This is a genomic window from Pedobacter superstes (genome assembly GCF_037622515.1).
Taxonomy (GTDB): Bacteria; Bacteroidota; Bacteroidia; order Sphingobacteriales; family Sphingobacteriaceae; genus Paradesertivirga; species Paradesertivirga superstes.
In genome coordinates, this window is record NZ_JBBJCN010000001.1 from 57,672 (window position 1) to 173,014 (window position 115,343).

Annotated in this window: 121 protein-coding genes, 2 tRNA genes, 1 pseudogene and 1 riboswitch (2 of these 125 cut by a window edge); of the genes and pseudogenes, 53 read left to right on the forward strand and 71 right to left on the reverse strand. The window is 37.5% G+C overall.

Annotation, left to right across the window (positions count from 1 at the left end; all coding sequences use genetic code 11):
* Positions 1-1,352, reverse strand: the 5' portion of a protein-coding gene (locus tag WG906_RS00295; protein ID WP_339990512.1) for a beta-galactosidase. 748 nt of this gene lie to the left of the window's left edge; only the first 1,352 of its 2,100 coding nucleotides appear in the window; it begins with the start codon at positions 1,350-1,352; its stop codon lies beyond the left edge, outside the window.
* A gap of 99 nt (positions 1,353-1,451) precedes the next feature.
* Between WG906_RS00295 and WG906_RS00300 the strand changes: the two genes are divergently transcribed.
* The 6 genes from WG906_RS00300 (at position 1,452) to WG906_RS00325 (ending at position 5,186) form a co-directional block, all read left to right on the forward strand.
* Entirely contained in the window at positions 1,452-2,225 is a 774-nt protein-coding gene (locus WG906_RS00300) for a PASTA domain-containing protein (protein WP_339990513.1), read from the forward strand.
* Complete coding sequence (locus WG906_RS00305) at positions 2,206-2,523, forward strand: rhodanese-like domain-containing protein (RefSeq protein ID WP_339990514.1); 318 nt, start codon at positions 2,206-2,208, stop codon at positions 2,521-2,523. The genes WG906_RS00300 and WG906_RS00305 overlap by 20 nt, the downstream gene beginning before the upstream one ends.
* 11 nt (positions 2,524-2,534) lie before the next feature.
* A complete protein-coding gene (gene mltG / locus WG906_RS00310; protein ID WP_339990515.1) occupies positions 2,535-3,590 on the forward strand; it encodes an endolytic transglycosylase MltG in 1,056 nt (351 codons plus the stop codon).
* Positions 3,591-4,007 carry an acyl-CoA thioesterase gene (locus tag WG906_RS00315; RefSeq protein ID WP_339990516.1) on the forward strand — a complete coding sequence of 139 codons (417 nt, stop codon included), beginning with the start codon at positions 3,591-3,593 and terminating at the stop codon, positions 4,005-4,007. It abuts the gene before it with no gap.
* Entirely contained in the window at positions 4,004-4,990 is a 987-nt protein-coding gene (locus tag WG906_RS00320) for a YihY/virulence factor BrkB family protein (protein ID WP_339990517.1), read from the forward strand. Before WG906_RS00315 ends, WG906_RS00320 begins: the two co-directional genes overlap by 4 nt.
* A gap of 106 nt (positions 4,991-5,096) precedes the next feature.
* A tRNA-Ser gene (locus WG906_RS00325) sits at positions 5,097-5,186 on the forward strand.
* A 136-nt stretch (positions 5,187-5,322) separates the two neighbouring features.
* Here WG906_RS00325 and WG906_RS00330 read toward each other — a convergent pair.
* Positions 5,323-6,156: a ThuA domain-containing protein gene (locus WG906_RS00330; protein ID WP_339990518.1), complete on the reverse strand. Its 834-nt coding sequence runs from the start codon at positions 6,154-6,156 to the stop codon at positions 5,323-5,325.
* Positions 6,157-6,653: 497 nt separating this feature from the next.
* On the opposite strand from WG906_RS00330, the gene WG906_RS00335 reads away from it, so the two are divergent.
* Positions 6,654-7,403: a PRC-barrel domain-containing protein gene (locus WG906_RS00335; protein WP_339990519.1), complete on the forward strand. Its 750-nt coding sequence runs from the start codon at positions 6,654-6,656 to the stop codon at positions 7,401-7,403.
* A gap of 115 nt (positions 7,404-7,518) precedes the next feature.
* On the opposite strand, the gene WG906_RS00340 is transcribed toward WG906_RS00335, so the two are convergent.
* Together WG906_RS00340 and WG906_RS00345 are read right to left on the reverse strand one after the other, a co-directional pair.
* Positions 7,519-8,802 (reverse strand): YaiO family outer membrane beta-barrel protein, encoded by a 1,284-nt coding sequence (locus WG906_RS00340; protein ID WP_339990520.1) that lies wholly within the window; start codon positions 8,800-8,802, stop codon positions 7,519-7,521.
* Positions 8,803-8,947: 145 nt separating this feature from the next.
* Complete coding sequence (locus WG906_RS00345; protein WP_339990521.1) at positions 8,948-9,220, reverse strand: hypothetical protein; 273 nt, start codon at positions 9,218-9,220, stop codon at positions 8,948-8,950.
* 273 nt (positions 9,221-9,493) lie between these two features.
* On the opposite strand from WG906_RS00345, the gene WG906_RS00350 reads away from it, so the two are divergent.
* Positions 9,494-9,958 carry an NUDIX hydrolase gene (locus tag WG906_RS00350; protein WP_339990522.1) on the forward strand — a complete coding sequence of 155 codons (465 nt, stop codon included), beginning with the start codon at positions 9,494-9,496 and terminating at the stop codon, positions 9,956-9,958.
* Here the strand turns inward: WG906_RS00350 and WG906_RS00355 are convergent.
* Positions 9,936-10,463: a DUF6250 domain-containing protein gene (locus WG906_RS00355; protein ID WP_339991506.1), complete on the reverse strand. Its 528-nt coding sequence runs from the start codon at positions 10,461-10,463 to the stop codon at positions 9,936-9,938. The two genes, WG906_RS00350 and WG906_RS00355, sit on opposite strands and share 23 nt — an antisense overlap.
* A gap of 369 nt (positions 10,464-10,832) precedes the next feature.
* On the opposite strand from WG906_RS00355, the gene WG906_RS00360 reads away from it, so the two are divergent.
* On the forward strand, positions 10,833-11,348 hold the full coding sequence (locus WG906_RS00360) for a DUF2911 domain-containing protein (RefSeq protein WP_339990523.1): 516 nt from the start codon (positions 10,833-10,835) through the stop codon (positions 11,346-11,348).
* Between the two features lie 20 nt (positions 11,349-11,368).
* On the opposite strand, the gene WG906_RS00365 is transcribed toward WG906_RS00360, so the two are convergent.
* From WG906_RS00365 to WG906_RS00375, 3 genes are all read right to left on the reverse strand, one after another.
* On the reverse strand, positions 11,369-11,848 hold the full coding sequence (locus tag WG906_RS00365) for a DUF2721 domain-containing protein (RefSeq protein ID WP_339990524.1): 480 nt from the start codon (positions 11,846-11,848) through the stop codon (positions 11,369-11,371).
* A 38-nt stretch (positions 11,849-11,886) separates the two neighbouring features.
* Positions 11,887-12,063, reverse strand: a complete 177-nt coding sequence (locus tag WG906_RS00370; RefSeq protein WP_339990525.1) for a hypothetical protein — start codon at positions 12,061-12,063, stop codon at positions 11,887-11,889.
* 61 nt (positions 12,064-12,124) lie between these two features.
* Entirely contained in the window at positions 12,125-12,337 is a 213-nt protein-coding gene (locus WG906_RS00375; protein WP_339990526.1) for a hypothetical protein, read from the reverse strand.
* A gap of 295 nt (positions 12,338-12,632) precedes the next feature.
* Between WG906_RS00375 and WG906_RS00380 the strand changes: the two genes are divergently transcribed.
* A complete protein-coding gene (locus WG906_RS00380; RefSeq protein WP_339990527.1) occupies positions 12,633-12,947 on the forward strand; it encodes an HPF/RaiA family ribosome-associated protein in 315 nt (104 codons plus the stop codon).
* A gap of 279 nt (positions 12,948-13,226) precedes the next feature.
* Positions 13,227-13,574 carry a response regulator gene (locus WG906_RS00385; RefSeq protein ID WP_339990528.1) on the forward strand — a complete coding sequence of 116 codons (348 nt, stop codon included), beginning with the start codon at positions 13,227-13,229 and terminating at the stop codon, positions 13,572-13,574.
* A gap of 14 nt (positions 13,575-13,588) precedes the next feature.
* On the opposite strand, the gene WG906_RS00390 is transcribed toward WG906_RS00385, so the two are convergent.
* The 4 genes from WG906_RS00390 to WG906_RS00405 form a co-directional block, all read right to left on the reverse strand.
* A complete protein-coding gene (locus tag WG906_RS00390; protein WP_339990529.1) occupies positions 13,589-14,728 on the reverse strand; it encodes a PQQ-dependent sugar dehydrogenase in 1,140 nt (379 codons plus the stop codon).
* A gap of 97 nt (positions 14,729-14,825) precedes the next feature.
* Positions 14,826-15,485 (reverse strand): 3-oxoacid CoA-transferase subunit B, encoded by a 660-nt coding sequence (locus tag WG906_RS00395; RefSeq protein WP_339990530.1) that lies wholly within the window; start codon positions 15,483-15,485, stop codon positions 14,826-14,828.
* Positions 15,486-15,504: 19 nt separating this feature from the next.
* On the reverse strand, positions 15,505-16,206 hold the full coding sequence (locus WG906_RS00400; RefSeq protein ID WP_339990531.1) for a CoA transferase subunit A: 702 nt from the start codon (positions 16,204-16,206) through the stop codon (positions 15,505-15,507).
* A gap of 314 nt (positions 16,207-16,520) precedes the next feature.
* Positions 16,521-17,291, reverse strand: a complete 771-nt coding sequence (locus tag WG906_RS00405; protein ID WP_339990532.1) for a TIGR00266 family protein — start codon at positions 17,289-17,291, stop codon at positions 16,521-16,523.
* Positions 17,292-17,451: 160 nt separating this feature from the next.
* Here WG906_RS00405 and WG906_RS00410 point away from each other — a divergent pair, with 160 nt between their 5' ends.
* A complete protein-coding gene (locus WG906_RS00410) occupies positions 17,452-17,904 on the forward strand; it encodes a 3-oxoacyl-ACP synthase (RefSeq protein ID WP_339990533.1) in 453 nt (150 codons plus the stop codon).
* Positions 17,905-17,956: 52 nt separating this feature from the next.
* Here WG906_RS00410 and WG906_RS00415 read toward each other — a convergent pair whose 3' ends face one another.
* The 8 genes from WG906_RS00415 to WG906_RS00450 form a co-directional block, all read right to left on the reverse strand.
* Positions 17,957-18,154 carry a hypothetical protein gene (locus WG906_RS00415; protein WP_339990534.1) on the reverse strand — a complete coding sequence of 66 codons (198 nt, stop codon included), beginning with the start codon at positions 18,152-18,154 and terminating at the stop codon, positions 17,957-17,959.
* Positions 18,155-18,238: 84 nt separating this feature from the next.
* Positions 18,239-18,952 (reverse strand): Dph6-related ATP pyrophosphatase, encoded by a 714-nt coding sequence (locus WG906_RS00420; protein WP_339990535.1) that lies wholly within the window; start codon positions 18,950-18,952, stop codon positions 18,239-18,241.
* A 44-nt stretch (positions 18,953-18,996) separates the two neighbouring features.
* Positions 18,997-20,970: a TonB-dependent receptor plug domain-containing protein gene (locus WG906_RS00425; RefSeq protein WP_339990536.1), complete on the reverse strand. Its 1,974-nt coding sequence runs from the start codon at positions 20,968-20,970 to the stop codon at positions 18,997-18,999.
* Positions 20,971-21,066: 96 nt separating this feature from the next.
* A riboswitch (cobalamin riboswitch) is annotated at positions 21,067-21,252 on the reverse strand.
* A gap of 33 nt (positions 21,253-21,285) precedes the next feature.
* Entirely contained in the window at positions 21,286-21,981 is a 696-nt protein-coding gene (locus WG906_RS00430) for a lysoplasmalogenase (RefSeq protein WP_339990537.1), read from the reverse strand.
* A gap of 2 nt (positions 21,982-21,983) precedes the next feature.
* The gene (locus WG906_RS00435) at positions 21,984-22,592 is read right to left on the reverse strand and encodes a hypothetical protein (protein WP_339990538.1); all 609 of its coding nucleotides are present in this window, start codon (positions 22,590-22,592) and stop codon (positions 21,984-21,986) included.
* 1 nt (position 22,593) lies between these two features.
* Positions 22,594-23,865 carry an adenosylmethionine--8-amino-7-oxononanoate transaminase gene (gene bioA, locus WG906_RS00440; RefSeq protein WP_339990539.1) on the reverse strand — a complete coding sequence of 424 codons (1,272 nt, stop codon included), beginning with the start codon at positions 23,863-23,865 and terminating at the stop codon, positions 22,594-22,596.
* Positions 23,850-24,299, reverse strand: a complete 450-nt coding sequence (locus WG906_RS00445) for an NUDIX domain-containing protein (protein ID WP_339990540.1) — start codon at positions 24,297-24,299, stop codon at positions 23,850-23,852. Before WG906_RS00445 ends, bioA begins: the two co-directional genes overlap by 16 nt.
* A gap of 56 nt (positions 24,300-24,355) precedes the next feature.
* Positions 24,356-25,330: a cation diffusion facilitator family transporter gene (locus tag WG906_RS00450; protein ID WP_339990541.1), complete on the reverse strand. Its 975-nt coding sequence runs from the start codon at positions 25,328-25,330 to the stop codon at positions 24,356-24,358.
* 110 nt (positions 25,331-25,440) lie between these two features.
* Here WG906_RS00450 and WG906_RS00455 point away from each other — a divergent pair, with 110 nt between their 5' ends.
* From WG906_RS00455 to WG906_RS00470, 4 genes are all read left to right on the forward strand, one after another.
* The gene (locus WG906_RS00455) at positions 25,441-26,661 is read left to right on the forward strand and encodes a pyridoxal phosphate-dependent aminotransferase (RefSeq protein WP_339990542.1); all 1,221 of its coding nucleotides are present in this window, start codon (positions 25,441-25,443) and stop codon (positions 26,659-26,661) included.
* Positions 26,636-27,610, forward strand: a complete 975-nt coding sequence (locus tag WG906_RS00460; RefSeq protein ID WP_339990543.1) for a bifunctional heptose 7-phosphate kinase/heptose 1-phosphate adenyltransferase — start codon at positions 26,636-26,638, stop codon at positions 27,608-27,610. Before WG906_RS00455 ends, WG906_RS00460 begins: the two co-directional genes overlap by 26 nt.
* A gap of 112 nt (positions 27,611-27,722) precedes the next feature.
* The gene (gene queA / locus WG906_RS00465) at positions 27,723-28,772 is read left to right on the forward strand and encodes a tRNA preQ1(34) S-adenosylmethionine ribosyltransferase-isomerase QueA (protein WP_339990544.1); all 1,050 of its coding nucleotides are present in this window, start codon (positions 27,723-27,725) and stop codon (positions 28,770-28,772) included.
* Positions 28,773-28,859: 87 nt separating this feature from the next.
* A complete protein-coding gene (locus WG906_RS00470; protein ID WP_339990545.1) occupies positions 28,860-29,531 on the forward strand; it encodes a 2-C-methyl-D-erythritol 4-phosphate cytidylyltransferase in 672 nt (223 codons plus the stop codon).
* Between the two features lie 52 nt (positions 29,532-29,583).
* Here the strand turns inward: WG906_RS00470 and WG906_RS00475 are convergent, their stop codons facing one another.
* The 5 genes from WG906_RS00475 to WG906_RS00495 form a co-directional block, all read right to left on the reverse strand.
* The gene (locus WG906_RS00475) at positions 29,584-29,736 is read right to left on the reverse strand and encodes a lmo0937 family membrane protein (protein WP_339990546.1); all 153 of its coding nucleotides are present in this window, start codon (positions 29,734-29,736) and stop codon (positions 29,584-29,586) included.
* 139 nt (positions 29,737-29,875) lie between these two features.
* Positions 29,876-30,097 carry a DUF2795 domain-containing protein gene (locus WG906_RS00480; protein WP_017258669.1) on the reverse strand — a complete coding sequence of 74 codons (222 nt, stop codon included), beginning with the start codon at positions 30,095-30,097 and terminating at the stop codon, positions 29,876-29,878.
* Between the two features lie 83 nt (positions 30,098-30,180).
* Positions 30,181-30,729, reverse strand: a complete 549-nt coding sequence (locus WG906_RS00485; protein WP_339990547.1) for a cob(I)yrinic acid a,c-diamide adenosyltransferase — start codon at positions 30,727-30,729, stop codon at positions 30,181-30,183.
* A 367-nt stretch (positions 30,730-31,096) separates the two neighbouring features.
* Positions 31,097-31,390 (reverse strand): Asp-tRNA(Asn)/Glu-tRNA(Gln) amidotransferase subunit GatC, encoded by a 294-nt coding sequence (gene gatC / locus WG906_RS00490; protein ID WP_339990548.1) that lies wholly within the window; start codon positions 31,388-31,390, stop codon positions 31,097-31,099.
* A complete protein-coding gene (locus tag WG906_RS00495; protein ID WP_339990549.1) occupies positions 31,377-31,952 on the reverse strand; it encodes a lysophospholipid acyltransferase family protein in 576 nt (191 codons plus the stop codon). The genes gatC and WG906_RS00495 overlap by 14 nt, the downstream gene beginning before the upstream one ends.
* A gap of 202 nt (positions 31,953-32,154) precedes the next feature.
* Between WG906_RS00495 and trpS the strand changes: the two genes are divergently transcribed.
* From trpS to kdsB, 3 genes are read left to right on the forward strand one after another with little or no spacing between them, the layout of a single operon-like run.
* Positions 32,155-33,150: a tryptophan--tRNA ligase gene (trpS, locus tag WG906_RS00500; RefSeq protein WP_339990550.1), complete on the forward strand. Its 996-nt coding sequence runs from the start codon at positions 32,155-32,157 to the stop codon at positions 33,148-33,150.
* A 45-nt stretch (positions 33,151-33,195) separates the two neighbouring features.
* A complete protein-coding gene (locus WG906_RS00505; RefSeq protein ID WP_339990551.1) occupies positions 33,196-33,810 on the forward strand; it encodes a deoxynucleoside kinase in 615 nt (204 codons plus the stop codon).
* Between the two features lie 55 nt (positions 33,811-33,865).
* Positions 33,866-34,627 carry a 3-deoxy-manno-octulosonate cytidylyltransferase gene (gene kdsB, locus WG906_RS00510; protein WP_339990552.1) on the forward strand — a complete coding sequence of 254 codons (762 nt, stop codon included), beginning with the start codon at positions 33,866-33,868 and terminating at the stop codon, positions 34,625-34,627.
* A gap of 108 nt (positions 34,628-34,735) precedes the next feature.
* Here kdsB and WG906_RS00515 read toward each other — a convergent pair whose 3' ends face one another.
* On the reverse strand, positions 34,736-35,047 hold the full coding sequence (locus WG906_RS00515) for a hypothetical protein (RefSeq protein WP_339990553.1): 312 nt from the start codon (positions 35,045-35,047) through the stop codon (positions 34,736-34,738).
* Between the two features lie 137 nt (positions 35,048-35,184).
* Between WG906_RS00515 and purU the strand changes: the two genes are divergently transcribed.
* The 5 genes from purU (at position 35,185) to WG906_RS00540 (ending at position 39,300) form a co-directional block, all read left to right on the forward strand.
* A complete protein-coding gene (purU, locus tag WG906_RS00520; protein WP_339990554.1) occupies positions 35,185-36,024 on the forward strand; it encodes a formyltetrahydrofolate deformylase in 840 nt (279 codons plus the stop codon).
* A gap of 56 nt (positions 36,025-36,080) precedes the next feature.
* The gene (locus tag WG906_RS00525) at positions 36,081-36,695 is read left to right on the forward strand and encodes a hypothetical protein (protein ID WP_339990555.1); all 615 of its coding nucleotides are present in this window, start codon (positions 36,081-36,083) and stop codon (positions 36,693-36,695) included.
* 96 nt (positions 36,696-36,791) lie between these two features.
* A complete protein-coding gene (locus WG906_RS00530; protein ID WP_339990556.1) occupies positions 36,792-38,108 on the forward strand; it encodes an ammonium transporter in 1,317 nt (438 codons plus the stop codon).
* A gap of 22 nt (positions 38,109-38,130) precedes the next feature.
* Complete coding sequence (locus WG906_RS00535; RefSeq protein WP_339990557.1) at positions 38,131-38,694, forward strand: helix-turn-helix domain-containing protein; 564 nt, start codon at positions 38,131-38,133, stop codon at positions 38,692-38,694.
* Positions 38,695-38,922: 228 nt separating this feature from the next.
* Positions 38,923-39,300 (forward strand): hypothetical protein, encoded by a 378-nt coding sequence (locus tag WG906_RS00540; protein WP_339990558.1) that lies wholly within the window; start codon positions 38,923-38,925, stop codon positions 39,298-39,300.
* Between the two features lie 120 nt (positions 39,301-39,420).
* Here WG906_RS00540 and WG906_RS00545 read toward each other — a convergent pair whose 3' ends face one another.
* Positions 39,421-40,767, reverse strand: coding sequence for a PhoH family protein (locus tag WG906_RS00545; RefSeq protein WP_339990559.1), 1,347 nt, complete (start codon positions 40,765-40,767; stop codon positions 39,421-39,423).
* A gap of 586 nt (positions 40,768-41,353) precedes the next feature.
* On the opposite strand from WG906_RS00545, the gene WG906_RS00550 reads away from it, so the two are divergent.
* Complete coding sequence (locus tag WG906_RS00550; RefSeq protein WP_339990560.1) at positions 41,354-43,522, forward strand: FUSC family protein; 2,169 nt, start codon at positions 41,354-41,356, stop codon at positions 43,520-43,522.
* Between the two features lie 20 nt (positions 43,523-43,542).
* Here WG906_RS00550 and WG906_RS00555 read toward each other — a convergent pair whose 3' ends face one another.
* The 5 genes from WG906_RS00555 to WG906_RS00575 all read right to left on the reverse strand — a co-directional run bounded on the left by WG906_RS00555 (position 43,543) and on the right by WG906_RS00575 (position 48,543).
* Positions 43,543-44,184 (reverse strand): DsbA family protein, encoded by a 642-nt coding sequence (locus WG906_RS00555; protein WP_339990561.1) that lies wholly within the window; start codon positions 44,182-44,184, stop codon positions 43,543-43,545.
* 97 nt (positions 44,185-44,281) lie between these two features.
* The gene (bioB, locus tag WG906_RS00560) at positions 44,282-45,280 is read right to left on the reverse strand and encodes a biotin synthase BioB (RefSeq protein WP_339990562.1); all 999 of its coding nucleotides are present in this window, start codon (positions 45,278-45,280) and stop codon (positions 44,282-44,284) included.
* A gap of 92 nt (positions 45,281-45,372) precedes the next feature.
* The gene (gene mgtE / locus WG906_RS00565; protein WP_339990563.1) at positions 45,373-46,722 is read right to left on the reverse strand and encodes a magnesium transporter; all 1,350 of its coding nucleotides are present in this window, start codon (positions 46,720-46,722) and stop codon (positions 45,373-45,375) included.
* A gap of 86 nt (positions 46,723-46,808) precedes the next feature.
* Entirely contained in the window at positions 46,809-47,951 is a 1,143-nt protein-coding gene (gene corA, locus WG906_RS00570; RefSeq protein WP_339990564.1) for a magnesium/cobalt transporter CorA, read from the reverse strand.
* Entirely contained in the window at positions 47,923-48,543 is a 621-nt protein-coding gene (locus WG906_RS00575; RefSeq protein ID WP_339990565.1) for a WbqC family protein, read from the reverse strand. The genes corA and WG906_RS00575 overlap by 29 nt, the downstream gene beginning before the upstream one ends.
* A gap of 106 nt (positions 48,544-48,649) precedes the next feature.
* Here WG906_RS00575 and WG906_RS00580 point away from each other — a divergent pair, with 106 nt between their 5' ends.
* The gene (locus tag WG906_RS00580) at positions 48,650-49,684 is read left to right on the forward strand and encodes a glycosyltransferase family 2 protein (protein WP_339990566.1); all 1,035 of its coding nucleotides are present in this window, start codon (positions 48,650-48,652) and stop codon (positions 49,682-49,684) included.
* Between the two features lie 34 nt (positions 49,685-49,718).
* Here the strand turns inward: WG906_RS00580 and cobA are convergent, their stop codons facing one another.
* Entirely contained in the window at positions 49,719-50,447 is a 729-nt protein-coding gene (gene cobA / locus WG906_RS00585; protein WP_339990567.1) for a uroporphyrinogen-III C-methyltransferase, read from the reverse strand.
* A gap of 119 nt (positions 50,448-50,566) precedes the next feature.
* On the opposite strand from cobA, the gene WG906_RS00590 reads away from it, so the two are divergent.
* A complete protein-coding gene (locus tag WG906_RS00590) occupies positions 50,567-51,706 on the forward strand; it encodes a glycerate kinase (protein ID WP_339990568.1) in 1,140 nt (379 codons plus the stop codon).
* Here the strand turns inward: WG906_RS00590 and WG906_RS00595 are convergent.
* Positions 51,691-54,105 carry an MG2 domain-containing protein gene (locus WG906_RS00595; protein ID WP_339990569.1) on the reverse strand — a complete coding sequence of 805 codons (2,415 nt, stop codon included), beginning with the start codon at positions 54,103-54,105 and terminating at the stop codon, positions 51,691-51,693. The two genes, WG906_RS00590 and WG906_RS00595, sit on opposite strands and share 16 nt — an antisense overlap.
* 10 nt (positions 54,106-54,115) lie before the next feature.
* Positions 54,116-56,566, reverse strand: a complete 2,451-nt coding sequence (locus tag WG906_RS00600) for a hypothetical protein (RefSeq protein ID WP_339990570.1) — start codon at positions 56,564-56,566, stop codon at positions 54,116-54,118.
* Positions 56,567-57,020: 454 nt separating this feature from the next.
* Here WG906_RS00600 and WG906_RS00605 point away from each other — a divergent pair, with 454 nt between their 5' ends.
* Complete coding sequence (locus WG906_RS00605) at positions 57,021-57,737, forward strand: 3-ketoacyl-ACP reductase (protein ID WP_339990571.1); 717 nt, start codon at positions 57,021-57,023, stop codon at positions 57,735-57,737.
* Positions 57,738-57,863: 126 nt separating this feature from the next.
* Here the strand turns inward: WG906_RS00605 and WG906_RS00610 are convergent, their stop codons facing one another.
* Complete coding sequence (locus WG906_RS00610; protein ID WP_339990572.1) at positions 57,864-59,309, reverse strand: sensor histidine kinase; 1,446 nt, start codon at positions 59,307-59,309, stop codon at positions 57,864-57,866.
* Between the two features lie 686 nt (positions 59,310-59,995).
* On the opposite strand from WG906_RS00610, the gene WG906_RS00615 reads away from it, so the two are divergent.
* Both WG906_RS00615 and WG906_RS19365 read left to right on the forward strand, forming a co-directional pair.
* Positions 59,996-60,205: a hypothetical protein gene (locus WG906_RS00615; protein WP_339990573.1), complete on the forward strand. Its 210-nt coding sequence runs from the start codon at positions 59,996-59,998 to the stop codon at positions 60,203-60,205.
* Between the two features lie 179 nt (positions 60,206-60,384).
* A pseudogene (locus WG906_RS19365) lies at positions 60,385-60,435 on the forward strand (RIFT barrel domain-containing protein); the annotation flags it as partial.
* Between the two features lie 152 nt (positions 60,436-60,587).
* On the opposite strand, the gene WG906_RS00620 reads toward WG906_RS19365, so the two are convergent.
* The gene (locus WG906_RS00620; protein ID WP_339990574.1) at positions 60,588-61,889 is read right to left on the reverse strand and encodes a DEAD/DEAH box helicase; all 1,302 of its coding nucleotides are present in this window, start codon (positions 61,887-61,889) and stop codon (positions 60,588-60,590) included.
* A 223-nt stretch (positions 61,890-62,112) separates the two neighbouring features.
* On the opposite strand from WG906_RS00620, the gene WG906_RS00625 reads away from it, so the two are divergent.
* Both WG906_RS00625 and WG906_RS00630 read left to right on the forward strand, forming a co-directional pair.
* Positions 62,113-62,709: a GDSL-type esterase/lipase family protein gene (locus WG906_RS00625; RefSeq protein WP_339990575.1), complete on the forward strand. Its 597-nt coding sequence runs from the start codon at positions 62,113-62,115 to the stop codon at positions 62,707-62,709.
* Between the two features lie 23 nt (positions 62,710-62,732).
* Positions 62,733-63,458 carry an esterase family protein gene (locus WG906_RS00630; RefSeq protein ID WP_339990576.1) on the forward strand — a complete coding sequence of 242 codons (726 nt, stop codon included), beginning with the start codon at positions 62,733-62,735 and terminating at the stop codon, positions 63,456-63,458.
* 304 nt (positions 63,459-63,762) lie between these two features.
* Here WG906_RS00630 and WG906_RS00635 read toward each other — a convergent pair whose 3' ends face one another.
* A complete protein-coding gene (locus WG906_RS00635) occupies positions 63,763-64,890 on the reverse strand; it encodes an alpha/beta hydrolase fold domain-containing protein (RefSeq protein WP_339990577.1) in 1,128 nt (375 codons plus the stop codon).
* A 180-nt stretch (positions 64,891-65,070) separates the two neighbouring features.
* Between WG906_RS00635 and WG906_RS00640 the strand changes: the two genes are divergently transcribed.
* A complete protein-coding gene (locus WG906_RS00640; RefSeq protein ID WP_339990578.1) occupies positions 65,071-65,463 on the forward strand; it encodes a response regulator in 393 nt (130 codons plus the stop codon).
* Between the two features lie 185 nt (positions 65,464-65,648).
* Entirely contained in the window at positions 65,649-65,879 is a 231-nt protein-coding gene (locus WG906_RS00645) for a hypothetical protein (protein WP_339990579.1), read from the forward strand.
* Positions 65,880-65,882: 3 nt separating this feature from the next.
* Here WG906_RS00645 and WG906_RS00650 read toward each other — a convergent pair whose 3' ends face one another.
* Positions 65,883-66,560, reverse strand: a complete 678-nt coding sequence (locus WG906_RS00650; RefSeq protein WP_339990580.1) for a pseudouridine synthase — start codon at positions 66,558-66,560, stop codon at positions 65,883-65,885.
* Between the two features lie 98 nt (positions 66,561-66,658).
* Between WG906_RS00650 and WG906_RS00655 the strand changes: the two genes are divergently transcribed.
* Positions 66,659-67,651 carry a Gfo/Idh/MocA family protein gene (locus WG906_RS00655; RefSeq protein WP_339990581.1) on the forward strand — a complete coding sequence of 331 codons (993 nt, stop codon included), beginning with the start codon at positions 66,659-66,661 and terminating at the stop codon, positions 67,649-67,651.
* Here the strand turns inward: WG906_RS00655 and WG906_RS00660 are convergent.
* The 5 genes from WG906_RS00660 to WG906_RS00680 all read right to left on the reverse strand — a co-directional run bounded on the left by WG906_RS00660 (position 67,648) and on the right by WG906_RS00680 (position 69,557).
* A complete protein-coding gene (locus tag WG906_RS00660) occupies positions 67,648-68,085 on the reverse strand; it encodes an SRPBCC family protein (RefSeq protein ID WP_339990582.1) in 438 nt (145 codons plus the stop codon). The two genes, WG906_RS00655 and WG906_RS00660, sit on opposite strands and share 4 nt — an antisense overlap.
* Positions 68,086-68,155: 70 nt before the next feature.
* Positions 68,156-68,389 carry a 4a-hydroxytetrahydrobiopterin dehydratase gene (locus WG906_RS00665; RefSeq protein WP_339990583.1) on the reverse strand — a complete coding sequence of 78 codons (234 nt, stop codon included), beginning with the start codon at positions 68,387-68,389 and terminating at the stop codon, positions 68,156-68,158.
* On the reverse strand, positions 68,386-68,742 hold the full coding sequence (locus WG906_RS00670) for an MmcQ/YjbR family DNA-binding protein (protein ID WP_339990584.1): 357 nt from the start codon (positions 68,740-68,742) through the stop codon (positions 68,386-68,388). The genes WG906_RS00665 and WG906_RS00670 overlap by 4 nt, the downstream gene beginning before the upstream one ends.
* 124 nt (positions 68,743-68,866) lie before the next feature.
* On the reverse strand, positions 68,867-69,196 hold the full coding sequence (locus WG906_RS00675; RefSeq protein WP_339990585.1) for a YtxH domain-containing protein: 330 nt from the start codon (positions 69,194-69,196) through the stop codon (positions 68,867-68,869).
* Positions 69,197-69,317: 121 nt separating this feature from the next.
* Complete coding sequence (locus tag WG906_RS00680; protein WP_339990586.1) at positions 69,318-69,557, reverse strand: hypothetical protein; 240 nt, start codon at positions 69,555-69,557, stop codon at positions 69,318-69,320.
* A gap of 76 nt (positions 69,558-69,633) precedes the next feature.
* On the opposite strand from WG906_RS00680, the gene WG906_RS00685 reads away from it, so the two are divergent.
* The 3 genes from WG906_RS00685 to WG906_RS00695 all read left to right on the forward strand — a co-directional run bounded on the left by WG906_RS00685 (position 69,634) and on the right by WG906_RS00695 (position 72,833).
* A complete protein-coding gene (locus tag WG906_RS00685) occupies positions 69,634-70,218 on the forward strand; it encodes an HPP family protein (RefSeq protein ID WP_339990587.1) in 585 nt (194 codons plus the stop codon).
* A 352-nt stretch (positions 70,219-70,570) separates the two neighbouring features.
* Complete coding sequence (locus tag WG906_RS00690) at positions 70,571-71,131, forward strand: glucosaminidase domain-containing protein (protein WP_339990588.1); 561 nt, start codon at positions 70,571-70,573, stop codon at positions 71,129-71,131.
* 196 nt (positions 71,132-71,327) lie between these two features.
* Positions 71,328-72,833, forward strand: a complete 1,506-nt coding sequence (locus tag WG906_RS00695) for a trypsin-like peptidase domain-containing protein (RefSeq protein ID WP_339990589.1) — start codon at positions 71,328-71,330, stop codon at positions 72,831-72,833.
* A gap of 89 nt (positions 72,834-72,922) precedes the next feature.
* Here the strand turns inward: WG906_RS00695 and WG906_RS00700 are convergent, their stop codons facing one another.
* Genes WG906_RS00700 through WG906_RS00710 form a run of 3 tightly spaced genes read right to left on the reverse strand, consistent with a single transcriptional unit; the run spans position 72,923 to position 75,475 of the window.
* Positions 72,923-73,894: an MlaD family protein gene (locus WG906_RS00700; RefSeq protein WP_339990590.1), complete on the reverse strand. Its 972-nt coding sequence runs from the start codon at positions 73,892-73,894 to the stop codon at positions 72,923-72,925.
* 5 nt (positions 73,895-73,899) lie between these two features.
* Positions 73,900-74,667, reverse strand: a complete 768-nt coding sequence (locus tag WG906_RS00705) for an ABC transporter ATP-binding protein (protein ID WP_339990591.1) — start codon at positions 74,665-74,667, stop codon at positions 73,900-73,902.
* 1 nt (position 74,668) lies between these two features.
* The gene (locus WG906_RS00710) at positions 74,669-75,475 is read right to left on the reverse strand and encodes an MlaE family ABC transporter permease (protein ID WP_339990592.1); all 807 of its coding nucleotides are present in this window, start codon (positions 75,473-75,475) and stop codon (positions 74,669-74,671) included.
* A 353-nt stretch (positions 75,476-75,828) separates the two neighbouring features.
* Here WG906_RS00710 and WG906_RS00715 point away from each other — a divergent pair, with 353 nt between their 5' ends.
* Entirely contained in the window at positions 75,829-76,215 is a 387-nt protein-coding gene (locus tag WG906_RS00715) for an iron chaperone (protein ID WP_339990593.1), read from the forward strand.
* A 13-nt stretch (positions 76,216-76,228) separates the two neighbouring features.
* Here WG906_RS00715 and WG906_RS00720 read toward each other — a convergent pair whose 3' ends face one another.
* The 8 genes from WG906_RS00720 to WG906_RS00755 all read right to left on the reverse strand — a co-directional run bounded on the left by WG906_RS00720 (position 76,229) and on the right by WG906_RS00755 (position 85,631).
* Complete coding sequence (locus tag WG906_RS00720) at positions 76,229-76,897, reverse strand: DUF6629 family protein (protein WP_339990594.1); 669 nt, start codon at positions 76,895-76,897, stop codon at positions 76,229-76,231.
* Positions 76,898-77,120: 223 nt separating this feature from the next.
* Positions 77,121-78,305, reverse strand: coding sequence for an aminotransferase-like domain-containing protein (locus WG906_RS00725; RefSeq protein ID WP_339990595.1), 1,185 nt, complete (start codon positions 78,303-78,305; stop codon positions 77,121-77,123).
* Positions 78,306-78,738: 433 nt separating this feature from the next.
* Positions 78,739-79,596, reverse strand: coding sequence for an alpha/beta fold hydrolase (locus WG906_RS00730; protein ID WP_339990596.1), 858 nt, complete (start codon positions 79,594-79,596; stop codon positions 78,739-78,741).
* 234 nt (positions 79,597-79,830) lie between these two features.
* Complete coding sequence (locus WG906_RS00735; protein WP_339990597.1) at positions 79,831-81,981, reverse strand: xanthine dehydrogenase family protein molybdopterin-binding subunit; 2,151 nt, start codon at positions 81,979-81,981, stop codon at positions 79,831-79,833.
* A 2-nt stretch (positions 81,982-81,983) separates the two neighbouring features.
* On the reverse strand, positions 81,984-82,442 hold the full coding sequence (locus WG906_RS00740; protein WP_339990598.1) for a (2Fe-2S)-binding protein: 459 nt from the start codon (positions 82,440-82,442) through the stop codon (positions 81,984-81,986).
* Positions 82,443-82,543: 101 nt separating this feature from the next.
* On the reverse strand, positions 82,544-83,599 hold the full coding sequence (locus tag WG906_RS00745; RefSeq protein ID WP_339990599.1) for an oxygenase MpaB family protein: 1,056 nt from the start codon (positions 83,597-83,599) through the stop codon (positions 82,544-82,546).
* 53 nt (positions 83,600-83,652) lie between these two features.
* Positions 83,653-84,981, reverse strand: a complete 1,329-nt coding sequence (locus tag WG906_RS00750; RefSeq protein ID WP_339990600.1) for an ABC1 kinase family protein — start codon at positions 84,979-84,981, stop codon at positions 83,653-83,655.
* A gap of 2 nt (positions 84,982-84,983) precedes the next feature.
* Complete coding sequence (locus tag WG906_RS00755) at positions 84,984-85,631, reverse strand: TetR/AcrR family transcriptional regulator (RefSeq protein ID WP_339990601.1); 648 nt, start codon at positions 85,629-85,631, stop codon at positions 84,984-84,986.
* Between the two features lie 244 nt (positions 85,632-85,875).
* Between WG906_RS00755 and WG906_RS00760 the strand changes: the two genes are divergently transcribed.
* Positions 85,876-86,673 carry an SDR family oxidoreductase gene (locus WG906_RS00760; protein ID WP_339990602.1) on the forward strand — a complete coding sequence of 266 codons (798 nt, stop codon included), beginning with the start codon at positions 85,876-85,878 and terminating at the stop codon, positions 86,671-86,673.
* 25 nt (positions 86,674-86,698) lie between these two features.
* On the opposite strand, the gene WG906_RS00765 is transcribed toward WG906_RS00760, so the two are convergent.
* Positions 86,699-87,673 (reverse strand): GlxA family transcriptional regulator, encoded by a 975-nt coding sequence (locus WG906_RS00765; RefSeq protein WP_339990603.1) that lies wholly within the window; start codon positions 87,671-87,673, stop codon positions 86,699-86,701.
* A gap of 363 nt (positions 87,674-88,036) precedes the next feature.
* On the opposite strand from WG906_RS00765, the gene WG906_RS00770 reads away from it, so the two are divergent.
* Positions 88,037-89,299 carry a PAS domain-containing protein gene (locus tag WG906_RS00770; RefSeq protein WP_339990604.1) on the forward strand — a complete coding sequence of 421 codons (1,263 nt, stop codon included), beginning with the start codon at positions 88,037-88,039 and terminating at the stop codon, positions 89,297-89,299.
* A 20-nt stretch (positions 89,300-89,319) separates the two neighbouring features.
* Here WG906_RS00770 and WG906_RS00775 read toward each other — a convergent pair whose 3' ends face one another.
* The 3 genes from WG906_RS00775 to WG906_RS00785 all read right to left on the reverse strand — a co-directional run bounded on the left by WG906_RS00775 (position 89,320) and on the right by WG906_RS00785 (position 91,487).
* Entirely contained in the window at positions 89,320-89,799 is a 480-nt protein-coding gene (locus WG906_RS00775) for a 3'-5' exonuclease (RefSeq protein WP_339990605.1), read from the reverse strand.
* Positions 89,800-90,051: 252 nt separating this feature from the next.
* Positions 90,052-91,149 (reverse strand): Fic family protein, encoded by a 1,098-nt coding sequence (locus WG906_RS00780; RefSeq protein ID WP_339990606.1) that lies wholly within the window; start codon positions 91,147-91,149, stop codon positions 90,052-90,054.
* Positions 91,150-91,235: 86 nt separating this feature from the next.
* Positions 91,236-91,487, reverse strand: coding sequence for a hypothetical protein (locus WG906_RS00785; RefSeq protein WP_339990607.1), 252 nt, complete (start codon positions 91,485-91,487; stop codon positions 91,236-91,238).
* Positions 91,488-91,647: 160 nt separating this feature from the next.
* Between WG906_RS00785 and WG906_RS00790 the strand changes: the two genes are divergently transcribed.
* The gene (locus WG906_RS00790) at positions 91,648-92,394 is read left to right on the forward strand and encodes an SRPBCC family protein (protein ID WP_339990608.1); all 747 of its coding nucleotides are present in this window, start codon (positions 91,648-91,650) and stop codon (positions 92,392-92,394) included.
* A gap of 43 nt (positions 92,395-92,437) precedes the next feature.
* On the opposite strand, the gene WG906_RS00795 is transcribed toward WG906_RS00790, so the two are convergent.
* Together WG906_RS00795 and WG906_RS00800 are read right to left on the reverse strand one after the other, a co-directional pair.
* The gene (locus WG906_RS00795) at positions 92,438-92,917 is read right to left on the reverse strand and encodes a Dps family protein (protein WP_339990609.1); all 480 of its coding nucleotides are present in this window, start codon (positions 92,915-92,917) and stop codon (positions 92,438-92,440) included.
* A gap of 128 nt (positions 92,918-93,045) precedes the next feature.
* On the reverse strand, positions 93,046-94,401 hold the full coding sequence (locus WG906_RS00800; RefSeq protein ID WP_339990610.1) for an NfeD family protein: 1,356 nt from the start codon (positions 94,399-94,401) through the stop codon (positions 93,046-93,048).
* Positions 94,402-94,422: 21 nt separating this feature from the next.
* Between WG906_RS00800 and WG906_RS00805 the strand changes: the two genes are divergently transcribed.
* The 3 genes from WG906_RS00805 (at position 94,423) to WG906_RS00815 (ending at position 96,729) form a co-directional block, all read left to right on the forward strand.
* Positions 94,423-95,193, forward strand: a complete 771-nt coding sequence (locus WG906_RS00805) for a DUF4905 domain-containing protein (RefSeq protein WP_339990611.1) — start codon at positions 94,423-94,425, stop codon at positions 95,191-95,193.
* A gap of 62 nt (positions 95,194-95,255) precedes the next feature.
* A complete protein-coding gene (locus WG906_RS00810) occupies positions 95,256-96,068 on the forward strand; it encodes a LysM peptidoglycan-binding domain-containing protein (protein WP_339990612.1) in 813 nt (270 codons plus the stop codon).
* A complete protein-coding gene (locus WG906_RS00815; protein ID WP_339990613.1) occupies positions 96,061-96,729 on the forward strand; it encodes a uridine kinase family protein in 669 nt (222 codons plus the stop codon). Before WG906_RS00810 ends, WG906_RS00815 begins: the two co-directional genes overlap by 8 nt.
* Before the next feature lie 167 nt (positions 96,730-96,896).
* Here WG906_RS00815 and WG906_RS00820 read toward each other — a convergent pair.
* Positions 96,897-96,970 (reverse strand) — tRNA-Pro (locus tag WG906_RS00820).
* A gap of 123 nt (positions 96,971-97,093) precedes the next feature.
* Positions 97,094-98,050, reverse strand: a complete 957-nt coding sequence (rlmF, locus tag WG906_RS00825) for a 23S rRNA (adenine(1618)-N(6))-methyltransferase RlmF (protein ID WP_339990614.1) — start codon at positions 98,048-98,050, stop codon at positions 97,094-97,096.
* A 274-nt stretch (positions 98,051-98,324) separates the two neighbouring features.
* Here rlmF and WG906_RS00830 point away from each other — a divergent pair, with 274 nt between their 5' ends.
* Together WG906_RS00830 and WG906_RS00835 are read left to right on the forward strand one after the other, a co-directional pair.
* A complete protein-coding gene (locus WG906_RS00830; RefSeq protein WP_339990615.1) occupies positions 98,325-100,007 on the forward strand; it encodes a T9SS type B sorting domain-containing protein in 1,683 nt (560 codons plus the stop codon).
* Positions 100,007-100,897: a PorP/SprF family type IX secretion system membrane protein gene (locus tag WG906_RS00835; RefSeq protein WP_339990616.1), complete on the forward strand. Its 891-nt coding sequence runs from the start codon at positions 100,007-100,009 to the stop codon at positions 100,895-100,897. The genes WG906_RS00830 and WG906_RS00835 overlap by 1 nt, the downstream gene beginning before the upstream one ends.
* 51 nt (positions 100,898-100,948) lie before the next feature.
* Here the strand turns inward: WG906_RS00835 and WG906_RS00840 are convergent, their stop codons facing one another.
* The 3 genes from WG906_RS00840 to WG906_RS00850 all read right to left on the reverse strand — a co-directional run bounded on the left by WG906_RS00840 (position 100,949) and on the right by WG906_RS00850 (position 103,095).
* Positions 100,949-101,371, reverse strand: a complete 423-nt coding sequence (locus WG906_RS00840) for a hypothetical protein (RefSeq protein WP_339990617.1) — start codon at positions 101,369-101,371, stop codon at positions 100,949-100,951.
* A gap of 62 nt (positions 101,372-101,433) precedes the next feature.
* Positions 101,434-102,735: a zinc dependent phospholipase C family protein gene (locus WG906_RS00845; protein WP_339990618.1), complete on the reverse strand. Its 1,302-nt coding sequence runs from the start codon at positions 102,733-102,735 to the stop codon at positions 101,434-101,436.
* Between the two features lie 183 nt (positions 102,736-102,918).
* On the reverse strand, positions 102,919-103,095 hold the full coding sequence (locus WG906_RS00850; protein ID WP_339990619.1) for a helix-turn-helix domain-containing protein: 177 nt from the start codon (positions 103,093-103,095) through the stop codon (positions 102,919-102,921).
* A 708-nt stretch (positions 103,096-103,803) separates the two neighbouring features.
* Between WG906_RS00850 and WG906_RS00855 the strand changes: the two genes are divergently transcribed.
* Entirely contained in the window at positions 103,804-104,583 is a 780-nt protein-coding gene (locus tag WG906_RS00855; protein WP_339990620.1) for an exodeoxyribonuclease III, read from the forward strand.
* Positions 104,584-104,713: 130 nt separating this feature from the next.
* Here WG906_RS00855 and WG906_RS00860 read toward each other — a convergent pair whose 3' ends face one another.
* Both WG906_RS00860 and WG906_RS00865 read right to left on the reverse strand, forming a co-directional pair.
* The gene (locus tag WG906_RS00860; RefSeq protein WP_339990621.1) at positions 104,714-104,935 is read right to left on the reverse strand and encodes a DUF1456 family protein; all 222 of its coding nucleotides are present in this window, start codon (positions 104,933-104,935) and stop codon (positions 104,714-104,716) included.
* Positions 104,936-105,003: 68 nt separating this feature from the next.
* Entirely contained in the window at positions 105,004-107,235 is a 2,232-nt protein-coding gene (locus tag WG906_RS00865; protein ID WP_339990622.1) for a monovalent cation:proton antiporter family protein, read from the reverse strand.
* A gap of 597 nt (positions 107,236-107,832) precedes the next feature.
* Between WG906_RS00865 and WG906_RS00870 the strand changes: the two genes are divergently transcribed.
* The 5 genes from WG906_RS00870 (at position 107,833) to WG906_RS00890 (ending at position 111,871) form a co-directional block, all read left to right on the forward strand.
* A complete protein-coding gene (locus WG906_RS00870; RefSeq protein ID WP_339990623.1) occupies positions 107,833-108,513 on the forward strand; it encodes a response regulator transcription factor in 681 nt (226 codons plus the stop codon).
* The gene (locus tag WG906_RS00875) at positions 108,510-109,775 is read left to right on the forward strand and encodes a sensor histidine kinase (protein WP_489737889.1); all 1,266 of its coding nucleotides are present in this window, start codon (positions 108,510-108,512) and stop codon (positions 109,773-109,775) included. Before WG906_RS00870 ends, WG906_RS00875 begins: the two co-directional genes overlap by 4 nt.
* Positions 109,776-109,836: 61 nt before the next feature.
* The gene (locus WG906_RS00880; RefSeq protein WP_339990625.1) at positions 109,837-110,283 is read left to right on the forward strand and encodes a hypothetical protein; all 447 of its coding nucleotides are present in this window, start codon (positions 109,837-109,839) and stop codon (positions 110,281-110,283) included.
* A 31-nt stretch (positions 110,284-110,314) separates the two neighbouring features.
* Positions 110,315-111,229 carry an SdiA-regulated domain-containing protein gene (locus tag WG906_RS00885; RefSeq protein WP_339990626.1) on the forward strand — a complete coding sequence of 305 codons (915 nt, stop codon included), beginning with the start codon at positions 110,315-110,317 and terminating at the stop codon, positions 111,227-111,229.
* 45 nt (positions 111,230-111,274) lie between these two features.
* A complete protein-coding gene (locus WG906_RS00890) occupies positions 111,275-111,871 on the forward strand; it encodes a DedA family protein (protein WP_339990627.1) in 597 nt (198 codons plus the stop codon).
* A 4-nt stretch (positions 111,872-111,875) separates the two neighbouring features.
* Here the strand turns inward: WG906_RS00890 and WG906_RS00895 are convergent, their stop codons facing one another.
* From WG906_RS00895 to WG906_RS00905, 3 genes are all read right to left on the reverse strand, one after another.
* A complete protein-coding gene (locus tag WG906_RS00895) occupies positions 111,876-112,205 on the reverse strand; it encodes a DUF6686 family protein (RefSeq protein WP_339990628.1) in 330 nt (109 codons plus the stop codon).
* A gap of 6 nt (positions 112,206-112,211) precedes the next feature.
* A complete protein-coding gene (locus WG906_RS00900; protein ID WP_339990629.1) occupies positions 112,212-113,507 on the reverse strand; it encodes a PepSY-associated TM helix domain-containing protein in 1,296 nt (431 codons plus the stop codon).
* Positions 113,508-113,584: 77 nt separating this feature from the next.
* Positions 113,585-115,343: the 3' portion of a TonB-dependent siderophore receptor gene (locus WG906_RS00905; RefSeq protein WP_339990630.1), read on the reverse strand. The gene runs 683 nt beyond the window's last position; the window shows 1,759 of its 2,442 coding nt (coding positions 684-2,442); the start codon falls outside the window, past its right edge — the gene reads right to left on this strand; its stop codon occupies positions 113,585-113,587.

Consider the following 115,343-nt stretch of genomic DNA (forward strand, 5'->3'; position numbering starts at 1 on the left):
CAGCGATTATCCGGACTATATAAAACTGCCGTTAAACGGGAGTTATGCTCAGCGGGTATCTTTGCGTTCGGATCATAATTATTTCTCAGAAGCTTTATTTCATTATTTACTTTAATATACTCCTGGCCACCAGTACTTGGTGTTATTCCATCAGGTCCGATTACTCCATAATGATATTGTTCTCCACCTGTTAAAGGTTGTTTGAATCTATAGTTACACACAAATTTATTGCCACCTGCAAAGGCATGCCATATCCACATCCGAACTGTACACGGCATAGTTTGAGAATTAAATTTTCCCCAATTAACCTGCCCGGGCTGTAACTCCATAACACCAGTTACTCCATTTATAGATCTGAACAAATCGTTTGAAAATGCAATACTGGTTGGAGATCCCATTCTAAAACCCTGATCGCCAATTCCCATATCAAAACCAGCCACAAGATACTTTGTATAGGTTACAAAATCCAGCTTCGACATACGGGTAGGATCGACAGGGGAATGTTCGGGCATAAGGTTTGTTGTAATCCACTGGTCTTTAGCTATATACTTACGTAATATTTCGGCCTGAAAATGCATAAAATCAGCTACTTCATCAGCTGAAAATCGTCTGAAATCTAATACCGCATGTGGATTGGGCTGGGCTATTAATTCTTTTGGATTGGGCGTGCGTATTTGTCCGAAATTATCGTATTTAATGCTCCAAAATACTGTTCCCCAGGTTTTATTTAAAGAATCAATGGACTTGTATTTATTCTTTAACCAGTTTTGAAAACTTACTCTTGCAGCGGTACTATGATCTATTTGTGAGTAATGCGAAGGTTCATTATCTAACTGCCAGCCCCATATACGTTTATCATTAGCATAATGCTTACCCAGTGCTTCAACCATTCTTGTAACGTATTTCCGGTAAACCTTACTCGACCATGAAATATGCTGGCGCGAACCATGTTGCATAGTTCGGCCTTCCTCGTTCACCATTAAAATTTCCGGGTGCTTTTGTGCAAGCCATGCGGGAGGGGTTGGCGAAGATGTACACATTACTACTTTAACTCCATTTTTATGTGCGATTTCTACCGCTTCGTCTAACCATTTAAAATCAAACACTCCATCTTTCGGTTCTATGAATGCCCATGCAAACTCGCCAAAATGCGTAAACTCAAAACCTGTTTCTGCAAGCTTTTTTAAATCACGTTCCCAATGAGACCTGGGCCATTGCTCAGGATAATAGTAAGAACCAATAGTCATTAACTCATTTTTATTAAAAAACCTTTCGGGATTCTGGGCATTTAGGGAACTAAAGGGTAACCAAACAATTAATGCAATAACAGAAATTGAGACTTTTTTTAACATAAATTTTAATTTTGGCTTTAAGAACCTTAAGAATATTCTCTTCGAAAATCATGATTTTTAAGCTAAGTTTGGGCATTCTTAGCAGAAATATTTCAATTAATGAATAAATTCTTAGCATACCTTAGAACAGAGACCTTTAGAAGAAACCTCATTATCGCTGTTATATCAGTTATAGCCTTTATTTTACTAATTTTTTTTAGTCTTCGGTATTATACCCGACACGGAGAAGGAGTTCCTGTACCCAAACTCCAGGGACTTACTGTTGAGGAAGCTGTAGAATTATTAGATGCACAGGGGTTGGAATATCATATTGATTCTGTTTATCAGATGGATAAGCCGCCCGGAATGGTAGTAGAACAGGATCCCGACCCAAACACAAATGTTAAACTAAACAGAACAATTTATCTTACTATAATAACCCGCACTGCGCCGGATGTTGGCTTTCCTGACATTTTCGAGAAAACTTTTTTAGAAGCCAGGGCGGTACTTAGTAATTACGGAATCAAAATAGGTGACACATCCTATATTTCAGATATCGCCCGCGACAGGGTACTTCAGGTTGAATTCAGGGGAAAACAGATTCGGCCGGGTGATGAAATACCTAAAGGTTCTGTTATCAGCCTGGTTCTGGGAGACGGAAAAGGCGCTAGTGAAGTTGATTTGCCGAATGTAATTGGACTCCTATTGAACGAGGCTATTTTTTCTTTAAAAGGCTCCTCCCTAAACCCTGGCATGATTACCTATGAAAATGCAACAGATTCTGCTACAGCCCGGGTAATTAAACAGTATCCTGCTTTAAGCGATTCTTTAACAAAAGTTAGTATTGGTTCAAGCGTTGATTTAATTCTATCTAATGAAACACCCGTTCAGTAACGATATTTCGGCAATTGAGTTAAAAGAAAAACTCTCCCAGGATGACTCTGTTCTATTAATTGATGTAAGAGAGCAACTGGAATTTCACACTTTTAATATTGGAGGCGAGAACATCCCTTTAGGAACTCTTCCTGAAATGATAGGCGAATTAGATTATCACAAAGATTATGAGATTGTCGTTATCTGTCAACGAGGTATAAGAAGTGAAACTGCAAGGCGTTTATTAGTTTCTGCAGGATATAAAAACGTAAAAAATCTGACAGGTGGATTGCTGGCCTACAGGAGAATTTCTATTTAAAAATATTATTAATGACTACTAAAAAATCAGACAAATTAAGTTTGAAGGCAAAGACCATTATTGCACTGGTAATAATTATTGTTATTGCCCTTGGAGTGACTGCGTTTTCTTATTATCTGAAATATTTTGGACCAAATGTTTCAAACAAAGAAGAGTATTTATATATCAGAGCAGGATCGAACTTTAATGATGTATACAATACAATAAAAGATAAAGAAATTGTAAAGGATACCCTTTCCTTTTATGAAGCAGCATTGGGCATGGATTACCCTCAGGTAATTAAACCCGGAAAATACCGTCTTAAAGGCGGTATGAGTAACAGACGCCTGATTAATATGTTAAAATCGGGAAGCCAGGAAGCTGTTCAGTTAAAATTGAAAAACCATCGACTGAAGCAAAATATGGCGGGGTATATTTCAACTCAGATTGAAGCAGATTCTGCTGCGATTATGAATTTACTTGATTCTGCTGCTTTTGTAAGCAAGTATGGCTTTACTACCGAAAATGTATATTCTGCGTTTATTCCCAACTCTTACGAAATTTATTGGAACACTTCTGCTGAACAGTTTTTTGAGAGAATGTATAAGGAATATCAAAAATTCTGGACCACTGCACGTAAAGCAAAAGCCAAAGAAATAGGACTTTCAGAAACAGAAGTCAGTACTCTTGCTGCTATAGTTGATGCAGAAGCGCTTAATGACAGTGAAATGCCAACCATAGCCGGCTTATACATGAACAGGTATAAAAGTGGTATCAAATTACAAGCAGACCCCACTGTAATCTATGCAAATCAGGATTTTTCAATAAGGCGGGTTTTAAACCGTCATCTTGTAAAAGATTCCCCTTATAACACCTACGTATATACAGGATTGCCTCCAGGGCCAATCATGATGCCAAGCATTAAGGCTATTGATGCTGTATTAAATTATGAAAAACATAAGTTCATTTATATGTGTGCTAAAGAAGATTTTTCTGGTTACCATAATTTCGCTGTAACTCAGGCCGAGCATCAGGCCAACGCCAGAAGATTTCAAAAGGCGCTCAATGAACGAAATATTAAAAAATAGATGTATAGCCACCAAACTAAAATAAGGGTACGGTATGGTGAAACCGACCAGATGGGCTACATGTATTATGGCAATTATGCCGAACTGTATGAAGTGGGCCGTGTAGAGATGCTCAGAAGTCTGGGCATGACCTATAAATCAATGGAAGAGGAAGGTATAATGATGCCTGTACTGGAAATGAGGTGTAAATACCTTAAACCCGCGTTATACGATGAAGAGTTAACAGTCAAGGTAATTCTTGAACGAATGCCCGGTGTGAAAATTCATTTTAAATATGAGTTTTTTAACGAAGCGAATACTTTAATACATGAGGGCGAAACTACATTGGCATTTGTGGATATGAATAGGAACCGGCCCTGTGTACCTCCTGTCGAATTTCAAAACCGTTTAAAGGCTTTTTTCACTAGCGAAATATGATTTGGCTGCATAAATTACTTTTAAAAACACGTCCGTACTCTTTATTAATGGACTGGACAAAAGTAGTTATTGTGCCCGGCTTCAGTCCCTTGCCTCTTTATACCGTCGGTACTTTTTTCTTCCAGGAAATCGGCAAAGATTCCTTATTAAATAAGGCATCGTCGCTTGCCTATAACTTTATGCTGGCAATTTTCCCTGGCATAATATTCGTATTTACTCTTATCCCTTATATACCGATTAATGGCTTCCAGGACCAGCTAATAAGTCTTTTGGCTCTTGTCCTTCCGTCGGAGGCATATCTTGCTGTTAAAAGTACCCTGGAGGAGATCATTAAGCAACAGAATGGTGGTTTACTATCTTTCGGTTTTTTTGCTGCACTTTTCTTCGCAACCAATGGCGTTATAAATCTGATGCAGGCATTTAACAAGTCATCTTTAATATTGGAGACAAGAGGTTGGGTTAAACAAAGAGGAGTTGCCATTGTCCTGACCATTGTAATGTTCCTGGCATTAATAATCGGCTTAACAATAATAACTGTAGGAAACTTCGCGGTTCAGTTTGCCGAACAGCAACTGGAGTTCAGAGATTCTTTCTGGCTCTATATGGCAGACTTTTTAAGATGGGTGATTTTGATTTCGGTATACTTTATTACTATTTCCATTTTGTATCGTTACGGCCCTTCTCATAGTAAAAAGTGGAAACTTTTCAGTCCCGGATCCTGGCTAGCAACCGTACTGGCTATTTTAACCTTTTGGGGTTTTGGTTACTATATCAATAACTTCGGAAATTACAATAAACTTTATGGTTCTATCGGAACCTTAATTGTAATCATGATCTGGCTTTACCTAAACTCGCTAATTATTCTTATTGGATTTGAATTAAATGCAAGTATTGACCTTTCTAAACGAAGCATCAAGATTGTAAAACCAAAGTTCAACACCTTTAAGGACGAGCCTGTACTTGAAAAACTGCACAAAAAGTAAATAGAAATAAAATTTATTCTCCTGTAATTCAAAGGGCTATCACAAATAGTCAAAAAAAAGAACATTCATAGTTGCAAATTTAACCGGAGTTTGTACTTTTGCCCTCGGAGAGTTGGCAGAGTGGTCGATTGCGGCAGTCTTGAAAACTGTTGACCTGTTAAAGGGTCCGCGGGTTCGAATCCCCCACTCTCCGCCACGTTTTTAATAATTAAGCCTTCTACATAACGTAGAGGGCTTTTTTTATAAACTAAAATATGAAACTAAGGAAATGAACTAATCCTTTACTGCTCCTCTTTGCCCGATTTGAAAGTGTGAGTTTCTGAATTGTTCTGTTACTGCGTGTTGGGCACATTCATTTCGATTTTACCGGCCCATTTTTTCTGAACAGATTTATCTAAAGTCCAATGAACAGCGTTAATAACAAGCCTTTGAAATCCTTCCTCATTAAAATCTTTCGGATGACCAAGTGTAGTCATAAACGTCTTTCCACCAGCAGCTGTTTTCCATGTCCATGCAACAGGATTATCAATAGCGGCTTTATCAGGATTTACTGGTTTGCCCATTAGCAGCGATGTGGACCCTTTTGACGGGTATTCGGGCAACACACGGTACAACCATGAGTCAGCATGGAAATGATTAGGTACACCGGTTAAAATTGGGTGTTTTGCCTGATCTGGAATAACCGAAACATCGGTGGTAGATTTATGACCATAATGTGTGTGGCCGCCTTTTCCCCATCCCGGAGGCGCTCCCAACGCAAACTCTCCAAAAGCATTCCATTTTTCAAGAGAGTGTCCTGCCGGATATTTAAATGCATGTGTAGTTGTTCTGAAGCCCATTACCGGCTTACCAGACTTTAAATAATTATCAATGTATTTAATCTGATCTTCAGGTAAGCGCCTCCAGCGCAAATAGAATACAGCTAAATCAGCATCTTTTAAAGCTTCCAGTCCTGGGATATTCTCTTCAGATGTGTGATCAGGAGAGGATTTCAGAACGATAGTGCGCATTCCGTAATTTCGTTCTAATTCCGCAGCGATAAGCGGCATTGTAACTTCACTCCTGTATTCGTGATCACCCGTCACAAATACTACAAGTGGCTTTTTTGATTTCTGCTTTTTATTCTGCCCGAAGGAATAGTAAGAGTGGGATAGCAATATGCTCACTATACTTAAATATATAATGCACTTAAGGTTTTTCATTGTGTGTCTACGATATGTGAGTTTATAAAAAAAGCTCCGCTTTAATCCATTAAAGGAATTTCAATAACAGGAAGCACAATGTACCGTAAAACGCGTTTAGTGAAAATGCTGCTGGCTTAAAACGTATCAGGCAACCGTTCCCATTTATTGGGAACGGTTGCCTCTTTTTTCAGAAACAAATGATACATAACTAATTGCTGATAATACCTCTGTCGCGATGTAAATACTCTTTTTTAATGGCTCCCAACCTAACGTGTCTGATATTGAGCAATTGGATTTTACATAAATTCTAGTTCATTTCTTTTAATAAAATATGTTGATAATCAATAAATTATAGAGACTTTAGAAATATTTCTCATAAACCTATATACATCCATCATTAGAAAAACAAATTCGACCTATCTATTATTATACAATAGATAGGTCGAACAGATTTCAAAACCTTTAAAGAGGGAGGCATTATGCTACGCAGTATTAAAAGTTTGATTGGTTTTACCATGGGTGCTACTGATGGTGAAATTGGTAAAGTAAAAGATTTCTACTTTGATGATCAAACATGGAAAATCCGCTATTTGGTATTAGAAACCGGCAACTGGCTTTTTGGCCGTAAGGTGCTTCTTTCTCCTGTATCTTTACAAACTCCAAATTGGGACGCTAAAATCTTTCCTGTGAACCTCACAAAAGACCAGATAAAACATAGTCCGGATATTGACGCAGATCAACCCATTAGCAGGGAACAGGAGGATGAGTTACACAGTCATTATGCCTGGCCTTATTACGAAGGTGCCGGAGTGGGCTTCATGACGACCGGAATGATTGGTGGCGTAGTGGCCCCTGGAATTCCATTTGAAGAAAGAATATCCGATGAGGTTCATCATCATGAAGATGAAAAACATCCTGTAAGAGAAAGACACCTGAGAAATGTCAAAAGACTTTCTGGTTACGACATCCATGCGACTGATGCTGTTCTCGGGGTAGTTGAGGACCTTATAGTTGACGATGGCAATTGGACTCTTCCAGGACTTGTAATTGAAGCAGGTAATTGGTACTCTGGCAATAAGATTCTCATTTCTACTAAACACGTACAAAAAATTGAATGGGAAGTATCCGAGGTTTATGTCGATTTAACTTCAGATGATTTAAAACATAGCCCTGAGTTTACTTACGACAAACCCATAAATGAAGATTTTATCCGAAAAACAGGTATTTAATATTTAATTCGATTTTTACCAGGAAACGCCCTACAAAAAGGGCGTTTCTTTCGTTTAATCTACCCTCAACTTTGGACCAATGCTTTATAGTACTTCTCAAGAAAGTGATTGATAATTAAAATCTCCGCTGATAACCCACAGCCAGGCTGCTCTGATTTCCAAAAGTATCTTTCAGAAATTCCTGGTTTAACCATGAAAAGTTAATAGAAACCACGTTAAATGTACTAAAGCAATGCACCAATCCTAAACTAAGGTTATTTGATTTCAAATTAAACAAAGGAGCACTACCGATATTCTCTCCCTGCCCTATTAAAACACTATTGGATGACTCATCAGGAGACAGGCCTGTAGCTGCCCCAAACTTCAGGTAATCATCTGCTCCACCAAAGTAATATCGAATATTAAAGCTGTAAGATTGTGATAAAGAACTTGCGTGTGGGGTTAAGTATGTCCTCAAGTTCAACCAGTAGTTTTTATAGTATTTACCCAGGGATGCCGTATAAACCCAGGTATCATCGCTGAATCGTAAAAATCTAAATCCTGCTTCAGCTTCAAAAGATGCCGGTAAATTTGCAAATAACGAAAAACCTGCCCGGTAATTTGGAAATATTCCATCTGCAGAATATCCACCGCTAACATAAGTGTAGAGTGCGGGAGAAATCCTTGGATAAGCATCCACTTCAAATTGCAGTCCGTTTGATTTAAATCTGTTGGCATAATTTACTCTTGCCGTTACCGAACCAACAGGGGTCTGCAGCCCATAATCTATGCTTGTTAAATGCCATGGATCATTAAATTGCTTGTCAAAAGCAACAAATTCATAATTGATTCCAATTTTATTTTTTGAGCTGTTAGCTTTAATCCTTTCCGACATTGCCCGGACTTCAGTATTCTTTGGGTCTCTTTTTAAAATCATCGACACTATCTGATCTGCCTCTTGATATTTATTCAAGCTATTTAAAATTTTTACTTTTAAAAGAAGAAGGTCTTTAGAATCCGAATGATGAATCAGGCCTGCGTTAACTAGCTCTAAGGCGTTAGTATGTTCATCATTCCAGTATTCCAGGCTGGCATATGCAAAACTGGCATCTTCGTTACCAGTTTCCTTCCGCAATACAGTTTCAAATTCAATTCTCGCGCTATCAGGTTTCCCGGACCAGGTATATAGTCGCCCAAGAAAGATTCGAAGATCATTATAATCCGGGCTCTTGATTAGCCCTTCCTTTGAAAAACTAATGGCGAGCGTATAATTCTTCTTCTCAAAAGCAGAATTCCTTGCCCGACGAAAAAGCTCATCACTGTCCTGAGCTTTTAGTGATGATCCAAAAAACACAAGGAATATAATGGTTGAAAACAAATAAGTAAATAGCTTGGGATTATTTTTAAGGGGCGGGAACATTTATCTGGAGCTGAGTAATTTATTACAAAGCTTCTATTACGTTAAACACAGATAAAAGTTATTAAGATTTATGGTTAAGGTTTATCATACAAAAGGCTTGAAATATTGACATTTCAAGCCTTTTATAATAGAAGTATTTTAGTTGTTAAGCTACAACTTTCTTTTCAACAGAATCTAATTCAAAAACAGCCAGTTGGTTTAACAAATTGTAATGCAATGTACCGAACAAATTAACAATGCCCGAAGTATTTTTACCCTGGATTAAAATTCGTTCCTTTAATATTTCAATGTGACTTAAGTCTTTCCGGGATAAGATTAGCTCTTCATCCTGAATTTTGATTTCAGACTGGTCCATTGAAAATTGTTTTAACATTTCTTTAAAGCTAAATCCATTTAATAATAACTCTGTTAATTTCATAAAATACCTCCTAAAGTTAATAGTGTTTCAAACACACTAAGTGAACGACCTGCTGTCAATGATAATTTAACAAATATTAAGCCAAATGCAATCGACAAAAATAATATGATACTAATATATATATTTTTTTATGAAAATTAGATAAAAAAAAGAATTTCATTGATAAAATCATTTTAATTACAATAAGATTATTTCTACAGTATCTGAAAATTCGTACACTAAGCATCCAAACTTCAGGACACTGTATTTAACTTAGTACAAAGTCAATTGAAAATGAAAAAACAGAGCGCCGGAATTTTGGCATTTAGAATAAACAAGCAAGTGGAAATTCTGCTTGTACACCCCGGAGGACCATTTTATAGAACAAAAGACGAAGGTGTGTGGTCCATCCCCAAAGGCGAATACAACAATGAGGTACCTCTCGATGTAGCGAAAAGAGAGTTTACGGAAGAAACTGGGAATACCATTAAGGATGAGGAATTTATGGAGTTAGGAAACGCCCAATTAAAAAGCGGTAAAAAAATCCTGGCATGGGCGGTATGTATAGATTTCGATACAACCTTTATATCCTCAAACACGTTCGAAATTGAATGGCCACCACGGTCCGGAAAAATGGAATCTTTTCCCGAGGTTGATAAGGCAGAATGGTTTTCTATACCAGATGCCCGAAAAAAAATCCACCCTGGACAGCATGTTTTTCTAGACAGGCTGGAGATTATTTTAAAGAGTAAATCCTGAGATTTTTTATTTCCTGCCTTGACTCAGTGGTTCTGAAACCGAAATAGCCTTCCTTCAGAGGCTTATCATCTTTAAAACTAAAATATTTCTCGTCATCAACATAAAATTCGTTGAGGCCATCTTTAACAACCAGGGTTATAAGATATTCTCTGTTCGGCATTAAGAGATGTTCTTTATCCAAATATTCCTGTAGTAATGGCTTTCTCCCATCTCCGTAATATTTTCGAAATCTGCTGGTTTTATTAGTATTTCCTCCCATACCGATATAATACATGCTTAGAGAATCATACTCTTCGAAAACACCGCTTCGGGTAAAAATGCGTGGATTTTTAGGATCTGTCGCCATCCAGAATTGATTAAAATCTGAAAGCCTGTCATTAACCCCTGAATCTACTTTTACTATTCGATTATACTGAAGGAGGTAGTTCCCCTTTAGCTTTTTATTTAACCAAACTGTAGCGCCGGCTGCAACATCGATATGAAGTTTATCATCGGCCGCATAAATTTTTGAATTTTATTAACAGGGGTCTCTATGATCCAATCATCCGATAAATTGTCAAAATCATTCTTGTAAAGCAACTTTTCAGTCTGATATCCCTTAATATTTCCCATCTGTACAGAGCATCCAGATAAGCTGCATAATAAAAAGAAGCCCAACAGTAATTTCATATTCACACAGATCTTCATTTTAGCTATCAATTTACGAAAATCAGCATTTACAGGTAGAATTATGAATAAAGTTAACTGGCCATTATAAAGTTCTCGTTACATAATTACTTTTAACGGTAGAAACAAAACATTTAGCAACACGGTTACAATACTGACAATATATTTGCAGTTATATACTTTTATTAATAACCGTAAAAAAAAACACATGAAAAAACTATTCACTTTGATTCTATTTGCAGCCATATTAGCAGGCAATTCTGCATCAGCACAAGTAGACAAAAGTAAAAGACCAAGCCCTCCGGCTAAAGTAAGCGAAACATTGAGCAACGGGACTATTATAACGATTGACTATAGTCAACCCTCTTTAAAGAACAGGACTATAGGAAAAGATATTGCTCCGTTTGGAAAGGTTTGGAGAACAGGGGCAAATGAAGCTACTGTTTTTGAGGTTAATAAAGATGTAACAATAGAAGGAAAAACTTTACCTGCGGGAAAATACAGTCTGTATACTATTCCGGGAGAAAAAGAATGGACTATCATTTTCAATAAAACATGGAACCAATGGGGTACTGTATATAAAGAAGAACTTGATCAGTTACGCGTCACTGTTAAACCAGAATCTACGGAATCTTTAAAAGAACAATTAACCTTCCTGATTTCAAAAAATGGTGAGGTTTCTATAGAATGGGGTAAAACAGAAGTAGAATTTGAAGTCAAATAATTTTAGAGGGCTTGGTTATACTAACTGAGCCCATTATTTATTATTTGTGATTTTTCTGCCTCCTTGATGGATGTCTTACCAGATAAACTTCCTTTTTCATCCTGAAAAGTAGAACTTTCCAGCTCACTCAATTCAATTTTTAAAGCTTCTATAGATATCTGAATCTCTCTCAGGGACAAATAAAGAGATATCAACAACAAAATCAAGCTCATGCCAAAAACGTATTCAGCAATCAACTGATTATTGTTAAATAATAATAGCATACAAATAACACACAGTGAAAAGCTGGCAATTCCACATGCCTGCATGTTTCTAATAAGATAAATTCTCTTGCGAAGATTTGAGATTTGCCCGATTAAATTAGGATTATGATTTTGAAGGTATTGAGTCTTTAAATTTCGTATCAAACTTGCAAGAGACATAAACCTGTTAGTATATGCAAGGAGCAGCAATGATATCGCCGGAAAAAGTATTGCGGGGGTTGTTATAGATAATTCCAATTTTCTAATTTTTAATATTTTCTTGTAATAAACCAGTATTAGCCTTCTGCTTCATAAAACCATTCTTCGGCCTGCTGGATTGCCAGTGCTATGGCTTCCTGTTCACTATAGATATTACTACCCATTAGCGTATTAAGTAATTCAATTGCCTTATCCCGGGTTCTTGGATTTAAAATTTCCATTTCTTTCGGAAAGTTTTCAGCGTTCCATTTCATTATTTGTTTGTTTACACTTTTATTGGCCAGAGAGATTTTTCATACGTGATTCTAAAATTGCTTATTTCTTTTTAGCCGTCATTACGATTACAATCCCGCCAACAATTAAAATACCGCCGAAGAACGGAGGCCAGTTTACGTATCTCTTTTTATCAACAGAAACTTCCAGGGGACCCGCATCAATAACTTTTTCCTTTTTTGTATAGGAAAAACCGGTCCATATCAGCATAATTACTCCGATAATTATTAAACTATACCCGAAATATTTGTTCATAGAAATTATTTTTTGTTTCGAATGGCCCTTTCTAATAAACAATATATGAAATTCATTTATGTATACCTGTATCTTTTTTATAAGGCTTTAAGGTTTTTTTTACCCATATTACAGAAAGAATTCAGTAGGGAAGAAATCATCTAACAAAGTCATGTTTTTATTGATCGACATTTCCCTTCTATTATATTCATATACCACTATGGCATGCTTATTGAACAAACACACTTAATGAATCTATCGCTTATCTTCAGCGGCACAACCAAAAATCTTTTTAATTAATATTAAATATAACATAATGATAATTCAATTTAACACAGACAATAACATTGAGGGAAGCGAAAGGCTGAATGCGTATTTTACAACTACCTTATCCGAAGCGTTAAGCAGGTTTAATAATCAGATAACAAGATTAGAAGTTCATCTAACAGATGAAAACGGCCATAAAGATGGAAAAAATGACCAACGTTGTGTAATTGAAGCCCGATTGGAAGGCTTGCAACCCATCGCAGTATCAAACACTGCCGATAATATAGAACAGGCAGTAAAAGGCGCAACAGATAAGCTTAAATCCTCCCTGGACAGTATTATGGGACGCCTGAAAAACCATTAATACCGGATGGCTCTCAGCCTGAATTATTTTTGAAATTATTTAACAAGCAGAATATTTAGAGGTTCTGCTTGTTTAATGTCTTTACCAGATTAAATACCTCCCAACTACTTTTCTTTAAATTTGAATCAGTTTTTTAGACTTATTATTATAAATAATTCTAAATCTTCATGATGGCTTCATGTTGGTAAAATAGTTTTGATTCTAATGGTGCATATACCCTACGAGCGAAAAGGCGATTTATCACCCTATTAATATCAGCATTTTATGCAAGCGAAAATTTTGATCATTGAAAATGATCCCGAAATATTATCTATAATGACTCTCATTCTTGAGGATCTTAATTACAAAGTAATAGGGCGCCTGAAAACCGAGGATATTGTTTTAGACCTTGAAATAATTAAGCCTGATTTAGTAATGCTGGATAATTTGCCAGCCGGAAATTCAGGAAGTGAGATTTGCAGAAAAATCAAATCAGATAAAAGCACAAGGCATATACCAGTTTTCTTAATATCTGCAGTTTCAAAATTAGAGGCTATTGCTAGAGAATGCTTTGCTGATGGTTTTATTGAAAAACCTTTTGATCTCTCCTATTTCGAGAAAACTGTTATTTCAGCAGTCGGAACTTAAGTTTTTGAGCAAAATTAGTTTTCTGGCATGAGTTTCAATAATTTCCCTGGCGCTTCCGTAACCACATAGATATATCCGTCCGGGCTTTGAGCCACGTGCCTTATTCTGGCCACATTATTCAACAATTTTTCTTCACCGGCATACCTGGTTCCCTCAAGCTTTAACCGATTTAAAAATCTGAAGGCAAGATTTGCAATTAATAAATCACCTTTCCATCCAGGATATTTATCGCTGGTAACTAATGCCATTCCACAGGGAGCAGGAGAAGGAACCCAGTATTTAACAGGGTTCTGAACCCCTTCCATCTCTGTTTTATCAGAAATTTTAGATCCGTCATAACCTATTCCATAAGTAACTAAGGGCCAGCCGTAATTTTTACCCTTTTCAATTAAATTAAGTTCATCGCCTCCCCGAGGACCATGCTCTACAGCCCAGAGCCTGTTTTTCTCCTTATCGAAAACCAGTCCTTGCGGGTTCCTATGGCCATAAGACCATATAGATGGTTTTGCTCCTGCTTGTTTTACGAATGGATTATCCTGAGGAACTCTTCCGTCATCAAACAGGCGATGTATTTTCCCATGATCATTACTTAGATCCTGAACTTTTCTATTTGTTCCTCTTTCTCCGGCAACCAGGTATAAATAGCCATCATTATCAAATACTATCCTGCTTCCAAAATGAATTCCTGCAGAAAGAACAGGATCTGCAACAAATATATCCTGCTTTTCAACGAACTGATTTCCTTCAAGTTTAGCACGCATAATGGCGGTAGACGCTCCTCCGTTTAAAGGTTTGGAATAAGCCAGATATATCCATCCATTATCCTGATATTTTGGATGAAGCTGAATATCCATCAGCCCGCCCTGCCCACGGTTAAAAACCTCAGGAACACCTGAGATTTTTTGCCCTGTATAAACATCATCTTTGAACACCAGTATTTCACCTCTTCGCTCGGTTATTAATAAACGTCCGTCTGGTAACCATGTCATCCCCCATGGATTCGTAAGATTAGAATATAGTGTATTGACTTTTATTCGAAGGCTGTCAGCTTTTAGAGCCGTTTCATTTACAGAATTCTCACTAACAGTATTATTTACCGATTTCTGATTACAGGAAAATAAGGAAAGCAAAGAGATTAAAAGAATATAAGTCATAGCTGCAGTTTAAAGCTTAACATTTATTAATGAAAATTGCTTTAAAAATCGCTGGAGGTGTCAGACCTATAACTCTTATAATTAGTCATTTATGAGATTAATACAATTCCATCTCTGGAATATCGCCGTCTATAATCAATTTCCCGGCTGTAGCATTTTTGATTTCATCCACTGAAACGCCTGGCGCCCTTTCTATAAGCTTAAATCCTCCTTCGGGCAAAACGTCCAATACTGCCAATTCTGTAACAATTTTTTTAACACAATGCACTCCGGTTAACGGCAAACTGCAAACACGCAAGAGCTTGCTTTGACCAGCTTTATTTACATGCTGCATGGCGACAATTATATTTTTTGCCGAAGCAACTAAATCCATTGCCCCTCCCATACCTTTCACTAATTTTCCGGGAATTTTCCAGTTTGCTATATCACCATTTTCGGATACTTCCATAGCCCCTAAAATTGTGAGATCAATTTTTTGTGCTCTGATCATTCCAAAACTCATGGCAGAGTCGAAAAATGCAGACCCCTTTAATGTTGTAATCGTTTGTTTGCCCGCATTTATTAAATCAGCATCTTCTTCACCCTCATATGGAAATGGCCCCATGCCCAGGAGCCCGTTTTCGGATTGTAATACCACATTCAATTCTTCAGGAATATAGTTAGCAACCAAAGTAGGAATACCAATACCTAAATTAACGTAAAACCCATCTTTGATTTCTTTTGCTATACGTTTTGCGATACCCTCTTTGTCCAGCATTTTTTATATCGTTTAACCTTTATACCTTTTTTCTTACTGTCCGTTGCTCGATACGTTTTTCATAATTTTTACCTTCAAAAATACGATGTACATAAACACCCGGTGTATGAATATGGTCCGGATCCAACTCGCCGGCAGGAACCAATTGCTCTACCTCAGCAATGGTGATTTTTCCAGCCATTGCCATTACAGGATTAAAGTTCCTGGCTGTCCCTTTGTAAATTAAATTCCCGGAAGTATCCCCTTTCCACGCTTTCACAATAGCAAAATCTGCATCAAATGCCATTTCCATCAGATACTCTTTACCATTAAAATTTCTGACCTCTTTACCTTCGCCAATTTCGGTACCAACACCTGCCGGGGTAAATATTGCAGGCATTCCATAACCCGCAGCCAAACAACGTGTAGCTAAGGTTCCCTGCGGAATAAGCTCGACATCCAACTCTCCTGTCAGCAACTGCCGTTCAAACTCCGCGTTTTCGCCAACATATGAAGCGATCATCTTCTTCAGCTGCTTCTGTTTCAGCATTAAGCCAATGCCAAAATCATCAACGCCAGCATTATTTGATATACATGTCAGATTAGTAATTCGCTTCCTTACAAGAGCTGCAATACAGTTTTCAGGGATACCGCAAAGGCCGAAACCTCCCAATAACAATGTCATCCCATCAACAATATCTGATATAGCAGCCTCGGCATCAGGAACTACCTTATTTATCATGGTTTATAAATTGAATTTACAATATAAACTAAATGTTCAAAATATTCGTTTAGAATAATTCTAAATAAGTATATTTGTACCTATGGAAACCACCTGCACTTCTAATTTAAATACCGATGAACGGATGGTTCCTACCGATCCTGAATTTGCAAAAGGCCTCTCAAGCTTTTTCTCTTGTTGCGACCATAAAAAATGTTGCAAGAAATATAAGAAAGGTAAACGATGCAAAAAATGTCCCGACAGGTAAAATCCTGGAAAACGTTTAATGATGAGGGTGCTTATAACACATTTCGGGCACTAACGTCCGTCTCCATCTAAAAGATTCCTAATCCTCCCAGTATACTTCCTTCTTCTTTCCTCGTGTTGGTTGCAAAAGACAAAATTCTCCCTGCAAGTCTGCTAATAGGCAGAGTTTGGATCCAAACCTTTCCGGGCCCCTGTAAAGTTGCAAAGAATACACCTTCACCTCCAAAAATTGTATTTCTTATTCCCCCGACAAATTGAATATCATAATTGATACCTTGTGTAAAAGCCACAATGCATCCGGTGTCGATTTTTAGAATTTCTCCCGCTAATAATTCCTTTTCTGTCACATGCCCGCCGGCATGTACAAAAGACATACCATCACCTTCAAGCTTTTGCATTATAAAGCCTTCACCGCCAAATAAACCTGCTCCAAGTTTTCTTTGAAACTCTATGCTGATACTCACCCCTTTTGCGGCACAAAGAAAGGAATCTTTTTGACAGGTGATTCTTCCTCCAAAGCGAGATAAATCGAGCGGAATAATTTTTCCAGGATAAGGTGATGCAAAACTAACTTTTTTCTTTCCCTGGGTCATATTTGTGAAGGCTGTCATAAATAGACTCTCACCGGTAAGTAAACGCTTTCCCGCGCTAAAAAGCTTTCCCATAAATCCCGATTGCTGGCTTCCATCACCAAAAATCGTTTGCATTTGTATTCCATCCTCCATCATCATGAAAGCTCCGGCTTCGGCTACGGCAGTTTCCTGATGATCAAGCTCTAATTCAACATACTGCATTTCTTCTCCATAAATGCGATAATCTATTTCGTGATTGCTGAGCATATATTTATCATTTTTGATTTTGATTATCAGATAAGCTAACTGTTACAAAAAACACGACACTAAATTGTTTGGATGTTTTATGATTCAAAACTGTTTTTAGTGAGTAGCCACCTTATTGCAGATTTCATCTAAAAAAGTATAAATTGCTTCCTTTTGCCACATGCCGGATTTAAAACAAGAATTACTTAAAAAATGCTTTGAATATGCAGAGGACCGAATAAAATCCTCAGAAAAAGCAATTTCATCAGCTAAAGAAGCATCACAGGATGATACTAAAAGCAGTGCGGGTGATAAGTACGAAACGACCCGTGAAATGATGCAACAGGAAATCAGCCGAAATGAATCTCAATTATATGAAGCCAGGAAATTAAAACATGCGTTAATGCAGGTTCAGGTTGAGAAGCAGTCGGATAGAATTCAAAATGGGAGCTTAATTTTTACCACTAATGGCAATTTTTTCATCTCGGTGAGTGCCGGACAATTTAAATTGGAAAACCAAACTTTCTTTGCGATCTCATCCGCTTCCCCTGTGGGGAAATTACTTATGGGATTAAGAAAAGGTGAAAGATTCAGCTTTAATGCAAAAGAATTTGAGATACTGGAAATTCAGTAACAAAAAAACCGCTGCTTTTTCAAGCAGCGGTTTTTATTTATTTAAAAAATAACTAGTGTTTAACTGTATCTATGGCAGCGTCAGCAGCAGAATCAACAGTATCAATTTGATTTTCTAAAGAATCTGTAGTTACATCAGCAGTAGAATCAATTGAATCAGTTGCAGTTTCTTCTGTTTTATTAGAGTTACAAGCAGAAACTGATAAAGTAATAGCTAAAGCTAAAAATCCGAATTTGAATAAATTTTTCATGTGAAATATTTTAATGTTGTTTAACCTTAATACCCAAGGCAGAGATAAGTAACCCTATTATTTGAAAATAATTAAAAAAAAAAATTAAACGGCGGGAAGCAGATCACAATACCAGAATCCTTTTGTTCCTGAAAGGCTCGAGCAAACAGCGTTCCCGTTTATTTCCAGTGGTTTATATAATTTTTCACCCCGATCAAACCGAATTGGTATTTTAAAGATCGGACCGTCAAAGCAAAAGGTATGAAACTCCCCATTTTCTCCGCAAGGATCGACGTTTTCGGGAAGATTCTTAACAAATTCCTTGTCAATTTCAGTTCCAACCATATCCTCGCCTAAATAATAATCATTTACACAGCAGGTAATTGTTTTAAAACCCAAATCAATAAAGCTTTCAATTAATGTAATGGTATCTTGTTTCCATAAGGGAAATACGGCTTTCATACCCACTTTAGCCAGGTTATCTTCTCTGTATTTGCGGAGGTCCTCAAGGAAAATATCTCCGAAAATAACATGGTTTATTCCCTCTTCTTTCATTTGGAGAAGAAGCTCTTCCATATTCTTTTCATACTCCTGATTACTTCCCTCGTAAACGTATACCTTCTTTAATTCAATACCTATAGAATCCGCCTGTTGCAGTAATAATTCCTCCTGCACACCGTGCATCGAAATTCTCTTCACATTTCCGTTAATCGTTGTTAAAAGATATTTTACGTCAAATTTACCGGCCTTTAAAACTTCGTAAAGACACAGAGAAGAATCTTTTCCACCGCTCCAGCAGAATATTGCTTTTTCCATCATTTTATCTTAAAAAAAATGGCGGATAAAATCCGCCATCAAATTTTTTATCTTACTGTATACTTAATTCCTGCATTGAAATTAAAACCACGGGTATTGTAACCTACCCACTCAGTATAATCTGTGTTAAGGATATTTTTAAAATCACCAAACAATGTTACTTTTCTTGAAGGTGATACCGAAATGTAAGTATCTATCAGAGTATAAGCTTTGTGTGTCATTATTGTCGCCGGATAATCTCTGAAATCCTGTTCCTTCCGACTCCCTGTGTATTTAGCGATTATTCCTAAGCTCATCTTTTGAACTGGCTGATAAGTCAAACTACCACCAAATTGGTTTTTAGGACGACGATATAAATCTTTTTGTTTCGTGTTTTCATCAATAGTCAGTTCCCCTTTTACAAATGAGTAAAACGAGTTAAAAGACAATTCAGCCATAGGCTTAATACTTAATTCGAGCTCTAGACCCTGATCATTTTGCTTTCTTCCATTCCTATATTGTCCATTAAAAGTCACCGGATCTGAATAAAAGTATATCGCATCATTATTTGTAATTCGCTGAAATGCAGTGGCATTGAAATTTAACACATTGGGTATTATATCCAAATCAAATCCAGCGTCATAAGTTTGAGTTACTTCTGGTTTAAGTTCAGTATTCCCATATTCAGAAAATAACTGATATAATGTAGGGGCCTTAAATGCTGAAGAAGCGTTTACAAATATTTTATACTTATTTGCAATTATATAAGACGGATTAATCGTGTAAGTAAAATTACCTCCATATCTGGAATGTTCATTGTATCTCCCTCCTAACTCAAAATGAAAACCTCCCAGGTTTTTTAAAAATACGGAAGTAAAAAAACTGCTTATTTCAGCATTTGCTAAAGACGAGGATAATGGACTCTCAGATGTATAACCAGGTGAATCATATAAACTATATTGATCAGAATTTGCTTTGCGGTAATTTACGCCGGAGTTCAATTCAAGAAAATTGGTTATTACATTATTCACGAACAAATCTGCCTGCCATATCCGGCCCTTATTATCAATTCGTTGAAGTGCTGAACCATCTTCCGAACTGTTAAAAAACTTATTTATAACGCTGTTACTGCTTAAGTTTAAAGTAATTCCACCCTTATTAAGTAAATACTTTCCGGTTACTCCACCAAAAAAATGTGTGCGTTTGTAGGTGTAATCCGCATCATCTACAAAAGATCCCCCATCTGACATGCCATTATTATTCGATAACTGAATATTTCCATTCACTGTAATTCTTTCTGAAATCTGTTGCTTTCCATTAAAATTCACAGCATGCTGATCAAACCCGTCTTTATCAAAATTTCCGGTTCCGACTGCATCTGTAGCAGAAGAAAACTCTTTTGATCCAGTATGTGAATAGTTAAAAGCTAATCCTGTTTTACCTGAAGTACCATTCAAACCAATTGCCTGTTTATTAGACTGATAACTTCCCGCAGAAAGTAAAACATTTGCATTAAACGCTTCCTTCGAAGGTTTTTTAGTGATAACGTTGATCACACCCGCCACAGCATCGCTTCCATAAAGTGTTGAATTTCCTCCTTTAAGTATTTCGACCCTTTCAATCTGGTCAATAGCAATGGATTTCAAATCATACTCATTAGAAATACTCTGAGCATCATTAACTGGAATTCCATCAATTAAAATAAGTGTATTACCTGCGGTAGCGCCTCTCAGGAATAAAGACGTAGCATTATTACTAAAAGCGTTATTTGCGCCCGAATAAGTTATCCCGGCGACGTTATTCAAAACTTCAGGTAAATTTCTACCCTGACTGCGTTCTAATTGCTCTGAAGTAATAATGCGTACAACCTTTCCAATTTCTGCTTTACGTTTTGGAGATCGTGTTGCGGTAACAACCACTTGCTCTAAAGAATTTGTTTTAAGTACGTTTCTTGTGGTGTCTTGTGCGAGAGCGCCTGAAGTAAAGAGCGCAAATTGAGCAAGCCCCAGGCCGACTGCAATTCTGATTGATTTTTTTTTCATTTGTTGTGAGTAAGGCCCACAGCAAACAGTTTTGAAGGGTATTAAATGATAAATACACGAAAAGTATTTTCATTCAAGCTTCATTCCCCGAAAGCTATGAAATTTTATGCTCAGGCAGGTCTTCTGACTTACTCCCGGTTATTCTGCCTTCCCATACGCTAAGCGGACAGTGGCTTTGAGATTGAATAACCGTTGCGGAGAATACAGCAGCGGGACTGTCCGGGATTCACACCCGGTTCCCTTTTCATCCGCCGGGGCGGAACCAAAAGCGCTGCAAAGGTAAAACAAGATTTTTGATTAGCAACACTTGGCCTGTCAATCAGTATCAATCCGTATCAATCTACGTTCTATTGCTCCCATTACAATCAGATACTGGGCAATTAGATAAGTAAGGAGGTAGATTGCCATCATAACTTTTTCGGTCTCGATAAAATTATAATAGCCTATTGATAAATCGGAAATAACAAAGGCAAAGCTGCCAGTCAATATTAATTTAAAACTTGATCTGTTAACCCTTCGATGACGATAGGCAGCTACTACAGTCATTAATGAGAGAGTAAAAAAGTATGCAATTACCGGATACTTAAAATCTATAAGGTTTTTTTCTGCGGTAAAATAAAAGCTAACAGTTGAAATAAGCAGTACAAGCAATAAAAAATTTCCGACCCGACGATTTTCATGAAGTTTTCTTCTAAAATCTTGAAAAAAAGCCAGTCCGTATAAGACATAACTGATTAGCGTTGCAATCATGGAAGACATCAGATAATATTCTGTTCCGGTTGAAAATAACAATTGAATATCCCCCGCCAGGGATAATACCAGACCTACAAAAATCAGCTTGTGGAAAATTTCATCTATTTTAGTTTTAATTAATAAATATAGAATCAAGGACATGCCGATTAAGGGCATAGCGAACATCCGAAGCATCTGGCTATCTGATGCCAAAGCATAGACGTTTAGTATAAGTATAATGAAGTAAAAAATATTAAAAGTATTATGCTTCCGAAACATCTTTAAATCAATTCATTTCCCAATGCATTTAACCAATCGTTAAACAAACGCGACTCAATATCAAGTGCTTGCTTAGCGTGAATTTCCCATTCCGGCGAAAACTCCTTCAACTGCTTAAGCATTTCTTCCAAATGACCTTCCTCTTCTAAAATGATAGATTTAACATTTACTTTACTTTTTGCGGCATCTAATGCTTCCTGGTAAACAGGATATAATTCATCAGCTCTGACTTCGATAGCATAAGTAACCAAAAGGTAGGCAGCAAACTTTAATTCATTGCCACTTAAACCTAAAGCGTTTTTTAAGTAACGGCTAACCTCTGTATCTAATTTATTGAGATATATACGACTTGATGCCGGAGCTAACAAATATTCGTAAGAATAAGTGGGACACAAGGTTTCGCCGATTTTACTAATTTGTTTCTTTAAATAATAAGCATGACGATGCTCTTCGGCGGCATGTTTTAAAATTATTAAAGTAACATTGGTTGAATGCTCGGAAGCAGAAATCTTTCTGGCCCCGGTATTTTCCATTAATGAAAGTGTATTTAAAAGCCTTGCGTGAAGCTCAGGCTTTGATATTATTCGTTGAAAAAGTGTACTCAGTTGCATATCAAAATAGTTCGAGAGCTATCTCTATTTTTGAATATATAAAATCCAGTTGTTGGTTTGTAATACAATACGGCGGCAAGATATAAATGATATTACCTAATGGCCGAAGAATAATTCCTTCCTTTAAAAAGAACAAATATAAATTATCCCTTAAACCGCTAAAGTAAGAGCTATTTTCTTCAGTTTCCCATTCCAGGGCCAAAATAGTTCCGGTTTGGCGAACGTTCTTTAATTTTTTATGGTTCTTTATTTTTAGTGCAAACGTAGAGTGCCTTTCAGCAATTCTCTGAAGATTATCGAGTGTTTCAGGCTGGAGTGTCAGCTCAAGGCTGGCAAGTGCTGCTGCGCAGGCAATAGGGTTTGCAGTAAACGAATGACCATGAAAGAAAGTCTTTAATTTATCATCAGATAAAAAAGCATCAAAGATTGCCTGGCTGCAAGAAGTTACACCTAAAGCCATAGTACCTCCGGTTAAACCTTTCGACAAACAAACTATATCAGGTTTATTCATAAGGAAATCTGAAGCGAAAATCTTTCCTGTCCTGCCAAATCCGGTCATTACTTCATCTGCAATCGTGAAGATATCATTCTCCTTGCAAAAGACCAGCAATTCATCCAGAAACTCCGCTTTATACATTAACATTCCAGCGGATCCCTGTACTAATGGTTCGTAAATAAAAGAAGAAATTTGAGATTTGAAGTTCGAAATCTGCGACTTAAGATATTCTATATTATCTGCGTTGGGAGTATCAATAAACTCCACGTCGAAAAGCAAGCTTTGAAAAGGTGCGGTAAATGCACTTCTTGCACTAACCGCCATAGCTCCAAAAGTGTCGCCGTGATAGGCATTTTTAAAGGCAAGTACTTTTTTACGCGGTACACCTTTATCATTCCAATATTGCAGGCACATTTTCAGAGCCACTTCAACTGCAGTTGAACCATTATCAGAGTAAAAAATTTTTGCCTGATTTTGGGGAAGTATTTTTAACAACCCTTCGGCTAGCTCAACTGCCGGTAAATGTGTAAAACCAGCAAAAATAGCGTGTTCGAGAGTATAAAGCTGTTCCGAAACTCTTTTTGCGATGTGCGGATGTGAATGTCCATGCAAATTTACCCACCACGAGGATACTGCGTCAACATACTTCTTTCCCTGTTCATCAAATAAATAAACCCCTTCTCCTCTTACAATGCCAATTGGGTCAGAGGCATGTTTCATCTGAGTATATGGATGCCAGATAACGGCCTTATCACGTTCGGCTAAGCTTTGTTCCACTTGTTTTTCAATAATTCTACAATACGTTGGTCGGTGGGAAAGGTAACATCACTTATTTCAAGGTCTGCTACATTCTTCCATCTGAAAGCCTGTCGGATATCTCCCTCGTCATCAAAGTCAAAAACAGCTTCTTTACATTGAATATTCAGATCAGACAATGGTTTCACTATGTAATATACACTGATTATCTGACTATCGTTAAAAGCTGATTTTACAAAAAAATCTGTAGTATAAAAGTGCTCTGTAATATCGACCTGGAGGTCACATTCTTCAATAAACTCGCGTTTTAATGCTTCAATTAAACCTTCGCCATATTCTAATCCTCCGCCAGGAAATTTACTAAATCGAACACCATACTCTTCTTCGTCGCTAATAAGAATCTGATTGGCTTCATTAATTAATAAGCCGTAAACTCTAACATTAAATTTATACATGCTTTAAATTGAAGGCAAAATTTAAAAGTAAAAAAAACAAAAATTCCCAGTTTCAATTATTCAAAATGTTTATGATTTCGTGTTACAATCCCTGGTGTCCAAATTATATCTTTCGTTTGTTCTTGAGATCGAACCGGACAATCAGCCATTCTGCAATAGTGACAACATTGCGGCAAACACGGATCTGAGTGAATAAAAAACTCTGTTCGCACATACCCTTTCTGATTAATCAGCGTATCAATCTGAGAAATTTCATCGTGTACCTTATTTAATTCATAATAATATGGTAAGGTAACATGACAATCGATGTGCAATTCGTTCCCGTAACTTTGGGTTCTGAGATTATGTACGTCAATCCATGCATCGTGCCGGTTTTCATTTAATATAGAAATAACCTGGTTAACAACATTTAAATCGGATTCATCCATCAACCCACCCACAGATCTTCTGACCAGAATATACCCATGATAAATAATGTACAAGCCCATAGAAATGGAGAGAATACTATCCAGAAAATAAATTCCTGTAAAGTGTATTACGAGCAAGCCTGTAACTAAGGCTGCGCTACTGTAGGCATCCGTCAATAAATGTCGGCCGTCGGCATATAAAACCAAAGAATTGGCGCTCTTGCTTTCCTTTATCAGTATTCTGCCCACAAAGAAATTAATTAGTCCTGTTACAGCAATTATTATAGATCCGTTAAACAGATTCTGAACTTCTGCGGGAACGAAGATGTTATAACCCGATTTTAGAATAATCAGTATACCCGCCACCAAAATCAATATTCCCTCAACAAACATGGAAAAAAACTCCACCTTTCCATGGCCATAAGGATGGTTCAAATCTTTTGGCTGCGCCGATAAATAAATACTATAAAATGCAAAAGCGCTGGCTAAAACATTAACAATACTTTCTGCCGCGTCGGTCAAAACAGCGTTTGACGATGTAATAAAATAAGCGGTGAACTTACCCAGCATGAGCAAAAAGCTTATAACCAGGGCAAATACGATGATTTTTTTTTGTCTTTCCACAGTGATCCTTGGGCGGCCAAATTTACTATTATGCCCTGTAAAAACGGGAAATTGCAGATAAAAGATATTTTTTATGTCTCAATCTGTAAAGGCTTCATATATTTGCGCTTATGAGTATCTTATCCAACCGAATAAACAATCTTGCCGAGTCTGCAACCATAAAAATGGCTAAACTCGGAAGAGAATTAGCAGCTAAAGGCGTTGATGTTATCAGCTTGAGCCTTGGAGAAACAGATTTCTTTACACCAGACTTTGTAAAGGATGCTGCAAAAAAAGCAATTGACGCAAATTATTCTTATTACACTCCGGTAGCAGGTATTCCTGACTTGAGAAAGGCCATTGCGGCAAAACTTAAACGGGAAAATAAAATTGATTATAATTTCGACCAAATTGTAGTTTCTACAGGTGCAAAACAAGCCTTGGCGAATACTATTATGGTTTTGATAAATCCAGGAGATGAAGTAATTATCCCTACTCCTTACTGGGTTTCTTATTCAGAACTTGTAAAGCTTGCTGAAGGTGAATCTGTATTTATCAATGCAACCATCGATACTGATTTTAAAATATCTCCGGAAGAATTAGAAGCGGCTATTACTCCCAAAACCAAGATGTTTATGTTTTCTTCGCCTAACAATCCGACAGGAACGGTTTACACCCGCGAAGAACTTGCTGCATTGGTTAAAGTTTTTGAAAAATATCCAAACATTTATATTATCTCTGACGAAATTTACGAACACATCAATTTTATCGGTGAACATAGCTCTATCGCAGAATTTCCGAGCATTAAAGACCGCGTAATTATTATTAACGGTTTATCTAAAGCTTACGCGATGACCGGCTGGCGTTTAGGCTTCTCTGCAAGCAATAAAGAAATTGCTGACGCATGTGATAAATTACAAAGCCAGGTAACGTCAGGCACTTGTTCAATTACACAACATGCAGGAGTAGCCGCATATCTTGGCAGTCTTGACAGTGTTAAAGAAATGCAAAAGGTTTTCTTAAAACGTCGCGATTTAGTTTACAACTTACTTAAAGACATTCCGGGATTAAAAGTAAATGTCCCCGCCGGAGCTTTTTATTTCTTCCCTGATGTTCGTTCTTTCTTCGGAAAAACTGCACCTGACGGAGCTATAATTGCGAACGGCGATGATTTAGCTTTATATCTTTTAAATACAGGGCATGTAGCTGTTGTAAGCGGTGATTCTTTTGGCGATCCTAACGGATTACGTATATCTTACGCTGCTGCGGAAGACAAATTAGTAGAAGCCATGTCAAGAATTAAATACGCTCTAGAACAGTTAAAAGATGCAAAAGCTGTTTCAGCAGTTTAATAATCTCTCAATATTAATCATTGGCGATGTCATGATGGACTCGTACCTCTGGGGAAATGTAGAACGCATTTCTCCGGAGGCACCTGTGCCTGTTATATCTGTACGTAAAAAAGAAAATCGTTTGGGTGGCGCCGCAAATGTTGCCCTTAATATTCAAGCTTTAGGCGCAAACCCTATTATTTGTGCTGTAGTAGGCACCGATAAAGAAGGCGATGATTTTATCAATATCCTAAAAGAAAAACAACTATCTACCTCAGGAATTCTTCAATTGGATAGCAGGCCAACAACGGTAAAAACCAGAGTTATTGGTCATCATCAGCAGATGCTTCGTATTGATGCTGAAGTGGATGAAGAAATTTCAAGGTATGATTCTGAGAGATTATTTTCTACAATTAAACTGCTATTAAATAATCAGCAGATCGATGCTATCGTTTTTGAAGATTACGATAAAGGTGTAATTTCCGAATTTCTTATTAAGGAAGTCGTAACTATTGCAAAAGCAAAAAACATAATAACAATAGTTGACCCTAAAAAACGTAATTTCTTAAAATATAAAGGCGTAACTCTTTTTAAACCCAATTTAAAAGAGTTGCGGGAGGGTTTGAAAACCGATGTGAATCCCGATAACAGAGAAGAACTTGAAGTTTCCGTTCAAACCTTACAGACTCTGCTTGAAGCAGATATGATAATGGTTACGCTTTCCGAACATGGGGTTTACATGCACTCAGGAAATGGAAAAAAGATCATTCCTGCACATATCAGAAATATTGCTGATGTCTCTGGTGCGGGAGATACTGTTATTGCCACCACCGCAGTTTGCCTGGCAGCGGGTTATGATGAATTCACAACAGCGTCCATCGCCAATCTTGCCGGAGGTTTGGTTTGTGAATCTGTTGGAGTTGTGCCAATTGATAAAAATGAATTGCTTAAAGAGATCCAATCCTTGTAGTTAATCAAAACCCTATTGTCCTGCAGGTTCAGGATAAAGAAAAACTTAAACAAAAGCCTTATTTAGAATAAAAATAACTAAATTTGCGCCCTGAAATTTTTATAATTTTTATATGAAGTTATCGCAATTTAAATTCAATTTACCCGACTCTTTAATAGCTCATGACCCTGCAGATCAGAGAGATGAGGCTCGCTTAATGGTACTTGACCGGAAAACCGGAGCTATAGAGCATAAGATATTTAAAGATATTTTGGGTTATTTTGATGATAAGGATGTGATGATTCTTAACAATACCAAAGTTTTTCCTGCACGTTTATATGGCAATAAAGAAAAGACCGGAGCTACTATTGAGGTGTTTTTATTACGTGAACTTAACAAAGAGTTACGTTTATGGGATGTTTTAGTTGATCCCGCCCGTAAAATTCGTGTTGGAAATAAACTTTACTTTGGTGATGATGATTTGTTAGTTGCTGAAGTTGTAGATAATACTACTTCACGCGGACGCACCATACGGTTCCTTTTTGATGGTTCCGAAGAAGAATTCCGTAGAAATATTGAAATTTTGGGCGAGACTCCTCTTCCTAAATATATTAAACGTAAAGCTACCGCTGAAGATAAAGAACGCTATCAAACAATTTTCGCAAAGAACGAAGGCGCGGTGGCTGCTCCTACAGCAGGTTTACATTTCAGTCGTGAGTTGATGAAACGCCTTGAGTTAAAAGGGGTTGAATTTGCCGAAGTAACTCTTCATGTTGGCTTAGGAACTTTCCGGGCGGTTGAAGTAGAAGATCTTACCAAACACAAAATGGATTCGGAGCAATTCATTATTGAGCAGAAAGCTGCTGATATAGTGAATAAAGCAATTGAAGATAAACGCCGTATTTGCGCAGTCGGAACTACAAGTATGCGGGCTATTGAGTCGGCAGTTTCAGCAAACCATACATTGAAACAGGCAAACGACTGGACAAGTAAGTTCATCTTCCCTCCTTACGATTTCAGTATTGCAAATAGTATGATAACCAATTTCCACACTCCTGAATCAACCTTATTGATGATGGTTAGTGCTTTTGGTGGCTATGAGCATGTTATGCATGCCTATGAAGTGGCTGTAAAAGAGAAATATCGCTTTTACAGTTACGGAGATGCCATGCTGATAATCTAGCAGATTTGAGATAGTAGATTTTGAGAGCTTATTTGATGTCTTAAAGCTAGAAGAAACTGGATAACGGTTCTCATATCTCAATAATAAATGAAATACTATGCGATAATAGTTGCCGGCGGTTTCGGCATCCGAATGAAATCGGATATACCCAAGCAATTTTTATTATTGAGGGGAAAGCCGGTTTTAATGCACACTATAGAAGCTTTCTACACATCTGATTTAAAACCAGAAATAATTCTGGTTTTAAATTCCGAATACTTTTCGCTCTGGTCAGAGCTAAAAACACTTCATAACTTTACTATACCTGTAACACTTGCAAATAACGGTCTGCAACGTTTTCATTCTGTAAAAAACGCTCTGGAAATCATAATAGAGGATTCTATAATTGCTGTGCATGATGCTGTAAGGCCAATTGTTTCAAATGAGCTGATTACACGGACATTTAAATTAGCAGAACAAAATGCCGCGGTTATCCCGGTTGTTATCTGTAAAGACTCGGTGAGAATCAAAGATGGCAATAACACCAAAGCATTAAACAGGGAAGATATATTGCTTGTTCAAACGCCACAGGTATTTCAATCCCGCTTGCTCAAACAAGCTTATATGCAAGATTACAATTCAAAATTTACTGATGACGCCTCAGTAGTCGAAAAAACGGGGGCGGAAATATTTACTACAGAAGGTGATTATAGAAACATTAAAATCACCTTTACCGAAGATTTGACGGTAGCCGAAATATACCTTCAAAACAAGACATAAAAAAAATCCGACTTTCGCCGGATTGAGTTTATTCTATCTTTAGAAACGCAAATTATACTGCTCCCCTTATTACACGAAGCAATACTGCAATAATTGCTATTACCAATAAAATGTGGATAATGCCACCTGTTGCGTAACCTCCAAAAAAGCTCACAGCCCAGATTATAATCAGGACAACTGCGATCAAATAAAGTAAATTTCCCATAGTATTATGTTTTGGTTTGATTGATTATTATTTATTAATTTTCAATATCTACACTAATAATACCAGTGAGGCTCTTTTTGTTTAAAATAATTGAAATAATATCTTGTAATAAAAAAGCCCTGTCACGGGACAAGGCTTTTTAATATTCATCTTCATTAAAGAAGAAATCGTCTTTAGTCGGATAATCGGGCCATATTTCCTCAATATTTTCATACGGCTCTCCGTCATCTTCCAGGGCCTGAAGATTCTCAATTACTTCTACAGGAGCTCCGGAACGTATACCATAATCAATTAATTCGTCTTTTGTTGCAGGCCATGGAGCGTCTTCCAGGTGTGATGCTAATTCTAATGTCCAGTACATATATCTCTAAGTTTAAGTTCTAAATTTTGTCGCAAAAGTATAATAATAATTATAAGAATTTAAAATATTTTTTTTTGAAATATTTATAAGCGCGGAATCCATATATTTTCCTCAATTCCGTCGTCAAAACCCAATTTCCGGGCTAATAAAAATAAAAAATCGCTTAATCTATTTAAATAAACAATAATTTTCTCATCTACGAAACTTTCTGAAGAAAGTTGCACTATAATTCGTTCAGCTCTTCTGCAAATACATCTGGCTATATGGCAACAGGATACTGTTGTCGATCCTCCTGGCAGAATGAAATGCTTCAAATCCGGTAACACAGCAGTCATCGAATCCATTTCATTCTCCAGCAGCTCAATGTCTTCTGGTTTTAAATCGGGCACTTTCATTTTAGATTTTTCCGGATCTGATGCCAGAACAGAACCAATAGTAAAAAGCCTGTCCTGTATTTCTTTCAAAATACTTTTATAGGCATCCGAAACAACCTGATCTCTGATTAAACCTATGTATGAATTTAATTCATCAACCGTACCATAACTCTCAATGCGAAGATGATATTTTGGAACTCTTACCCCTCCTATTAAAGAAGTAAACCCCTTATCACCGGTTTTAGTATAAATTTTCATCAATGGTATAATGTAGTGAAACCTCTTCTATTCTATTCTATGTGATTGTTGAAAAAAGATGGATTGTTAATATCCATAGCCATTTTTTTCTGATTAGTTTATACAGCTTTAAATTTAGAATTTTATATAAAAACATGCAACAATCAACTCCATACCCGTAATGGTGTTTTCCTCCGGGTTTAGATCCAAAACGGAAGCTTATCTGGCAGCCTGTTTCGCCCGAATTTTATACACTGCAAAGACTTTTTTAGCTCTGCCAACCCGAGAGACATTAATGAATCAGGGATAACCGAAACACCTTTTGAAAGAACATCCTTTAGGGTGTTATAAGTAAGAATAAAATCAATATGAAATCAGGGGTCCTGTATTATCCCTTATCAATCACTTTCGCAACCTTGAAATAAACGCCATCCTGTTGAGGAGCATTTTTTAAAGCCTGTTGGGGTGTAATTTCCCGATAAACTTCATCTTCCCTGAATACATTCTCTTCATCGGTCAGATAAATTAAAGGCTCTACCTCGCTGGTATCAAGCTCATTTAATTTTTCCATAAAATGTAAAATGTTATTCATGTCCTTTAATAATGACTGTTGCTCATTCTCATTAACGTCTAACCTGGCCAGATGTGCCATTTTTGCAATTGTTACGTTATCTATATTCATTATCTAGTTGTGAATGTATAATAGTAAAAATTTTATTCTTCAAATCCTCGGCGTCATCCAAAATCAGGCCTTTTGTTTCAACGGGCGGATGAATGCAAATATCGCAAATTCCCGGTCTTGTTCCATATTTTGATCCGTCATCCCACATTTTCTTCCAAACGTTAACCATACTTATCGGAATAATAGGAATTTGCTGTTCTATAGCTAATTTGAAAGGGCCATTTTTAAACTCGTGTAAAATCGGCGGATAATCATCGCCAATCTTGCCTTCGGGAAATATGACAAGACTGATACCTTGCTTTAAATACATTTCCCCTTTCTTAAACGCTCTAAACGATGACATTTTACTATCCCTGTTTAAAGGGATATCTATAGTTTTGAAAAAGAGTTTCAGCAAGTGGTTTTCCAGTAACTCATGCTTTCCCATAAAGGCAAAGTTTGATTTTACAGCCCTTGTTATTGCTGGTATATCAAGATTAGAGGTATGGTTTGCACAAATTATATACGTTTTAGACCAGTCAATGGGCAACTCAATTCTATATCTAAAAACAAATCCCACCATTACTGAGCTTAAATGCGCATAAACCCTGCGTAAGTGATTTAACACTTTGTACCTGGTAACTCTGCGGGAATAGTAAAAAAGAAACGGATAAAGCAGTATAAATGAAAAAACTACGCCTCCGTGGTACAACAATCTATGGCACTTTTTCAATATCAGCTTCATGGGGCCCAAAAATATAAAAAATCCTTACTTTCGCCCATGTATGGAAACTGTTGTAAGCGGTATTAGAAGTACCGGAAAATTACATTTAGGAAATTATTACGGAGCTGTTCAGAACTTCGTTAAAATGCAACATGAATATAACTGCTTTTTTTTTATTGCTGATTATCATTCGTTGACCACTCATCCAACCCCCGAAAATCTTCAGGCTAATGTGAAGCAGGTTTTAATAGAATATCTGGCTGCTGGTATCGATCCTGAAAAAGCTACAATTTACGTCCAGTCAGATGTTCCTTCCATAGCCGAATTATATCTGTACCTAAACATGAACGCCTATATGGGTGAACTCGAGAGAAGTACCTCTTTTAAAGAAAAAGTAAGGTCGAATCCCGACAACATTAATGCAGGCTTGCTAACCTACCCGGTGCTGATGGCTGCCGACATATTAATTCACAAAGCAACTAAAGTACCGGTAGGAAAAGATCAGGAACAACATCTTGAAATGGCCAGGACCTTCGGAAACCGCTTTAACCGGATGTATAACAGTGAGTATTTTCCAGAACCTTTTGCTTTTAACTTTACAGATAAACTGGTAAAAATTCCAGGCCTTGATGGTAAAGGAAAAATGGGTAAATCAGAAGGCGAAGGTAATGCTGTTTATCTTTCAGACAGTCCCGAAATTATACGTAAAAAAGTGATGCGCGCAGTGACAGACAGCGGACCGACAGAACAAAATTCTGAAAAACCCGAATCAATTCAGAACCTGTTTGATTTAATGAAAGTTGTATCTTCTGAGAGTATTTTAAATCACTTTGAGGATTTATATAATACCTGTCAAATCAGATACGGTGATTTTAAGAAACAACTTGCTGAAGATATAGTTACAGCAACTGAACCGGTTCGTGATAGAATTAACGACATTGCGGCTAACACTGCCTATTTACGTGAAGTATCAAGATATGGTGCAGAAAAAGCAAACCAAAGTGCTTTAAAAACTATAAAAGAAGTACGGGACATCATCGGATTCAAAAGTTTTTGATGATGAGTTTTTGGGATTTTAAGTTTTGACTTATACATTTATAGAATGCACATTGCTATTGTAGGAAATATAGGGGCCGGAAAAACAACCCTAACCGAATTGTTATCAAAACATCTTAACTGGGAGGCTCAATATGAAGCCATTGATAACAACCCTTATCTTGAAGATTTTTATAATGATATGAAGCGCTGGAGCTTTAATCTTCAGATTTATTTCCTTAACAGTCGTTTTCAACAAATAAGAGAGATAGAAGCAACAACTCATAATATTGTTCAAGACAGGACTATTTACGAGGATGCCTACATCTTTGCAGAAAACCTGCATGATATGGGATTGATGACTTCCAGGGATTATGAAAACTACATGGCGATATTTGATAATATGACCTCGTTTATTAAACCTCCCGATTTGCTGATTTATCTGAAAGCATCCGTTCCAACCTTAGTGAATAATATACAGCGCAGAGGTCGTGAATATGAGGCGGGCATTCGTTTAGATTATCTCTCTAAATTAAACGATAAATACCAGAAATGGATTAACAGTTATAAACAAGGAAAACTTCTGGTTCTTGATCAGGACAATTTAGACTTTGCTAATAAGCCGGAGGATTTAGGATCTATTATTGAAAAGGTTCAGAGAGAAACAAACGGACTGTTTTAATTAAGTGATCAGTTAACAGAAAATCAATTTTATAACCTAAATATTATAAACCAATATGCGTATTCTTGGAATCATACCCGCACGTTATGCATCTACCAGGTTTCCGGGGAAACCTTTGATAGATATTGACGGGAAAACAATGATACAGCGCGTATACGAGCAGGCACTTCAATCGAATATGCTAGATGAAGTGGTTGTAGCAACCGATGATGAACGGATACTATTGCATGTCAGATCTTTTGGAGGGCGGGCATTACTAACAGAATCGAACCATCAAAGCGGGACAGACCGATGCGCCGAAGTGGCTAACAAGCTTCCGGGCTTCGATGTACTGGTTAATATTCAAGGTGATGAGCCATTTATCAACCCTCAGCAAATTGATATTGTGTGCAAGTGCTTTGAATCTGAAACGACGGAACTTGCCACCCTGGTAAAAAAAATCAATACGCCTGAAGAGTTAAATAATCCTAACTCTCCCAAAGTAATTTTAAACTCTGATTCTGAAGCAATCTATTTTAGCAGAACGGCAATTCCTTATCTGCGTAATATCGAAGCATCAGAATGGCTAAACTCCTTTACTTTTTATAAACACATTGGCATTTACGGTTACAGAGCCGACACCCTCCAGGCTATTACAAAATTACAGGTCTCTACCCTCGAACAGGCTGAAGCTTTAGAGCAGCTTAGATGGATCGAAAATGGGTACAAAATTAAAGTAGCCGTCACTGATATAGAGAACCAGGCTATCGACACCCCTGAAGACCTAAAGAAAGTACTTTTGTCTTACCAAAATCCGGAAGCGGATAAAAACCATTAAATTTCGTGGTTTAAATGTACATTAATTTAGCTAACGCAAAAAGCCACTGAAAAGTGGCTTTGATAGTCAATAATCTATTTCCTTGAATAGAAATGATAGTTTTATTTTTTAAAGTATAAGTATCAATAATAAGATAATAATAATGATAGCTCCAACAGAAAGATAAACCCCACCGCCGGTAATAGCTCTGGCTTGTTCTTTCATCTCTCTAAGTTCTTTTCTTAATTCTTTACGCTCCTTACCAGATAGATCTGATTTATCCATTGCTCTGATCTCTTCAACCCTGCGTTGAATTTGTTGCAATTGAACTTGTTGCTGTTCTGTTACCTCTTTAGCAGGTGCTTTATCCGCAGCCACAGAAGTATTTACTGATAAACCCAGCATAATAACCGCTGTTAGGGTATAAATTAGTTTTTTCATAATTTAATATTTAAGTAATTCAATTGAGTAACATTTATTCTAACAAACTGTTTTGCTTAATAAGCAAAAAATGGCTTTAAAGACTTTAAATAGCGTAAATTTTTATTGAAAGCTAAAAATGAAATTTATCTTTGACCATGAATAAATCTCTAATTCTTATTCAGTGTAAAGATGAAGTAGGTCTTGTTGCATTAATAACCAGAGTTCTTGCTAATCATGACTTGAATATTACCGCTATGCGTGAGTTTGTTGATGAAACGGGAAATCGTTTTTTTGCCCGAATAGAAATTGCCGGCCAAATAGTTAACGAAACTAAACTTCATTCTGAACTATTAGAAGGATTACCAGACCAGGCACAACTAAGTATTAATCCCAAAACTGAAAAGCGGATCGCTGTGCTTGTTACTAAAGAATATCATTGTCTTGGCGACACCCTCGTGCGACATTTCTTTAATACCCTGGGGGCTCAAGTTTGCTGTGTTGCAGGAAATTACAATATACTTCAATCGTTCACAGAAAGGTTTGACATTCCCTTTCATTATATATCGCATGAAAACAGAACCAAAGAGGATTTTGAAAACGAATTAAAGCAAATATTAAATACATATACACTTGATTATCTCGTTCTGGCAAAATTCATGCGAATTTTATCGCCCGCGTTCGTAGAACACTTTGCCAACAAAATCATTAATATTCATCATTCATTTTTACCCGCATTTATTGGAGCCAGTCCTTACCGACAGGCATATGAGAGAGGTGTAAAATTGCTTGGAGCAACTGCACATTTTGTAACTAACGATCTGGATGAAGGACCAATAATAGTCCAGCAAACGATTCCTGTGAATCATACCTTTGGCACAGCTGAAATGGTTATAGCAGGTAAAGAAATAGAAAAATCAGTTTTAAGTAAGGCGATGAGGCTGGTATTTCAAGACCGGGTCTTTGTATCTGGCAACCGAACGATTATTTTTGAATAATTGAAAAAACAAGAAACATTATACTTCATAATAGATTATCCAATAAATTAATCGAAATGGATAATGATAATAACAACTCAAATTTAGTTCCCCAAAATACCAAAGGAGCAAAAACCGACACATCGTTTTCGGAAACTTATACAACTATTGAAGAAGCAATTTCAGGATATGAATCTGCCAAACAGAAATTGTTGGATATATCTAAATGGCATGATTATGCAGGTGAGGGAACTGCCGATTTTCAGCTTACAGACATTACCGGTAATATAGTTTACCGGAGTGCAACAGAAGGTGATTATTTTAAAATAGATATTCCAGGTCCTGGTTCAAAAACCGGTGAAGGTTATGATTGGGTTCAGATACAATCCATTATAGAAAAGACAGAAAATGATTGCCAATATATCTCAATCACTGTGCGTCCTGCTTCGAATCCGACTAATCAAAATGAGGATGTAGCTCATTTTTTCAAAGATGAGGCAAGTAGTACATTTATGATTCAAAGAACGGGATTAGTTGTAAGTGCCGAAGTTCATGGAAGAAATGAACAGGCTAATACAGATAGCCAAAACATCATTGATAAAGTTAGAAATATCATCGTAGCTGCCGGAGCTTTCCTTGGATTATCAGAAGTTCAGTGGAAATCATTAGTGAAAGGACTCCTATCTTCATAAAAATCATAAATCAAATTTCAATAAAAACAGAATATCGTTAAGGGTTTCACTAATATTAGTATTTGAATATCTTTGCCATCCGAATTACACTAACAAATGTCAAAAACTTTTTATAAACTTCCATTCTTTTTTCTGCTACTTATTTTAGGCTTATGCTTCCTCTTTCCTTCCATCCCCTTAGCAAACACTAATTATGAGGGCATCAGTTCTACAGATACCGCCTGGATGCTCACAGCGACCGCATTAGTTTTTATTATGACTCCAGGTCTCGCTTTCTTTTACGGAGGAATGGTGAATAAGAAAAATGTTATTTCTACCATGCTTCAAAGTTTTATATGTCTTGCTATAGTTACAGTCATATGGTTCGTATTTGGTTTTAGTCTGGTATTTGGAGATACTTTCGGTGGAATTATTGGAAATCCCGGAGATTTCTTTATGATGAAGGGAGTTATTGATGGTGCACCCTGGAAATTAGCTCCTACTATTCCACTGGCATTGTTTGCGATGTATCAGTTAAAATTTGCAATCATTACCCCGGCTTTAATCACCGGTGCTTTTGCAGAGCGAATACGGTTTATTTCTTATGTGCTTTTTATCTGCCTGTTTTTCATTTTCATATATGCACCGCTCGCTCATGCTACGTGGCATCCGGATGGAATACTTGCCAAGTTAGGTGTACTTGATTTTGCGGGAGGAACTGTTGTTCATATGTCTGCCGGATGGGCGGCGCTTGCCTCCGCACTTTATTTAAAACGTCGTAATGAGCCTAATCATAATCCCGCACGAATAACTTATGTATTATTAGGAACTGGCTTGTTATGGTTCGGATGGTTTGGCTTTAATGCCGGCTCGGCGTTTGGTTCCGGACGCCTTTCGGTAATTGCTTTAAGCACAACCATGGCTTCATCATCGGCAGCAGCTTTAGCATGGATATTTTTTGATGCATTTAAAGGCCGTAAGCCTTCGGCCATGGGCACATGTATAGGGGCTGTTGTAGGCCTTGTTGCCATTACTCCCGCAGCTGGTTTTGTTACTATTCCTCATTCACTTGCAATAGGCATTATTTCATCGCTTATTAGCAATATAATTGTTGAATGGCGTACAAGAACATCTATTGATGATACACTTGATGTATTTCCCTGCCATGGGGTAGGCGGAATGGTCGGCATGTTACTGACCGGCGTTTTTGCATCCAAAGCTATTAATCCGGATGTTGTAACAACAAATGGACTCATATTTGGAGAGTTCAGATTATTCGCCGTGCAAACGCTGGCCTTAATTTGCGTTTCAATTTTTGCATTTACAGGATCATGGTTACTTTTAAAAATAACAGATATGATTTCTCCGTTAAGGGTTTCTGAAGATGATGAACGTTTAGGTTTAGATATGAGCCAGCATGGCGAAAAATTATAATATACTTAAATCCTAAAACAGTATGCAGAAGCTTTATATAAAGAATATGGTTTGCAGGCGCTGTATTTCTGCGGTCGAAAATGAACTAAAAAAAAACGGATTGGAGGCAGTTCATATTCAACTAGGTGAAGTAATTCTGAAAAAAAATATTACTAAAGAACAAACCGTCAGTTTAAGTAATGACTTGAAGGCTCTGGGATTCGAATTACTCGACGATCAAAAGAAAAAAATCATTGAAAAGATCAAAAATATAATCATTACTCAGGTACACCACTCCGGATATAATGAAAAACATAAATTATCAGATGTTCTTTCCCAGCAATTGAATAAAGATTACTCTCAGTTAAGTAATCTGTTTTCTGAGGTTGAAGGTATTACTATTGAAAAATATCTAATCAATCAGCGCATTGAACGTGTTAAGGAAATGTTGATCTATGACGAATTAAGCCTAAGTGAAATTGCTTATGCAAATGGTTACAGCAGTGTTGCACACCTTTCTTCACAATTCAAAAAAGTAACGGGAATAACACCTAAGCATTTCAAACTTAATGGTATTAATCAGCGTAAAGATCTGGACAAACTTTAATCTATACGAAATCAGATTGCCTTTATTAACCTACAATTAAACGCATTTGAAATAAGCCATATTTGTTCAAACAATATTCGATATAAAAAAGTATTAAATATATTGAATTCATTCCAAAGCAGTTAAAGGTGGACTTTTATAAAAAGCCTTTTATTTTACTATTTAAAAAGGTTTTTGGAATTAAAATTGAGGTTATGCTGTCATGAGTTATCTATTAAGAATGTTTGTATGTTAAACTTATACCGGCAGTTAATTAGTATTAACCTCAATAATACCATTTTCGAAGAATTATCGGATGAATGGTTAGACAGATTATCATCAGATGTGCGGGGAGAATTAATTAGCGGTTTTTTTAATGCAGGTATATTAACAATTAACATGTCTGATTTTAACCGCAATGATTTTTACGATAATATTTTAAAAAAAAATTTCCCACATTATTGTGAAGTTTTGAGCACACTTCTCACACCTATATTGAAGAAATGTTTCCGAAGAATGTTTTTGGGCTTTAATGATAACCTAACAGAATATAAAGTGGTCTTGTTTATGGAGGGGCGTGAAGATGACCATTTGGAGGCTATAAAATATAATATAGAAATTTTTTAATAGTGAACATCGGCTCATATTAATAACGGGATAAACATATATGGTTCCCATTTAAATTTTGGAAATTATTTCTGTATTTCTTAAACCAACCAGATTATTGGGTTTGAGGTAATCAATTAACTATAATAGCTCATTCGCCAAATTAGCCAGCTCACTTCGCTCTCCTTTCTCCAGAGTAATGTGAGCATACAAGGGATGAGATTTAGCTTTATCAATTAAATACGACAATCCATTACTTTCAGAGTCAAGATAAGGGGTGTCAATTTGATAGATATCACCTGTAAATACAACTTTTGTACCCTGGCCTGCCCTGGAAATAATGGTCTTAACCTCGTGAGGTGTTAAGTTCTGTGCCTCATCCACGATGAAAAATACTTTAGTAACCGTTCTGCCACGAATAAATGCAAGCGGAGAAATGGCGATTTTTTCGTTATTAACCAATTCATCCAGTTTAGCCTGAATTTTGGGATCATCAGCAAACTGATCCCTGATAAACTTTAAATTATCCCAAATTGGGGTCATATAAGGATCGACCTTAGATTTTATATCACCTGGTAAAAAACCAATATCCTTATTACTCAATGGAACAATGGGCCGGGTAACTAAAATTTGCCGGTAGTCTCTTCTCTGTTCTAAGGCACATGCTAAGGCAAGCAGAGTTTTACCTGTACCTGCATTACCTTGTATAGTAATTAATTGAATATCAGGATTAAGTAAAGCATGCATTGCAAAAGCTTGCTCCGGATTAAGACTTGAGATTCTAAAAGCTTCCTGAGAGCCAATATTAATTAGTTTATCATCTTTTTTGCTATAAAAAGCCAAAAGATCCTTATACTTTTTACTCTTCAGAAATAAGAAATGATTTCCAGGGAAAGAATTGATTCCCAGTTTATCAATAGTTAAATTTCCGCGTTTAAACTCTGTGAGATGCTTCTCCGGAACATTTTCAAACAAGCTGCTACCTGTATATAATTGATCTAAATTTTTAATTTTACCGGTTTCATAATCTTCGGCATAAATATTTAATGCCTTTGCTTTTAATCGCAGGCAGATATCTTTAGAAACTAAAATGACTTTTTTTTCGGGATGCTGGTTTTGAAGAAATAGAGCAGCATTCAAAATTCTGTGATCAAACTTACCTGCACCAAAAATAGCTTCCGCATCTGCACCCTCAGATTTCTCATCGAGTACTATTTTAAATTTCCCGCGACTTGGACCTCCGATGGGAAGCCAATCGCTAACTAAATCATCATGAGAAATTTCATCAATTATCCTTATAAAGCTTCGTGCTTCGAAATTACGATTCTCGTTACCATTTTTGAAGTTATCAAGCTCTTCTAAAACCTGTACCGGAATAGCAACATCGTGTTCCTGAAAATTTCTAAAGGCTGCATGATCGTGTAAAATAACAGATGTATCTAATACGAATATTTTACCTTGAAGATTGCTTATCTTATTTCCCTGCATGAGGGCAATTTAAGAGAAAAATGTAAAAAAAGAAGGGTAAAAACCTTTAATAAAAAACGGGAATCTTTCTCTTGCAAGTTAGATTCCCGTTTCAACTTTATAAAATCATAATTCTATAAAGCCATCAAAACCCGTTTTTTTCAATCGCAAAATTCATTTTTCAATTGAATTTCACTTACTTTTCACTAATCATTCTTCGTAAAGAATTAAAAATTTCCAGTAATGTCTGTTAAAGCTTTCGCTCTTTCATAAGTAATAAGCCTAAGCTTTTTTCCTTATTTCAGACTATCAAAGTACGCTGTGTTTGATAGTATCTAATTTACGACTATCCGGAATTTCTGACAAGAATTATTATAGTTTTTTATTAACAGGTTATTAACATTTTGAGGAGGATTAGAACAATGATCTGGCAGAAATAATTAGAATTGTATGGACTCGCTCTTTACTAAATCTAATGCCTGAAGAATTTTCAAAATCAGAGTGTTTCTTTATTATTATTTTTTTAATTGTGTAGAAAGACCTAAAAGGAACATATTTTCCTTTAGGAGTATTCATATTCTTTTCAAAGCTTTTAACTTGCGATACCATGCAAAAAATAGACAAAAATCAAACTAAAGAAATAAGGAAATTCCTTTTTAGTCAGTACTTCTCTGACGGATTGCGGATTACATTCGGGGTTTTGTTGCCGTCATTAATTTTTGCGCAGATGGGTAACCTTGAAGCGGGGATTACTATTTCTCTGGGAGCCATTACAACAAGCATTCCCGACAATCCGGGTCCGGTTATTCATAAAAGAAATGCCATGCTTGCCTGCATAGCTTTTATGCTAATAGTGGCATTCATCACGGGATTTATCAACCAGTATGCTCTGTTGGTAACAATTGAAATATTTCTTCTGTGCTTTTTCTTCTCGATGCTCAATATTTATGGAAACAGGGCTTCATCTATCTCCACGGCCGTATTGATCATAATGATCTTAACCATTGACCGGAGTTTTAATATTTATTCTCTATTAGAATATGTGGGCTTTCTGGCTGCCGGAGGCATCTGGTACATGACATTGAGTTTGATGGTTTCACAGATACGCCCTTATCGTATAGCACAGCACACCCTTGGTGAGTGTGCCATTCGGGTAGGTGAATACCTTAGACTAAAGGCTGAATTTTATAATTTAAATCAGGACACAGATGAAAATTATAAAAAACTCATAGATCAGCAAATTATCGTTCATCAGCAGCAGGATACCGTTCGTGAAGTTTTATTCAAAGATAAAATGATCACAAAAAACCAAACGAACACAGCCCGCCTGCTTATCCTTATTTTCTCAGATCTGAATGATTTGTTTGAACATAGTATGGCAACTCATTATGATTATCAAACTATCCGTTCTGTTTATGGCTCATCCGGCGTTCTTAAAGGATTTTACAGCATCATACATAATTTAGGAAATGAACTTGAAAACTTAGGGATTGATATTAATGCGAATGAAAGACCACGGCCTTTATATGATTTCCAGCCACAATTAGAACAATTGAAAGCCAGCATAGATAAAGTTGATAACAACCTGGTTCTTAAGAAAATACTGGTTAACATGCGAAATATCATAAACCGCATACAGAATATTTACAGTTATTTTAAAGACAAAAAACTGGATGCAGTGGCAATGAATTCCGAAAAAGATTTAGGGAGATTTATATCCCATCAAAGTTTGGATATCAAGCTTTTCATAGAAAATCTAACATTCAGTTCTTCAATTTTCAGGCATTCCATTCGTGTAGCTATAGTATGTATTATAGGTTATCTGATATCGAAAATAAGCACAGGGGCACATAGTTACTGGATATTGCTTACCATACTAGTGATATTGAAACCAGCTTTCAGCTTAACGAAACAGCGCAATTACGAACGTTTGATCGGAACTTTTGTTGGAGGATTAGCAGGAGCCTTAATCATCCATTTTGTAAAAGATGAAGCCGCAAGATTCGCATTTCTTTTACTATTTATGATAGGTGCATACAGTTTCCAGCGTTTGAATTATGTAGTAAGTGTGTTGTTTATGACACCCTTTATCCTGATTATGTTCAGCTTTATCGGAATGGGTGATCTGAGTCTGGTTCGTGAAAGGATTATTGACACATTTATCGGATCATTTATAGCGTTGATTGCCAGTTATTTTATATTCCCATCCTGGGAATATCCGCAGCTAAAAAATCATATGCATAAATTATTGCTGGCAAACTATAATTACCTACAGGATGTTGCCGAAGGATTAACCGGAAAAGGATTTAATATTACAGAATATAAGCTCATTAGAAAAGAATTATACCTAAGCTCGGCAAATATGGCATCGGCCTTACAAAGAATGCTTTCTGAACCCAAAAACAAGCAAAAAAATGTGCGGGAAGTCAATAAGTTTATAGTCCTGAATCATATGCTTTCATCGTACATTGCTACCCTGGTTGCAACTATCAGACATGAAGAAAACCGCCAGGTGAATCCACTGCATATCAGGATTATCAGAAAGGCTCTTTACCAGCTTTATGAAGCTATATCTATCTTAAATGAAGGAGTAGAAGAAACAGAAGCCGCTGAAATACGTGTATCAGAACCTTTTATCAAAATAATAGAAGATAATATTGACAGCAAACTGATTGCTGAACAATTAGAATTTATAAATAAGGTATCCGGAGATTTATTGAGAATATGTGAAAAGATTGGAAAAGCAGATACTGATACAGCCTTAATTGATGTTTAAATAAGTCAACTGCTTCAAAATTAATTTTGTATCTCTTTCCAAACCTTCTCTATCCTGGCTTCCAGATCCTCCAGTCGTGTAAAGCCTTTCGCAATCATGTAAAAGTTATTATCGGCAGACTGAATAAATGCAGCAGGATAGCCTGAAACTTGCAATTGTTTGGCTAAAGCGAAATCATAATAGGCTGCTTGTTTAAATTCCTCTTCATGCATCTTATGAATAAATACGTCCGGATCAATTCCGAAGTTCACTGCCAGGTAGCGATACATATTCTCATCGTTAGGCTCTTTCCCATCAAAATTTATACAGTTTTGAATATCATGGGCAAAAAGAATAGCTTTAGCGGGATAATACGTTTTGAATACAGACAGAGCAATGGCGGGTTTTTCAGAATCGAGGATCATCTCCCCTTTTTCTACCTGCCTTAAAAAACCTTCCCCGAAAACAACCCCGGTTACTTCTTCTACTGTATGATAGGCTGTTTCAATATAAGGTGCGATTACACTTATGGGGCCGGTTCTTGGGCCCAGCATCATTCCACCACTAATCACCTCAAAATCAAAACGATACTCATAATTTTCATAAACCGCTTTTATAACAGGGCTAAATCCATAGCACCACCCGCAGAGAGCGTCGTAAACATAAATTATTTTTGGCTTCATATACCGGCTAAAAAGGCACAGAGAAAACTAAGGAAAACTATTTCATAATTGCCCACTAGCTGATAAAACACTCAACAGCAAAACTCTGACATCAAAATCAAGCTGTAACTTCATTGTGTTTGGAGGCCGGCCTGCCGTTTTTAAAAGCTTCGCGTGGTTTTAAGCCCAACAATTCAAACATCTGAATATCTTCGTTAAAAGCAGGGTTTGGCGTAGTTAATAATTTATCTCCGGCAAATATTGAATTCGCACCTGCCATAAAACAAAATGCCTGATCGGTTAAACTCATTTCAGTTCTTCCGGCAGACAGACGAACTACTGTTTTAGGCATAATGATCCTGGCAGTGGCAATCATTCGTATCATATCCCAAATAGGAACACGCGGCTGATTCTCCATAGGGGTTCCTTTTACAGGAACTAATGCATTAATTGGAACAGACTCCGGATGCCGGGCCATAGTAGATAAGGTTTTCAGCATAGAAACCCGGTCTTCTACTGTTTCTCCCAAACCGATTATACCACCACTACAAACGCTGATTTTCGCTTTGCGGACATTGTCAATGGTTTTCAGACGATCGTCAAAAGTCCTTGTAGTGATAATACGTTTATAATCGTCCTCAGATGTATCAAGGTTGTGGTTATAAGCATATAAGCCTGCATCTGCCAGCCTGTTTGCCTGAGATTCGGTAAGCATACCCAAAGTACAGCAAACTTCCATATCCAGGCTATTTACTGCCTTAACCATATCTATTACTTTATCAAAATCACGATTGTCGCGAACTTCCCGCCATGCGGCACCCATACATAAGCGTGAGGCACCTCCAGCTTTTGCTTTTTGTGCGGCGTCCGTAACCTGATCTAAAGACATTAAAGCCTGTACATCCACTCCTGTATTATACCTTGCTGCCTGAGGACAATAAGAGCAATCCTCGGAACAACCGCCTGTTTTAATCGATAATAAACTACTTATCTGAACTTCAGAATAATCCTTATTCTGTCGATGAATCGTTGCGGCTCGATATATTAAATCTAATAAGGGGCTATGATAAATTTCTGAAATTTCTTCCTTGGTCCAGTCGTGTCTGATCTCGGTCATATCAATATTTAATATCAGCAAATTTAAAAGAAATTTGGAGATTGAGAGAGGATTACGATGCTAAAGGGTTTTTAATTGTTTCTAAGGGAGAATTACAATAGCAGGTGACTGGCCAGGCCAAGTAAAAGAAGAAAGCCAAATACATCGGTAAATGTTGTAATAATTATAGATGAAGCTATTGCGGGATCAATACCTACGCGTTTTAAAAGAAGCGGAATTGAAGAGCCCGTAACTCCTGCGATTAACAGATTCCCTGTCATTGCCAGAAAAACGACAAGCCCCAGCAAAGGTTGCGCATCATAAAACAAGGCAAAAAGGAACACTATAAAACCTGTTACGGCACCGTTTATTAATCCTACAGTAAACTCTTTTAACACAGTTCTATAAGCCTGACTATCAGTCAGGTCGTTTAAGGAAATACGACGCACGGTAACAGCAAGAGCCTGAGTTGCAGCGTTCCCCCCCATTCCGGCAATCATGGTCATATAACCCGAAAGTATAACTATTTTGGCTATTGTTGGTTCGAAATATCTGATTACGGATACAGCAAGGAAGGCTGTTCCCAGGTTTAAAATCAGCCATGGAAGACGACTTTTTACGGCTTCTTTCCAGTTACCCGATAATTCCTCATCTTCAGATACCCCGGAAATTTTCAACATATCCTCGGTATTTTCTTCCTGCAAAACATCCATCACATCATCAAAAGTAATACGACCCAAGAGATGCATTTCATCATCAACTACAGGAATACTTGTGAGATTATATTGAGAAAGAAGTTTTGCAACTTCTTCCTGATCGGTATTAGCTTTTACAAAAACGAAATCATCCTTTACCAACTCGCGTATATGAACAGAATACTTTGATTTTATGATATCTTTAAGAGAAACTATTCCAACCAGGCAGTTAGAATTATCCACTACATTGATGGTATAAAACTCTTCCATCTCTTCAGACAGGCGAATAATTTCTTCAAGAGCTTCTTTTTTCGTCAGGCTGCTATTTACTTTTAGCACCTGTGTATTCATTAAGCCCCCGGCAGTATCTTCGTCGTAAGTAAGGAGAGTTCGAATGGAGGAGGCATCGTCCTTGTCAATCCCTTCAAGAATTTCATTCTGATGCTCTTCAGATAACAGACTGATAATGTCTGCGGCATCATCATAATCCATTTCTTCAACGATCTCTGTTCGCTTTTCGGGATGAAGACTATTAAGCAATTTTTCAGGATGTAATTCAACATCCATTTCAGAAATTACTTCTGTAGCAATCTCCAGAGGCAGGACGTTTATTATTCGCTCACGGGCATCCTGAGAAAGGTTATCAAAAAGAATTGCAATTTCTGAAGCATGATATTCTGATAATAAAGCAATTAGGGCTTCATCATCTGTTTCAAGTGCCAGTTTAACACGTTGAATATCGGTTTTATCAAGTTCAAATGACTGCATCGCTTGCTAAAGTACAAAAATGAGGCCTTTCCCAAGGTTTTTTAGGGAAGAAAAGGTATTTTAATATAGATTTAACAAATTGATAATTATCTGAACCAGCCTTTTCGCCAAAAAAACATTATTTGAAGTAAAGCTATTATGCCCATTCCTATGAGGGTATATAGATATCCATTTTCAGCATACAGTTCAGGCATGTTCTTGTGGAGAATTTTACCTGTTTCAGGATCGGAATATGAGAAATTCATGCCATAAACTCCGGCTATGAAGGTTAATGGAATAAATATAGACGACATAATAGTCAGGACCTTCATAACATCATTTGTTCTGTTGCTGAGAAAAGAAAGATGTAAATCAATTAAACTGTTGGTTATCTCTTTATAGCTTTCTACCAGATCAATAATTTGCATAGAATGGTCGTAAATATCCTTCAAAAACAGCTTAGTATGGTCGGTAATTAATGGCGATGAGCTTCTTAGCATATCATTTATTTTATCCCTTTCTGGCCAGGAAGCCCTGCGCACGGTTATAAAAGCCCGTTTAATTTGCTGTGCTTCAAAAGTTATGGATTTATCGGGTCTTCTATAAAGTCGTTCTTCAAGTGTATCCAGTTCATCGCCAAAGCGATTCATTAAGAAGAAATAATTATCAAGGATAATATCCATGAGGGAATACATAACATACGAGGTGCCGCTAATTCTGATATTTCCCTTCCCTTCTTTTAAACGTCCCCGTACCGGATCCATGCAATCTGTATAATGCTCCTGAAAGGTAAATAATACTTGTTTTGTCAGAATAAACGAAACCTGTTCATTATCGACCTGCATTTCATCATCCAGGGTTATCATTCTGCTGGTTGCAAATAAATAATCATCAAATTCTTCGAGCTTTGGGCGCTGATGAGTATGAATTATATCCTCAAGGACCAGAGCGCTGACTCCGAATCTGTCCTGGATGTTTTTCAATAACTGAGTATCGCCTAAGCCCTTTACATCCACCCAGTGTATTTCATCAGGATGTTCTTCCAGAATCTTTAAAAGATCATTAAACTCTTTTATTTCAGTTTGAAGAAAAAAACTTTTAGAAAAAGTATAAACACGGATTTTTGGTGGCAGCGCATCTTCACTAACTTTTAAAGATCCTGGAGTTGTGCCCGGAGGGGGCATGGTTCTTTTGGATTTTTTTATGGTGATTCTTCTGAACTTACGTGTTGCTTTGGAAATACTGTACACTTTTCGGGCCCTGGTTAAATAACAAATCTACTATACTTAGGTTAGGCATATAGCCATTTCTATCTTCAAAAACCTGAAAATAAGGTTTAGTTTGATAACTTGAAGGTATTTTAGGATGGATTGTATTTCTGAAGTCTTCTAAATCGGAATACCTTTTTTCATATGCCTGGTTAAAAGTATACTTAACATCCAGCTTCAATAATTTGAGTAACAAGTTAAATAGTCCCTCGTTGTAATCAAATAGAAAATCGTATCTCTTTTCATAAAAGGGTGCAAATTCGTTTTCATAAAACTCGAAAAATGCTGAGCTTCTATAAGATGTTTGCAAGCTTAACCAATGAAGGCGCTGCCAGTCGAAATCATAGCTGATCTTTACATCCCTTATTTGGGTATGAACTTTTTCACCTCTTAATACAGGCACGATAAGATCCAATTTACCGTTTGCCGAATGAATAGAGGCCCTGTTACGATAGGTTTGCTTGGGGAAGTGTTCAAACTGCTCAATAATTATCCGATCTGCGTGTTTTGAAAGTTCATGAAAATATTCAATCGGTGGCAGGTATAATAAGGGGAGTATTGCGCCTTTATGCATTGTATGTACTATGTTTGTAATCCGGTTGGCCGAAATTAAAATAAAAAGCCCACATGCAAACGGAGTTTTAAAAACAAGCCCCTCTAAAATAAACATTTAGTATAGAATGCAGATCTTCCCAAAAGTTTCGGTGGTAATTCTTAACTGGAACGGTAAATATTATCTGGAAAAATTTTTACCATCGTTACTAGGCTCAACATATCCTAACGTCGAGATTATAGTTGCTGACAATGCTTCTATTGATGATTCTGTGGATTTTATACATCAAAATTTTCCTCAGGTAAGGATTATTCTTAATAAAGAAAATCTTGGATTCGCTGGCGGATACAATGCTGCCCTGTCGCAGGTTAATGCAGATTACTATGTTCTTCTAAACTCTGATGTAGAAGTTACTGCAGGATGGATCGAACCAGTTATTGAACTGATGGAAAGCGACGAGATGATTGCTGTGGCCCAGCCTAAATTAAAAGACTGGAACGATAAGATCTTATTTGAATACGCCGGAGCTGCAGGTGGCTATATAGATAAATTCGGATATCCGTTTTGCAGAGGACGGATTTTTGATACGCTCGAAACGGATAAGGGGCAATATGAACTAGTTTCCGAAATATTCTGGGCGAGCGGGGCTGCTTTATTTATAAAAAGGGCTTGCTGGGAAAAAGTTTCTGGCCTAGACGCCGATTTTTTTGCGCATATGGAAGAAATTGACCTTTGCTGGAGGTTAAAGAATCTTGGCTACAAAATTATATATTGCCCGACATCTACTGTTTTTCATATAGGCGGCGGCACCCTTCAATCTGAAAATCCCTTTAAAACCTATTTAAATTTTAGAAATAACCTGGCCATGCTATTAAAGAACCTGGCACCAGGGAGCGTATTCTCCATTTTATTTATACGATTTTGGCTGGATTTTATATCCTTACTGAAACTCATATTTGAAGGGAAATTCCAGCACGCAAAAGCTATCAATAAAGCTCATGTCGCCTTTTTTAAGGACTTTTCTAAAAACAAAAAGAAAAGATTAAGCAATGGTTTGCACTTTAATTCGACAGGTATTTTTACAGGAAGTATTGTATGGGAATATTTTATTAAAAAACGAAAGTTATTTTCTCAACTCGGCATGAAGCCTGAAAAACTGTAAATTCCAGGGAAACGAATTTTAATACAATAGTCTGCTACCTTCCTATTCCAACAACCTCACCAATAATAATTATTGCCGGATGAGTAAGTTTAGCGGTTTCGGCCATTAAAGGTAAATCCTGAACTTTGCCGATTGCAGATTTTTGTTTAGCCAATGTGGCATGCTGAATTATGGCGGCAGGAATTTGACCCATACCTTCAGCAATGTAGGTCTGAGCAATTTCATGAACCTTCTTCATCCCCATATAAATAACAACCGTTGCATTACTTTGCATGGCAAGACGTAAATCTGAAGATAAACCGCCATCCTTTTTAGTTCCCGTAAGAACCCAGATGCCTTCGCTTATGTTTCGATGGGTAAGTGGTATATTATCAAATCCGGCTGCTTGCATACTTGTAATACCGGGAATATAATATGTGGCAATTCCGTGCTCTTTTGCATAGAGCACTTCTTCAAATCCTCTGCCAAAGATAAATGGATCACCTCCTTTCAGACGCACAACCATGCCTTTAGCAAAAGCTTTTTCTTTAATCATTTCATGAATAGTTTCCTGAGGCGTATATTCTCCATAAGGATGCTTACCTACATAAATTTTTTCACAATCTGCAGAAGTAAAGTTCAGCAATTCACTATTTGCAAGATTATCATATAACAGGACTTTACATTTCTGTAATACCTTAAGAGCCTTTACTGTAATTAACTCCGGATCGCCTGGCCCTGCTCCTACTACATACAACTCTGGTATTATTTTATCCTCTGGCATTTATTAATTTGGAAATCGCAGGAAAAATACAACAGATTTCTGATTTTTTAAGCTTGCATACAGATAAATCTTGGCAAAAAGATAATATTTACCGTGGTAAATGTAATAAAGTATTGAAAATGAAAATTTTAATCGCTCCTGATAAGTTTAAACATTCTCTAAACAGCTTTGAAGCTTGCACAGCCATTCAGAACGGATTAATGCAGGCATCAGAAAAATTTAAAATTAAAATTTTGCCACTGGCAGATGGCGGAGATGGTTTATCCGAAATCATTAACTATTACATACCCTCAAAGACACATTCTGTTAGGATTTCAGATCCCTTATTTCGAGCGGTAAAAAGCTCACTTCTGATTTCGGATGATGGCCAGACAGCTTTTATAGAAATGGCTAAAGCATCGGGCCTTCTATTATTAAACCCCGAGGAATATGATTGTATGAATACTTCAACTGTAGGTACCGGAGAATTAATTAAAGAAGCAATACTTCTAAATGTTAAAAAAATAGTTATTGGAATAGGCGGCAGCGCAACGAACGATTGCGGAACAGGCATGGCTACCGCTTTAGGCTATCGTTTTCTGGATAAAAATGGGAACGAATTAAAACCTACAGGAAAAAACTTGTTACTGATCGAACATATTAACAGCTCTGAGATTATTGATCTAAAAAATATAAAATTCGAAATCGCCTGCGATGTTAAAAATCCGCTAACAGGAAAAAATGGTGCTGCCAGGATTTACGCGAAGCAAAAGGGCGCAACAGAACTGGAGATTGAAGAACTTGAAGCGGGAATGATTCATTTCAATGAGATCATGAAAAAACATTTTGGCAAAGATATTAGCCGTATTGAAGGCTCGGGTGCAGCAGGCGGTTTGGCAGCAGGTTGTATTGCGTTCTTAAACACTAATTTAACCAGCGGCATTGATTTGGTTATGAATTTAAGCAATGCCGAATTCCATATAAACGAAGCTGACCTGGTGATAACCGGAGAAGGATCTATAGATGATCAAAGTTTAAACGGAAAAGTAATTTCCGGACTTGGTGAACTATGCAAAAAACTAAAAAAACCTTTAATTGCTTTTTGCGGGAAATTAAATTTAACAGGAGATCAAATGAGGCAGTTGAACATCAGCTCTGCGTATTCGATAAAGGGGGATGAAACTTCATTAGAAGAAGCCTGCAAAAATGCCTGGGATCTATTAAGTAATAAAGCTTATGAAACGGGCATTCAACTGATAAATCATCAATCGATTTCATAATTAACACTTCCTACAACAGGAATTCCTTTTTCAGTAATACCCTCAACTACTATCTTTATTTTGGATTTTATATCATCATTATAGAAATGAACAAACGCTTCTCCATCCTTATTCGTAGTAATAATAGGTTCCCAATGGAGGGTAGTTCTAAGGTCGCGAATGGTAGAATTTGAGTTATCGGGGTAAGCAGGTGAATAAAAAACTTTGTCCTGCGAATAACCAGTTACAGATGCATTCAGTACGCTTAGTTCCTCTCTGCCATAGGCTGAGGGCTTTAAGGTAAGATATATAAGGTATACGGGACCGGAAGAGGTAGAGTTGGAACCGTTTCCTATGCCAACCATCTGTTTAATCACGATCTTATTAATATCCTCTATATATAAATCGTAATAAAACAACTGATCAAAAGTATCCTCATTTCTGTCAATTATAAATTTAGGATAGTGCCCCCTGCCCTGAAAGTTAAAAATCACACCATTTCGATAAGAAGTATCCGGACTTGCACCCTCAACTTTAGTTAATAAAAAATGCCGTAAATTTCTATAGGCTCTCGCATCCTGTTCTGTAATAATAAAGCTTTTATCCTCATATCCGGAAGGAGTAAGCACCTGATCAAATAACTTAACGTTTGCTGTACCTTTAACAAGTACTTCTTTTAAAGTTATAGTATCTGCCAGTTTTGCTTCCTTTATCATAAACCCACGATGAATGAGGGCCTGTACTATTGAATCATTTAAAGTGTCTGAGGTTGAAAAATCAGACACGACAGGTAATGGTTCTGTGTAGAGAGAATCCAGTATGATCCATCCGCTCTTCTTTCCTTTTTTATCCACTGAAGTTAATCTTATCATGCTCGACTGGGGGATGAAAACGCGGTCAATATAAAACCGTCCTGAAGAATCTGTTACGGCAGTGAATAATTTATTTCCCAGCGCCTGACTGGCCATTAAGGTAATATTCATCCCCGGCATCGGAATATCGTTTTTAAGCTGCCGTACTCGTCCAGATACAGTAAAACCTTTTTCCGGGCTAAAAAAAGGCTTACCGCCCGATCCAGCATTGTTTTTCCAAACAAAATCTCTCCAGCCCTGAGTCATTAACAGTACATCCAACTGTTTATAGCGTTCCTTATTCGTTGGGTCCAAATACTTAGCAATAGAATCGATTTCTCCTTTTATTTCAGATTGAAGCATCAGGTAGGTTGCGATATTTTCTATTCCCTGAGGTATCAATTTACCATCAATTGCTGAGAATGATAAATTTGCTTTAAGTGGTTGATTATTAATGTCAGTTAATTTCAATCTTACATTAACTTTTTCCTTAGCACTGTATTCTTGTTTATCAGATTTAATTTCCAGTTTGTACTCATTACCGGGAATAAAAACCAATCGCTCTGCCTGCGGCTTAAATTTATTATCATAAACGGTTATGGTAACTATACCCGGAAGAAACTTGCTGTGAGGAATTTCTACCAACATCCGGGAATTTGTAACCTTCTTCTTTAAAACAAGCTTGCTCTCATTTTTCTGGCGACATACTATAAGTAAATCGGTGTCTTTTATTTGTGGAAATGTAATCTCGTTAGTACTGATAAATACTTTAAGAATGGAATCGGTATTTCTGACTGAAAAAGTAATTCCATTTGCTTGTGCTTTCGGTACAGGAATTTTAAATTTTTCGTCATTGGAAAAAGCACCCTGGGCAGTGTAGGTCAAGCCGGGCAAAGGCTTGAAAAACAACCGGCCAAAACCTGAACTATTGCATGAGATCTCAGCAATACTATCGCCTTGGGATGTAACGATTACCCCTTTGAGCGCTAAACCTTCTCCTTTCTCATTTTCAGATTTGAAGGCAACTACACTGGCTACGTTCTCAATCAAGGATCCTGCTTCCGGAAAAAACGTCAAGCGATTCTTTGACGTTGCATTTACAGGCAATACGGTTTGCTGAGGTTGGGAAACGGAAACCAAAGCGCTGGGCTTTTTCACTGGCTGTGTTTTAGAACTGCCATAAACATTGATAAGCTTTTGGAAAACGAAGCTATCTTCAAAATTCTTCATCCGGTTAGTATACGCTCTGATGCGATATTTTCCCGTTGGGACCGAATCCTTCAATGTAAAACTTCCTTTTCCATAACCATTATCAGTTCTTATGACTATCCGGCCGGAGATTTTGGCGTCAGGTGAAATAAGCTCTACATACAAATTATTACTTAGGTCAATAAATGTATTAGACCGGGCATCAACTATATATGCTTTAAACAAAATATCTTCACCGTCGGTATAATAATCTCTGTCTGTATGGAGGTAAACTTTTTCATAAATAACCCTATCACTGGTTTGAGCAAATAAACCAGGAGCAATTACCAATGATACTATCAGACAGAAAATATCCTTCACAATGAAAAATTTACCTTACTTCATAAATAAGATTCCCTGAAACCGGAATTCCTTTGTCATTTACACCTTCTACCACCACTCTTACTTTGGTTTTAGGATCTGCATTATAATAAGTAATAACAGCCTCTCCATTCTCCGCAGTTATCACAGAAGGTTGCCAATGAATGGTTGTTCTAACATCTTTCTTTGATGAAAGCTGGGTTTGAGGGTTTGCTGGTTCGTAAAACATTCGGGCCTGATAATAACCATTCACGTATGTATTCAATATACTTGGCTCTTTCTTTGAATATGCAGATGGCTTTAAAGTAAGGTAGATCAAAAAAACATCCGAAATTCCTGATAAAGTACTCATTGATGTCGTGGAATCGATTTGACTTTGAGACATTCCAACCATATGCCTTACAACCACCTTTTGAATGTCCTTCATCTGGAGATCGTAGTAATCCATACGATCAAATGCATCTTCTCTCCGGTCAATCATGAAAATCGGAAAATGCGGTTTTCCATTGGCCCTGAAAACCACTCCATTTCTGTCCATATTATCATCAGGACTTGCTCCGTTAACGTTTGTTATCAAATAATGTCGAAGGCTGTTGTAGTCCTTATCATCTTTATCTGTAATAGTAAAATTTTGATCCGGATATCCAAAAGAAGTTACCCGCTGACCAAATAAATCGACACTGTTTTTACTTTTAACAGCTACTTCGTTTAAGAGGATGGTATCAGACAAATCAAATTTTTTCATTTCATCGATTCTTGACGCCATCTCCTTTTTGAAGGCGGCAAGCTGTGCGGATTCAGGAGATTTTGACCCAAAGGGTTTTACAGGATAAGGTTTTGAATAAAGCGAATCTAAAAAAAGCATACCGGTTTTCCTTGCTTTACTATCAGCTGAAACCAATTTAATATTTTGATTTCCCTCCAAATTGATATTATCAAAATAATATTTTCCCGATTTATCGGTTGTTGTGCCTATTAATTTTTGTCCTTTCACTCCTGAAGCAAACAAAGTTACATTTGAACCCATCAATGGCGACTTACCGGACTTATCTCTTACTTGCCCCGATATTGTAAATCCTGTTTCGTTTAAATGACTTACAGTTAAAGTAGTGTCTTTGATGCGTTTCCATACAAAATCTCTCCAGCCTTGTGTCATAAGTAGCAAGTCTAATTGTTTAAAGCGTGAAGAATTTTTTGAATCAAAATAAGCCTGTGGATTCTCAATATTTCCGCGCAGTTCTGACTCGAGGTTAATATAAGAAACTATATTCCCTTCTGTTTCCGGGACAATACCTGCATCAACCACGGCTAATGACAAATTTGCCTTAATGGGCATATTTGCAACATTAGTTGTTTTGATTTTCAAAGTTACCCGCTCTTTAGATCGATATATGGTTTTATTAACAGTTAGTTCTACTTTATCATTAGCAAATCCCCGCTTAATAAATACCAGCCGTTCGCAGTGCGGTCGAAGCTGATCATCCGTAAGGGTAACCGAAGCAATGCCTTCCGGGAGATTTGTGTTCGGAATAATAACTTTTGTTATTAAAGACTGGAGATCAATTTTTTTACTGAAGTAAGGAATTCCTGCATGCCTGGCTTTAATTTCAAGCTCCTTACCTTTAAACCTATTGAGGGTCGCCTCATTCGTACTTATAACTACTGTAGTTTTTACAGAGTCCGGAATTAAATGCAGCGAAAATCCCTGGGATAGAAATTCAGGGATTGAGGAATTAAATGGTCGTTTATTTTCAAATTTAGCCTTAACCTGATATTTCTCACCTGCTTCAGGCTTCAGCATAAAGGACCCAAAACCATTATCTCCACTTTCAAAAACAGAAATAGTATCTCCTTTAGAAGATAAGATACTTCCACTAGCCTTTATTCCTTTACCCGATGCCGATTCAGCTTTAAATGCAATAACTCCGGTAACTCCTTCGATCATTGACCCTCCTTCAGGGAAAAACCGTATTGTTTCTTTAGCGAAGATTGCAGCAGACGCCGTTTCTGTTTTGGCAGACGTTTTTAAAGATTTTGTCGTAAGTCCCTCCAAACCACTCACAGTAATTTTCTTTTCAAAAATAAAGTTATCTCCAAAATTCAGCATCCATTTTGTATAGGCCCTTACTTTATAGATCCCCGGCGAAATTGAGTCGCCCAATTCAAAATCCCCTTTTCCCAGGCCATTATCAAGCCGAATAACTTTTCTTTCAGTAATTACCGCGTTTGGATCTATAAGTTCTACATATAAATTATTACTCGTAGATATAAGCTGGTTTCCCTGCGCATTTAAAAGATATGCTTTGAACCAAATATCTTCGCCGGCATAAAAAACGGCCCTGTCTAAATGCAAATAAACTTTTTCAAAAAACAGAGTTTGTTTTGCGGAAGCTGGAGCTGTTTGTGAGAATAAATTACCCGAAAAAAGTAAACCTAGGATAATAAGAAGTCTTGAGGACATAGATAGTATAGTAGATTATTTTAATTTTAGTATACCGGGAAACTGCTGTTTGGATATTAGCTTTAAAACACAAAGAAAATAGCCGTCCCATTTAAGTAATTGAAAACATAAAGGTGAAGAAAGTTTATGGATTGAAAAGTACATAATATTACTTTGATGAAAAACATATTCATACAACCGTTACACAATGTTTGATTTCACCTCACAGTTGAAACTCTTTATTAAAAATTTCGCCTCAATAATTTTCATTTGACGCTGTCATTCTTTTCAGAGGTACCGGACATGCCGGTATACACCTTTCCAAAGCATTACTATTCCACATGTTTAAATTGAAAAATGTAAATGCAGATTGGTTAAAGGTATATTCATTAGAAAGCACAAAGTCAGATAAGGGTAAAGTAATCTGAAGCCAAACACTTATCTGTTTTTTTTGGGTTTATCCATAAAACAAAAAATGGAATCATTAAGTGGTAAAAATGCCTTAGTAACCGGAGCCGGTAAAGGTATTGGAAAAGCAGTTGCTATTGCTCTTGCAAAAGAAGGAGTTAACGTTGCCCTGTTGGCAAGAACAGCATCTGACTTGCAATCCGTTGCAGACGAAGTAGAAAATGAAGGTGTTAAAGCTATTATTGTAGTAGCAGATATAGCCGATATAAAGTCTGTTAACAATGCGATTGAAAGTACTATTGAATCTCTGGGAGAGATTGACATTTTAATCAACAATGCAGGTATCGCAGCTTTTGGAACATTTCTGGAATTATCTCCGGAAGAATGGGAAAAAATAATCAGGGTAAATTTGTTTGGCGTATATTATGCAACCCGGGCTGTTTTACCCTCAATGATTGAAAGAAGAACGGGCGATATTGTCAATATTTCATCCACTGCAGGATTACGTGGAGCAGCGCAAACCAGCGCCTATAGCGCATCAAAATTTGCGTTAATCGGATTGAGTGAATCCTTAATGCAGGAAGTTAGAAAACATAACATACGAGTAACTACATTAACTCCCAGCACGGTTGCAACTCCTTTAGCATTTGATTTAAATCTTACAGATGGTAACCCCGAAAAAGTAATGCAACCCGAAGATTTTGCTGAAATGATAATTTCTCAATTAAAACTGAACCGTAGGGTTTTTATTAAAGAGGCTTCTATCTGGTCTACAAATCCTTAAGATCAGGACAATAATTGGAATCAAGGCTTCTGCTAATTATTAAAAAAACAGCTTCACTCTGCAAAGATCAGGGGGAAGCTATTTTCCATTAAGAATTTTAATTAATACTCAACCTTGAGAGCGAATTTATTGCAACGACGGGAAGTTCATATTTAAATCAGGCGTCTGAAAAGCAGAATATAGAGGCAAACTAAACCAAAACACACTTCCATTACCGATTTTGCTATTAGCACCTATAGCTCCGCCATGATTTTTTATGATCTCCTTACAGATATATAATCCCAGGCCTAAACCCTGTACGGTTTGTTTAGTTTCTGCTATTCTGTAAAAACGATCAAACAAAAAGGGTAATTTTTCTTCCGGTATACCCGGACCTGAATCCTTTACAAACACTTTGATATTTCCATCGTCTATTTCTGAACAAACCTCTATTGATTCTGTTGCCGCTGAATATTTGGCGGCATTGGATAAGAAATTATCTACTACCTGGTAAATTCTCGTCGCATCTGCATCTACATATACTTCAGGCATCTCACTCATTATTACCCTGTGCTGTGACTGCTGCGTTGTTTCATCAACCACATCTTTTATAAGTTGATTTAAGAGAAATGGGGCTTTATTTATTTCAAGCTTGCCGTTTTGAATTTTTGTAACATCCAATAAATCTTTAACTAAATTAGTTAAGCGGCTCACCTGTTTATTTGCATTAACAATAAAAGGGTGCATTTTATTAAGCTCACCAGACTCTTTTGCAAATCGCTCAAGAATCTGCAATGAAGCTTTCATACTTGTAATAGGTGTTTTTAATTCGTGAGAAGCTATACACATAAATTCAGTCTTTATAGTACTTTGTGCTATAACCTCTTTTCTTGATAATAAAAGTTGCTGGAACATATTCCGTGCAAACGCGCCGGCCGTCATCAATATAAAAAGTATAAAAAAAACATTGATAAAGATTAACCAGTTTGTAATAACCCGGGATACTTCTCCTAAAAGCATTGAAAAATTTTGCTGATTATAGGTTAACCTCCGGTTAATGGTATTTACATTCAGTATCATAGCCACCTTTACAGCAGGATCCAACTGCTTGCTTTTAAGATCATGAATGAAATTTCCCATTTTCTCCAACTCCTGAATATCATGATCAGCTGCTACCCATTCATTAGTTACTTTGCTGAAATATGGAAAGTTTTTAAAATTTTTAAAAAGCCAGATCAGGTTCGCAATATCGTCCGGATGATTTCGACCCTGTAAAACAGCCTTTCTTACTACCGAATCAGGTTTGCCGGTTTGTAAGGCTTCTTTAGCCACCCTTACTCCGATAGGTACAGAAATTTCTTCTTTAAATAACCTATAGGATGCCATATCTGAGGTTTGGATAAAATCGATGAGATATCTGGTGGCATTTTTCTGCGCCTTAGAAAACTCTGACTCACCATTAACATAAGCCCTAATTGATGATAGTATTTTGATCGAGTAATAGTTGAGTCCGATAATAATTGCCGAAGAAAAAATTATTATTGCCCCGATTTTATAAAAATAATTATGATAGAAATAGGTAAATGCCTTCATAGTGAAAAAGCTTAAAGTATACTTTTTAAAAAATATCTACCGGAGCCCTTTATACGTAAAACTGAATAGCCAGGTTTCTTATTATTTGGTTAGGCCTGCGATTAGTAGGCAGCACCGTCCTTATAAATCGTAAACTTAAATATACCTAAATATATACGAATACTCCATACACAAGTTAATCCATTATCCTAATCGGCTTTATCAAACTAACATGTGGTGTACAGGTTTCTGATGAATTTAAATGGTCCTCGGGGAATGAACTTTGACATGCCCTTCTCAATCCGCTACTGATTATGAATATAACAAACGGCTTACAGGCCTACTGACACAATGTCAAACATTTTTCATACATTAATAAAAATCAATACTTTACAAGATCTATATAAATAATACATTTACATGTGTCAGCTTATAATTAAAATATTGCCCGGGAGAGAATTTTGCAAATTTCATAAAAAAAGAAATAAGACCTCGGCAGACATTTTATTCCCCATTCAATAAAATAAATTGACAAACATTTGCCTGTCAGTTAATTACAAGAAAATTATTGGAATTTAAGGTCAAGCCTTATCTTTGCAACAGCTTTTTCTTAAGCTTTTGATGAAATTTTGGAGGTCAGATAAATCGATCCTTCCTATTATTGATAATTAACGTATTCCGATACCCACTGCATAATTTTTAACAGTTTGAAACTAATATTATTCAGCCTGATTTTTGGCCTTGCGACGATTGAAGTATCCGCAGATGTAATTAGTGTTATGGTAAACGGCCAGCATGAAATGATTCAAAAACAAACAATCAGAAGACTTTTATATGTTGTCGGTATTCCAGTTGAGCTCACCTTATTCATAGTGAATGTGTTAGTTTATAAGAAGACAGGTTTTATCCTGTTCTAGAAGGAACTATCCGTTCATTTCTAAATCTTATAAAAGATTTCTTGTTTATTTGGAAGGGGAGATAATATCGCTCAAGCAATTTGTTTCCTGCCTTTTATTTTTTAGTTTCAGAAATTCAGCTTACCCTTTGGTTAGATTTAAACTAATTACCCCCTTCTGAATGAAACCTCGTCCGTCAATTAGTGCAGTCATGGCCTATTGCATCCTGGCCGGACGGAACACTTAAATGACAGGCATCCAATTTATTCGGAAGATGGAAATACTGATAGATTGAAACTTAGGGTCGGAAGTTCAACAAACACTTTATCAAAACTTATTACGACAGAAAGCTCTGAACACTTTTTTGCAGATACAGGAACAACCGGCTGGTTTATCAAATATTCTAGCGTGCTATTTCAATTTTAACTTTCTTATTTTTAATCCTCTCATCTTTTATAGAACGCAGCACATTTTCAATTTGGTTTCGTTTAACCGCTGCGTAAGAAGTATGATCCAGCACCTCAATTAATCCCAGATCATCTTTCGCCAGTTTTCCTTTTTGAAGAAGCAAGCCAACTATATCAACTTTATTAATTTTATCCTTTTTGCCTGCAGCGATATAAACTGTCGCCCACTCAGCAGGTTTTGGGATAGTATTTTTAGTTGGTAATTCCTCAATTTCAGGTTTATCCTTCAGATAAGGGAGGCTTTCGTCTTCGGATAATATCAGATATGAGGTACCTTTGGCATGCATTCTGGCGGTTCTTCCGTTACGATGAAGGAAAGCCTGCTCGTTATGAGGAAGCTGATAGTGAATAACATATTCAATTTCCGGAATATCCAAGCCCCTTGAGGCCAAATCTGTGGTAATTAATAAATTATGGCTTCCATTTCTAAATTTTAAAACAGCCCGTTCCCTGTCTTCCTGTTCCATTCCACCGTGAAAAATATCATGGGTTAACCCTTTTTCATATAAAAGGTCACTAATTCGCTCCACCGCTTCGCGATGATTACAAAATACAAGGGTGGGCTTTCCCCCTATTTTGCAAATCAAAGAAAATAATGTTTCAAGTTTATCAGCCGCTTTAGATTGCACGGCCTTCAATTGCAGATCCTTAGCAGAAGTACTGATCATCAAGAAATTAATTTCAAGAGGATTTTTCACCCCTGTAAAATCAGGGATTTCCTGCATATGGGTAGCAGAAGTAAGTATTCGTTTTTTTAAATTGGGCAGGTTCTTGATAATAAAAGCCATATCATCCTGGAAGCCAAATTCAAGTGCTTTATCAAACTCATCAAGAACAAGCGTATTTACATGAGCGGTTTTAAAACTTTCATTACGAATATGAAAAGCAAGCCTGCCTGGAGTTCCGATCAGTATTGCCGGCGGCTGTGACAGGTTATTCTTTTCAATTTTAGTATTATGCCCCCCATAACAGCAATTTACCTTATATCCGGTTGCCATGTTTCTGAAAACCTGTTCAATTTGCAAAGCAAGCTCACGGGAAGGAACGATGACAAGCGCCTGAACACCAGAAACCTCATGTTCTAATGTACTTAAAACCGGCAGCAAAAAACCAAGTGTTTTTCCCGACCCTGTTGGTGATAACAGAACAATATCTCTATCCTTTGCGGCATTAAGTGAAACATGCTGCATCTCGTTAAGACTACTTATCTTTAGGTTATCCAGTGCCGTTTTAATCATTATATTTTTTATTAAAAGGCAAAGGTACGGCTAATACACTACCTTAAACGATTTATTCTGCTGTTCTCACATGTTTATTATCCGGATCGCCACATAGAGAATATCATTAAAACAATTTTCTCAGGACATACTTTTTCTTTTGTGTCTATTTTTGGCTTTAATCACTGTTTAAAAAGCAGATTGAAGATAAAATAGTTTATATTGTAAATAGTTTACAAAAATCATGATTTGGTACGAAGAAGAAATTAAACACCTTGAAAAACAGGGAAAAAATCTGAAATACCGTCCGGAGATGGCTTTTTACGGCAGCTCCACAATCAGATTATGGGAAACATTATATGAGGATTTCCAACCTTACAAACCTGTCAACCTGGGTTTTGGAGGCTCTACGCTTGCGTCATGCGTATGGTTTTTTGATCGGGTCTTCGCATCTTATCATCCTACTTCAATAATAATTTATGCCGGTGATAATGACCTTGGAGACGGAAGACATCCTGAGGAAGTGTTTATATATTTCCAGCAGCTGGTTGCTAAAATACAAGATCGTTATGGCGATATCCCGTGCTATTTCATTTCTATAAAACCTAGTTTTACCAGATGGAATATCATTGAAAGTTTAAAGTTCACCAACTTTCTAATCGAAAGTGAAATTACTAAAATGCATAATAACTGGAAGTATATCAACATTTTCCACAAAATGATTGATAAAAACGGTTATCCTAAAAAAGAATATCTTGATCACGATGATTTGCATTTAAACGCAGCAGGTTTTGAATTATGGAAGCAAATAATCCTGTCAAAAATTTCAGATCATAATTAAGTAGTACAGGTAGAAGATACCCGATGAACAGAGAATATCACAAATGGTATAGTCCTGCTCTTGAAAAAGACATGGAGCTTTTGGTTTTCGGCCATAGTGGAGCAACTGTACTATTTTTCCCTCCACGTACCGGTCGTTTTTACGAATATGAAGACTGGCATTTAATTGAAACGCTTGAACATAAGATTGAACAGGGTTTTTTACAGGTTTACTGCGTTGACAGTATAGATGCAGAAAGCTTTTATAATGAATACACTTTCCCCGATCAAAAAATGGCCAGGCATCTTCAGTACGAGCGATACATATTAAACGAAGTATTACCGTTAATACATTATAAAAATCCATGGTCATTTATGATAGCCGCCGGATGTAGCTTAGGGGCCTATCATGCTGTAAACTTTTCATTTAAATATCCTCAATATTTCAATAAAGTGGTGGCGATGAGCGGCAGGTATGATTTAACAAAAAAGCTGAGCTATTATAATGATTTACTGGAAGGTTACTGGGATGAAACTATTTACTTTAATATGCCCTCGCAGTACATTAACAATATTTCCGAACACGATTTATTGGCGTTAAGCAGGCTTGAAATCGTATTGGCGGTTGGTAATGATGACCCATTTTATGAAAACAATAAATCGCTAAGCGAAGAATTATCGGCTAAAGGTATAAACAACCGGCTTTTTGTCTGGAACGGAGTGGCTCATAACGCTAAATCCTGGAGAAAAATGCTCGATATTTATCTATAAAATAATTAAATGAATCCATCGAATCGCAGAACTAATGTACCCTATCCCTTGTAATCAGGTAAACTCTCCCCTCAGGGGATATGTTGCATCGCGTAAATCTCCCAGGGGATTTTCAAGCCATCTGTAAAATCTTCACATTTAATCCTCCTCTTCAAACTATTGACCCTGAGCTTGTTTTGAGCTCCTACATGAACTGTTTAATAATGCAGAAAAAGCAAAAAAAAGCAAAAACAATCCCGAATCAATAAAGTTATATTCAACTGTTTGAAACCGGCTACATATTTAACCCTCCTCTGAAGCCTATTCAATTTATTGTAACACTGTTTAAAAAGCTGAATACAGCAAAGGTAGACAACTGGCCACCGGGCCCGTTTATCGTATAATCAAAGCCATGAGTTGCCCAGGGAATTGATAGAAAATAATTTTTAACACCTTTTTCATTTAATTTACGCTGCAATCGTAAACTATGTTCGTAGGCCACCAAAACATCATTTTCACCATGAATTATTAATGTTGGAACAGAGGCCGCAGATACATAGTTAAGCGGAGAGCTGGCTGCATAATTATCAGGCACATCATGATATGTTCCTCCCAGATAATCTTCCATGACTTTCCGTGAATTCATTACCAGGGGGCTCGAGGGCACAGAATATCCCCAAACCATATCAGCAGGCCCATAAAAATCAATCACACCTTTTATTTCAGGTATTTTTAAAGTATATGCGGCTAATAAAGCGATTTGAGCTCCTGCAGACCTGCCCAATAAGACAAAATTTCCACTATCAATTTTAAGTTTATCAGCATGGTCTTTAAGATAACGGATTGCGGCCTTCACGTCATCAACTGGCAATGGGTTTTGATAGTCGGGTGCAAGTCGATAATTTATTGCAGCTACATGATAGCCCGAGGTGGCCAGGTAAGAATTCAATTCCGGCAATTGCTTATTATCCCCGCTTTTCCATGAACCTCCATGTATCACTATTACACATGGACGTTTACCAGCGTCCCTGGCCGGATAAAAGTCCAGCGTCAGAATTTTATCGGGATAGGCTATATAGGAAAGCTTTTTTGAAGGGATACTTGTATTATTAATACTGGTAAACATTCCTAAGAGATTAAACGGCGCTTTGTCCGTTTGCATATTGGTGCCGAACTCAGCGTAAATACCGGTTCTAAGATCTTTAGAAATAAAATATGCTTTTAGAACAGGACTCAAATACAGTATTAGCGCAATCACCCCTGTAATCGTACCAGCGAAACTATATCTATTGACCCCAAACCCAGAAAATAAAATAAGAATAGTAAAGCAGCAGAATAGCAATGAAAACTCTGTAACTGTAATTGCAATAAGCCATAAATGATAGGTTGGCGCTTTAAAAAGTGTCAGTAAAGAGAAAAAAAAGAGAATTATTAAAATAACTAATCTATACATATAAATGATGCTCCTCTATCAACAAGGAGATGATTCAAAAGTACAGCAAATAGGCAAAAAACATCTCTTAAAACAATAATTACACTTTTATAAATTGAAAATTTTAATTAAAAAAATAAGCCTTGAAAAGAAGAATGTTCGGAAAAAACAATATTCTATAAACTTTGTAATAGTGTTGTTATGAGTATATTTCCAGCAAAGGACCTACAAAAAAAGATAGTTTTAGTAGAAGATGAAGACGACGTCCGAGAAAGCATTAAAATACTTCTATTAGATGCGGGGTATGAGGTAAAAGACGCGCCTGATGCAGTAAATATTTTTGATATTTTAAAAGATTTTGAGCCTGATGTGATTCTGCTAGATCTATTTTTGGAACATGCCGATGGTAAAGAGATTTGCAAATCAATAAAACAAAATCCTTTGACCAGTCATATCCCGGTAATTGTGATATCAGGTTCTGCAGACATCTATAATACCATTATTGAATGTGGAGCAAATGATGTGGTATCAAAGCCATTTATTCCTGCAACATTATTAAGACGGATTGAAAGACAATTAATTAATGCAAGCTAGTTCAAAATGTTAGCAGATTCCCCCGCATTTAATCAGCATCCTATTCCACATTTCAATACACTAATAATCAGATGATTAACTTTAAAAACATTGATAAAACTGCATAATCAATGAACAACAGAGCTAATTTTATGTTATAACATATAAATTGGTTCAGCAATTTTTCTGATACATTATTATATACAATGGAATTATTAATAACATTAGAAATCGACAATCGTATTCAAAATATAAATGTAAAGCCTGCCCTTTACATGGATCTTCCGATTTGGGAGGTCAGTATGGATGATAAAATACACATTCTTAGAAAAACTGAGCACGGATGGGACCAGGGATCTGATGGAGGCCTCAAGGAAGATTTATTAAAAAAAATAGGTGAGGCAATAGACTGCTCCCCTGTTAAAGACGCCGGATAGAAATCACCATTTCATTAAGTCCATGACTCTCTTAAATTCATCGTTTAATTGTGCTTTGATCGTGATGTCTTTTTCGGTTAAGGGATGTTTAAATGAAAGTTCAGAAGCATGAAGTAGCATGGTAGTCATCTCCCATTTTTCTTTAAATAATTTATTTTGTTTATTGCAGCCATGGGGTCTGTCGCCAATAATAGGATGATTAACGTGGGCAAAATGTTTTCTTAACTGGTGCATACGACCAGTTTGAGGAGTGGCTTCGACCAGTGAATACCGTGAGGTTTGATGCGCACCTAAGGCAAGGCCGATTTCTGCCCTTTTCAACGTGCGGTATGAAGTGAAAGCTTCCTGTAAAACGCCATTCTCTTTCCTTAACGGATAATCAATATCCTCATTATCGGGTGTAAACCCGCGAACAATCGCCAGGTACTTTTTGGAAACTAAATTCTCCGCAAATAACTGATGCATTAAAATCTCCGCCTCCTTATTAAGAGCAAACAGTAAAATCCCTCCTGTCTTTCTGTCGAGTCTGTGCACCGGGTTAACCCAATGGTTTATTTGATCCCGTAACATTTGCAGAGCAAATTCCTGAGCATCCATGGCAATTGGCGAACGATGAACTAATAAACCATGAGGTTTATTGATTGCTATTAAGTTCTCATCGCGGAATAAAATTTCTAACATGAAGATTAAAAGGAACGAAGGTAAGCAAAACATAATAGCCACCTTTAAACTTAGTTGATGTTAGGACAATTTATTTTAAGTTTGAATTTCTGAAGATTATGAAAAAAATAAGATGGGGTATTCTTAGTACAGCCAAAATAGGACTGGAAAAAGTAATTCCGGCTATGCAAGCTGGTAAGAATTGTGAGATAACAGCTATCGCATCAAGAAATCCGGAATTCGCCAGGGCGGCCGCAGAACAATTAAATATCGAAAAGGCTTTTGGCTCTTACGAAGAACTACTTAGTGACCCGGCCATTGATGCGGTTTATATCCCTCTCCCCAATCACTTGCATGTACCCTGGACACTGAAAGCTTTAAAAGCCGGCAAACATGTGTTGTGTGAAAAACCCATTGCACTTAGTGCCGCCGAAGCTCAGCAATTACTTGATGCCACCAGGCAATATCCTCATTTAAAAGTGATGGAGGCCTTTATGTATCGTTTTCATCCACAGTGGCTGTTTGTTAAGAAATTGGTAGATGATGGAACTATTGGTTCTGTGCGTGCAATTCAGGCATTTTTCTCCTATTATAATACTGATTCCAATAATATTCGAAACAAAAAGGAACTGGGGGGAGGTAGCTTAATGGATATCGGATGTTATTGCATTTCTCAATCACGGTTTATTTTAGGCAAGGAACCGGTTTCTGTATTAGGTAATATTGAATATGATCCTCAAATGGAAATTGACTTTCTGGCATCCGCTATAATGGATTTCGGCATATGCAAATCTGTATTCACCTGTTCAACACAATTAACACCATCCCAAAGCTTCAGGATTTATGGCACCGAAGGAATAATTGAGATAGAAATTCCTGTAAATATTCCGCCTAATGAAAAGAGCCGGATTTGGTTACAGCGCAACCATAACAAAGAAGAGATATTATTTGAACCGTATAATCAGTATACTCTTCAGGCTGAGATATTTTCGAAGGCTATTTTGGATTACACTAATGTGCCAACCCCACTGGAAGATGGCGTAAATAACATGAAGGTTATCGAGGCCATAAAAAAAAGTAATGAAACAGGACAATCGGTTAAGATAATTTAGGAAGCGGATCCATCTTCGAGCATTTTTTTCATACCGGACAGAACCATATTCCAATTCTGTTTCATATGCTCGACCTGTTCTTCGTTTTCAATATTATCCTGAGTAATTGTTACCAGAGACCCGTTATTTTGCGGTTCTATTTCATATATAACATTAGCATAGTTTTCCGGCTTATCTTCTTTATTACTCATAGAGCTTAAATAAGTGGTATGCAACAACTTATCCGGTATCATTTTTACAATTTTTCCTTTATCCTGATAGGATTTTCCTTCCCATTCTCCGGAATAGGTAATACTGCTCCCTTCCCTCCAATCAGAAACTGTATTGGTTCCAAATAAGTACTGCTTAATCAGTTTGGGATCGGTTAAGGCTTGCCATACATTATGTACCGGCGCATGAATAGTGGTGCTTGTCTTAGCAACTAATTTTTTCATTCCATTTACTTTTAAAAAAATACAATATCCAAGCAGAAAAGGTTTCCCCTAAAATTTACCAGATAGAACATTATAACAAGGCATCAATAATTTTAGCCAGGTCTTTATCCTTTTGTGTGACGGTATTCCCGGCGCTATGGGTACTTAACTTTATACTAACCTTATTGTACACATTAGACCATTCCGGATGATGATCCATTTTTTCTGCAGCCAAAGCGACTTTAGTCATAAAAGCCCAGGCGTCTGAAAAATTTTTGAATTCAAATTCCCTAACCAGCTGATCATTTTTTTCTTTCCAATTCATAAGCATAAATTTAATTCCTCTTTAACTTTTTTCGATAAACCTTTGCAGACTAAATCATAAGAATGATCTATCATGCCGGTTAACTGTATATCACTTAAACGACCTGTCATACTAACAGTGTTCCAATGTATTTTACTCATATGATATCCCGGAACGATTTCTTCAAATTCTTCCCTCAAAGCTATTGCTCTTTCCGGATTGCATTTGGCATTAAAGCTTACCGGATTTTGCAAATTAGTTAGCAGAAACATCTTACCTCCTACCTTAAAAACAAGTGTATCTGTGTCAAAAGGAAAGGATTCTGTCACTCCTTTTTTATTAAGGCAATATTCACGAAGTTTTTCAATATCCATTAAACAATTAAAATCAGGTCAAAAATATTGGGAAACCTTTCAGAAAAGCTTCTTCTTTACTGAATCCATTAAACAAGAAAGTCCGCTAAAATGCGGACTTTCTTGTTTAAAATCTAGAATCTGATTAAACCGCGGTTTCTGTTTCTACAGAACCATTTACTTTAGTACGGACAGTATCAACTGCCTGATTTTTTAAATCATTAAGCTTGTCGATGCCTACTCGTGCTTTCTCGCGTACTGTACCACTTAATTCACCAACAGAATCGGCAATAGTACTTCTTGTTTGAGAACCTGCTGATGGAGCAAACAGAATACCCAAAATTCCTCCTACGGCTAAGCCAATAACCGCAGCTGCAAGAAGCTTACCCGTATCGTCGCTATGGCGCGAGTTTCTATGTGTAACATCTTTAAATAATGATTCTGCATCCTGTAATAATTCCTTGTAATTTTTCATAGCATTTTATTTTTGTGATGAATAAAGTATTGTGATAATTGAAAGTGTATGTGCTAATTCATTTGATATTTTACTTAACAGCCTAAATAAAGAATAGTTCTTAAAAATCTTAAATCATTTATTAATTAAAGGACTGCCTGAAAGCAACCAGAACATCCAGAAATATTTGTTTGTCTAAATCGACATGGGCAGGCCTGTCCGGCAAAAGAGGTTTGCTGTTTTTATATTTAACCGGAAAAAGTTTTATAAATTCCTTCTGGGATAATTCATCAGCTAACCATGAATATTTATTATAAATATCAATCAATCGCATTTCAAATAATCTTCCCCTGAACGGATCATGATTCATCTCAAATTTCATTTTGTAAAACTAATAACAGAAATAAATTCTAAAGAGTTTGTTAACAAATCGTAAATGGATTTTATTTTTGCAGCGGATGAGAAAACGATTAAAGAGACACGCCAGGAGAGCACGCTATATTTTTTACAAAGAAACATTAATAGATTTTAAAGAGCATTTCTGGACTTTCACCGGTTCATTTTTTGGTATTGGACTTATCGGCATTCTGAATACCTTTCAATGGAGCTCATCTGATAATCTGTTCCTGATAGGTTCTTTTGGAGCATCGTCAGTACTAATTTATGGAATGATCAACAGTCCGCTTGCCCAACCAAGAAATCTTGTAGGAGGACATATTATTTCCGCAATAATCGGTGTTACCATACATAAATTAATACCTAACGAGCTATGGTTATCTTCTGCTTTAGCGGTGTCTATTTCTATAGTGCTGATGCAAATAACCAAAACACTTCATCCTCCCGGAGGCGCCACAGCACTGATTGCAAACATCGGCTCGGCGAAAATTCAGAACCTGAGTTATATGTATGTGCTTAATCCGGTTTTAAGCGGGGTTATTATCCTGCTGATAATTGCTTTAATTTTCAACAACATAACCAGTCATAGAAATTATCCCGCTAATAAAGACTGGTTTCGGGTATGGAAGAGATATAAGAAGCCATGAGCTCTATTTACCATTGACCCGTAATAGCCTAAATTCCAGACACTTTGTAATTGTTTTGTCTTTTTTGGACTAAAAAGCATGCATAGAAAATAACATAAATCCTATTTCCCGCACAGTTTCCAAAGCATTCAGAAATCCGCTTTAGAGTACGCTGAGCATAAAAAAACAGGTTAAAAACGTAGGAGTTGCCCTCTTCTGAAAAGTGACCTATCGATAAAAATCCTCATAAGCCGTCCTGTTTTTTATTGAAATAAATAAAAATCCAGCCCGTTTAAGTCTTCAAACAATCAAATCAGACATATTGTATGCCGCAATATATTTGAAAATTTAAAGGATTTATTAAAAAAAACTTATGAAAAAATTTGAAGGTCTAAAAAAAGTCAACAGAAAAAAATTCTTTTACTATGCTTTAATCATTTCCATAAGCTATGGCATCGGTCATTATTTCTCTCCTGTTTCGGGGGTTAATGCTACAGAAGTAAATTCAAAAAAATTGAAAACTGAGGAATTTTCTGAAGAAGCTTTACTTTCATTTATGAGAGAATTAAGAATTAAGTATCCTGAGACTGTACTTGCGCAAGCAAGACTTGAAACCGGAAACTTTACATCAGATATCTTTAAAGAAAATCACAATTTGTTCGGAATGAAGGTTGCTGGCAAAAGACCTACTTCAGCTATTGGAGTACACAGAGGACACGCACAATATCGCGACTGGAAAGATTCGGTAGTTGATTATGCTTTATTTCAAAGTTATATTATAGCAAAACTGCCTAAAAACAATAGTGACGAATATAGAAATTACATTCAAAAGTTCTATTCAGAAACCTCTGATTATTTAACCAGAATAGACAGAACGATAGAGTTTGATAAATCAAAGATCGCTTTGGCTTACCAAATGAATAGCATTTTTTAAAAATATTATATCTTAAAAATAATAATGCCCGATAGCAAAATATCGGGCATTATTATTTTATAAACCTGTCAATTATCCTTGCAGATCACTGAATATCAACAGAGTACCAAAAAAGCTATCCCACCTACCATTAAAAAAAACTTTTCATCTTCTTATTTACTTTCATTATTAAAGACAATAACTTAATAATGAAGTCATGAAGAACACCGTCTTAATGCTTGCCACTGCGATGGTTTCAGCCGCAGTTTCTATTGGCGGATACAGGTATCTGGATAATAGTGAAAGGACTCCAGACCCTCTCCTCCCAGAACAAAACCTAAGCAACAAAATTAGTTTGATAAACTACAGCTCCGAAATGGCCTCGGCTCCCGCACCAGATTTCGTGCAGGCAGCTGCTTCAGTAACACCAGCAGTGGTTCATATAAAAACCACTTATGCCTCATCGAACGGCTCTCAAAACACTCTGGAAGAATTATTCGGCTCTCCACGGTCAAATACACCGGTCAGGGCATCCGGTTCGGGGGTTTTAATCTCAGCAGACGGCTATATTGTCACAAACAATCATGTCGTTGAAAATGCTTCTGCAATCGAGGTGGTGTTACCAGACAGAAGATCATTTACCGGGAGACTTATAGGCCGGGATCCGAGTACAGATCTTGCCCTAATAAAAGTAGAAGCCAGTAGCTTACCCGTTATCGCGCTAGGGAATTCTGACCAGGTTCAGGTGGGGGAATGGGTTCTTGCTGTGGGATATCCGTTATCGCTAAACTCTACTGTTACAGCCGGTATTATTAGCGCGAAAGGACGGAGCATCGGAATTTTGGATCAGCCGCGTCAGGGTAATCCTGCAGGAACGCCGGGTGCCAGTAATGCGATCGAATCCTTTATTCAAACTGATGCGGCAATAAATCCGGGCAACAGCGGGGGAGCTTTAGTAAATTCTACAGGACAGCTAATTGGAATAAACGCAGCCATTGCCTCTCAAACAGGAAGTTATGCAGGTTATGGCTTTGCAATTCCAATTAACCTGGCCCGCAAAATAATTAACGACCTTCGAAGCTTTGGAGAAGTCAGGCGAGGTTATCTTGGCGTTAGTTTTCCAGCTCCCGCCACAGAAGATGAATTATTACGCAAGCAGGGAATAAACCCCGGAGCAGTCAAGGGGGTTTACATTACTGCGGTTCAGAGTGGTAGTGCGGCAGCAGTAGCGGGATTAAAAGAAGGTGATATAATTCAAAGCATCGATGGCATAAGAGTTACCTCCTCTGCTGAATTTTCAGAGCGTATCGCCAGGCATCGGCCAGGTGATAAAGTGGATCTTTCTTATTTCAGAAATGGACGAACATCCAATACCAGCGTAACATTGAAAGGATTGGAGGCTACGGAAACAATCGCCAGAAATACTACAGGATCATCATTGCGCAGCAAACTTGGCGCTAGCTTTTCACCTTTACCCAACTCAGCAAAGCAATATTATAGTTTAAAATCAGGATTGGTGATAACTTCGGTAGAAAGAGATAGTTTTTTTGAACGATACGGTTTATCAAGAAACACCATAATTACCCAGGTTAACGGACGGCCAGTAAACAGCATAAATGATCTGGATGCTGCCCTGGCTACTTCTAAAAGCGGTATTGCCAGAATTGAAGGTATTACTCCGGATGGTATGCGTTTCTTACTTAACTTCCCATTAGGTGCCTAAATGCAAAAACCACCATCAGCCGTTTCGGGAGATGGTGGTTTTTATTATCAATTAATCTATCGATGGTCATTCAAGAACCAAACATATTTTTACTCGGCCGATACCTTTTCCTTCTTTTTGAAATATCCTCTGAGGAGGAAATTACTTTGCAAGGCCTTTAAATTTTCATCCAATTTCTGACTGCTTCCTTCAAGGTTTTGCATAATGCGCTTTAATTGCTCAGCAGTTTGCTGATCATTTAACAACATACCGGCTGCGTTGTCATTCTGGCTTAATTTTCCAGATGCTTTGTTAAGGTTTTCAGTTAATTCGGATGCAGATGCCGCTGCCTTTTGAAACTCATTTACTGAAGCCTGGAGCCTTGAAAATATTACTGTATCTGTAAGCATTTTGTTAGTTAAGCCACCTTTAGCGTTTAACGTTTGTCCAAATCTATTTAGTTCGGAAGCCATTTTATTAGCGGCAACTGTAGTGTTTTGCAGATTCGAAACAATGCTTTTAAAATTAAGTGCCAGTTCTTCATCCGATAATAAGGCTCCTGCAGCACCCTTCCCGGAAACAAGGTTGGATGACAGCGTTTTAAAATCTGTTGTTATGTCAACAAGGTTCCTGTTATTCACCTGCAGGGTTTTCATTATTTCGTCGGTGGATAAGGTTTTATTAACCCGGATTCTATCCCCCTCCTCGATAAAAGGAAATTTGGGGTTCCCCCCGGTAATCACAATAATTTTATTTCCAATTAATCCATCAGAACTAATACTCGCAGAGGCGTCTTTGTGAATATATTGATGAGCCTGTTCTTCAATATTCATAAATACCTGAACCTGCGAATTTCCATAAAACTGAATCTTCTTTATAGTTCCAATCTTAACGCCCGAGAACCATACGTTATCTCCTGATTTAAGCCCCTGAATATCATCAAAGACCACATTTACGGAGAAACTTTTTATAAAAGCTTTTTTCTGACTTCCAAGGGTAAAAACGCCTACAACAAAAATCACTAAACCTATAAGTATAAATATTCCTACCGTTATTTTTCGGCGGTTGTCTGTTACTTGCATAATAATTAATCAATAAAATTATAATCGTGAAAAGGCTTAACACGCTCATCGCTGGTATCAAAAACCTCATCAAATGTACCTTGACGTTCAAACTTACCCTCGAGCAACATGGCCATGCGGTTGCCCACCATTTTAGCACAGGTTAAATCGTGGGTAATTACAATAGAACTGGTGTGAAATCGCTCCTGCACTTCATTAATCAAATTATTAATTTCAATACAGGTGATTGGGTCCAATCCGGCAGTTGGTTCATCATATAGCATAATCTCGGGCTGCAAAATGAGAGTTCTGGCAATACCTATCCGTTTTCTTTGTCCGCCGGAAAGCTCCGATGGCATTTGATGTAAAGTTTGCAACAAACCAACAGCATCCAAAATCTCTTCAACAGTATGATTTATTTCCTTTCTTGTTAGCTTTCGCTGATTCCGTACCAGAGGAAATTCCAGATTCTCGCGAACAGTCATACTATCATAAAGGGCGCTGTTTTGAAAAGAAAACCCAACTTTCAAGCGTAATTCGAGCAGCTCTTTATAACTGATCGAATCAACATGCTTACCCAGAACCATTACCTCTCCGCTATCAGGTTTTAACAGACCTACAATGATTTTTATCAATACCGATTTGCCACTCCCCGACTTGCCCAAAACCACCAGGTTTTCTCCTTTATATAAATCGAGATCAACATCTTTTAACACATCGAGCGTCCCAAAGGATTTATTTAATCCTTTGATTTCAATTACCCGTTTTTTTGCAATATCCTCCCTTTGTTGCATATTATCTGAATAAAGAGAAAAACTGTACAGAGATTACTTCCTCTAAAAAAATCAGGAACATCCCGATAACCACCGCAGAGTTGGCTGCCTTACCCACTCCTTCTGTTCCTTTGGAGGAATTATATCCCTGATAGCACCCAACTATGCCAATGGTAAAGCCAAAAATAATTGCCTTAATAGTTGACGCCGTAATATCTAAAAACGTAATAGATTCCAATGAAGATTGAAAGAAGGCTTTAGCGCTGGTGCCTTCGCTTAAAGACACATTTAACAGGGCCCCGAACATCCCCACCAATGCTGTATAAAATGTCAGAATTGGAATTGTGATAGTCGAAGCTAATACCCTAGTAGATACCAGAAACTTGAACGGATTTGTTGCTGATACTTCCATCGCATCAATCTGTTCGGTTACCCGCATAGAACCCAGCTCTGCGCCGATACTTGAGCCTACCTTACCCGCAGCAATTAAGGCGGTTAATAAAGGCGCAAGTGTTCGCAGTAAAGCAATAGCCACTAAAGAGGGTAACCATGACGTTGCACCAAATTCTGCCAGAGATGGCCTTGATTGTTTTGTAAAAACCATGCCGGTAATTAAACCGGTGGTCGATATCAGCAACAATGATCTGTAACCTATATTATAGCATTGATTGATCAGCTCCCTGCCTTCATAAGGGGGTAAAAAACCTTCTTTAAAAAACCTTACTACAAATTGACCCACATCATAAAGAGTTAAAAACATCCGGCTAAGCTTACCAGGTTTTTTAACTTCATTCAGAGTGGCCGCCAATTCCTCACCTTTTTGTTTCATTAATTTTGTGCATGCTAAACGAGCCTAATATATGATACTTTGAAAGTATCAACCAATTAAAGAGTTAAATGTTAGACAGAATCAACAATCTTGGTTTTTTCCACCTCTTTAAAAGAAATGCGAAGCTATTAATTGTTAAGTAGTTTTTCATAGGTAAGATAAAATTGAATGAAGATTAGACCGTTCTTTGACGAAACAAAATAAAAACTCTGCCGTCCGTGTGATTTCACATGTTGGACCAGAGCACGAACCAATGAGTAAGTGAGGTATTTAACCTTAAAAATTCAGGTAAATCAATATTGACTGCTATTTAGTATATTAATAGCAGTCAAGCTTTGTAAACGAACACTGACATGATAACATCAGAAACAAATGATATCGACAAGTATATTTCCGGATTTCCGGCTGAAACTCAAATTCTTTTAAAACAGCTGAGGGCAACTATTAAAAGTTCTGCTCCCGAGGCCGAGGAAGTTATAAGTTACGCCATTCCAACATTTAAATTAAAAGGGAATCTGGTTCACTTTGCGGGCTACAAAAACCATATTGGGTTTTATCCGGGATCCTCCGGTATAGAGAAGTTCAAGCAGAAACTATCTGTATACAAGTCGGCGAAAGGGTCTGTTCAATTTCCGATTAGCGAACCGCTTCCAATTGAATTGATCAAAGAAATAGTAAAATTCAGGATGAAGGAAAATGAGGCAAAGGAACAAGAAAAACAAATGAAAAAAGGCCAATAAAGACCATACGTTTCTATAGGGACACCTTTAAGCTCCTGAAATAATTCGCCCTCAACTCTTTTATAATATAAAATACAATCAGACTTATAATGGCGGCAAAGTAACACCAAACAGAAACAAGATATCTGGAGAAAAACAATTTGGTTACCACTAAAGAAATTATAATGATCATACCCAGAACGTTCATTTTTTTAATACCGGATATAAAAGGAGGGACAACTGTTGGAAGTAAGTAAACCACAGAAGCTACCAGGCCTTTCTGATGAGGAAAATAACTATAATAAACGATATGATGCGAACTGATGCTCGCTTTAACAGAATAAAACAAAAGACTATACGTCACGTAGATTGAAACCGCTGCTCCGATTCCCAGGAGTATTAATAGTATCTTTTTTCTTAGAGGATTTTCTTCAAGAAAATAAATTGATAATGGAACAAGTGAGGGCCAGATAACCTGGGCAAAAAACATGAACACATATGTTGAAGGCTTTTCAAAGGCCGAATAATCAGAATTGGTAAGTGAAAGCCATACAAACCCTTCTGAAAGTTGCTGAATCGAGAACATTAATGGAATGACTGCAAAAGGAACCTGTGCCGCTCTGGATGTTTGTTTTATAGAAGCTACACCTCCGCCAAAAAGGGCTGTACTTGCAATAAAACTGGCACTTGCTGAAAAACACATAAATATCCTCCTTTATTTTAAATACCAGAAAATCCTGAATTTTCTGGTATTTATTTAAGCAACAAACCAAATCTATAGCTTTGGAAATTCAAAGAATCTATAAGCTATATTCTATTCGTTCAGGAAATTTTCTATTCCATTGATAAAGAGAAGGATTACAGTCATTATTAAGGACATTTATGGTCAGCCCGCAACTTGATACTTATCAGTTTACACTTTTGGATCAAATCATGTTCCCCAGCTTTTTTAGTGATTCTACCATGATATCCTCTTCAACATTTGAAAAATTTAAGCGCAAGGTTTGAGTATCCGGGTTCGAGGCATAAAAAGTATCGCCAGGAACAAAGATAATATCTTCTTTCAGCGCCCTCTGCAACAACTTTCTTGAGCTTAAACCCTTCGGCAAGGTAAGCCAGCAAAACATTCCCCCCATCGGCCGGGTACAGCTTACAGAAAAAGGGAAGTTATGATAAATCGCATCGAGCATCACTTTACATTGTTGTTTATACCTTTTTCTGATCCCCTCGATATGATTGTCGAGGTTGTATCTGCTTAAAAATTCATACAAAATGAATTGAGCTAAATTACCTGAATGCAGGTCGGTTGCTTGCTTTAAAATAATTGCTTTTTTAATTATTTCATGATTGGCGACCATCCAACCCAATCTTAATCCGGGGGCGATGATCTTGGAAAATGAGCCTATAAGTATAGTTTGATCTGGCAGATGAGAAAAAACCGGTGCTGATATTTCATCGTTGAAAGCAATTTCTCCATAAGGATCGTCTTCTATAAACAGAGTTCCGTGGCGGGCTAAAATCTCTGCTGTTTTCTTCCGCTTCTCGGCACTATAACTTATGCCTGTTGGGTTTTGAAAATTAGGGATACCATAAAAAAACTTAATATCATTTTTACATAATGTATTTTCAAGTTCATGTGTATTTATCCCATCATTCTCTAAATTCACTTCCATTATATTAGCCTGAAACATTGAAAAGCATTGTAATGCACCCAGATATCCGGGACGTTCCACAATAAGATTATCGCCGGGATTTATAAATAATTTACCAATCAGATCAAGTGCCTGCTGCGATCCGTTAGTGATTAAAATCTGTTCAGGAGATATTTCAAGATTAAAGCGTTGCCTGTATCTGTTCGAGATATATTCCCTTAAGGGAAAGTATCCTTCAGTTGCAGCGTATTGAAGAGCCTGCGTTCCATGGTGTTGAAACACCCTTAGTGCGCATTCCTCGAGCTCTTTTACCGGAAACAAGGATGGGCTGGGTAAACCACCCGCAAATGAAACGATATGAGGGTTGGAAGTTACTTTCAAGATTTCGCGAATAAATGATTGCGGAACATTTTGAACTCTTTGGGAGAAAGGAAATTGATGTGTTTCTGTTCTGTTCATATTGTAATAATCAGGTATAAAAAAAAGCCTCCCGGTTTTGGCGGGAGGCTGATGAATTCAGATTAAAAAAAACTCAAATCAATCTATCCCGACAGGCTGAACCTACCACGACCATCACAGAAATGACTGCAGATAAATTGATATATAGAGTGTTATTTTTCATTCAATATAATTGTCTTTCTAATGGAGATGAAGCTACCATGAACATAGTATTTAAGTTTGTGCCGGGTCTGCTCATAATAATCTCATTATAACTTTCAAACAAAAAAACCCGACCAAAATGGACGGGCTTTTTCAGTATATTTTATATAGAATTCCCGTCAATACAAAAGTACTGTGACCGCAATGACTGAAATTTTATATTGGTTTTGTTTCATGATGAATTCAAATATAGCTGATGAGCTTTAGAATAGCAAATTTTAATGCACGATTTCTAGTGTTGCACAGACGATGTCGTTTTCGCATCTATAAACTCCAGCAAATCCGCATTTAACTGTTCCTTATCTGTAATAAACAAACCATGGGGGGCATCTTCGTAAACAATATATTTAGCTTCACGGATTAAACGGGCTGCCTTATCACCGGTGGCTTCAATGGGAACAATTTTATCGCTATTTCCATGGATCACCAATGCAGGAACATTAATTGTATGCATTTCGGTTCTAAAATCTGTTTCTCCAAAGGCATGAACACATTCTACTGTAGCTATAGGCGAAGCCTGCATGGCCACCGATAAGTTCCAATCAAGCATGGCCTGGCTAACCTGATGACTTATTACACTTACACCGTAAAACATTTTCGAGAAACCTGTTAGAAAAGCCGGGCGATCCTCCTGAATATTCATAATCATTTCATGCAAGGTTTCCTGGGGTACGCCATCAGGATTATCATCGGTTTTTAAGGTGAAAGGAGCGATAGAAGATAGTAAAACTATTTTTGAAACTCTATTTCCACCATGGCGGCTAAAATAACGCACCACCTCTCCTCCTCCCATAGAAAATCCAACCAAAGTTACATTCTGCAAATCCAGTTGATCTAATACAGCCTTTAAGTCATCAGAAAAGGTGTCGTAATCATAGCCGCTAAAGGGTTTATCAGATTTACCAAAACCCCGGCGATCATAGGCAATGCATCGTAAACCCATTTCCGATAAAACGCGCATCTGGTGTTCCCACATCTGATGATCTAAGGGCCAACCATGAATAAAAACTACAGGGTTCCCGGTGCCCCAGTCTTCATAATATAAATTTACATCTGTTCCGTCAGGGTTTTTAGAGTTTATGAAATTCATTTCCGTTAATTAACTTGGATAAGTGCTAGATAATTAACTTCTTAAATGCTGGATTGTTTGTTCTTTCACCCCAATTTAACAGGTTGCAAGGATATTTAAAATTTCGACCAATTAAATAAAGGCGGAAGAATAACCCCGCTAAAAAAATGAATGGAAGATCGGAGAAATAATAAATACTAATCTTCAGAAAACACAATTGTAGTCGCGTTCCCTGCAAAAAATTAAAAGAAGTTTTTAAACCGCTTTTTTACTTTTAAAAATCTCTTGCTGAATAAATGGCTGACTTTTCAATCGTTCTCCTGTTGCTTTAAAAATGGCATTCGCCACCGCGCCACCTGTTGGTGGAAGTGCCGGTTCTCCCAGACCGGTTGGATCAATTCCATTATTTACAAAAAAGGTCTCAATTTCCGGAATCTCTCTCATCCGGATTAAACGGTATTTATTATAGTTACTCTGTTCGGGAGCGCCATCTTTAAAGGTTAAACTGCCATACATCGCATGACCCAAACCGTCAACAATTCCTCCCATAACTTGCTGGCGGGCGCCACTCATGTTAATTACCTCACCACAATCAATAGCTGCATAGATCTTCTGAACAACTGGCTTTCCTGCTTTCATAACCACATCAGCAACCTGAGCAACGTAAGATGCGTGTGAAAAATAAACACTAAAACCTTGTGAAACATTCTTTTTAATTCCCCATCCGGATTTTTCTGAAGCAAGTTTGATAACTCCGATCATACGGTCTATATCATAACGAACGGCACCTGCCGGTGAAGTTTTTGCTTTTTCAAGAAGCTCTAATCTGAACTGAATCGGATCTTTCTTTGCAGCCTCGGCAACTTCATCTAAAAATGCCTGTTCGGCATAACCGAGAAAATTTGTAATGGGTGCTCTCCAGGGAGCTGTAGTTACAGGCGATTTATGCTCTATGGAATCTATCAAAAGATTATCTACTGCTCCCGAAGGGAAATTATTTTCACGGGTAGGGTTTCCGGCATTAATTCCGGCTCCTCTTAGTTTATAGCCAATCATTTTACCCTGATCATCAAGGGCTGCTTCGAAGCGATAACGAACAGCGGGTCGGTAGCTTCCACCCGTCATATCGTCTTCCCGGGTCCAGATTACCTTTACAGGAGCTTTGATCATACTGGAAAGTTCAGCAGCCTCAAGAGCATAATCTGTCATCAGTCTCCGGCCAAAACCTCCACCTAAACGGGTTATTTCTACGGTGATTTTGTCCTCAGGAATACCTAATAATCTCGAAACGCCGGATCTGGCATTTCCAGGAGTTTGTGTAGGCCCGATCAGTTCCACCCCATCTGGCCGCACATGAGCAAAGAAGTTCATCGGTTCCATAGGGTTATGTGGCAGAAAAGGACATTGGTATTCACTTTTTACAATCTTGGCCGCATTTTTAAAAGCAGCATCCACGTCGCCTTCTTTTCTTCTGACCTGCACCTTTGAATCGTTTAACAACAGATCAGCAAATATTTTATCATGGTCGGCAGTACTCTCTAAATTACCATCCTTTTCATAATCAACTTTTAAAAGCTTTCTTGCTTTGTTGACTTGCCAGGTTGATTTCCCAACCACAGCCACATTATTTTTAAAGGTTACCACATCGATAATACCCGGCTGAGCCTTCGCCTCTTTAGCATCTACCGACTTCAATTTCATTCCGAAAGCGGCAGGTCGCTGAATCATGGCAATGAACATACCCTCGCGATAGAAATCCATCCCAAACAAGGGCTTTCCGGTTAAAATATCTTTATTGGCAACGTTTTTCACCGCTGTGCCAATCAGTTTAAAATCTTTGCGGTCTTTTAACTTTACCTCAGCAGGAACAGTAAGTTTTGAGGCATCTTCTGCAAGTTCACCAAAGCTTAACTTGTTCCCTGATTTGGAATGCACTATCATTCCATTGCTCGCTGCACATTCATCAACAGGCACATTCCATCGTTTGGCGCCTGCCTCGATAAGCATTTGCTTTGCGGTCGCTCCTGCCCTTCTGAGCCTTTTCCAGGAATGCGGAATCGCACCGCTTCCGCCTGTAACCTGACGCTCAAATTTTTTGGCATCAAACGCAGCCTGCACAACATTTACCTTTGTCCAGTCGGCCTCAAGCTCCTCTGCCACTACCATCGGAAATGAGGTCATTATATTTTGTCCCAACTCAGGATTAGGAGAGAATATGGTAATAATATTCGTGCTCGAAATAGACAGGTAACTATTAAACTCGGCGTTTCCGGCAGCCAGTGCGGCTTTAGAAATTACGGAAGGAACTTCTGCATTTACACTAAACCAGTCAAATCCGAGCATCAATCCACCACCGGCGGTTGCTGCCATTTTCAGGAAATCACGTCTGCTTGTTGATTTTGCCATGATTATATTTTATTACTAGCCAATGTAACTGCTTCTTTAATCCGATGATATGCTCCACACCGACAGATATTTCCATTCATAGCGGTATCAATCTGATCTGATGTTGGTTTCGGGTTAGTTTTTAAAAATGCCGCCGCCGTCATAATCTGTCCTGCCTGGCAATAACCACACTGTGGCACATCTATTTCATTCCAGGCCTGCTGTACAGGATGATCGCCATTGGCAGACAAGCCTTCAATAGTGACAACTTTTTGTGCACCTATTGCTGCAACAGGCAGTGTACAAGATTTCATAGCCTGGCCATTCACATGAACCGTACAGGCACCACATGCTCCTATTCCGCAACCATATTTGGTTCCCACCAAGCGCAGGTTATCGCGCAAAACCCACAATAAAGGTGTATCCGGTTCCGCATCTGCCTGGTAAGCGCGACCGTTAATCTGAAGCTTGTAAATGGCCATTGAGTAATTATTTTGGTAGCTAAATTAAAGAAAATGGTTCTTTGGTAAACGTAACGAATTCGTTAATGAAATAAAGGCAGAATGGGGTCTAATTTAATAAATTAACTAGTTGAACTCTGCTTTTTAAAACTCTGGTACTTCTGCTGGTAAAGAGTTTTAGCGGATGTTCCAAAGCTAAAATCAGGTAAATTACTGATGATTTTTAAAAAGTAGGGCAAGTATAAAACATCAGATGAAGGCGGCAGATCAAGAATATCCGACACTTTATCTTCAAGTAAGTAACGCATCAATTGCAAAGTATCTTTGGCGGATACTTTCTCTGGTGTAACACTATTAAAATAAGTCGTTAAGGCTTTGGTCAACTCCCGGCCCTGTAGTGAAGGTTTGAAATGTCTTTCGCGGATAGCGGATTCAAGAACATTAGCGGATTTGCCACTTTGGGGAATCAGATCTTCGTCCAGCCCTAAGAGAAAGCCTATTACGTTCCATAAATGAAGAAAGGAAAGCTGATCTTCATACGAAATACTCAAACCCAGTTTGCGCAGACCGCGTACAACAATTAGCGAAAAAGATAAATTGGTTCCGGCCATATCCTCCTGATTAACCGGGAAACCCAAATCATTATTCCATTGTCCGCTTTCTAATGTATAATAACGGGCAAGGGCATGGGTAAGTCTGATTTTCAGAATATTCGCAAAACCTTTACCATCCTCGTGAAAAGCATCGGGAGCCATCACATTCCAGATAAAATCTGCAGTATCCGAAAGACGTTTTCCGGCATCATTTGTTAATTTTTGCGACAGATATAAAACCATAGCGCCATCCGCTGCAGCATAACAGTATGGTAAGGATAATAATCCCAATAACTGCATCACTTTCTCAGCATGTCTAATAAAAAAGGAGGAGCCCTTTCGCATCAGTTTTTCATCTGCCCAGGCAGGCAAAACCATGCAGTTTTGAATGAATGATATCTGCCTGTAATCTGCAGGAAGTTGATTCAGTCCTGAATTCTGATCCAGCTGTTTTAACCAGGTATAGAAAAACAACCGGGAATCAGCATTGGAGAAACAATGGCGAATAAAAATTTCAGCCGCAGGATCACCTTTCAATCTTTTTTCTGAAAGAAATGAATCGGAAAATTGCTGAGAGTTGCTCATGGGACCATTTAATTTTCGATGAATCCTTTTTAAAACTTTCCAGGACAGAGGATCTACACCTCCAAATCTGCAGAATGAAAACGATAAGTATCCGTTCTCACAGTCGCATTTAAGTCATGAAGAATATTATACAAACCAAAGTTAGTACGATTGATATAAATAAAATGCTTTACGCCGCGGGCTTGCTTAAACTCGGGCATTTTTGAAATCATTTCGCCGTATCGGTAAATATTTTCAAAAAATTCCTTTTCACTAAAATCGAAAGTACTGCTGGTATACGGTTTGGCAAATAAGCCAATCATCTGCTTATACATCTCGTAATAAAATTCAACCTGTTTGGGAGAATCCTTTAACTGTATCATCTCCAATTCTCTGAAAGCCTGCAGCGTTTTTTCTTCATTATCAAAAAAGTTATTTTGAGTCAGAGAAAAGAAAGGATAATAAAAGTCGTCAGGTAATACTTTAATACATCCAAAATCAATTATGCCCAATTTACCTTCAGAAGTAATTAAAAAATTGCCCGGATGTGGATCTGCGTGTACCGCCCGTAACTCATGCTGCTGGAAATTGTAAAAATCCCATAAGGCCTGCCCTATTCGATTTCTGTCATCCTGTGACGGTTTAGTTTGCAAATATTCTTTCAAATGCATGCCTTCAAGCCAGTCCATAGTAATGGTGCGCTTACTCGAAAGTTCAGGATAATAGGTAGGAAAAACAATATTATCCAAACCAGAACAGGCCTCTGAAAATTCGATAGAACGTTTTACTTCCAATTCGTAATCCGTTTCTTCAAGCAACCGTTCCTCAACTTCACGCATATAAATATCGAGCTCCTTTTCGCTCATTCCCAATAAGCGGAAAGCAAAAGGTTTAATAAGCTTAAGATCAGAAGAAATAGAAACTCCGACGCCGGGATACTGAATTTTTACAGCGAGTTTTTTACCATTTAATTCTGCCTGATGCACTTGTCCGATTGAAGCTGCATTACTTGATTTTAAATTAAACTTATCGAAAACTTTTTCCGGAGGTTTTCCATAAAACTTACGAAACGTCTGTACAATAAGGGGGCCCGAAAGAGGCGGTGCATTGTATTGAGATTGCGAAAACTGACTTACGTAGGCTTTTGGCAGAATATTTTTATCCATACTTAACATTTGGGCAACCTTTAACGCACTACCTTTCAGTTTACTTAATGATTCATAAATATCAGCAGCATTATCTTCATTCAGTTCATCTTTGCTAAGGTTCGAATTAAACAGTTTTTTCGAATAATGTTTAACGTAATTACCCCCAATTTTGAAGCCGGTTTTTACAAATTGCGTAGAGCGCTCAACCTTACTGGTTGGTATACTGCTTTGTTCTGATACTTGTTTTTCGTCCATAATTAAAACGGCATTTTTATACCGGCATTCTTCGCCAGAAACTTTCCATATTCAAACAACTCATCAATGGGTGAACGCTGAAAAAGATTATAGGTAACATTAAGTCCTTTCTCTATCGCTTCATCTGTTTTTTCAAATCCTGCAGAGCTGTCTTTAAGCCAAAAATTGAGTACAAAAACAAACTGCATCCACAATGCATCTTTGTATTTATTTGCGAAAAACGGTCTGTCGATTAATTCTCCTGACTCGATACCTTCCTGAATAATTTGTACAGCAAAAGCTTCAAATTCCGCTTTTAATCCTACTAAAACCTTTCTGGTTCCAATTATCTTTTCAGAATGTTTTAAACTGAAAGAAGCAAAGCTGCGTTTACTTTTTAATAATTCAATAAAACTATAAAACAGGCTAAGCGCTTTTTCCCTTGAAGAATATTGATTCCATACTTCCTGGGCTTTCACTTCGGTTATGGTTGATACCATTAATCCCGCCCAAATCATTTCTTCAATGCTTTCAAACGAGCCGAAATGATTGTAAAACTCTTCTTCGGCAAGATCATTTTCTTTTGCGAAGATGTATACAGATTTAGGCTGCTCGCCATGAGTCAAAACGTATTGAATATAAGCTGCCTGAAGCTTCTCTTTGGTTTCCATATTAATTTTGAACGTTAGAAAAATAGTGAAATTGCATGTTGTGTATTCCCGACATTACACTTACGTTTTATTCTGATATGCAGATTTGACAAGAAGTTTTTGTCTTTTTTAAATATCGTTATTCATCTTACTATAATCGAATAACAGTCGTTAAAATCAGAAAAATGAGATATCTATGAAAAAACAAGTCTTCTTACCAAGCTTCCATGATCCATCTGTAAATTAGAATTATTAAGTTTGAACCATGTTGGATATACATACGATAAGTATTTTAGGCTGCGGCTGGTATGGCTTTGCTCTGGCCGAAAACCTGGTTAAGGCTGGGTATACTGTAAAAGGATCTTCAACATCTATTGATAAGTTTAAGAAACTGGAAGATGAGGGAATAAAACCCTATCAGGTGAAATTTGAATCTGATTCAGAAAGTTATCAGGATGATTTTTTTAAATCGGATTTACTGATCATAAGTATTCCGCCGAAACGCAGTTCTGGAGAAGCGGGACTATATCCTTCTAAGATACAACGAATCAAAGCAGCTATTCAAAAAGCAGGTGTGAAGCAAGTACTATTTATAAGCTCGACGGGTGTGTACGGCGACCATAACCAGGAGGTGGATGAGGATACAGAACCAAAGCCAGACAGTGAGTCGGGAAAAGCCATTTTAAGTGCTGAAAAGATTTTGAAAGATCAAAAGGACTTTGCTGTTACTATTCTTCGTTTCGGAGGGTTAATCGGGCCGGGAAGAGATCCGGCAAGGTTTTTTGCAGGCAAAAAGAATATCCCAAATGGAAAAGCCCCGGTTAATCTTATCCATCTGAAGGACTGCATTGGAGTAAGTAATGCTATAATTCAACGGAAAGCTTTCGGATATACATTTAACGCCTGCGCTGATACGCATCCTGAAAAAATGAAATTTTATACGCTGACTGCTCAAAAAAGCAGGCTTGAAATCCCCGAATTTATTGAGGAACTCAATGAATGGAAAATAGTGACCAGCCGCTATCTAGACAAGGTATTAGAGTATAAAACATCTTCTCTTTGACTGAGCAGATGAAAGATCCGCCCCCCTAGCTCAGATCCCGGTTATACTTTCCTTTATATTGCAAAGGCGACAAACCTGTAAATTTTTTAAAAGTAGTACGAAAAGCTTTATTATCTGTATACCCGACCTTATACATCACTTCGTTTACATTCTCGCGGGAGGATTCAAGGCTCATCTTAGCGGCTTCTATTTTCACCCTCTGAATATATTCTACGACCGTATTTGAAGTCGCTTTTTTAAATCTGCGTTCCAGGTTTCTCCGCCCCAGAGCAAACATAGATGCCAGCTGATCGACAGATATTTTCTCGTGGAAGTTCTGCTCTATAAAAGCCTGGGCCTTTTTCACCTCTTCATCTTCATGTCCTTTTTGTCCCTGAAATATCGTAAACGATAATTGATTGTCGCGTTCTACTTCGATGGCGAATACCTTAGCCGCAAGATTAGAAATCTCACGACCTGCGTATTTTTCTATCAAATATAAAATCAAGTTCAGGTAAGAAAAGGCCCCGCCGCTTGAATATATTCCCTTTTCGTCGGTAATAACTTTTTCGGTTACCAGGGTTACATCCGGAAACATATTTCTGAAAGCATTTTCTGCCATCCAGTGGGTAGCACATTTTCTTCCTGATAATAATCCGGTTGATGCCAGTAAAAAAGCACCAAGGCAGAGACTTGCAACTTCTGCACCTGACTTATAATGTTCAACAATCCATGGAATAAAGTCACGGTTATTCTCGATAGCCCCGGTAATCTCACCATCCAGAGCAGGGATAATGATCAGATCTGTTTTTTTCACATCACCTATGAGCAGATTTGCGTGAGCAGTAAATGACCCTCCGCTTAATGAAGTTTCTTTTGTCAGTCCCACTAATTGCACATCAAAAACGGGAGGAGCTCCCTTAGCTTTAAAAAACTCATTCACTTGTGAAAACAATTGGCGGGAACCTTCAAGACTGCCCAAAATAGCCCCTTTTGGAATCAGGATCGATATATGTTTCATCAGAATATAATTTATTTTTAATGGAGATGAAGCTATCATGAGCCTGCCCGAAAAACAGGCGGGCATATTTTTCACAGGTATTTATTTAGTAAGGTGTTCAAGAGAACGCTTCGCTAAGTTCATTTCTATTTGTGAGTGGTATGCTCATGATGGTTTCATTTAATAAAGGTAATGGATAGGCTAATCGCAAGCAAATTTCTAATTATATGATATAAAACGATTTACTTGTTTTTCGTAATCTTAACAGATGCACGGACTTTATAATTTAACAAGCTAAAAGAGGCAGCTTAAAAAAAACATTAAGTCGCACACCTATCTCAGTAACTTTTTTTCCCTTTTCCCGTAGAATTTGAACCCTTATTTATGATTTCAAACAGAATAAATATATCTTTTTTTAAAATTCCGTTAATTTATTTACTAGCAGGTTTATTGTGGATTTTAGTTGGAAATGAGCTCCTTTATAAATTAACAAGCGGCTTATCACGCGAGGCGCAGCTAAATTATCAAACATGGAAAGGGATTATTTTTATAGGTAGTACTACCATAATATTGATTCTGCTGCTTTATTATCAGCAAAAAAAACTCATCAACTCCGAAAAATATTATCGTTATCTTTTCGTCAACAACCCTAATCCCATGTGGGTATTTGATATCGAAACAAAAGAAATTATCAAAGTGAACGATGCCGCACTCGCAAAATATGGATATCAAAGGAGCGAGTTTCTCAATATGAACGTCTATGATATCCGGCCGCCGGAAGAACACGATTTACTGGATATAGCCATTGCAGAATATAAAGGAACGCACAGAACTTCAGGGAGATGGAGACACAGGAAAAAGTCCGGGGAAGAATTTAGCGTATCAATAATTTCAAATAAAGTTCGTTTTGGAAACCGAAATTGCATCATGGTTTTGGCAATTGATATTAGTGAAGCTGTAGAAAATGAAAGAAAACTTCAAAAAGCTATTTGCATTGAAAAGGAACTTAATAATGCGCTTGAAATCAATAACACCATTTTAGAAAAGGCATATCAGGAAAACCGGAGATTAGGTGATATTCTTGGGAAAATAAATAATATGGTGATCATTTTAGATAAAAATGGGTTAGTAACATGGGTTAATCAATCCTTTTTATTTTTCACAGGTTTTACTTTTGAAGAAATAGCTGGAAAATCTCCGTCTGAAATTTTATTCGGACCCAAATCGGATTTTTTAGTATTAAAAGAATTAGTCACCGCTATTCAGCAAGGCAAATTTTATACGGCTGACCTAGTGAATTACACTAAAGACAAAAGGGAATATTGGGTTGAAATAACAGTTTCACCCCTTTTTAATGAAAATGGGGAAGTTGACGGTATGATTTCTGTTGAAAATGTAATTACTGAACGAAAGGAAAAGGAAGAAAAAATCCAAAACCAAAACAGAGCTTTACGAGAAATAGCCTGGATAAGTTCTCATTGTTTCAGGCGCCCTGGAGCCTCGATACTTTCATTAACAGATATGCTTGAAACCGACGATGAGCAGGAAAGACTTGAGTATATAAATTTACTTAAAAGATCATCAGTTGAATTAGATGAAGCCACCCGTGAAATTTCAAAAAGAATCAATCATGTAGAAAATGCTTAGAGCGTTTCATCATGCCGGGGCTACAATTTATTATACCGCATAAACAATTGCGCACATGCCATAGCATCTGATAGGGCATCATGATGTTGAAGGTCGATACCATAGGTTCGGCAAAGCAGGTTTAACTTTTGTCCATACAATTTATACGTACAATGCGAATTAAAACCCGGAACCATCAACCGGTAGTAGGCTAAAGTCTGCTTTAAACAGCTTATATCAAAAGAACTATTATGTGCCACCAGATTTTGATTACAAATAAAGGGTTCGATCAGCGGCCATACCTGGTTAAAGGTCGGTGATGTCCGTGTCATCGCCGGAGTAATACCATGAACCTGGATATTATAATAGGAATAATAGTTATCGGGGGGTTTTACTAACAGCACTATTTTTTTCACAATCACTCCCTGTTCTACCCTGACCAAACCTACCTGACAAATACTGTTTCTTTTCCCCTGCGCCGTTTCAAAATCAATTGCCGTAAAGGTGTTCAATGTATTCATTTTTCTGGATCCGGTTTTATGTGTAAGCCTCAGATACCCGGGTACCGAAGTCCAGGCCAAGATAAACCAATTTATATTTGCAACAGAAATTAATTGGTAAATGATCGTTTTTTGAGACTAGTTCATCTTAGCCACTGTGCCTAAAGAAGGCGGATCAATATCAGCGAAGCACGAACTTTGATATTTGCACAAACATGATTTAACTACCGAAGCACCACTTTTGGGGTAGCTGTTGTGGACATCTGGCTTTCTTTAAAATTCTGTCAGTTCGTAGTTTGTGCTACGTCCGCCTTCTTGTTCTTGTTGCAAAATTCCTTTTTCTATTAAATCTTTTATATCACGCAAAGCTGTGTCAGGCGAACATTTGACTATCCTTGCCCACTTTGACGATTTTAATTTACCATCAAATCCATCTAATATTTTATTTACCATTATACGTTGACGATTATTTAAAGGAGTTTTCTCGTGTATTTTCCAAAATTCTACTTTACGTAAGATTTTTTGTAAAGTGGTCTCTGTTTCTAATAGAGCGTTTTTCAGGCATTTAAGAAACCAGTCTAACCATTCAGTAATGTCGCCACTGCTGTGTTGAACTTTTTGCAACACCTCATAATACTGTTTTCTCTCAGCAAGTATTTGACTAGACATACTATAGAATCGCTCCGGGCTATTTTCTGCCCGGGTAAGTAACAAATCTGTAATCGCCCTTGCTATTCTACCGTTACCATCGTCAAAAGGATGAATGATTATAAACCAAAAGTGGGCAATAGCTGCTTTCAAAACAGGGTCTAATTGAACTTCATGGTTAATCCAATTAAGAAATTTATCCATTTCAGCTTTCACCATCTGTGGGGCAACAGCTTCATAATGGATTTTTTCTTTCCCCATTGCTCCCGAAACTACCTGCATCTCACCCGTGCGATAACGTCCTACTTCTATTTTATACATACCGCTATATCCTGTCGGAAAAAGAGCAGATTGCCAGCCAAATAAGCGGTCATGTGTTAGTGGATTTAGATAGTTTTGGGTGGCATCAAGCATCATATCTACAACTCCTTCGACGTTTCTGTCAGCAGGAATTAGTCCTCCTACGTTTAATCCTAATCGCCTGGCAATAGAAGAACGAACTTGCTCATAGTTAAGCTGCTCACCTTCTATTTCCGAAGATTTTACTATGTCAAGTGTGAGCGTGGTAAGAGTAGCTTCTTCTTTTGTTGAAAAACCAAGAGTACTCATCTGTCCTGAGAGTTTTCCCTGCAAGTTGCGAACCTCACCAAATATGGCATTAATGGCAATATTACTCCAAGTAAAATTCGTCCAATCCTTATTTTGATAGATGTATTTTGCCACCGGTTTTAATTGTCTTGCGGCAAATATAAGGGTTAATCTCCGCAAAAATACGGCAAATGCAAGAATATCCTCCGCGACCGGAAGAATTATTGCAAACTCTCTTTACTGTAAATACTGTTATTGGCATCCTCAATAGTTATAAAAGTATAGGTATCCAGTATCTCTTCGAAAATATCGTCATCATCCCATACAGCAATTATATTCTTTTGAAGATTAAGCGTTAAGAATGCATTGATTGCAGCTAACCTTGCCGGCTCTACCGATGGAATGCCTGTATTAGACCTTCCAATCTGTACTGCTGTTGTTGTATCGTGTGAGATTAAGAATAATTGTTTCATGTGTAATTTAACCCATTATCGAAATTAACGACTGCATTTAATTTCCCTTCTGCTAAGCTAAACCTCAATTTTTTAAATGTGTTTTATGTTATAATTTAAAAAAAAACTCATAACTATTTCAAAAAAGCATTGTTATTTATCCATACCAATCTATGAAAATATGATGTTAGAAACATTAACAAACAAGGTAAACGAATCTTTAAAAGGATCCATCCTTGAACCTAAAAGCTTTGGAAATGTTAACACTACTGAACGCTTGCTATCAATAGCCGGAGGAACATTCCTTTTATATAAAGCCCTGAAACAAGTCTTCAGGCATCCTCTTATAGGCTTACAGGAAGCAGCAGTCAGCGGGGTTTTACTGTACCGCGGCGCAACAGGATTCTGTCCGGTGTATGATAGAATCGGGAAAGACAGCACCGATTTACAATCTATAAGTATTACCGAACGTTTTATTGTTGACAGGCCTCGTGAAGAAGTTTACAGCTTTTGGAGAAACCTGGAAAATCTTCCAAGATTTATGAAGCATCTTCATTCTGTAATTGAAATGGATGGCAAAAACTCAAAATGGAGTGCAAATATTCCGCACGATCTTTTGAAAATAAGCTGGAACGCAGAAATCACACGGGAAGAGCAAAACAGTTATATCGGCTGGCAATCAGTTGAAGGTTCTCTGATCGATAATGCTGGAAAAGTAGAATTCGCAGATGCCAAAAATGGATTAGGAACAGAATTAAACATCGAGATTAATTACTTCCCTCCGGCTGGAAACATTGGCCGGGGTATAGCGAAATTACTGAACGGGATTTTTGAAAAAATGGTTCGGGAAGATGTAACCAATTTTAAACACTATGTAGAGGGACAAGAATACCAAACGTATATCTCCTCTTCCCAGATAAACTCTTAAAAAAAGAGGATGTTCAAATTCGTGATCTGAACATCCTCTTTTTTTATTGCTTTCCAGAAAACGCTCTGAGCATCCAGGTATTTTTTTCCTTAAACTGCATAAAACGGTTAATCATATCATTGGTTCCGTCATCTCCGGCGGCTGAAGTGCTCTCCATTATTTCGCGTTCAATTTCAATAAGTGTGGAAAAATCGTCAAGCACTGCATTTACCAGGGCCATATCTTCTTTTCCAACCGTTTTTATTTCTTTTATTCGTGACGTGTTAATATATTCCTGATAGGTACTCATTGGCGATTTACCCAAGGTAAGAATACGTTCTGCCAGTTCATCAATAGATTCTATAGCATTGGTATATAATTCTTCAAATTTCACATGCAAAGTAAAAAAACTCTTTCCTTTAACGTTCCAATGGCAACCTCTTAATTTTTGATAATGGATATGGTAGTTGGCCAGTAATTCATTTAACTGATCAACAATTGGATTTACCTTTACTTCTTCAAGACCTATTTCTTCTGCTTTCATAATTTAATTTTTTCACTAAAATGTAATTGTTTTTTAACTGAGATGAAGCTATCATGAGTTTTTATTCATTGCGTTTGTGTGCAAACTCATGATGGCTTCATTAGAAACCAGCAATAGGTTTGAATGTTTTAGACCCCCTTCTTCCTTACAAAAACATTATAATTTTCCTGCTTCTCAATAGTGACCTCTTTTCCCTTTTCAATAAAGCCATCCAAGGCGACTGCATCGTAATAATTTCCCTCGATTTCAATTTTCCCCGACGGTCGCATATCCGTGCTGGCAACACCGGTTTTTTTCAGTAAATCTAATTTTTGTTTGCCGCTGACATATCCTAATCCCGAACGTTGTTCATCCTGTAAAACCAGGCGTTGAAAAGCAGCCGATTTTAATAAAGACCGGCCGAAAATTACGGATAATACGATAGACAGAATCATTGAGCCCAAAACCAAAACAAATGCACTGCTTACTTTTTCAGTACCTGTAATTGTAAAATCGAAAAAATCGTTCATAACTAAACTTAAGGCTAAACCTGCAATAACACATAATATTCCGAGTATTCCGGCAACACCAAAACCCGGAATCACAAACACTTCCAATGCTAAAAGCACTAATCCAATAATAAATAGACCAATTTCCCAATGCGCTGCCAGGCCTTCGGCATACAGGGGTGCAAAATAGAGCAAGGCAGCAACTACAGAAACCAGTAAGGGGAAACCAATTCCCGGACTCTGCATTTCGAAATAGATACCGCCCATAATCAATAAAATCAGCACACCGCTTATAGCCGGATTCATCAAAAATCCTATTAACCGGTCCATAGAACTTACAACATGCTGCTGTAATTCGTAATTGGAAATATTCTCGGCCTTCAGTACTTCCTCAATACTTGCGGCTTCTGCTTCACAATAACCAACTTTTATAGCTTCTTTACTCGTTAATGTAAGCACCTTCCCTTTTTCAATTATATTCGGAATGGCTATATCCGGATCCACAAAAGCTTCAGCGATTTTAGGATCGCGTCCTTTTGCTTCGGCTGTTGCACGCATTAAGCCCCGCATATACGACTGATATTTCTCGGGCATAATCTCACCCTGGGGGTTTACAACGCTGGCCGCACCAATCCCCGCACCGCTTTTCATATAAATTTTATCACAAGCCAATGCAATTAATGCTCCTGCTGAAGCTGCATTATTATCAATATATACAATGGTTTTTATGGGAGAGTTGAGCAACTTTGTACGTATAGAATCAGCATAATCCACCATTCCGCCATAGGTATTCATTCTTATTAACATTACAGAAGCTTTTGATTCTGCAGCGGCATCAAAAGCTCTTTTGGTTAAACGCCAAGCAGCAGGACCAATCTCCTCTTTCATATCGAAGGTATAAACCTTTGTTTTTTGCTGGGAATATGCTGGCGATTGAAAAAGAACTGCTAATACGAACAGACCTATAAACCTTAAATGATTTAAATATTGATTCATAAAATAGGTTAATTTTGAAAGATGTCTACAGTGGATAAATATACATTAAAACCATCGCTGAGCGAAACATTCAAATCAATAATCTGGAAGATTGAAACAGACGATACCGATTCAATTATCGCATTGGAAACAAGAAATCCGGCAGACCGCACCTCACATTTCTCTGCATATAACTTCGTTACAGGTGAATGTCTTTTCAAGGAAATAACAGTTGAAGATAGCTGGAACTGGGGCCTTGATAAGGTACATAAGGGAATTGTATTCCTTCATAGTTATGTTCACGAAAGCAACCCTGAGCATAAAGGTATCATCGCGATAAACGGGGAAGGAAATATAGCCTGGCAGCAGTTTAATAAAACTCTGTATGAGGTAACAAATAAGGGCTTACTGGTCTATAATCCAAAAATACAACCGAAAATCTTTGAACTGATATCAGCTTCCGACGGCTCTTCATGCCCCGAAAAAGAGCTAGAAGCAAAGCCTGTGGACAGAACTGTTATCGTCCCCGAAATTATAAGCGATGTTTCCTTTCTGAACCATCTGCTTCCGCAAAACTATATCGGACCGGTTTTTTACAAAGAGTATAATCATAAATCTATCCTGGTATATCACATAAAGTCAGGAAGTTTATTCAATCAGCAACTCGCTGTCTATCAGGGGGGGAATTTAATATTAGAAGATAATTTAGCCATGGATATACAGAAACTTAATCCCGAGGCGTTCTTTATCGACCGTGATCATATGTTCTGCATACGTAATAACAAAAAACAGTTTGTATCGTATTTAGTATAATTGCACGCTTATTTAACAAAAGGGACACACAACACATGCGATTTTTCTTTGCAATTTTTTGCGTGATATCACTATTTTCATCCAGCGCAATAGCCGCCAGTACCAGAGACTCTATAGGAGTTGAAAATCAAAACGGCACTCTCATCATCCTTCATAAAGTAGAAAGAAGAGAAACCTATTATTCCATCGGAAGATTATATAACATTTCTCCTCTAACGATTATTCAGATAAACAATAATGTTTCGCTTAAACCAGGAATAACAATAAAGGTACCTACCCAAAGGCATTTTAAAGCATCTTCGAAATCAGCAAAAAGCTCCTATGCAAATTCGAATGATGGCAATATTGTAGAATACAAAGTTGGACGAAAAGAGAATTTATATTCTATAGCAAAACGATTTAACACCACAGTTGAAGATATTAAACAGCTAAATAAATTGGGTGGCGATAATTTGTCTATCGGGCAGATTATAAAGGTGCGCCAGGGAAATCCGGGCAGTGCTCCGGCTGTTGCAGCTCCGATTCCTGAGCCTATAACCGAAACGGAACCTGAGCCTGAAAGACCTAAAATCCCTTCGGGTCGTTTAGGTGTATCCGAACGTTCTGAACGTGGGGTTGCAGTATGGATAGCTGATGACAACCTCGACGGTTCGAAAATGCTGGCCTTACACAGAACTGCTCCCGTAGGCACTGTAATTAAAGTAACCAATCCGATGACCGACCGGGTAACTTATGCAAAAGTAGTTGGAAAGTTCACTGAAAATGAGTCGACAAGGGACGTCATTATTGTTCTGACTAAAGCTACAGCAGATTTATTAGGCGCTTTAGACAAGCGGTTCCTGGTAACATTAGATTACGGTATGCCGAATGAATAAACCTTTTGTAATTGGAATTGCAGGCGGAAGCGGATCCGGAAAAACCTTTTTTCTGAATTGTTTTTTAACTCATTTTGATAAAAGCCAGGTTTGCCTTGTTTCACAAGACGATTATTACAAGCCAAAATCAGAACAACCCATTGATGAAAACGGATGGATAAATTTCGATCTTCCGCAGTGTATTGATGATCTTAAACTGTTTGATGATTTAAAGGCTTTAATATCTGGTGAAACAATACAAAAGAAAGAATATACCTTCAATGTCAATGAAGAAAAAGCCCGCACTTTAACTATACATTCCGCTCCTGTTATCCTTGTTGAGGGACTATTTATCTTTCATTTCAAAGAAATAGCTTCTCTTCTTGATATGCGTATTTTCATGGATGCTGAAGAAGAGATTACCCTAAACCGCAGACTTAAAAGAGATATTGCAAAACGCGGATACAGCCATGACATGATTCTGTACCAATGGGAAAATCATGTTTTACCAGCCTACAGATCTTATCTTTTACCCTATAAAGAAACAGCCCATAAACTGATAATGAATAATAGTCACGTTGCTGAGGATATTCTGGCTGTATCAAAGGAACTTACAAATGAACTTTTAAATAAGATCTTAATTGGTTCGAGTGATGACTTTCGACTAAATTCATCGGAGTAAGCCATTGTTAAACTATAAGGATTAGCTAATAAATCAAATGTGCTTTTACGCCGGCACGCAAAAGTGGTGATTCCGAACGGTCTATTTCACCCTTTATCTATAAAATACACTCACAAACTAACAGACCAATAAGGAAGTTATTGAATCGTACCGGTCATTTTGTTTTGTCGGGATGGCGGGATTCGAACCCACGACCTCCAGCACCCCATGCTGGCGCGATACCGGGCTACGCTACATCCCGAAGGTTATTATTTTGCAAATATAAATCCCGGAAAGGAATCTTACAAGAAGATCTGGTATCAAATGTATAATCTTTGGACACATTCTCAGGTAATCCTAAGCGGGTTCGAAACTTCCTATTAAATCAACCTGCGTTCACTTTTCCTTTATTTCGTTCAGCATCATCATGAAAGGTCCATGCCAGTACCCGGCTCGACTTTTGACCCTGAGACATGTTAATGGTCTGGACTGCGGCAGCATTTACTTTTTTTAATACCCGGTAACATCCTGACAGCGTTTCTTTCTTTGAAATCAGCGAAGTAAACCATAAGCTCGACTTACTAAACTGAACACTTTCTTCAATCATTCCGGATACAAACCGCTCCTCACCGCCTTGGCACCAGAGCTCATTATTCTGCCCGCCAAAATTAAGTTTAGATCCCGCTGCCGACTTTTCAAGGTTTTTCCATTTACGTTCCGTTCCGGCTGTTGCTTCTTTTAAAGAGGTATGAAACGGCGGATTACAGATCGTTAAATCAAAACTTTCTCCGGGTTTAATAAGTCCGCTAAAAATATGACGGGCGGAACTTTGTTTTCTGATCGTAATTAAATCTGATAAAGAATTCGCAGCTATAATATTTTGAGCAGAACGGATTGCCACAGGATCAATATCTGATCCCACAAAACTCCATCCGTACTCACGGGTTCCGATCAAAGGGTATATACAGTTTGCCCCTACCCCAATATCCAGCACTTTTACCATTTTACCCATCGGAATTGTGCCTTCATTTACAGAAGCCAGCAGATCTGCCATGTAATGAATATAATCAGCTCTTCCGGGAACAGGCGGACATAAATATCCTTCCGGAATATCCCAAAGCTTAATATTATAGAAATTGTATAACAAGGCTCTATTAAGCGTTTTTACTGCTTCGGGATTTTTAAAGTCAATAGAAAATTGCTGATATTCGTTTTCCGAAACATATTGAGATAAGTCGGAACAACTTTTTATCAGTTGAGGAAAATCGTACCTAAGCCTGTGCTTATTCCGCGGATGCAGATTTTCTTTTTCTTTTGGGATAGATTTTATATTGGCCGACATTTATAGGATCTCTGTAAATCATCTCAAATTTACTGATCATCTCTGGATTTCATTTTGAATACGCCTTTTTATTTCTAAACCTTTTTCATTTCCCGCTTTCGTCGAAAATATATATAACCTAATTATTCATTTCTCCGTTTACAGATCAAAAGCAGTTCTGATACTTAAAAGATCAGTTTTATAATCTGTTGATATGTCATGCCGATTAAACTTTATTTCAAATACTTACCCATAAGTTAATTCATTAAAGTTAACGCGGGTTCATTATTACTGAATGAAAAAACTTTTATTATATAGTCTTTTATTTTTATCAGGTGAAGTTTTTGCAAGTATTGAAACAATACCCGCCGGAGCATTTATTATCAATCTGGGAATCTCACCGCAAACCCAGGGAAATGGGCTGAAACCTTACGGAATGGTATATGATCTTTTACAGAACTTCAGTGTTCCGGTAAAATGGGTCATCAACCCTTTAAAAAGTAAGGATGGTATCGACTTTACTTATAATAATACGGCATATAGGTCCGGATCGTTTATTATTCTTGCTCAATACAGAACGACCGAGGTAAACCAGGCGATCGACACCTGGAAAATTAAAGGAGTGATCGGCGAAGACACCAATACCCAACTATCAGTTGATGTATTTGCTACATTAACCTATGCACCTAAATGGACAATTGATAAATTTAGCGGCACCTTGGTAAGCCCCTTCTTTGTAAACGCAGACATTCCGGCTTCGGCCTATGGAGGGGCCACTCAATCATCATGGAAAAACCCTTCGCAACTTACTCAATGTGATGATATTTTCATTTTACCTCATGCCGATCCGACCTGGACATCTCACCAAAACCTCTTAACCTGGAATAAAGATTTCAAAGGTGCTATATGGTCCGGATGCCATGCTGTAAGCGTTATGGAAAATATTGTAAGTCCTGATGGATTAAGCAAAATGAATTTCCTTACTACAAATGGCATGGTAAATTATTTTAGCCATGGTAACGGGACTTCACCTTTTAATTACAATTTTCCGGCTGATCCTGTAATGCAGTTTATAAATGAACTTGACGATGCGGCCATCACTGGTTCGGAATCCATTTACCTCCCGAAAGCAGGCGGATGGAGGCCCGGCGCAAAACTAAGCGTAGTTGACCCCGATCATTCTCAGGTTCCCGGACTCTCTCCGGGCCCGGCAGCGGTTGTAGCTTATGGTTATGGTTTTGATGATCCTAACAGAGGACTTGTTATGTACCAGGGCGGACATTTTCATAATGGAGGCTTTGGCGGGGGCTTTAATGGAACACCCTTTAACGGGGACCATGTAGCCTTGCAGAGAGCGTTTTTTAACTTCTCCTTTTTAGCGGTTGTTGACAGGCAAACAAAAAATGTTTCAGCCCAGCTAAGCGCAGCTCCTTCTATGTCGCCAGGTGCAAGTTATCCTGTAAGTTTTACCATTCCGGCTAATATTAATATCTCCGATTATGAGGTTCGCTGGGCAGCTTCTACAGGCACAATTGCTCCGGGAAGCGATGCCAAAAGTATCATATATACTCCGTCAACGGATCCTTCTGTCAGAATCGCCCTGATCACTTTATTTTTAAAAGATGCCTGCGGAAGAGAATTTTTCACCACGCAAAACATCCGAATCTCTGATGGGGATGATCAGCTTGTGGTTGCCAGGCTAATTTCTGCCAATGGGGATGGCAGGGGTCATGATTATCTTTATATAAAGAATATTGATCGTTATCCCGATAATGAAATCCAGATCTTTAACCGCTGGGGTATTAAGGTATTTGAGATGAAAAATTACGATAATACTATCCGCTCTTTTAAAGGAACGGCTAATCGCAAAGCAAATGCTGAGGAAGTGATTGAAGGTGTATATTATTACATTTTAAAGTATAAAGATGAGATGAATGAGGACAGACAATTGAAGGACTACTTTATACTAAAAAGATAATGAAGAACGTCCTTTTTATTTTAATCCAAACCCTGGCTTTAAATGTTTTTTCTCAGCAAAAAGCCATGTTTTCGCAATACATGTTTAATCCGCTGATCATCAATCCTGCTTATCCGGCAGTAGACGAATCCATGAATATCACCACTGTGGTGAGGCAGCAATGGGTAGGCTTTAATGGCGCACCGAATACCCAGACGATTTCAGTACATTCTCCACTTGGCTCTTCAAATACTTTTATGGGCTTTACTGCTTTCAGAGATCACATCGGTGAAGCACTTACAGAGACCGGAGCTTTTTTCACTCTTGCTCAACGATTAAAACTGAGCAACAAAACGTATCTCTCGTTTGGTGTTAATGGAGGGCTATCTCAATATTCAGAGACCTACAGTAGCATTGGCAGTTCCGTGGATATGCCTGATGATCCCACGTTTATGGACCAAAACGATACTCGTTTTAATTTCGGAGCGGGAATTATGCTTTTTTCAGACAAATTTTATGCGGGTTTATCATCCCCGTTTCTATATACTTTAGATGTTAATAATAACCATTCTCCGTTTTTCACACTTCAGAGCGGCTATATAATTAAAACCGGGGATGACCTGTTGATAAAACCAAACATACTTGGAAAATATATTTCAGGTTCACCGTTTCAGCTGGATCTTAACGTAAACTTTCTGCTAAAAGAAACAGTAGGCTTCGGAATATCTTACCGGTCAATGGATTCACTGGATTTTCTTGCAGAAATCTTTCTTTCCAGGAAAGTAAGTCTTGGCTACTCCTATGATTACAGTACTACAAGGCTAGCTCGTGCTCACAGTGGTTCTCATGAAATTATGCTCAATGTCCGACTTCCGGTCGCGGGTCATGGATTTACAGGCTGCTATTTCTGAGCCCATCCCCTTCATTGTTATCCGTTTAACGCTATAAATTAGCGAACATCATCAACCAACCTGAGCATACTCCGGTTCATTTACATCAGTATACGTGGCCAGACCCAATTCCTCTGCATATTTACAATTTTCCGGATGACCAGGTGAGAAGAAAACTGGCATATCAAATCCTAGCTGAATATAATATTGAGTGATAAAATTCTGAACAGGCAAGTTATTTGCAACTTGCTTAATACTTTCAGTCAGCATCCTTAATGGCTTCAAAACCAATTTTATATCATAGATTTCAAAATCATCATATAATGGAATCCAACGGCTTTGATTATCTATGCTTAACTGAATAGAATATTCTTTTACACCCGTCAGCACTCCCATCTGTTTCTCTGAATAACCGTCACGGGAAATTAAAACAACATTTTGACCGATATACCTGGTATATACTTTTAGTCTTTCTGAAATACTAAGATTCGTCATAACAATTGAATGACAACAAATATAATGCTAAATTTATTAGCATTATAAATTATTGCAAATTGTTACAAGCCTTTGCCAGCGTCCTTAACCGAAGCATTTTGGAGAAGAGACAAAGCTTCGGAAATCTCCTGGTACCTTTTTAAACATTTTTTATTTACCGGAGCTGCTTTAGGTTTGCCATAAAAAGAAATAAGATGACTCTTTAAGTGAGAAGTCATGTGCTCAAATTTTTCATCTTTTAACTTTAATAAATAAGCATCATAATTCTGATCGGCAATAAAATATTCACCTGGGGTTGTCTCTTTACCAGTATCTAATGTGCGGTTGGCTAAAGTTAAACGTTGCGAATGAAGGGTGTTTAGCGCTACTGAATAATGACTCAAAGAAGCTTCGAAGCTTTTTACAAATAATTGTTCGGTTTCGGGATTGAGCTGTTTAAACTTTGTTTTAGATAAAGGGCCTAGTTTGGGCATAATGGGAAGCAGAAAAGAAACTATTGTTGGAACAATACCAGCTTTCTCATGATCGCGACCGAACTCATGATAATAGGTCCTGTTTTTCATTCGGTAAGAGAAACTGCGGCTGGTTGCTTTGGGATCAATCTTTTTTATGTCTGATCGTTTATTCACCCAGGCGGCTTTCACAATGGTGGGCAACAAACTTTTAACACTCCACCTGAAGGCGCCAATTGCCACAGTCATACTACCGAAAATATCGTTCAGATCCAGACCATAGGTTCTAAAGAAGGCCCTTTCAATTACTTTTCTTGAGACGTTAAATCCGATAAAATCGTGATAAGCTTTTGAGGCATAATTCTCGCGGGCCGTTTGCATCACGTCGAACGCAAACTCCACCCGGGAGTGCGACTTTTTATGATCTGCATAGGTTACTACAGGGCCAAACTGCTCCTTAATTTTAGGATAAAGTAAGGGTACAGAAACATTCGTTGCTATAGAATGTCCGTAATTATCAGCCATATAATGCGCCAGAGCCCCCAAGGCGAAGGCGTATTCATTCAGGTCCCGGGCTTCCTCAATCAGTGCGACAGTAAAATCGCCGCTGCGTATATTATGCACTAAATTTGTAAACACCTTGCTCCCAAAAGGGTAATACCCAATGTCGGGAATAATGGATCCTCCATAAGCGTAGGAATGTGCTTCAAGTAGCTGTTCGGATGTAGAAGCGGGATATTTCTTAAGAAGCAAAGGCTCAATCGCAACCTTCCAGCTGGCGTCGATGATTGCTTCATGCGTAAGCACCGAATAGCCATTTGACTCTATAGGATAGTGCAGTAAAAATAAAAGAAGTATTAGAAGGAGCTTTTTACCAAGCATTTGTTTTCTCTTCAGTAATGAATAAATCATTCAATGACAATTAAATTTTAATAACCTGAAAGAGCGTTTTTGGGATAAGGTTTATTGGCTTGCGCAATATATAGTATAATATCAAAACTGGGGAATTAGTTTTGATTCTCATGGTTTATAGTTTTTAGTAAGCTCTATATACTCTGTAAAATCCTAATATTGATACCCATGGGCTACCTGAGTTTAATTAAGGCCGAGGGTATCTAACTTACAAAGTGCTCTGAGCGAAGGTACAGATCCATCATTCTCAATTTGCAGAACTTCACTTTCTTCAATTTCAAGAAATTGAGCAAACTCGGTTGTAGTACAACCTAAATTTCTTCTGATCGTCTTAAATATTATACTGAAATAGGTTTCCATAATTAAGAGATATAATTACAAGTACGGCATCTGAATTCAGATGGTTGCCCGACAAAAAATAATTGTGAGAAATTTTTCAATTATGAGATTTTTTTTCACATGTAGCATTTCGAATCAGCCTCCTGCAGAATCCCAATGAAAGTTTCTACCTCATTCTCCTTTTCGCGGAGATATCTCTTTTCCACACAATGCAAAAGCACAGGCCAATCGTTCGATATGACGGGAATTATGTTATGAGCATTTCCATAGGATGCTTTGAGTTTGAAAACGAAACCAACACCCCATTCGTCACCTCGAACGGCCTTATGCCGGGGATAGAGCAGAGAGAGGTCTCCTGCCGATGGAAGCGGCTGTCCTTGTCGGCAAAGGAGATATCTCTCTTCCGCACAAGGCAAAGCACAGGCCATTCGTTCGATACGACGGGAATTATGTTATGAGCATTTCCATAGGATGCTTTGAGTTTGAAAACGAAACCAACACCCCATTCGTCAACTCGAACGGCCTTATGCCGGGGATAGAGCAGAGAGAGGTCTCCTGCCGATGGAAGCAGCTGTCCTTTTCGGCAAAGGAGATATCTCTCTTCCGCACAAGGCAAAGCACACGTTTGCATAGGACGCTTTAGTTTGAAATTATTGTATAAAATATTTCAAGCAATCCTTTTTAGTTTAATCAAAAACCTTTAATTAAATTTCGGCCTAATATTTTTCTATGCCTGCACTTCATCTTATTAATTGGAATGTTAATGGCCTGCGCTCCATTACAAAAAAGGATTTTGTTAAAGACATACAAGCGATGAATCCAGATATGCTTTGTTTACAGGAAACGAAGGCAGGAAACGAGGATGTAAGATCTCTGTGTGAATTATTACCGGGTTATAAAGTATATGTCAACTCATCCAAGGCCCGCAAAGGTTATTCCGGTACAGCCATTCTTAGCAAAACCGAGCCTCTGCATGTTACCTTCGATATGAATATTGAAGAACATGATCAGGAAGGCAGGATTATAACCGCAGAGTATGACCAATTTTTTCTGGTAACGGTTTACTCGCCAAATTCCGGGGAGGGCTTAAAGCGTTTAGATTACCGTGAGAAATGGGATAGTGATTTCAAAACTTACATTGCTGGTCTCCAGTTAAAAAAACCAGTCATTTTAGGCGGAGATCTGAATGTAGCCCATAAGGAAATTGACATTTCCAGAGCTAAAGAAAACTACAATAAATCAGCAGGTTATACCCAACGCGAAATCGACGGATTTAATAACTTATTGAGTACAGGTTTTATCGACAGCTTCCGGCATTTTCATCCCGATGAGGTAAAATATACGTATTGGAATCAATTATTCAACGCCCGGGCCAGAAACAAAGGCTGGAGAATTGATTACTTCCTGGTAAGCGATTCATTAATTAGCCAGGTAAAAGAAGCGTCAATTTATAACGAATATCTGGGTTCAGATCATTGTCCGGTTGGGTTGATAATTGATATTGATTAGAAGAAAATGCTCGTGCGGGGAAATATGAAGTAAATCCAAATGTAACCGGCAAGAACCTGATGTTAAATTTGGTTAGAGATTAGCTTTAAATGAAAGTATACTCTAATTCATTACAGGTTCCCCAAAGAACTTACTCTTTTTTTCCGCGCTTGTAAATTATCAGCCCGTTTAAAAAGTTACGCAGGAGCTGATCTCCACAGGGTTTAAAATTAGGATGATCATCTTTACGAAATATCGCACCCAACTCTGTTTTACTAATCCTGAAATCTACCAGGCTTAAAACTTCTATAATATCATCATCCGTAAACTTTAAAGCTACCCGAAGTTTCTTCATGATGTCGTTATTGCTCATGCTTTTTTATTTAGATCTTATGATGAATTTGAATTTGCCGAATTTACACGATTAAGATGGTTTACACCTTATACATTCTGCGTGAAAAAATCTTTAATGCGTTTCTTATTTCCCACGATGTAAACTATATCATCGGGTTGAAACACCAGAGTTGATTCAGGATTTAAGATCCTCTGATCATTGCGTTCAATCCCGATAATCAGGCCACTGGTTATCTCCTTAATACCCGAATCCCTGATACTTTTATAACATACCTGTGATTGATGCAATACTTTTACCTTTTGCAGTTGCAGGTCCTTTTTAGAGAATTGTACATCTTCATTTACCTGACTTGATACTTCAAGATGCTTTTTAATTTGAGCAATCTGTTCATCCGAACCTATAACCGTTAGTTTATCGTTAGGAAAGAGTCTTTCATCTCTTACAGGTGTTGGTATTGCCAGGCGCCCTCTTTCGATAAGAGCAACGTTTACCCCATAGCGTTCCCGAAATGCCAGCTCATTTAATGTTTTACCGGCCAAACTAGATTCCGGAGATACCTCAAGTTCGGTAAGGTGGGCGTCCCAGGGTACAATATCGGAATATTGATTAGAGAGGTCCCTGGAATTCAGATTAACTAAAAAGCGTTTTTCAAGCTTTTCATAAAATACCTGTAATCGGTTGGAAAAGATTACGATCAATAGTCCAAGAAGAACTACAGCAATCAATACGGCATACCAGGTATGCATGATAAGATAGATAGCAAATCCGATAAAACATACCGCCAGTATTATTCTGAATATCTCAATAGCAATTAGTGGCCCCCTGTGAATGCGTCTTTTAAGCCACAAATGAGTATATGCATGTTTTTCAATTCGCCTTCCGGCAAGAGCCCATAAAAAAGGAGTCATCAAAAGAATAGAAAACAAGAGTGAAACCAGATCGGCGTTTAATTCTGAGCCACTGTACTTTACAATTTGAGGATGAATAAATTTTGTCGAAATAAAAATTATTGCAATGAGAATCACAGAATGGATGGTTAAATTCATTGCATAAGCTTTTAATAACATTTTCCAGTCATTACTGCTCGTAATTTTCTCTGTACTGGAACTATACTGCCCAATACCCCTTACCCATCGTTCGGGCATCTTTTTTTCTATATAATTATAAAATGGTTCTGAAAACCGGATAAGATAAGGAGTTGAAAATGTGGTAATTGCCGAAACTGCGACCGCAATTGGATATAAGAACTCACTGGTAACCTTAAGAGTTAAACCCAGGGTTGCTATTATAAAAGAGAACTCGCCTATCTGAGCAAGACTTAAGCCGGTTTGAACTGATGTTTTTAAGGTTTGTCCGGACAACAGAGCTCCCAAACCAGAACTAAGAAACTTTCCTAAAACAGTAACTGCTGTAATGATTAAAATAGAGTAAAAGTGCTCTCCCAATGTATAGGGATTAATGAGCATTCCTACAGATATGAAAAACACAGCCGCAAAAAGATCTTTAACCGATTTGGTCAGATGTTCTATTCTTTCTGCCTGGGGGGTCTCAGCCAATATCGACCCCATCACAAAGGCCCCTAATGCAGGAGAGAATCCAACTTTGGTCGCAAAAATCACCATTAATAAACATAGGGCCAGAGAAACAATCATTAGTGTTTCATCATTCATTAATTTCCGGGTCCTTTTTAAAAAAGTTGGGATAAGGAATATGCCCCCAAGAAACCAAAGTGTCAGAAAAAACAACAACTTAAATACTTCAGTCAGCATTTCGGTGCCGGCAAATTGCTGACTCACAGCCACCGTCGACAATAGTACCAGCAAGAGAATGGCAACCAGGTCTTCAACAATCAGCACCCCGAATACCAGACCGGCAAACTGTTTATGCTTCACCCCTAATTCTTCAAATGCACGAATGATGATAGTGGTAGACGAAATTGAAAGTATACCTCCTAAAAATATACTATCTATATGGCTCCATCCTATTATCCTGCCGGCGGCATATCCTGCAAAAAGCATAAAAATCACTTCCACGATCGCAGTGATAGATGCTGAGCCGCCGACCTTAACCAATTTCTTAAAACTGAACTCAAGGCCGAGGCTGAATAACAGGAAAATCACACCAATTTCAGCCCATACAGTAATACTTTGAGCATCAGCAATTGTTGGGACCAAGGAAAAATGGGGGCCCACTAAGAAACCCGCGAGGATATAACCCAGAACAAGGGGTTGCTTTATTCTCTTAAAAATTAATGTGGTAACTCCGGCAGCGGCAAGAATTAACCCTAAATCATATATCAATTGTGGTAAATGCACCATACGTTAACTAATCAATTTATTGATTAACAATTACTTAACTTTACAAATAAATTTTGTAAGTATACCCTGGGCTCTTATAACAAGCCCTTAATTTCCAGCAAAATAAACAGGCAATTACCAGTGAGAATGGAACGGGAACAAGAGCAGAGAAAGAGTTTCATTTTTTACACTCAAGGTGTTTCTAATGCAGTTTAAAATCGCGATGTAATTTGCTTGAAATTTTAAATGTATACTGGTTAAACATCCTGAAAAATAAGAATTTCCTGTTTCTTTCTTTGTTATAAAATGGATAAATGTATGGGAAAGAATTAAGGATTTTTTTTGATTGGGTTCCGATTTGGATACCTGGCTGGTATTTGCGCACTCTTTAAATGAATACGTTTTACCTGATTCAAGTATAGAACAGAAGGCAACGAAAAAACTTACAGAAATTATTAAAAACCAAGTGAACTTTAGTTTTCGCATTTTCAAAAATAGATATTTATTTCCAAAAATGCCCGTAACACATATTTAGCGTAGCGAAAAGCCATATTTTCCTGGCTTAGCTTATCTTATATTCAAACCACATCCTGCATTATGCGTTAGGTAATAATAAATATGAAAATTTTAGTAGTTGAAGATGAGCAAGCCATGATGGATAATATTGTATGCGCCCTAGAAAGCGAGCAATATCTGGTTGAAACTGCTGACACCTATGAATCTGCGATTCAAAAAGTAAATGATTATCAGTACGATTGCATACTTCTCGACATCTCACTACAGCATAAATATACAGGGCTTGACATATTAAAAGAACTTAAAAAGTTAAATAAAACTGAAGGAGTAATAATTGTATCAGCTAAAAATTCACTTGATGATAAATTAACCGGACTTAATCTTGGAGCCGACGATTACCTACCCAAACCCTTTCATATTTCTGAACTGCTGGCCCGGGTGAAGTCTGTTAACAGGCGAAGGAAGTTTATGGGAAATAATCGAATCAATGCAGGAAACCTCCAAATAGATACTGAACAAAGAATTGCTTTGGTGGATGATCTGCCTTTTTCAACAAATCGTAAGGAGTTTGAAGTTCTGTTATACCTGGTTACCAATAAAAACAGGCTGGTAAATAAATCTGCGCTTGCAGAATATGTGTGGGGCGACCATATAGACGGTGCTGATAACTTTGATTTTATTTATTCTCAAATTAAGAATCTCAGAAAGAAACTTAAAGAAGCAAAGGCCCTTGTAGATATCCAGGCAATTTATGGTGTAGGTTACAAGCTCTGTGCAGAATGAAGCTCCTCAATTACACTTCAGCATATTTCTCAATCATCCTTATGATTATAATCCCCATCTGGGCCGGATTATTCTACGTGGCGATGCTTGATGAGGTGTATGATAGCATGGATGATGGCCTGGATAACCAGAGATTGCTTATTATTTCTCAAGCCGGAAAAGATAGTACGGTTTTAAACAGAAGTAACTTCGAGGAAGGCAATTATTCCATTTCTGTGGTGAATGAAGCCAAAGCTAAAAATCATAAAGATATTTTCATTGATACCCTGATGTACATGCAGAATGAAAAGGATTTTGAGCCTGTAAGAATGCTGAAAACAGTTTTCATGAAAAACAATCGTTATTATCACATGAGGGTAATAACCTCTATGGTTGAAGAAGATGACTTGATTACAGAATTAACCCATGCCCTGCTTTGGCTGTATTTCGGTCTAATATTTACTATTATTATCCTTAATAACTCTCTGCTCAGAAATACATGGAGGCCCTTTTACCTGTTAATGAACCAGCTGCGGGCTTTTAAACTTAATGATGCTAAGCCTCTTAAGCTCTCGAAAACAAGGATTGATGAATTTAATATTATGCAAGATACCGTTCAAAGATTTCTGAGCAACAATATTGATAGCTACAATAATCAAAAACAATTCATAGAAAACGCTTCTCATGAACTACAAACGCCTCTTGCCATCGCCTTAAATAAACTTGAATTGCTTGCAGAAAACCCTGCTCTGAATGAGGATCAAGCGGAATTATTAGGATCCGCTTTGAATAATCTGGAAAGGCTTAAACGTTTAAATCAATCGCTGTTGCTGCTTTCAAAAATTGAGAACGATCAGTTTGATGGAAGTATTGAAATTTCTGTAAATGCCCTTGTAAAGAAACTTCTTGAGGATTTCAGCGACCAGGTCGACTTTTACAATTTAAAATTAGTTCTTACAGAATCAGGCGACTGCAAATGGATTATGAATCCTGATCTGGCAGACATACTGCTAAGCAACCTGATAAAAAACGCCATCAAACATAGCTCGGTTGGTGATAAAATATCTGTAATCATTAGCGAGAACAGGCTTGTAATTGAAAACGATGGCAATACTCCATTGGATGCGAAGGCTATTTTTCAACGTTTTTATAAAAGCAGCGCTTCTACGGAATCTACTGGCCTGGGATTATCAATTGCGAAGGCAGTTGCGGCTGTAAGTCATTTAAGCCTAAGCTATCACTATGATGAAAAACATGTTTTTATTTTAGAATCGGGAATTTAGTCTTCTATTCCCAATTGTTTCCAGAATTGTATTGCAATTTTGACTTATAATCTTGCGGAACATGAAAAATTTCACATTGCTAATAGTATTTACAGGCATTATCATGATCTCATGTAGCGGCAACATACCAGCTAGAGATGTTCCCTCAATAGTTTTAAACACATTTAAAACTAAGTTCCCAAAGGCTGCGGATGTTGAATGGAAAAACAGTGAAGCCCTGTATACTGCGGAATTTGAAATTGGAAACATAGATCATGCGGTTCAACTTAACAGCAAGGGTAACATAGTTATCTATAAGAAGGAAATAGGCAAATCGGAACTGCCCGGCGGGATAAAAGCGCTCTTAAGCAATAAGTTTAAAACTTATTTCACTGATGAGATTGAAGCGGTCCAAAGGGAAGGTTTGGCATACTACCAGATAGAACTTGAAAGCAATGGTAAGCCTGAAAAAAAACTGGTTCTTTCGGCCGATGGAAGGGAAAATCATTCCATTACCTATTGGGATTAATTATATAACATCATACACTAAAATTACAATCATGCGTACAGCACTTTATATCATAGGATTTATACTGTTATCTATTGGCATTGCCTTTACACTACGCTCTGTCGACAAGGATAAAACAGAATCTGAAATAAGCGATAAAAAAGACAAGAAGGATAAAAAGGATAAGAAAAAAGGAAAACAAGATGATGGCATAATATCAGAAGTGAAAATTATCGGAAAGCATGATGTTCCTTCCATTTTAAAGGAGATATCAGCTTTGACTTATCTTGATAATAATCGCTTTGCCTGCGTTCAGGATGAGCTGGGGAAAATATTTATTTATAATATAAACTCTTCAAAAATAGAAAAGGAAATTTCTTTTGCTGGAGCAGGAGATTATGAAGGTTTGGCAATAGCTGGTAAAACAGCTTATGTGCTGCGAGCAGACGGACAAATATTTGAAATAAAGAATTTCGATAGCTCTAATCCTTCAACCCGTATTTATAAAACACATTTAACGGCCGATCATAATACCGAAGGAATGTGCTTCGACAGCAAAAATAATCGCTTATTAATTGCGATTAAAGGTTCAGAACCGCAAAACGATGATTACAAAGGAATTTATGGATTTGATTTGTCGACCTTAAAAATGGATAAAAACCCTGTTTATAAAATCGATCTCAACAATCCTGCTTTCTCAGGTTTTAAATCAAAAAAACCAGGATCACAAATGCAGCCTGCTGCAATTGCCATCCATCCTATGACCGGCGATATTTATATAACAGAAGCTACGAAACCTAAATTATTAATCATGGATAATAAAGGAAATGTAAAAACTGTAAAACAGCTGAGCAGTAAAGACTTTAATCAGCCTGAGGGAATAAGCTTTGGCCCAGAGGGCCAGCTGTTCATTTCAAATGAAGGCAGCAAGGAGCCAGGTAATATTTTAGAGGTAGAAGACCTGTAAATAGTTTTTTGAGAACTTTCAATTTAAATTCTGCTGCCTGTTAGAATGCTCTTCATAGAAACGTCAGGATTAATAGAATGGGGTGGATTCCTCATCATAGTTTGCTTTGTTTTTGCAGAGACCGGCTTGCTGTTGGGCCTTATTGTACCGGGAGGAGAAACCTTGCTTTTTACTGCAGGCCTCCTGGTAAGCACCCGCACTTTACAGGTTGATATTTTCACGTTACTCTTCAGTATTATTTTAGCGGCAATAGCCGGAGATGTTTCCGGATTTTATATCGGGAAAAAATTCAAAAAAGTTCTTTATAAGAAGAAAGACACATGGTATTTCAAGGGAAAATACCTTTTCCTGGCCGAAAAATTCATTGAAAAACATAAGAAATCAGCACTGATCTTTGGCAAATTCTTGCCGGTTATCCGCCCCTTCAGTCCGGTAATTACGGGCACCACTCATATGCGCTTCTCGTCATTTTTACCGGTGTCTCTGGTAGCGGTTATTTTATATGTGGGTGCCTTTACCCTCACAGGATATTTATTGGGATCGCAATTCCCGGAAATTAAAAATTATCTGGGATACATTTTACCCCTAAGTATCCTCATAGCACTAATTCCAGTTATCATCCAGGTCCGGAAAAACCGATAAAAGGTTAATCTCTCTGTTTGTATAACAAATGATAATATTGTTTCATTAACCCAGCTTCATCCAGGGCAATACTGAAACTATCCCATTCGTCCTTTGTAAAGGCTAGACTAATTTCTTTAGAAGGAGTATGCAGCATGGCTCTGCCTTCTCCGTCCGGAAATGGGAAGGCGCATTCTTCAAAATCAAGTCCTTCAGTATACCTTTTAAATGAAAGAAATTGTACCGATGTAAAGTTTAATACTATGTTTTTATGCCAGATATAGAATGATTTACAGATTACACAATAGCTGATTTGGGTATTTCCATTAAAACTCACCACTCTTGTTTCACACATAGATTTCTATTTATTAATTTCACAACTGCCCAAAAGGAGATTTTCAGCTTTATTTATAGCAAATTCCCTTCGTTTTAAAATCGGCTTCAGAAGTATTCTTTCATTTAAATCTATTTCATCGGGCTTTAAACGTCCGGTATACTTTCTCTTTTTAGATTTTTTTCTTTTCCCCCACCAGATCAGGAATCCCGTTACCGGAAGGCTTGCAGAAATCAGGCTGGCCAGAAATGCCAGAATTTTGCCGGGCAAACCCAATATCGCGCCAACGTGGATATCATAATTCATTCTGCGAAGCTTATCCGCTGCACCTGCGTCGGCATACTTACCAAAGTACGGACCATCGGCTTTTAATACTTTCAAACTATGCTGATCGAAATAATGATAATCCATTTTATAATAGGTACCCTGATTATAATAAACTGATATTCCGATCGCATCAGCAGATTTTTTGGGAATACTAATAAACATTGCAGTACGGTTATTTCCATTCCCGGAAAGACTCATCCAGATTTTATCTATAGCAGTCATTTTAAACGGCACTGTAAGTGTGGTATCCGAAATGGGTTGTTTATACTCTGGTATACTTTTACCGCCTGAACTTAACCAGTATACCGATTTGCTGAACCATTGAAAGCTCCACACTAATCCGGTTAAAGAAATGATTAGCAGAAAAAGACAACTATAAAATCCCAGTACATTATGTGTATCATAATTCGCTCTTTTAAAACTTCCATTCCACTTAATTTTAAAGCTTTTATCTCTGATAGATCTTATCCATTTCCTTGGCCACCAAAGCACTATTCCGGAAAGAAGCATTATTACAAAAACCAGCACACTCACTCCTACTATCGGTCTCCCGATAGGATAAGGAAGCCACAATGCGCGGTGACCATTGAGGACAAATCTGAAAAAATCGGAATTACTACCTCTGCTAAGTGATTTTACTTTCAAAACAGCTCCATTATATGGATTTAAGTATACAACTTCGTACCTGTCACCCGCCTTCGCCTCTTTAACTTTGTTTCTTGAAAAGAAGCTTATTACTACAGCTTCATTAGCTCCATTATAGGTTAAGCTTCCCGCCTTCTTTCCTTTTACTACATTTTCTGCAATAGAACTTAGTTTAGAAGGTTCAAGGAACGGCCCTTTCTGGGATGAAATAAATCGCCAGGGTTCAATGATGTTTTTGATTTCCTTTTCAAATACATAAATACAACCTGTAATACTTACAATAAATACTATAATGCCGGAAGCAAGTCCGAGCCAGAGATGCAATAGCCCTGATATCTTTTTAACGGTCATAGATTTCGTTTGATTAAAAAAGCAGGGGTGTCCAAATAGGTAGAATTAGCGGACACCCTTTTGCTCATTGTTATGTGTTAAAATTTGTAAGCAACACTAAACCTGTAGTTTCTGGGTAACTCATAGATCCAGTAATAAAAAGAAGTATTTGACGGGTTTTGCGGAATGTTTCCCTGAGTGTATAAGGTTTTATCGAAGACATTATTCACTAATCCTGAAAACGTCATTTTTCCTTTCTGGTATGAAAGACCAGCATCGAAACGCAGGTAATCTGTAAAATTAGGTTCGGTGTAATTTGCACCGGCGAAACGGCCCGTCTGGTACTGTGCGCCGCCTGATATACCCAGTCCCTTAAATGCCGATCCTTGTCTTCGAAGTCTGTAGGATAACCAGCCGTTAGCAACGTTTTTAACTGTACCGCTTAAATAAGTTCCCGTTTTATTTACGGCTGTCGTACCCGGTTTCACCTGATCTTTAGTAACCTTAGGCTCGGTAAATGCGTAGTTAAGTGTGGCGTTTAAACCTGGAAGTATTTCCCCTGTGATATCAAATTCAATTCCCCGTGTCCTTACTTCACCAACCTGTACCTGCCAGTTTCCCGGCTGATGTTCCGGGTCAATATCGGCTGTTAATACATTCTCCTTGGTAATGGTGTATGCGCTAAGTCCGCTGATCAGCTTTCCGTTAAACCATTCTTTTTTAATTCCAAATTCCAAATTGCTCCCTCTTACAGGCTCAAAGGCATTGCCGAAATAATCTGCACCGGCTGTTGGCAAATAGGTTTGATCATATAATCCGTAAACTGAAGTTTGTTTATCAACAGAAAAACTGAGGCCTATTCTGGGAGTTATTACATTGTCTTTAATATCAGCGGCATTCGTTTTACCAAGACTTACGGAATTGGTAAAACGGCCTGCTAATGTCAATCGTAATCTTTCATCTAAAAAGCGTAGTTCATCTTGCAAATAAAGTCCGGTGTAAGATAAATCTGTGGCATAAGTATTAGAACCAGAGCGTTCCCTAAGGCTTCTTGAACGGTTCAAAACCGGAATATCTTCGAGGAGGATACCATATTGCGGATTATAAACATTAAACGGGATCAGGGTTTTAACACCTCCGATATATTGGTAAAGATTTAGCTGGTTTCCCCCGGCAGGACTCGAAAAATCTCCCCAGGTTTTAAGATGGCCCTTATCCACGCCAGCAAGTAAACGATGCACCAGAGAACCGGTATTAAATTCGCCTTTAAGAGAAATCTGGCCTATCATATTAATTGCCAGCTCCTCACTCATGTTCATGGCCCTGGTCATGTTGCCATTTGCTTCAACAGATCCGGGCCAGATACCACCACCCTGCAAAGAGTAATTTACGTATGCTACCTTGCCATCAAGCGACCAGTTATTATTTAATCTGTGATTCAGATATAAAAAGATATTATGGTCGTTGATTTTATAAGTAGGCGTTGAAGGATCACCATAAAAAAAGCTCCTTGGCACATCGCCCAACGCATTTCTGGAGAAAGAATATGTTCCTAAAGCCTGTGCTTCTACATGCTGATGTGTATATTCGGCTGTAACTGTAGTGTTGCTGTCGACCCTGTAACTCAGTACCGGTGCAATAAGGTATTTGTCTGCGAAATTGTATTTATTGTACATGTCTTTAGTTTGTCCCATCAGGTTCAAACGGTAAAGAAGTTTCTTATCGCTGCTGAGTTTTCCATCAAGATCGAGGGCCGCTCTGGTTGTATTATAACTTCCGGCGCTAATAGACGCTGATCCCTGACCTGTTCCTGTAGGTTTTTTGGTTACTATATTATAAAAACCACCTGGCTCGCCG

Excerpts from the sequence above, each read along its gene's own strand:
- WG906_RS00300 (WP_339990513.1), top strand. The coding sequence starts at position 1,452 with ATGAATAAATTCTTAGCATACCTTAGAACAGAGACCTTTAGAAGAAAC.
- WG906_RS00305 (WP_339990514.1), top strand. The coding sequence starts at position 2,206 with ATGAAACACCCGTTCAGTAACGATATTTCGGCAATTGAGTTAAAAGAA.
- mltG (WP_339990515.1), top strand. The coding sequence starts at position 2,535 with ATGACTACTAAAAAATCAGACAAATTAAGTTTGAAGGCAAAGACCATT.
- WG906_RS00315 (WP_339990516.1), top strand. The coding sequence starts at position 3,591 with ATGTATAGCCACCAAACTAAAATAAGGGTACGGTATGGTGAAACCGAC.
- WG906_RS00320 (WP_339990517.1), top strand. The coding sequence starts at position 4,004 with ATGATTTGGCTGCATAAATTACTTTTAAAAACACGTCCGTACTCTTTA.
- WG906_RS00335 (WP_339990519.1), top strand. The coding sequence starts at position 6,654 with ATGCTACGCAGTATTAAAAGTTTGATTGGTTTTACCATGGGTGCTACT.
- WG906_RS00340 (WP_339990520.1), bottom strand. The coding sequence starts at position 8,802 with ATGTTCCCGCCCCTTAAAAATAATCCCAAGCTATTTACTTATTTGTTT.
- WG906_RS00345 (WP_339990521.1), bottom strand. The coding sequence starts at position 9,220 with ATGAAATTAACAGAGTTATTATTAAATGGATTTAGCTTTAAAGAAATG.
- WG906_RS00350 (WP_339990522.1), top strand. The coding sequence starts at position 9,494 with ATGAAAAAACAGAGCGCCGGAATTTTGGCATTTAGAATAAACAAGCAA.
- WG906_RS00360 (WP_339990523.1), top strand. The coding sequence starts at position 10,833 with ATGAAAAAACTATTCACTTTGATTCTATTTGCAGCCATATTAGCAGGC.
- WG906_RS00370 (WP_339990525.1), bottom strand. The coding sequence starts at position 12,063 with ATGAAATGGAACGCTGAAAACTTTCCGAAAGAAATGGAAATTTTAAAT.
- WG906_RS00375 (WP_339990526.1), bottom strand. The coding sequence starts at position 12,337 with ATGAACAAATATTTCGGGTATAGTTTAATAATTATCGGAGTAATTATG.
- WG906_RS00380 (WP_339990527.1), top strand. The coding sequence starts at position 12,633 with ATGATAATTCAATTTAACACAGACAATAACATTGAGGGAAGCGAAAGG.
- WG906_RS00390 (WP_339990529.1), bottom strand. The coding sequence starts at position 14,728 with ATGACTTATATTCTTTTAATCTCTTTGCTTTCCTTATTTTCCTGTAAT.
- WG906_RS00395 (WP_339990530.1), bottom strand. The coding sequence starts at position 15,485 with ATGCTGGACAAAGAGGGTATCGCAAAACGTATAGCAAAAGAAATCAAA.
- WG906_RS00400 (WP_339990531.1), bottom strand. The coding sequence starts at position 16,206 with ATGATAAATAAGGTAGTTCCTGATGCCGAGGCTGCTATATCAGATATT.
- WG906_RS00405 (WP_339990532.1), bottom strand. The coding sequence starts at position 17,291 with ATGCTCAGCAATCACGAAATAGATTATCGCATTTATGGAGAAGAAATG.
- WG906_RS00410 (WP_339990533.1), top strand. The coding sequence starts at position 17,452 with ATGCCGGATTTAAAACAAGAATTACTTAAAAAATGCTTTGAATATGCA.
- WG906_RS00415 (WP_339990534.1), bottom strand. The coding sequence starts at position 18,154 with ATGAAAAATTTATTCAAATTCGGATTTTTAGCTTTAGCTATTACTTTA.
- WG906_RS00420 (WP_339990535.1), bottom strand. The coding sequence starts at position 18,952 with ATGATGGAAAAAGCAATATTCTGCTGGAGCGGTGGAAAAGATTCTTCT.
- WG906_RS00425 (WP_339990536.1), bottom strand. The coding sequence starts at position 20,970 with ATGAAAAAAAAATCAATCAGAATTGCAGTCGGCCTGGGGCTTGCTCAA.
- WG906_RS00430 (WP_339990537.1), bottom strand. The coding sequence starts at position 21,981 with ATGTTTCGGAAGCATAATACTTTTAATATTTTTTACTTCATTATACTT.
- WG906_RS00435 (WP_339990538.1), bottom strand. The coding sequence starts at position 22,592 with ATGCAACTGAGTACACTTTTTCAACGAATAATATCAAAGCCTGAGCTT.
- WG906_RS00445 (WP_339990540.1), bottom strand. The coding sequence starts at position 24,299 with ATGTATAAATTTAATGTTAGAGTTTACGGCTTATTAATTAATGAAGCC.
- WG906_RS00455 (WP_339990542.1), top strand. The coding sequence starts at position 25,441 with ATGAGTATCTTATCCAACCGAATAAACAATCTTGCCGAGTCTGCAACC.
- WG906_RS00460 (WP_339990543.1), top strand. The coding sequence starts at position 26,636 with ATGCAAAAGCTGTTTCAGCAGTTTAATAATCTCTCAATATTAATCATT.
- queA (WP_339990544.1), top strand. The coding sequence starts at position 27,723 with ATGAAGTTATCGCAATTTAAATTCAATTTACCCGACTCTTTAATAGCT.
- WG906_RS00470 (WP_339990545.1), top strand. The coding sequence starts at position 28,860 with ATGAAATACTATGCGATAATAGTTGCCGGCGGTTTCGGCATCCGAATG.
- WG906_RS00475 (WP_339990546.1), bottom strand. The coding sequence starts at position 29,736 with ATGGGAAATTTACTTTATTTGATCGCAGTTGTCCTGATTATAATCTGG.
- WG906_RS00480 (WP_017258669.1), bottom strand. The coding sequence starts at position 30,097 with ATGTACTGGACATTAGAATTAGCATCACACCTGGAAGACGCTCCATGG.
- WG906_RS00485 (WP_339990547.1), bottom strand. The coding sequence starts at position 30,729 with ATGAAAATTTATACTAAAACCGGTGATAAGGGGTTTACTTCTTTAATA.
- gatC (WP_339990548.1), bottom strand. The coding sequence starts at position 31,390 with ATGAATATAGATAACGTAACAATTGCAAAAATGGCACATCTGGCCAGG.
- WG906_RS00495 (WP_339990549.1), bottom strand. The coding sequence starts at position 31,952 with ATGGTGGGATTTGTTTTTAGATATAGAATTGAGTTGCCCATTGACTGG.
- trpS (WP_339990550.1), top strand. The coding sequence starts at position 32,155 with ATGGAAACTGTTGTAAGCGGTATTAGAAGTACCGGAAAATTACATTTA.
- WG906_RS00505 (WP_339990551.1), top strand. The coding sequence starts at position 33,196 with ATGCACATTGCTATTGTAGGAAATATAGGGGCCGGAAAAACAACCCTA.
- kdsB (WP_339990552.1), top strand. The coding sequence starts at position 33,866 with ATGCGTATTCTTGGAATCATACCCGCACGTTATGCATCTACCAGGTTT.
- WG906_RS00515 (WP_339990553.1), bottom strand. The coding sequence starts at position 35,047 with ATGAAAAAACTAATTTATACCCTAACAGCGGTTATTATGCTGGGTTTA.
- purU (WP_339990554.1), top strand. The coding sequence starts at position 35,185 with ATGAATAAATCTCTAATTCTTATTCAGTGTAAAGATGAAGTAGGTCTT.
- WG906_RS00525 (WP_339990555.1), top strand. The coding sequence starts at position 36,081 with ATGGATAATGATAATAACAACTCAAATTTAGTTCCCCAAAATACCAAA.
- WG906_RS00530 (WP_339990556.1), top strand. The coding sequence starts at position 36,792 with ATGTCAAAAACTTTTTATAAACTTCCATTCTTTTTTCTGCTACTTATT.
- WG906_RS00535 (WP_339990557.1), top strand. The coding sequence starts at position 38,131 with ATGCAGAAGCTTTATATAAAGAATATGGTTTGCAGGCGCTGTATTTCT.
- WG906_RS00540 (WP_339990558.1), top strand. The coding sequence starts at position 38,923 with ATGTTAAACTTATACCGGCAGTTAATTAGTATTAACCTCAATAATACC.
- WG906_RS00545 (WP_339990559.1), bottom strand. The coding sequence starts at position 40,767 with ATGCAGGGAAATAAGATAAGCAATCTTCAAGGTAAAATATTCGTATTA.
- WG906_RS00550 (WP_339990560.1), top strand. The coding sequence starts at position 41,354 with ATGCAAAAAATAGACAAAAATCAAACTAAAGAAATAAGGAAATTCCTT.
- WG906_RS00555 (WP_339990561.1), bottom strand. The coding sequence starts at position 44,184 with ATGAAGCCAAAAATAATTTATGTTTACGACGCTCTCTGCGGGTGGTGC.
- bioB (WP_339990562.1), bottom strand. The coding sequence starts at position 45,280 with ATGACCGAGATCAGACACGACTGGACCAAGGAAGAAATTTCAGAAATT.
- mgtE (WP_339990563.1), bottom strand. The coding sequence starts at position 46,722 with ATGCAGTCATTTGAACTTGATAAAACCGATATTCAACGTGTTAAACTG.
- WG906_RS00575 (WP_339990565.1), bottom strand. The coding sequence starts at position 48,543 with ATGCATAAAGGCGCAATACTCCCCTTATTATACCTGCCACCGATTGAA.
- WG906_RS00580 (WP_339990566.1), top strand. The coding sequence starts at position 48,650 with ATGCAGATCTTCCCAAAAGTTTCGGTGGTAATTCTTAACTGGAACGGT.
- cobA (WP_339990567.1), bottom strand. The coding sequence starts at position 50,447 with ATGCCAGAGGATAAAATAATACCAGAGTTGTATGTAGTAGGAGCAGGG.
- WG906_RS00590 (WP_339990568.1), top strand. The coding sequence starts at position 50,567 with ATGAAAATTTTAATCGCTCCTGATAAGTTTAAACATTCTCTAAACAGC.
- WG906_RS00600 (WP_339990570.1), bottom strand. The coding sequence starts at position 56,566 with ATGTCCTCAAGACTTCTTATTATCCTAGGTTTACTTTTTTCGGGTAAT.
- WG906_RS00605 (WP_339990571.1), top strand. The coding sequence starts at position 57,021 with ATGGAATCATTAAGTGGTAAAAATGCCTTAGTAACCGGAGCCGGTAAA.
- WG906_RS00610 (WP_339990572.1), bottom strand. The coding sequence starts at position 59,309 with ATGAAGGCATTTACCTATTTCTATCATAATTATTTTTATAAAATCGGG.
- WG906_RS00620 (WP_339990574.1), bottom strand. The coding sequence starts at position 61,889 with ATGATTAAAACGGCACTGGATAACCTAAAGATAAGTAGTCTTAACGAG.
- WG906_RS00625 (WP_339990575.1), top strand. The coding sequence starts at position 62,113 with ATGATTTGGTACGAAGAAGAAATTAAACACCTTGAAAAACAGGGAAAA.
- WG906_RS00630 (WP_339990576.1), top strand. The coding sequence starts at position 62,733 with ATGAACAGAGAATATCACAAATGGTATAGTCCTGCTCTTGAAAAAGAC.
- WG906_RS00635 (WP_339990577.1), bottom strand. The coding sequence starts at position 64,890 with ATGTATAGATTAGTTATTTTAATAATTCTCTTTTTTTTCTCTTTACTG.
- WG906_RS00640 (WP_339990578.1), top strand. The coding sequence starts at position 65,071 with ATGAGTATATTTCCAGCAAAGGACCTACAAAAAAAGATAGTTTTAGTA.
- WG906_RS00645 (WP_339990579.1), top strand. The coding sequence starts at position 65,649 with ATGGAATTATTAATAACATTAGAAATCGACAATCGTATTCAAAATATA.
- WG906_RS00650 (WP_339990580.1), bottom strand. The coding sequence starts at position 66,560 with ATGTTAGAAATTTTATTCCGCGATGAGAACTTAATAGCAATCAATAAA.
- WG906_RS00655 (WP_339990581.1), top strand. The coding sequence starts at position 66,659 with ATGAAAAAAATAAGATGGGGTATTCTTAGTACAGCCAAAATAGGACTG.
- WG906_RS00660 (WP_339990582.1), bottom strand. The coding sequence starts at position 68,085 with ATGAAAAAATTAGTTGCTAAGACAAGCACCACTATTCATGCGCCGGTA.
- WG906_RS00665 (WP_339990583.1), bottom strand. The coding sequence starts at position 68,389 with ATGAATTGGAAAGAAAAAAATGATCAGCTGGTTAGGGAATTTGAATTC.
- WG906_RS00670 (WP_339990584.1), bottom strand. The coding sequence starts at position 68,742 with ATGGATATTGAAAAACTTCGTGAATATTGCCTTAATAAAAAAGGAGTG.
- WG906_RS00675 (WP_339990585.1), bottom strand. The coding sequence starts at position 69,196 with ATGAAAAATTACAAGGAATTATTACAGGATGCAGAATCATTATTTAAA.
- WG906_RS00680 (WP_339990586.1), bottom strand. The coding sequence starts at position 69,557 with ATGAAATTTGAGATGAATCATGATCCGTTCAGGGGAAGATTATTTGAA.
- WG906_RS00685 (WP_339990587.1), top strand. The coding sequence starts at position 69,634 with ATGAGAAAACGATTAAAGAGACACGCCAGGAGAGCACGCTATATTTTT.
- WG906_RS00690 (WP_339990588.1), top strand. The coding sequence starts at position 70,571 with ATGAAAAAATTTGAAGGTCTAAAAAAAGTCAACAGAAAAAAATTCTTT.
- WG906_RS00695 (WP_339990589.1), top strand. The coding sequence starts at position 71,328 with ATGAAGAACACCGTCTTAATGCTTGCCACTGCGATGGTTTCAGCCGCA.
- WG906_RS00700 (WP_339990590.1), bottom strand. The coding sequence starts at position 73,894 with ATGCAAGTAACAGACAACCGCCGAAAAATAACGGTAGGAATATTTATA.
- WG906_RS00705 (WP_339990591.1), bottom strand. The coding sequence starts at position 74,667 with ATGCAACAAAGGGAGGATATTGCAAAAAAACGGGTAATTGAAATCAAA.
- WG906_RS00710 (WP_339990592.1), bottom strand. The coding sequence starts at position 75,475 with ATGAAACAAAAAGGTGAGGAATTGGCGGCCACTCTGAATGAAGTTAAA.
- WG906_RS00715 (WP_339990593.1), top strand. The coding sequence starts at position 75,829 with ATGATAACATCAGAAACAAATGATATCGACAAGTATATTTCCGGATTT.
- WG906_RS00720 (WP_339990594.1), bottom strand. The coding sequence starts at position 76,897 with ATGTGTTTTTCAGCAAGTGCCAGTTTTATTGCAAGTACAGCCCTTTTT.
- WG906_RS00725 (WP_339990595.1), bottom strand. The coding sequence starts at position 78,305 with ATGAACAGAACAGAAACACATCAATTTCCTTTCTCCCAAAGAGTTCAA.
- WG906_RS00730 (WP_339990596.1), bottom strand. The coding sequence starts at position 79,596 with ATGAATTTCATAAACTCTAAAAACCCTGACGGAACAGATGTAAATTTA.
- WG906_RS00735 (WP_339990597.1), bottom strand. The coding sequence starts at position 81,981 with ATGGCAAAATCAACAAGCAGACGTGATTTCCTGAAAATGGCAGCAACC.
- WG906_RS00740 (WP_339990598.1), bottom strand. The coding sequence starts at position 82,442 with ATGGCCATTTACAAGCTTCAGATTAACGGTCGCGCTTACCAGGCAGAT.
- WG906_RS00745 (WP_339990599.1), bottom strand. The coding sequence starts at position 83,599 with ATGAGCAACTCTCAGCAATTTTCCGATTCATTTCTTTCAGAAAAAAGA.
- WG906_RS00750 (WP_339990600.1), bottom strand. The coding sequence starts at position 84,981 with ATGGACGAAAAACAAGTATCAGAACAAAGCAGTATACCAACCAGTAAG.
- WG906_RS00755 (WP_339990601.1), bottom strand. The coding sequence starts at position 85,631 with ATGGAAACCAAAGAGAAGCTTCAGGCAGCTTATATTCAATACGTTTTG.
- WG906_RS00760 (WP_339990602.1), top strand. The coding sequence starts at position 85,876 with ATGTTGGATATACATACGATAAGTATTTTAGGCTGCGGCTGGTATGGC.
- WG906_RS00765 (WP_339990603.1), bottom strand. The coding sequence starts at position 87,673 with ATGAAACATATATCGATCCTGATTCCAAAAGGGGCTATTTTGGGCAGT.
- WG906_RS00770 (WP_339990604.1), top strand. The coding sequence starts at position 88,037 with ATGATTTCAAACAGAATAAATATATCTTTTTTTAAAATTCCGTTAATT.
- WG906_RS00775 (WP_339990605.1), bottom strand. The coding sequence starts at position 89,799 with ATGAATACATTGAACACCTTTACGGCAATTGATTTTGAAACGGCGCAG.
- WG906_RS00785 (WP_339990607.1), bottom strand. The coding sequence starts at position 91,487 with ATGAAACAATTATTCTTAATCTCACACGATACAACAACAGCAGTACAG.
- WG906_RS00790 (WP_339990608.1), top strand. The coding sequence starts at position 91,648 with ATGATGTTAGAAACATTAACAAACAAGGTAAACGAATCTTTAAAAGGA.
- WG906_RS00795 (WP_339990609.1), bottom strand. The coding sequence starts at position 92,917 with ATGAAAGCAGAAGAAATAGGTCTTGAAGAAGTAAAGGTAAATCCAATT.
- WG906_RS00800 (WP_339990610.1), bottom strand. The coding sequence starts at position 94,401 with ATGAATCAATATTTAAATCATTTAAGGTTTATAGGTCTGTTCGTATTA.
- WG906_RS00805 (WP_339990611.1), top strand. The coding sequence starts at position 94,423 with ATGTCTACAGTGGATAAATATACATTAAAACCATCGCTGAGCGAAACA.
- WG906_RS00815 (WP_339990613.1), top strand. The coding sequence starts at position 96,061 with ATGAATAAACCTTTTGTAATTGGAATTGCAGGCGGAAGCGGATCCGGA.
- rlmF (WP_339990614.1), bottom strand. The coding sequence starts at position 98,050 with ATGTCGGCCAATATAAAATCTATCCCAAAAGAAAAAGAAAATCTGCAT.
- WG906_RS00830 (WP_339990615.1), top strand. The coding sequence starts at position 98,325 with ATGAAAAAACTTTTATTATATAGTCTTTTATTTTTATCAGGTGAAGTT.
- WG906_RS00835 (WP_339990616.1), top strand. The coding sequence starts at position 100,007 with ATGAAGAACGTCCTTTTTATTTTAATCCAAACCCTGGCTTTAAATGTT.
- WG906_RS00840 (WP_339990617.1), bottom strand. The coding sequence starts at position 101,371 with ATGACGAATCTTAGTATTTCAGAAAGACTAAAAGTATATACCAGGTAT.
- WG906_RS00845 (WP_339990618.1), bottom strand. The coding sequence starts at position 102,735 with ATGATTTATTCATTACTGAAGAGAAAACAAATGCTTGGTAAAAAGCTC.
- WG906_RS00850 (WP_339990619.1), bottom strand. The coding sequence starts at position 103,095 with ATGGAAACCTATTTCAGTATAATATTTAAGACGATCAGAAGAAATTTA.
- WG906_RS00855 (WP_339990620.1), top strand. The coding sequence starts at position 103,804 with ATGCCTGCACTTCATCTTATTAATTGGAATGTTAATGGCCTGCGCTCC.
- WG906_RS00860 (WP_339990621.1), bottom strand. The coding sequence starts at position 104,935 with ATGAGCAATAACGACATCATGAAGAAACTTCGGGTAGCTTTAAAGTTT.
- WG906_RS00865 (WP_339990622.1), bottom strand. The coding sequence starts at position 107,235 with ATGGTGCATTTACCACAATTGATATATGATTTAGGGTTAATTCTTGCC.
- WG906_RS00870 (WP_339990623.1), top strand. The coding sequence starts at position 107,833 with ATGAAAATTTTAGTAGTTGAAGATGAGCAAGCCATGATGGATAATATT.
- WG906_RS00875 (WP_489737889.1), top strand. The coding sequence starts at position 108,510 with ATGAAGCTCCTCAATTACACTTCAGCATATTTCTCAATCATCCTTATG.
- WG906_RS00880 (WP_339990625.1), top strand. The coding sequence starts at position 109,837 with ATGAAAAATTTCACATTGCTAATAGTATTTACAGGCATTATCATGATC.
- WG906_RS00885 (WP_339990626.1), top strand. The coding sequence starts at position 110,315 with ATGCGTACAGCACTTTATATCATAGGATTTATACTGTTATCTATTGGC.
- WG906_RS00890 (WP_339990627.1), top strand. The coding sequence starts at position 111,275 with ATGCTCTTCATAGAAACGTCAGGATTAATAGAATGGGGTGGATTCCTC.
- WG906_RS00895 (WP_339990628.1), bottom strand. The coding sequence starts at position 112,205 with ATGTGTGAAACAAGAGTGGTGAGTTTTAATGGAAATACCCAAATCAGC.
- WG906_RS00900 (WP_339990629.1), bottom strand. The coding sequence starts at position 113,507 with ATGACCGTTAAAAAGATATCAGGGCTATTGCATCTCTGGCTCGGACTT.